Source organism: Ramlibacter cellulosilyticus (assembly GCF_014297465.1).
In the GTDB taxonomy this organism is placed as follows: Bacteria; Pseudomonadota; Gammaproteobacteria; order Burkholderiales; family Burkholderiaceae_C; genus Ramlibacter; species Ramlibacter cellulosilyticus.
Genome location: NZ_JACORT010000003.1, coordinates 1 through 112,400 on the forward strand (window position 1 = coordinate 1; position 112,400 = coordinate 112,400).

The window sequence follows — 112,400 nt, forward strand, 5'->3', positions numbered from 1 at the left end:
CAGCCTGAACCTGTTCGAGAAAGTCCCTCTGGAACGGCTATTGAGCGAGGTGTCGCTCTACGATGAAAGCGACGGCTCCCCCGCCCAACTGCCTCTCCTTTGAAATCTCCGGACAGGCATGGGTCAAGCCCGCAATGACAAACCTTCCCTCACCGTTTGTTCGACCCGTCGTCGTCGATCGACGCGCTCCAGCGATCTCCCCACCCTTGCCGTTGCGCCTCGTCCAGTTCGCGCCGGCCCCGCTTCGTCGGGCGGCCGTGCTCGATGGACAGCGACGGTTCGCGCGCATAGCGGCGCTGCTCCGCGGCGCGTTCGCGCTCCTGGAGGCTTTCGGCCGTCTCTTCGTAAAGCTGCTGCGCCACGGGCGCCGGCCCGCGCACGCCGGACAGGCCTTTCACGATCACCGTCCGCGTGACGCCTTCGCGCCGCAGGGCCACCGTGTCGCCCACCTTCACCTCGCGGGCAGGCTTGACCTCCTGGCCGTTGACGGCCACGCGGCCCTTGTCGATCTCCTCCGTCGCGAGGCTGCGCGTCTTGTAGAAGCGCGCGGCCCAGAGCCATTTGTCGATGCGCAGTCGTTCCATTCAGCCGACATTTTCCGCCAGCGGCAGGCGGACGGTGGCGGTCAGGCCGGCCGCGCGGCTGTCCTTTTCACGGTTTTCCAGCTCGATCGTGCCGCCGAGCGCCCGCACGATCTCCTGGCAGATCGCCAGGCCGAGCCCGGAACCGCTGCGCACGTCGCCGGCGGAGAACGGCTGGTAGAGCCGCGCCTGCAGCTCGGCGGGGATGCCCGGGCCGCTGTCGCTCACGACGAGGGCGCCCGTGCGCGTGTCGGCGTGCACCCGCACCGACAGCGTGCCGCCGGGCGGGGTGTGCTTGATGGCGTTGTGCAGCAGGTTGCGCGAGAGCTCGCGCAGCATCCATTCGTGCGCGAGCACGGGCGCGGGCACCGTCTCGATGTCGAACTCGATGTCCTTGTCGGCCACCAGCGGCGCCAGGTCCAGCGCCACCGCGCGCACGGCCTCGGACAGGTCGTTCGCCTGCACGTCGGCCTGCTGGCGCAGCTGTTCCACTTTCGCGAGCGACAGCATCTGGTTGGCGAGCACCGTGGCGCGGTCCACGGTCTCGCGGATCTCGCCCAGCGCCTGCCGAGGTTCGACGTCGCCGCGCAGCGCGGACTGCACCTGCGCCTTCAGCACGGCCAGCGGCGTGCGCAGCTGGTGCGAGGTGTCGCGGATGAAGCGCTTCTGGTTGTCCAGCATGTGCGCCAGGCGCGCCATCACCTCGTTGGTCGCGTCCAGCAGCGGCACGAGTTCGCGCGGCGCGCCGGCGGCCGGCAGCGGGGTGAGGTCGCCCTCGGGGCGGGCCTGCAGCTCCTGGCTCAGCCGCCGCACCGGCCGGGTCGCGCCCTGCACGACCACCACCACGACCAGCCCGATCACCGCCACCAGCGCGGCCTGCTGCCACAGGAAATCGATGAGGATCCGGCGCGTGAGCTTGCGCCGCAGCTCCAGGGTCTCGGCGACCTGGATGACGGCCATGGCGCGCCCGCCGGGGCTCGCCACCGGCTGCAGCAGCACGGCCACGCGCACCTGCATGTCGCGGTATTCCGTGTCGTAGAAGTTCACCAGCGCCGCGTACGGCGGCTGCGGCGGGATGGTGCCGTGCCAGAAAGGCAGGTCGGCGAAGCCGGACACGAGCTGCCCGTGCAGGTTGGAGACGCGGTAGTACATGCGCGTCTGCACGTCGGCCTCGAAGGCTTCCAGGGCGGAGTAGGGCACGGTGGCGCGCAGCACCGCGGCCTCGTCGTAGCCCGTCACCGCGAGCTGCTCCCCGATGGACTTGGCGGATGCGAGCAGGGTGCGGTCGTAGGCGGTGTTCACCGCGGCGAGCGTCTTGCGATAGAGGCTCGCCGCGTTGACGGCGACGACGATGCCCACGGGCAGCAGGATGCCCGCGAGAAGAAAGCTGCGCAGCGACCCCGCGAACTTCATTCGCCCGCTTTGAGCAGGTAGCCCAGCCCGCGCAGCGTCACGAGCTTCACGCCCGTGTGCGCGAGCTTCTTGCGCAGGCGGTAGACGACGACCTCGATGGCCTCGTACTGCACGTCGGTCTCGCCGGGGAACACGAGTTCGAACAGGCGCTCCTTCGGCACGGCGTGGCCGGGGCGCGCGAGCAGGGCCTGCAGCAACGCGGCCTCGCGCGGGGCGAGTTCCAGGATCTCGTCGCGCCAGTGGATCGCGCCGCTCTCGCGATCCCACGCGAGGCCACCGACGCCAGGCTCCGAGCCGGCCCGGCCGGGCGCGCGGCGGTGCAGCGCGCGCAGCCGCGCCTCGAGCTCGTCGAGGTCGAAGGGCTTGGGGAGGTAGTCGTCCGCGCCGGTGTTGAGGCCGATGATGCGGTCGCCGACGGTGCCCCGCGCGGTGAGGATCAGCACCGGCGTCCTCAGGCCGCTGCGGCGTGCCTCCTCCAGCACGAGCAGGCCGTCCATGCCGGGCAGGGTGAGGTCCAGCATCACCACGTCGGGCGGGCTCGCCTTCCAGCGCGCGAGCGCCTCGCGGCCGTCGCTGCAGAGATGGACGTCCATGCCCCGGTTCTGCAGGGTGCGCTTCAGCGCCACCTGCATGGACGGGTCATCCTCGACCAGCAACAACTTCATGTCCGCCATCATCGCCGGGGGCGGACATTAGCACTTTCCCTAGTACGTTGGACAGCCGAATGACAGCGACGCGGTCCACCATCGGCAGGTTCCAACCCAGGAGACAACAAGTGCGTAGAGACGAATTCCTGAAGAGCCTCGCGGCCCTGGCCGCGGCCGGTGCGCTGCCCCTGACGGCCCGCGCCGCCGCGAACGTCAAGATGATGATCCCCGCCAACCCGGGCGGCGGCTGGGACACCACCGGCCGTGCGCTGGGCAAGGCGCTGCAGGACGCGAAGGTCGCCGACAGCGTCACCTACGACAACAAGGGCGGTGCCGCCGGCGCGCTGGGCCTGGCGCAGTTCGTCAACGGCAGCAAGGGCGACCCGAACGCGATGATGGTGATGGGCGCCGTGATGCTGGGCGGCATCATCACCGGCAAGCCGCCGGTGAGCCTGTCGCAGGCCACGCCGATCGCGCGCCTGATCAGCGAGTACAACGTGTACGTGCTGCCGGCCAACTCGCCGTTCAAGACGATGGCCGACGTGGTCGCCCAGCTGAAGAAGGACCCGGGCAGCGTGAAATGGGGCGGCGGTTCGCGCGGCTCCACCGAGCACATCGCCGCGTGCATGCTGGCGCGCGAAGTGGGCGTCGACCCCGCGAAGATCAACTACGTCGCCTTCCGTGGGGGCGGCGAGGCCACCGCCGCCATCCTGGGCGGCAACGTCACCGTGGGCGGCTCGGGCTACAGCGAGTTCGCCGAGTACATCAAGGCCGGCAAGATGCGCCCGATCGCGGTCACCTCGCCGCAGCGCCTGAAGGGCATCAACGTGCCGACGCTGAAGGAGCAGGGCATCAACGTCGAACTGGGCAACTGGCGCGGCGTGTACGGCGCCCCCGGCATCTCCGCCGAGCAGCGCAAGCACCTGACCGACATGGTGCTGGCCGCCCTGAAGACCAAGGCGTGGCAGGAAGCGCTGGAGAAGAACGACTGGACCCCCGCCGTCCTGAGCGGCCCCGCGTTCGACCAGTTCGTGGACAACGAGTTCGCGATGCTGCGCGCCACGATGGTCAAGGCCGGCATGGTCTGACGCCGGCACCGTCAGCAGTCTCCGCCCGGTTCGCCGGGCGTTTTTCTTTTCGTACGGGTCCCGTGGAGGGCAGAACCATGACAACACAGGCAGATTCCCGGCCGACCGCGCAGATCCTGGTGGGGGCGATCGTCACGCTCACCGGACTGGCCCTGGCCTTCGGCGCGCTGAAGATTCCCGGCGAAGCGGGCTACGGCGGCGTCGGCCCCAACTTCCTGCCCTGGGTGGTGTCGGTCGTGCTGACCGTCTGCGGCGTCCTGATCGTGCGCGAGGCGCTCACCGGGGGCTTCCGCGAGATGGAGGAGCCTTCGGGCGCGGACCGCGGCTGGTGGCCGGGGCTGGTGTGGGTGTCGGCTGGCCTGCTCGCGAACGCGGCGCTGATCACCACGATCGGCTTCATCCTGAGCTGCACGCTGTGCTACCTGCTGGCGGTGCAAGGCCTGCGCCGCGCGCAGGGGCAGGCTGCCGGTCCGTCGACCATCGCGGTGGACGCGCTCACCGGCGCGGCGATCTCCGCGCCCGTGTTCTGGGCCTTCACGCAATTCCTGGCCATCAACCTGCCGGGCCTCACGAACACCGGCTGGATTTGAAGGATGGCCCACCCCCGAAGCGCCTTCGGCGCCTCCCCCTCAAGGGGGCGCCACCAGCGGCCCGGCAAAGCCGGTTCCGCGGTGGCACTGAGTCAGGCTGCGCGCGCGTTGTTGGCGTGCGCTCGACGAGTCGCCGCGGAGAACTGATATGGATATTTTCGCCTCCCTCCTGCAAGGCTTCGCCACGGCGATCAGCCCGGTCAACCTGCTGTGGGCCTTCGTCGGCTGCGTGCTCGGCACGGCCGTCGGCGTGCTGCCCGGCATCGGCCCCGCCGTGGCCGTGGCCATGCTGCTGCCGATCACGGCCAAGGTGGACATCACCGCGTCCATGATCTTCTTCGCCGGCATCTACTACGGCGCGATGTACGGTGGCTCGACGACCTCGATCCTGCTGAACACGCCGGGCGAGACCGCGTCGATGGTGACGGCCATGGAAGGCAACAAGATGGCCAAGAGCGGGCGCGCGGGCCAGGCGCTGGCGACGGCGGCGATCGGCTCCTTCGTCGCGGGGACGATCGCGACCGTGCTCGTCACGATGTTCGCGCCGGCGGTGGCCGAGTTCGCGGTGAAACTGGGGCCGCCCGAATACTTCCTGCTGATGGTGCTGGCGTTCACGACCGTGAGCGCGGTGCTGGGACAGAGCACGCTGCGCGGCATGACCTCGCTGTTCCTGGGCCTCGCCCTGGGCTGCGTGGGCATGGACCAGATCTCCGGGCAGGCGCGCTACACCGGCGGCATCCCCGAGCTGCTGGATGGCATCGAGATCGTGCTGGTCGCCGTCGGCCTGTTCGCGGTCGCCGAGGTCCTGTACTTCGCGCTGTACGAAGGCCGCGTCGTGGAGACGCAGAACAGGATGTCGCGCGTGTACATGTCGAAGCGGGACTGGAAGCGCTCGATCCCCGCGTGGTTCCGCGCCACCGCCATCGGTGCGCCTTTCGGCTGCATCCCCGCCGGCGGGACCGAGATTCCCACCTTCCTGAGCTACGCGGTGGAGAAGAAGCTGGCCAAGGGCGAGGACAAGGCGGAGTTCGGCACCACCGGCGCCATCGAAGGCGTGGCCGGCCCCGAAGCCGCCAACAATGCCACCGTGACCACGGCGCTGATCCCGCTGCTCACGCTGGGTATCCCGACCTCCAACACCACCGCCATCCTGCTCGGGGCGTTCCAGAACTACGGCATCCAGCCGGGGCCGCAGCTGTTCACGACCTCCGCGGCGCTGGTGTGGGCGCTGATCGCGTCGCTGTACCTGGGCAACGTGATGCTGCTGATCCTGAACCTGCCGATGGTGAAGCTGTGGGTGCAGCTGCTGAAGATCCCGAAGCCGCAGCTCTATGCGGGCATCCTGATCTTCGCCACCGTGGGTGCCTACGGCATGCGCCAGAGCGCCTTCGACCTCGTGCTGCTGTGGGGCATCGGCCTGGTGGGCGTGCTGATGCGCCGCTTCGACTTCCCGACGGCGCCCGTGGTGGTCGGCATGATCCTGGGCCCGCTGGCCGAGGCGCAGCTGCGCAACGCGGTGTCCATCGGCGAGGGCAGCGCGCGCGTGTTCATCGAGCGCCCGATGTCCCTCGGCCTCATCGTGGTGATCGTGGCGGTGCTGGCGCTGCCGCGGATCTGGAAGCGGATGGCGGCGCGCAGGGAGCGGCTGGCGGCGGTTTGAAGCGTTCTTCCTTCTCGTCTCCCCCGAGTTGACATCCCGGCGCGGGCGCTAACATCCGGCGCATGAAGTCCGACGCCTCGCTGCCCCTCGACGGCCAGCGCATCCTGGAGCTGGCGGCCCGCTCCATGTTCGACCTGTTCGCCAACGCCAGCGAAGGCATGCTGCTGGTGGACCGCGACGCCCGCGTCGTCTGGGTCAACGAGCAGTACAAGCGCTTCCTGCCGGCGCTGGGCTACGAGCGGGTGGAGGATTTCGTTGGCCATCCCGTCTCCGAAGTGGTGCAGAACACGCAGATGCACCGCGTGCTGGAGACCGGCAAGCCGATCCTGATCGACCTGCTGTCCAACAAGGCCGGCACCTTCGGCGTCAGCCGCATCCCGCTGCGCGACGAGCAGGGCAACGTGATCGGGGCGCTCGGCATCGTGCTGTTCGACCATCCCGAGACCAACCTGCAGCCCCTGATCCACAAGTTCGCCAACCTGCAGCGCGACCTGGAGGACGCGCGGCGCGAGCTGGCGTCGCAGCGGCGCAGCAAGCACACCCTCGCGAGCTTCGTGGGCGGCAGCCCCGGGGCGGTGGCCGTGAAGCGGCAGGCGCGCAAGGCGGCGCAGTCGTCCAGCCCCGTGCTGCTGCTCGGCGAGACCGGCACGGGCAAGGAACTGCTCGCGCACGGCATCCACGCCGCTTCCGCGCGTTCGCGCGGTCCCTTCGTGAGCGTCAACATCGCGGCGGTGCCCGACACGCTGCTGGAGGCGGAGTTCTTCGGCGTCGCACCCGGTGCCTACACCGGCGCCGACCGCAAGGGCCGCGACGGCAAGTTCAAGCTGGCCGACGGCGGCACGCTGTTCCTCGACGAGATCGGCGACATGCCGCTCGCCCTGCAGCCCAAGCTGCTGCGGGCGCTGCAGGAAGGCGAGATCGAGCCGCTCGGTTCCAACAAGGTGGTGCCGTTCGACGCACGCGTGATCGCGGCCACCTCGCGCGACCTCGCCGCGCTGGTGCGCGAAGGCCGGTTCCGCGAAGACCTGTACTACCGCCTCAACGTGCTGCCGATCAAGGTGCCGCCCCTGCGCGAGCGGGCCGGCGACATTGCCGCGATCGCCGAGGTGCTCGTCGAGGACATCGCCATCCGCAACGGCACCGCGCCCTTCGAGCTCGATGCCGCGGCGATCGCGCTGCTGTCCTCGCAGCGCTGGCGCGGCAACATCCGCGAGCTGCGCAACGTGCTGGAGCAGGCCGCGATGCGCAGCGACGCGCAGCAGATCGACGAGCAGTTGCTGGAGGAAGTGCTGCGCGAGGCAGGCATCGAACGCCTGCCGCCTGCGCCGCCTCCCCGCGCGCTCGCCGCGCTGCCCTCCCGCGACGTGCTGCGGCCGCTCGCGGAACAGGTGGCCGAAGTGGAACGCCATGCGATCCAGGCCGCGCTGGCCGCCACCGGCGGCAACAAGCTCGCCGCCGCCCGCCTGCTCGGCATCTCCCGCGCCAAGCTGTACGAACGGCTGGAACTGGTTGCCTGAAAACCAGACAATTGTCTGGACTTCAGGCAATTTCATTGTCTGAACGTCGGACAGTTCCTCCAGCGGGCGCGGAAAAAGCCTGACGTGACAAGCACTTGCGACCTGGCACGGCGAATGCAAGAGCCGCCCGGTTCCCGCATCCAAAACGTCAGGAGACACCCCATGCAACGACGCACCTGGGCCGCGATCGCCGCCCTCGCCGCCACCGCCTTCGCCGCGCCTCTCGCCTGGTCGCAGGCCAACGAGATCCGCATCGCGCACATCTACAGCCGCACCGGCCCGCTCGAGGCCTACGGCAAGCAGACCCAGACCGGCTTCATGATGGGCCTGGACTACGCCACCGGCGGCACGATGGCCATCAACGGCAGGAAGCTCGTCGTGATCGAGAAGGACGACCAGGGCAAGCCGGACCTCGGCAAGTCGCTGCTGGCCGCCGCGTACTCCGACGACAAGGCGGACGTGGCCGTGGGCCCGACGTCTTCCGGCGTCGCGCTGGCCATGCTGCCGGTCGCCGAGGAATACAAGAAGGTCCTGCTGGTGGAGCCCGCCGTGGCCGACTCCATCACCGGCGACAAGTGGAACAAGTACATCTTCCGCACCGGCCGCAACAGCTCGCAGGACGCGATCTCCAACGCCGTTGCCGTGGACAAGGACAACGTGTCCATCGCCATGCTGGCCCAGGACTACGCCTTCGGCCGCGACGGCGTGAAGGCCTTCAAGGACGCGCTGAAGAAGGCGAAGATCGTCCACGAAGAGTACCTGCCGATGACGACCACGGACTTCACGGCCGGCATCCAGCGCCTGATCGCGGCGCTGAAGGACAAGCCGGGCCGCAAGATCATCGCCGTGGTGTGGGCCGGCGGCACGCCGCCCTTCAACGCGCTGGCCGATGCCGACCTGCAGAAGCGCTACGGCATCGAAGTGGGCACCGGCGGCAACATCCTGCCCGCGATGACCGCGTACAAGCGCTTCCCCGGCATGGAAGGCGCCACCTACTACTACTTCGGCATCCCGAAGAACCCGGCCAACGAGGCGATGGTGTCGCAGCACTACAAGCAGTTCAAGTCGCCGCCCGACTTCTTCACCGCGGGCGGCTTCTCCGCCGCCATGGCGCTCGTCACCGCGCTGAAGAAGACCAACGGCGACGCGACGGCCGCCAAGCTGATCCCCGCCATGGAAGGCATGTCCTTCGACACGCCCAAGGGCAAGATGACCTTCCGCAAGGAAGACCACCAGGCCATGCAGAGCATGTACCACTTCAAGATCAAGGTGGACCCGGCCTTCCCGTGGGGCGTGCCGGAACTGGTGCACGAGATCAAGCCGGAAGAGATGCAGGTTCCGATCCGCAACAAGCGCTAACGGCCGGACACGGACTTCCGGAACGCAGAGGGCGCAGAGACTACGCAGAGGCCGCAGAGGAAGACATCCTCTGGAGGGCTGTTCTCTGCGACTTCTGCGCCACCTCTGCGACCTCTGCGTTCTTCATCTCCTTTTCTGGCGCGGCATTCGGGACGCGCCTCGCGGAAGCCATGACCCAACTCGCCACGCACGACCTCACGGTCCGGTTCGGCGGCCACGTCGCCGTCAATGGCGTCACCTGCGCCTTCGAGCCGGGGACGCTCACGGCCATCGTCGGGCCCAACGGGGCCGGCAAGACGACCTACTTCAACCTGATCTCGGGGCAGCTCAAGGCGACCTCCGGCACGGTGACGCTCGGGGGGCGCGACCTCTCCGGCGCCTCCGCGTCGGAGCGCACGCGCGCGGGCCTCGGCCGCGCGTTCCAGCTCACGAACCTGTTCCCGCGCCTCACGGTGCTGGAGAACGTGCGGCTGGCCGTGCAGGCCACGCGCGGCGGCACGCACCGTCGCGGCCTCAACCTCTGGAGCGTGTGGAGCGACCATGCCGACCTGCTCGCGCGGGCCGACGAACTGCTGGAGTCCATCGCGCTGAAGGACCGCGAGCACGAGCTCGTGGCCAACCTGCCGCACGGCGACCAGCGCAAGCTGGAAGTGGCGCTGCTGATGGCGCTGGAGCCGCAGGTCTACATGTTCGACGAGCCCACTGCCGGCATGAACCACGCGGAAGCGCCCGTGATCCTGGACCTCATTCGCAAGCTGAAGGCCGACCGCAGCAAGACGATCCTGCTGGTCGAGCACAAGATGGACGTGGTGCGCGAACTCGCGGACCGCATCATCGTGCTGCACAACGGCACGCTGGTGGCCGATGGCGAGCCGGCGGAAGTGATCGCATCGCCCGTGGTGCAAGAGGCGTACCTCGGCGTCTCGCAAAAGGAGGCGGCATGAGCGACAACCTCCTCACCCTCTCCGGCGTGCACACGCACATCGGGGCGTACCACATCCTGCACGGCGTCGACCTCGCCGTGCCCCGCGGCCAGCTCACCATGCTCCTGGGGCGCAACGGCGCCGGCAAGACGACGACGCTGCGCACGATCATGGGCCTGTGGCGTGCGTCGCAAGGCCGCATCGTCTTCAACGGCCAGGACATCACCGCGCTGCCGACGCCGCAGATCGCCGGCCTGGGCGTCGCCTACGTACCCGAGAACATGGGCATCTTCGCGGACCTGACGGTCAAGGAGAACATGGTCCTGGCCGCACGCGGCGCGCGCAACGCGTCCGCGATCGACCAGGAACGCCTGCAGTGGATCTTCTCGCTGTTCCCCGCGGTGGAGAAGTTCTGGAACCACCCGGCCGGCAAGCTCTCGGGCGGGCAGAAGCAGATGCTGGCGGTGTCGCGCGCGATCGTGGAGCCGCGCGAGCTGCTGATCATCGACGAGCCCAGCAAGGGCCTGGCGCCCGCGATCATCAACAACATGATCGATGCCTTCGGCCAGCTGAAGGCCAAGGGCGTGACCATCCTGCTGGTCGAACAGAACATCAACTTCGCCAAGCGCCTGGGCGACACGGTGGCCGTGATGGACAACGGCGTCGTGGTGCATGCCGGGGCCATGAAGGAACTGGCGGAGAACGAGGAGCTGCAGCACTCGCTGCTGGGGCTGGCGCTATGAGTTTCAAGGAAATGGACTGGCAGCCGCTGGCGCTCGTGCCGGTGCTCGCCCTGCTCGTGCTGCCCTTCGTGGGCTCGCCCTCCACCTGGCTCACGCTCACGGTGGCGGGGCTCGCGATGGGGATGATCATCTTCATCATCGCCTCGGGCCTCACGCTCGTCTTCGGCCTGATGGACGTGCTGAACTTCGGCCACGGCGTGTTCATCGCGCTGGGTGCCTTCGTCGCGACCAGCGTGCTGGGCGCGATGGGCGACTACACGGGCTCCGAGAGCCTGTGGCGCAACCTGCTCGCCGTGCTGCCGGCGATGGTCGTGGCCATGCTGGTCGCGGGCGCCATCGGCCTCGCCTTCGAACGCTTCATCGTGCGGCCGGTGTACGGCAACCACCTCAAGCAGATCCTGATCACGATGGGGGGGATGATCATCGGCGAGGAACTGATCAAGGTGATCTGGGGCCCGCTGCAGATCCCGCTGCCGCTGCCCGAAGGCATGCGCGGCAGCCTGTACCTGGGCGACGCCGCGGTGGAGAAGTACCGCCTGATCGCCGTCGTCGTGGGCATCGTCGTCTTCGGCGTGCTTCTGTGGACGCTCACGCGCACCAAGATCGGCCTGCTGATCCGGGCCGGCGTGCAGGACCGCGAGATGGTGGAGTCGCTCGGCTACCGCATCCGCGTGCTCTTCGTCGGCGTGTTCGTCGTGGGCAGCGCGCTCGCGGGCCTGGGCGGCGTGATGTGGGGCCTGTACCAGCAGAACGTCATCCCGCAGATGGGGGCGCAGGTCAACGTGCTGATCTTCATCGTGCTGATCATCGGCGGGCTGGGTTCCACGACCGGCGCGCTCGTGGGCGCGCTGCTGGTGGGCCTCATGGCCAACTACACCGGCTTCCTGGTGCCGAAGGCGGCGCTCTTCTCCAACATCCTGCTGATGATGGCCATCCTGCTGTGGCGTCCGCAGGGCGTCTACGCCCTGAGCAAGTGAGGACGCAGACATGCTGACGCGCCTCCTCTCCAACGACTACCCGCGCAGCCGCGTGCTGGCGGTGATCCTGCTCGCGATCTTCGTCGCGCTCGCCGTGACTCCCTTCGCGATCCCCGGCGTCAAGGCGCTGAACGTCGCGGCCAAGATCCTGGTGTTCATCGTGCTGGTCGCGAGCTTCGACCTGCTGCTCGGTTACACGGGCATCGTGAGCTTCGCCCACACCATGTTCTTCGGCATCGGCGCCTATGGCGTCGCGATCGCCTCCACGCGCCTGGGGGCAGGGTGGGGCTCGCTCGCCATCGGCATCGGGGCCGCGCTCGTGCTGTCGCTGGTGCTCGCGGCGGCCATCGGCCTGTTCTCGCTGCGGGTGCGCGCCATCTTCTTCTCGATGATCACGCTCGCGTTCGCGGCCGCCTTCCAGACGCTGGCCTCGCAGCTGTCGGAGATCACGGGCGGCGAGGACGGCCTGACCTTCAAGATGCCGGAAGTGATCTCGCCGAGCTTCGACTTCGAGCTGTTCGGCCAGGCGTACGACGGGCGCCTCCTCTGCTACTACCTGCTGTTCGTCGTGGCCACGGTGCTGCTCCTCGCCATGCTGCGCATCGTCAACTCGCCCTTCGGCCGCGTGCTGCAGGCGATCCGCGAGAACGAGTTCCGGGCGGAGGCGATCGGCTACCGCGTGGTGGTGTACCGCACGATCTCCAGCGTCCTGTCCGCGCTGTTCGCGACGCTGGCCGGCGCCATGCTGGCGATCTGGCTGCGCTACAACGGTCCGGACACGACGCTGTCGTTCGAGATCATGCTGGACGTGCTGCTGATCGTCGTGATCGGCGGCATGGGCACCATCTACGGCGCGGCGATCGGCTCGGCCCTGTTCCTGGTGGCCCAGAGCTACCTGCAGGACCTGCTGAAGCTCGCGAGCGGCGCCGTGGCGGGCGTGCCCACGCTCGCCGCGCTGCTCTCGCCGGACCGCTGGCTGCTCTGGCTCGGGCTGCTGTTCGTGCTGTCGGTCTACTACTTCCCCACCGGCGTGGTCGGGCGGCTGCGCGCCCTGCGCGCCGCTGCGCCGGTGCGGTCTCCATCCCTTCCCGCGGCCCCGGCCGCATCCCCCCAGAAGAGAGTGCAAGGAGACTATGTTGAGAACTAGCAAGACATTGGCGAAGTGCGCATGGGCGGCAGCGCTCGGCGTGCCGCTGCTTCTGGCCGCGTGCGGCGGCGGCGGCATCGACATCGGCGGCGCGCTGCAGGACGTGTCGCTGCGCAGCACCACGCTCGGCCCCATCAAGGGGGCGGAAGACACCGCGACGGGCACGTTCGCGTGGAAAGGCATTCCCTACGCGAAGCCGCCCGTGGAGGCCTTGCGCTGGCAGCCGCCGCAGGACGCGACGCCGTGGACGAGCGTGAAGACCACCACCTCGTTCGGCCCCGCCTGCTCGCAGTACGGCCGCATCTACGGCCCCGGCAGCAACAACCGCTACGACGCGACGATCGGCACCACGCTGAACCAGGCCGTCGGCCAGGAGGACTGCCTGTACCTGAACGTCTGGCGTCCGGCCAACCGCGACGAGAACCTGCCCGTCATCGTGTTCTTCCACGGCGGCAGCAACGTCTCCGGCTACACCGCCGACCCGGTGTACGACGGCGCGGCGCTCGCCAAGGCGGCGAACGCGGTGGTGGTCACGGCCAACTTCCGCCTGGGCATCCTCGGCTTCCTGACGTTGCCGCAGCTCAAGACCGGCGACCCGGCCAACGACTCGGGCAACTACACGATCCTGGACAGCATCAAGGCGCTGCAGTTCGTGCGCGGCAACGCGCGCACCTTCGGCGGCAACCCGGACAACGTGACGATCATGGGCCAGTCCGCGGGCGCGATCAACGTGTGGGCGCTGCAGACCTCGCCGCAGATGACCGCGGCGAACCCGAAGCTGTTCCACCGCAACGTGCCGCTGTCCGGCGGCATCTCGCTCGCGAGCAACCTGCCGGTGGGCAGCATCCCGACGCTGTCGCCGCTGTCGCAGTACCAGCTGCAGGGCCTGACGCTGCTGCAGCAGCTGCTGATCGTCGACGGCCTCGCCACGGACGCGGCTTCGGCGAACACCTACATCGCGGGCAAGACCAGCGCCGAGATCGCGGCCTACCTGCGCGGCAAGACGCCGCAGCAGCTGTTCACGACCCTGCTCACGCGCCTGCCCCTCCTGGCGGGTTCCGGGCCCATCCCCGACGGGACCGTGGTCGCGGCCGACCCCATCGGCGCGATCAACGCGGGCAACTACGTGAAGGTGCCGGTGCTGGCGGGCAACACGCGCGACGAGGGCAAGCTGTTCCCGTCCTTCCTGCCCCTGGTGGGCGGCACGGGCAACGCGCGTATCGTCACGGACGCGCAGCTGTTCTCCAACCACTTCGGCTACAACCCGGAAGCCGCGGCGCAGACGACGGTGGACCAGTGGATCGCCGCGTCCTACCTGCCGGTCAACGCCCCGACCACGGGCTTCACCGCACGCGCCGAAGCGCTGAACCGCGTGTTCTTCGTGAACAGCCGCGACAACGTGCTCAACGCGCTGAAGACGCAGCAGTCCAGCGTCTGGTACTACCGCTTCGACTGGGACGAGCAGCCGGCCCCGTGGAACGACATCTACGGCGCGGTGCACGTCGTGGACCTGCCCTTCCTCTTCGGCAACTTCGGCCCGTCGCTGTTCGGGAACGTGTGGTTCAACACGGCCAACCGGCCGGGCCGCCTGGAGCTGTCGGCCACGATGATGCAGACGCTCGGGACCTTCGCGCGCAACGGCGACCCGAACAACGCGTCGCTGGGCGTCAGCTGGCCCGCGTGGCCCGCGAAGATCGTTTTCGACGCCACGCCGACGACGAAGGCGATCCACGTCGAGTGACGTGACGGGAGGAGGAAAGCACATGCCATCCAGTTCGAACTACGCGACCTGCGCGGGGCGCGAGATCCACTACACGGAGTGGGGCGCGCAGCACGCGCGCACGGTGATCGCCTGGCACGGCCTCGCGCGCACCGGCCGCGACATGGACGAACTGGCGGAAGCGCTGTCCTCCTCCGGCTACCGGGTGGTCTGCCCGGACACCCTCGGGCGGGGCTTCAGCCAGTGGAGCCCCGACCCCAAGGCCGAGTACACGCTGGCCTTCTACGCGCGCCTCGCCGCGGACCTGATGGACCAGCTCGGCGTGGAGCGCGCCCACTGGGTCGGCACGTCCATGGGCGGGGCGATCGGCACGGTCTGCGCGGCCGGCATCGCCCAGCCGCGACTGAAGGACCGCATCCAGAGCCTGGTGCTGAACGACAATGCGCCGCGCCTGGCCGAGCCGGCGCTGGAGCGCATCCGCAGCTACGCGGGCAGCCCGCCCGCCTTCGACACCATGACGCAGCTGGAAGCGTTCTTCCGGCAGGTGTACAAGCCTTACGGCTGGTTGAGCGATGCGCAGTGGCGCCGCCTCACCCAGACCTCCACGCGCCGCCTGCCGGACGGCCGCGTGACGCCGCACTACGACCCGGCGATCGTGCGGCAGTTCATCGACCACCCGAACGACTACGACCTGTGGGAGCACTACGACCGGCTGCGCATCCCGGTGCTGCTGCTGCGGGGGGCCGAGTCGGACCTGGTGCTGGCGGATGCGGCGGCGGAGATGCTGACGCGCGGGCCCGGGGTGCTGGGGCTGACGCGGGTGGTGGAAGTGGCCGGGTGCGGGCATGCGCCGGCGTTGAATGTGCCGGAGCAGCTGGAGTTGGTGATGGGGTTCATCGAGCAGGCGGAGGCGGGGGCGAAGGTCGCGGCTTGAAAGGGCGCTGGGGTGCGCTTCGCGCAACCCAGCCTACGGCCCGGCGTGCATCGCGGCCCGCGACGGCGCGGTAGGCTGGGTTGCGCGATAGCGCACCCCAGCGCTCGCGCGTCTAGCGCGCCGCCCCCAGCGCCATCGCCCGCTCCTTCTGCGCCGCCAGCTCCTTCGCATCGGGCTGCCGCTGCGTCTCCCACCCCCCCATGTGCCGCACCGCGATCCCGCCCAGCGCGTGGATCCATTCCGTCTCGTCGTTCAGGCACGGGATGTAGTGGAACTCCTTCCCTCCCGCGGCGAGGAACGCGTCGCGCCCTTCCTGCGCGATCTCCTCCAGCGTCTCCAGGCAATCGCTGGTGAAGCCGGGGCACGCGACGTCCACGCGCTTCGTTCCGCCGCGCGCCAGCGCCTGCAGCGTGGGCTCGGTGTACGGCTCCAGCCACTTGGCCTTTCCGAACCGCGACTGGAAGCTCACGGTCATCTGCGACGCGCCGAGGTTCAGCGCCTCGCCCAGCAGCCGCGCCGTCTTGCGGCATTCGCAGTGGTACGGGTCGCCGAGGTGCAGCGTGCGCTCCGGCACGCCGTGGAAGCTCAGGACCAGGTGCTCCGGGCGGCCGTGTTCGCGCCAGTGGCGCTGGATGCGGTGCGCGAGCGCCGCGATGTAGCCCGGGTCGTCGTGGTAGCGGTTCACGAAGCGCAGCTCCGGCACGTGGCGCTGCGTGCGCGCCCAGGCGCCCACCGCGTCGATGACGCTCGCGGTCGTGGTGCCGGAGTACTGCGGGTAGGCAGAGAGAATGAGGATGCGCGTCGCGCCGGCATCCGCCAGCGCCTGCAGCTGGCTGGCAATCGAAGGCGTGCCGTAGCGCATCGCGTACGCCACGCGCACGCGGTGCCCCTGCTCGCCGAGCCAGCCTTGCAGGCGCTTGGCCTGCCGCTCGGTCCAGAGCTTCAGCGGCGACCCGTCGGGCGTCCAGATGGTCGCGTACTTGGCCGCGGACTTCGCGGAGCGCAGCGGCAGGATCAGCCCGTACAGGATCGGCAGCCACACGGCGCGCGGGATCTCCACCACGCGGCGGTCGCCGAGGAACTCCGCGAGGTAGCGGCGCACCGCCGGTGGCGTGGGTGCGTCGGGGGTGCCGAGGTTGCACAGGAGCACGGCGGTCTGGGCCGCCTGCCCGTGCGTGTGGGCATGGGCGGCGGGGGAGGGCGCGTCGGACGGCATGCGCTATTCTCGCCGCCATGCTCGCCCTCGGGAAAATCAAGGCCATCACGCTGGACCTGGACGACACGCTCTGGCCCATCTGGCCCACCATCGAGCGCGCGGAGAAGGTGCTGCTCGAATGGCTGTCGGCGCATGCGCCCATGACGTCGGCGCTGTTCGCCAATCCGGCGGCCCTGCGCGACATCCGCGCGGAGATGACCAGCTCGCGCCCCGACCTCAAGCACGACATGAGCGCGCTGCGCCTCGAGTCCATCCGCCTCGCGCTCACGCGTGCCGGCGACGACCCGCAACTGGCGGAGCCCGCGTTCGAAGCCTTCTTCGCCGAGCGCCAGCGCGTGACGCTGTTCGACGACGTGCTGCCGGCGCTGGAGTTCCTCGCGGAGCGCTTCCCGCTGGTGGCGCTCTCCAACGGCAACGCGGACGTGCAGCGCGTCGGCCTCGGCCGCTTCTTCCGCGCCTCGGTGTGCGCGCGCGATTTCGGCGTCGGCAAGCCCGACCCGCGCATCTTCCACGCGGCGGCCGGCGCGGTGGACACGATGCCGGAGTTCATCCTGCACGTCGGCGACGACGTGACGCTCGACGCGCTCGGGGCGCTGAATGCCGGCATGCAGGCGGCGTGGGTGAACCGGTCGGACGCGATCTGGCCGCACGAGCAGGAGCCGCACGTGACGTTGACGCACCTGGGGGAGTTGAAGGATTTGTTCGCGGGGGAGTGAACGCCGATCGGTGGGGTTCGCTTCGCTCACCTGCCGCTATCGCGCCACCCTACATGCGGGACGCACGTTTGCATTGGTAGGGTGGCGCGGCGACAGCCGCGGAAGGTGAGCGCAGCGAACCCCACCGTTCACGCGAGCCGCGCCGCCACCGCGAGACCGCTCCGCACCGCCCCCTCCAGCGTCGCCGGATACGGCCCTTCGACGTAGTCCCCACAAGCCCACAACCCCGGCCCGACCGCCACCGGCGGCCGTTCCAACCCGGGCACGCAGGCAAAGGTCGCGCGCTTCTCCACCACCGTCTGCAGCGGCCGCACGTCCCACCCCAGCGCCGCGGCCTGCGCCAGCACCTCGGCCTGCAGCACTTCCTTCTCCCGCAGGCTCGCGCTCGCCACGAACGCGAGCAGCCCCTGCGGCCCCCCGAGCTGGCCGCGATCGAACACGAACTGCGCAGGACCGCCGTGCAGCGCGAGCATCGGCTGCGGCAGGCGCGGCCCGCCCCAGGCGTAGACGGTGGCGATGGCCTCGAGGGCGAGCGACCGCGCTGCGGCGACCCACGCCGCCGCGCCGACGCCACTCTCCGCGACGAGCCGCGCCGCTTCGAGCGAAGGCGTCGCGAGCACCACTGCATCGAACGCTTCGCCGTCCAGCGCCCACCCTTCGCCCGCGCGCGACAGCTGCTGCACGCGCGCGCCGATGCGCGCCTGCGCGCCATGCGCAGCCAGCCACGCGGTCGCGGCCTGCGGCAGCAGCCGCCCCAGGTCCTGCCGCGGCAGCAGCAGGTTCGACCCGCCCCAGCCCGCATGGCCGCGGCCGAAGAGCGCATCGCGCAGCACGCGCAGGAAGACCTCGGCGCTCGCGCGGGCCGCCGGCGTGTTCAGCGCGGCCACGCACAAGGGGTCGACCACGTCGTCGCGCACGCGCGGCGTGAGGCCGCGGGTGAGGTCCGCGACGGTCATTGCCGGGTCGCAGCGGAAGCCGGAGAGCTGCCAGCCGACGGCGGCCCGCAGCAGCGAGAGCTTGTCGCGCGCCTGCCAGCCGCGTGCACCGAGGATCCCCGCGAAGGCGTCCCAGGGCGCGGGCCAGGAGGGCAGGGCGAGGCCTTCGCCCCGCGTGTCCTGCAGCACCAGCGGCATTCGCAACAGCGCGGAGGAAGGGTCCACCCCCACCGCTTCCATCAAGGCGAGTGTCTCGACGTACGCGGCGATCAGGATGTGCTGCCCGTTGTCGACGGACACTTCACGCCCGTCCGGCAGCACCAGCGGCAGGCTGCGCGCGCGGCCGCCCGGCGTGCGCGCTGCTTCGAAGAGCGTCACCCGGTGCCCGCGCCGCACGGCCTCCACGGCCGCGGCCAGGCCGGCCCATCCGGCGCCCACGATGGCGACGCGCCGCGTCACAGCCGGCCCAGAGCCTGGACCTTCCACGCGAGCCAGAGCTTGCGCAGGGGCGTGAGGCTGATGCGCTGGTTCAGCACCTGGAAGTCCTCGGCCTCGATCTCGCGCAGCAGCGTGCGGTAGATGCTGGCCATCATGAGGCCGGGTTTCTGCGCGCGCCGGTCCTCCGCCGGCAGCAGCGCCAGCGCCTCGTCGTACAGCGCGTGCGCCCGCTGCGCCTGGAAGCGCATGAGCGCCACGAAGCGGTCCGAGTGCTTGCGCTGCAGGATCTCGTGCGCCTTCACGTCGAACTGCTGCAGCTCGTTGACGGGCAGGTAGATCCGGCCGCGCATCGCGTCCTCGCCGACGTCGCGGATGATGTTCGTGAGCTGGAAGGCGAGCCCCAGCTTGTGCGCATAGTCCGTGGTCTGCGGCTGCGCCTGCCCGAAGATGCGCGCGGAGACTTCGCCCACGACGCCGGCCACCAGGTGGCAGTAGCGCTGCAGGCCGGCATAGTCGAGGTAGCGCGTCTGTTCGAGGTCCATCTGGCAGCCGCGCACGACGGCCTGCAGCTGCTCCTGCGTGAGCCCGTACACGGACACGTGCGGCATCAGCGCCTGCATCACGGGATGCGAGGGCTGGCCGGCGAAGGACTTCGCGACTTCCGACTGCCACCAGGCCAGCTTGGTGCGGGCCACGCCGGGGTCGGTGACCTCGTCCACCACGTCGTCCACCTCGCGGCAGAAGGCGTAGAAGGCCGTGATCGCCGCGCGGCGCGGCGGCGGCAGGAAGAGGAAGGCGTAATAGAAGCTGCTGCCCGAAGCGGCAGCCTTCTGCTGGACGTACTGTTCCGGCGTCATGCTCGTTCTTGTAGGGCCCGGATTTTCACATCCGCGCCGCATGCCACAGCATGGGCGGGACGTCGGCGGGGCCGAGCCTGGGTCTCTGCCGGAAGGTGCGGTACCCCAGGCCCTCGATGCGGCGCAGGATGCGCAGCCCGCCCTGCACGACCAGCCGCAGCTCCCAGCCGGCACGCCCGGGCACCGCGTGCACGAGCGGCGCGCCTTCGAGCATCAGGGCACGGGCCCAGTCGCACAGCTCCCGGACCAGCGCCGGCGCGGCGGGGTGATCCGGCCAGCTGGCCGGGTCCGCCGGATCGATGCCGTGCCGCCGGCAATCCTCGGCCGGCAGGTAGTACCGGCCGCGCGCGAGATCCACCCCCAGGTCCTGCCAGAAGTTGACCAGCTGCAGCGCACTGCAGATCGCGTCGCTCTGCGCGAGCGACCGCGCATCCGACACGCCGTAGAGGTGCAACAGCAGCCGCCCCACCGGGTTGGCCGACCGCCGGCAGTAGTCCAGCAGCTCCGCCCGGTCCGCGTACCCCGCCCCGGCCGCCGTCTTCCGCACGTCCTGCTCGAAAGCGTCGAGCAGATCGAACATGGGTTGCCCGGGCAGGCCGAAGCCTTCGATGGCTTGGCCCAAGGGCCCGAAGACATGCGGCCACCTCCCCGCCGGCACACCGTTGCCCCCCAGAGACGCTCGAAGAAGGTTTCGGTATGTAAACAGATCGGCCAGCCGTTCACCCTCTGTTGCAATTCCCTCATCCGCGATATCGTCGGCGGTACGGGCGAACCAGTAGATCGCCGCCACCGGCTGCCGCAGCCGAGGAGGGCAGAGCCAGGAGGCAACGGGGAAGTTTTCGTAGTGGTCGACGGCGCGATGCCGGTCGTCGGGGCGGGAGCTCACGCCGGGATTGTGCTTGACAAGCTCTGCGGCCACTCCTAGATTACTAACCGGTCAGTCATTAACGCGCTGCGCCAGCCCACCCGGCGCGCCTGAGCTCACGGATTCCGCCATGGTCACATCCCATCCACCCCGCCGCGCCCTTGCCTGGGCGCTGGCCCTGCTGCCCCTGGCCTGGCTGGCCGGCTGCTCCCGTGGCGAAGCGCCGCCGGAGCCGGTGCGGGCCGTGAAGGTGATCACCGTCGGCGCGTCGGCCATGCAGTCGCAGAACGAGTTCTCCGGCGACGTGCGGGCGCGCGTGGAGTCGCGGCTCGGCTTCCGGGTGGGCGGCAAGATCACGCAGCGGCAGGCCGAGGTCGGCCAGCACGTGCAGGCCGGCGCGCTGCTGGCGCAACTCGACCCGCAGGACTATCGCCTCGCCGCCGAAGCCGCGCGCGCGCAGGTCGCCGCGGCGACGACCAACCGCGACCTCGCCGCCGCCGACTTCAAGCGCTACCAGACCCTGCGCGAACAGAACTTCATCAGCGGCGCCGAACTGGAGCGGCGCGAGACGACGCTGAAGGCGGCCCAGGCGCAGCTCGAACAGGCGCAGGCGCAGCTCGCATCGCAGGGCAACCAGGCCCGCTACACCACGCTGGTGGCCGATGTCTCCGGGGTGATCACCGCCGTGGAAGCGGAAGTGGGCCAGGTCGTGGCGGCCGGCACGCCGGTCGTGCGCATCGCGGCGGACGGTCCGCGCGACGTGGTGTTCGCCGTGCCCGAGGACAAGGTGGCGGCACTGCGTCCCGGCACCGACGTCGCCGCACGCCAGTGGGCCAGCGCCACCACCGTCGCTGGGCGCATCCGCGAAGTCGCCGCCAGCGCCGACCCCGTCACGCGGACCTATGCCGTGAAGGTGGCGCTCGATCCGGCCGCGCAGCCGCCGCTGGGCGCCACCATGTCCGTGGCCCCGCGGGCCCTGAGCCACGCGGGCACCGTCGTCATCAAGATCCCCACGAGCGCGCTGCGCCAGGAGGGGCAGGGCTCCGCGGTGTGGGTCCTCGATCGCACGACGATGACGGTGAAGCTGCAGCCCGTGCAGGTCGCCACGGCCGACGGCAACGACGCGGTCATCGCCGCCGGCCTGCAGCCCGGCATGACCATCGTGACGGCCGGCGTGCACGTGCTCTCGCCCGGCCAGAAGGTGACGGTGTGGCAGGAGAAGACTTCCGCCGTTCCCGCGATCGCGACGCAGGACGCCCGCAAGCCGGTCGCCGGCGCCGCGCAGGCCGCGACGCTGCCCACCACGCGCTGAGCCCGCCATGGACGAGACCGCCGGCAAGCGCGAGCGCTTCAACCTCTCGCGCTGGGCCCTCGAGCACCCCGCGCTGACCCGCTACCTGATGGTGGTGCTGCTGGTGCTGGGCGTTGCCGCCTACTTCCAGCTCGGGCAGGACGAGGATCCCCCCTTCACCTTCCGCGCGATGGTGATCCAGGTGTACTGGCCGGGCGCCACCGCGCAGCAGGTGGCCGACCAGGTGACGGACAGGATCGAGCGCACGCTGCAGGAAGTGCCGTACGCGGACATCATCCGCAGCTACGCGAAGCCGGGCGAGACCCTGATCGTGCTGCAGATCAAGGACTCCTCGCGCGCCAGCGAAGTCCCCAACGTCTGGTACACGGTGCGCAAGAAGGTCGGCGACATGCGCGGCACGCTGCCGGCCGGCGTGGTGGGTCCCTTCTTCAACGACGAATACGGCGACGTCTACGGCGTGATCTACGCGCTGGAGGCGGACCCGGGCTACAGCTACGCGGAACTCAAGGACTTCGCCGACGACGTGCGCCAGCAGCTGCTGCGCGTGCCCGACGTGGCCAAGGTGCAGCTGTTCGGCGTGCAGGACGAGAAGCTGTTCGTCGAGATCTCGCAGAAGCGCCTGTCGCAGCTGGGGCTGGACCTGAACCAGGTGCTCGCGCAGCTCGGGCAGCAGAACGCGGTGGAGTCGGCCGGTGCGCTGCAGACGCCGCTGGAGGTGCTGCAGGTGCGCGTGGCCGGCCAGTTCCAGGCGGTGGAGCAGCTGCGTGCGATGCCGATCCGCGGCGCCTCGGGCAACCAGCTGCGCCTGGGCGACATCGCGGAGGTGAAGCGCGGCTACGTGGACCCGCCGCAGGTGAAGGTGCGCCACCAGGGCAGGGAAGTCATCGCGCTCGGCGTGTCCATGGCCAAGGGCGGCGACATCATCCGTCTCGGCCAGTCGCTGAAGGCCGCGACCGGCCGCATCGACGACAACCTCCCCGCGGGCGTGCGCCTGGTGCAGGTGCAGGACCAGCCGAAGTCGGTGTCCTCCTCCGTCAACGAGTTCGTGCGCACGCTGGTCGAGGCCATCGTGATCGTCCTGGCCGTGAGCTTCATCAGCCTGGGCCTGCACAAGCGGCCCGGCGCCGCCGCGCTGCCCTTCTGGCGGCGCTGGTACGTGGACACGCGGCCGGGCCTCGTCGTGGCGATCACGATCCCGCTGGTGCTCACCGTGACCTTCCTCGCGATGCACTACTGGGGCATCGGTCTGCACAAGATCTCGCTGGGCTCGCTGATCATCGCGCTGGGCCTGCTGGTCGACGACGCCATCATCGCCGTGGAGATGATGGTGCGGAAGATGGAGGAGGGCTACGACAAGGTCCGCGCCGCCACCTTCGCCTACGAGGTGACCGCGATGCCGATGCTCACGGGCACCCTGATCACCGCCGCCGGCTTCCTGCCGATCGGCATGGCGCGCTCCACCGTGGGCGAGTACACCTTCGCGATCTTCGCCGTCACCGTGATCGCGCTGGTCCTGAGCTGGCTGGTGTCGGTGTTCTTCGTGCCCTACCTCGGCACGCTGCTGCTGAAGGCCAAGCCCGTCTCGGCGGAGCACCACGAGCACTTCGACACGCCTTTCTACCGCGGCTTCCGTGCCACCGTGGACTGGTGCGTGCAGCACCGCTGGAAGACGATCGCGGCCACCGTGGCGCTGTTCGGGCTGGGCGTGCTGGGCATGGCGAAGGTGCAGCAGCAGTTCTTCCCGGACTCGAGCCGCCCCGAGATCCTGGTGGACATCTGGTCGCCGGAAGGCACGGCCTTCGTGGCCACCGAGGACATCACGAAGCGGCTGGAACAGCGCCTCATGCACACGGCAGGCGTGGTGGACGTGACCAGCTGGGTCGGCTCCGGCGTGCCGCGCTTCTACCTGCCGCTGGACCAGATCTTCCCGCAGCCGAACGTGGCGCAGCTGATCATCCGGCCGCAGGACCTCGCCACGCGCGAGAAGCTGCGCGCGCAGCTGCCCGCCCTGCTGGCGCAGGAGTTCCCGGAGGTGCGCGGCCGCGTGAAGCTGCTGCCGAACGGCCCGCCGGTGGCCTACCCGGTGCAGTTCCGCGTGCTGGGCCCGGACCCCGCGCAGTTGCGCCAGCGCGCCGACGAGGTGAAGGCCGCCATGCGCCAGAGCCCCAACACCCGCGGCGTGAACGACAACTGGAACGAGTCCGTGAAGTCGCTGCGCATGGAGGTCGACCAGGACAAGGCGCGCGCGCTCGGCGTCACCAGCCAGTCCATCGCGCAGGCGAGCCGCACGATGCTGAGCGGCACGCCCATCGGCCAGTACCGCGAGGGCGACAAGCTGATCGACATCGTGCTGCGCCAGCCGCTGGACGAGCGCAACGCCATCGCCGACATCGGCAACGCCTACCTGCCCACCGCGTCGGGCAAGGCGATCCCGATGACGCAGATCGCCAGGCCGGTGTTCTCCTGGGAGCCGGGCGTGATGTGGCGCGAGGGCCGCAGCTACGCGATCACCGTGCAGTCGGACGTGGTCGAGGGCCTGCAGGGCGCGACCGTGACCAACGAGCTGCTGCCGGCGCTGCGCAAGCTGGAGCGCGCCTGGCCGGCGGGCTACCGCCTCCAGGTGGCCGGTGCTGTGGAGGAAAGCGGCAAGGGCTCGTCCTCGATCGCCGTGGGCGTGCCCGTCATGCTGTTCATCACCTTCACGCTGCTGATGCTGCAACTGCAGAGCTTCAGCCGCGCGATGCTGGTGTTCCTGACCGGGCCGCTCGGGATCGCCGGCGTGGCGGGCGCGCTGCTGCTGCTGGACCGCCCCTTCGGCTTCGTGGCGCTGCTGGGCGTGATCGCGCTCATGGGGATGATCCAGCGCAATTCCGTGATCCTGATCGACCAGATCGAGCAGGACCGGGCACGGGGCGTGCCGACGTGGGACGCCATCGTCGAGGCGGCGGTGCGCCGGCTGCGGCCCATCGTGCTGACGGCCGCCGCCGCGGTGCTGGCGATGATCCCGCTGTCGCGCTCCGTCTTCTGGGGCCCGATGGCGGTGGCGATCATGGGCGGCCTGGTCGTTGCGACCGTGCTGACGCTGCTGGCCTTGCCGGCCATGTATGCGGCCTGGTTCCGGGTGAAGCGCAGCTGAAGGCGGACAGCCGAACGCAGAGGTCGCAAAGGTCACGCAGAGGTCGCAGAGGAAATCCCTGAAAGGGCTTCTCTGCGTCCTCTGCGGATCCTCTGCGTCCTCTGCGTTCGGATGTCCGCTTCCCTGACTCCGGTTAAAATCTTCGGCTGACCGGATTCGAGCGGGCTGCCGGGTTCTTCCCCGGGGGCCCGCTTTTCCCTTTGAAGGACCTGCGCGGGTGGCGAAATTGGTAGACGCACCAGGTTTAGGTCCTGACGCCTTCACGGGCGTGTCGGTTCGAGTCCGACCCCGCGCACCACGCGTTTAACCCCTCTCGAGAGCATCATGGCCGTGACCGTAGAAACCCTGGACAAGCTGGAACGCAAGATGACGCTGACGCTCCCCGTCACCGCCATCCAGTCCGAAGTCGATTCCCGCCTGAAGAAGCTGGCACGCACCGTCAAGATGGACGGCTTCCGCCCCGGCAAGGTGCCGATGTCGGTCGTGGCCCAGCGCTATGGCTACTCGGTGCAGTACGAGGTGATGAACGACAAGGTCGGCGAGGCCTTCGCCGCCGCCGCCAACGAGGCCAAGCTGCGCGTGGCCGGCCAGCCGAAGATCACCGAGAAGGAAGGCGCGCCCGAGGGGGAGCTGGCCTTCGACGCCGTGTTCGAGGTGTACCCGGAAGTCAAGATTTCCGACCTGGCCGAAGCCGAGGTCGAGAAGGTCAGCACCGAAGTGACGGACGAGGCCATCGACCGCACCCTGGACATCCTGCGCAAGCAGCGCCGCACCTTCGCGCAGAAGGCCGCCGGCAGCACCGTGGACGCCGGTGACCGCGTGACCGTGGACTTCGAGGGCAAGATCGACGGCGAGACCTTCGCCGGCGGCAAGGCCGAGGACTTCCAGTTCATGGTGGGCGAAGGCCAGATGCTCAAGGAGTTCGACGACTCCGTGCGCGGCATGAAGGCCGGCGAGAGCAAGACCTTCCCGCTGGCCTTCCCGGCCGACTACCACGGCAAGGACGTCGCGGGCAAGACCGCCGACTTCATGGTCACCGTGAAGAAGATCGAGTCCGCCAACCTGCCGGAAGTGAACGAGGCCTTCGCCAAGTCGCTGGGCATCGCCGACGGCACCGTCGACGCGCTGCGCGCCGACATCCGCAAGAACCTGGAGCGCGAGGTCAAGTTCCGCCTGCTGGCCCGCAACAAGCAGGCCGCGATGGACGCGCTGGTCGCCAAGTCCGAGCTGGACCTGCCGAAGTCGATCGTGCAGAACGAGATCGACCGCCTGATCGAGAGCCAGCGCAACGAGCTGAAGCAGCGCGGCATCAAGGACGTCGAGAAGCTGCCGATCCCCGAGGACATCGTCCGCCCGCAAGCCGAGCGCCGCGTGCGCCTGGGCCTGGTGGTCGCCGAGCTCGTGCGCGCCAACGGCCTGGAAGCCAAGCCGGAGCAGATCAAGCAGCACATCGAGGATCTGGCCGCGTCGTACGAGCGTCCGGCCGACGTCGTGCGCTGGTACTACGGCGACAACCGCCGCCTGGCCGAGGTCGAGGCGATCGTGATCGAGAACAACGTCACGGACTTCATCTTCGGCAAGGCGAAGACGGTCGAGAAGAAGGTCGGCTTCGACGAGCTGATGGGGCAGAACCAGGCTTGAGGCCGTGCGGGAGCGCTGGGGTGCGCATTCGCGCAACCCAGCCTACCGGGGCCGCCAGGATCGGCGTGCGCACCGAACGTAGGCTGGGTTCGCGCAGCGACCCCAGCAACAGGGGCCGGCGGGACTTGTGAAAGGTCTCGCCGGCCCCAATTCCATTCAGGCTAAAGTACAGCCAAGTCTTTCGGAGCGAAATTCCCCCCATGAGCGCACTTGATACCCAGGGCCTGGGCCTGATCCCCATGGTCATCGAGCAGTCCGGCCGCGGCGAGCGGTCGTACGATATCTACTCGCGCCTGCTGCGCGAGCGGGTGGTGTTCCTCGTCGGACCGGTGAACGACCAGACGGCCAACCTGGTGGTCGCCCAGCTGCTGTTCCTGGAGTCCGAGAACCCGGACAAGGACATCTCCCTGTACATCAACTCCCCCGGCGGCAGCGTGAGCGCCGGCATGGCCATCTACGACACGATGAACTTCATCAAGCCGTCGGTGTCCACCCTGTGCACCGGCATGGCCGCCTCCATGGGGGCCTTCCTGCTGGCGGCGGGCGAGAAGGGCAAGCGCTTCGCGCTGCCCAACTCCAAGATCATGATCCACCAGCCCCTGGGCGGCATGCAGGGCCAGGCGACGGACATCGAGATCCACGCCCGGGACATCCTCAAGACCAAGGGCGTCCTGAACCGGATCCTGGCGGAGCGCACCGGCCAGCCCCTGGAGAAGATCGAGCGCGATACCGATCGGGATTATTTCCTCGAGGCGGAAGAGGCGAGGGCCTACGGCCTGGTGGACCAGGTCATTGCGAAGCGGCCGTAAGCCGCTTTGCAGGGACTAGGGGCTAGGGACTAGGGATTAGGGGGGACCCGGCGTGCGCCGGGGTCTTACAACACCCCTAGCCCCTAATCCCTAGCCCCTAGTCCCTTTCTGTTTATCATTCAGCAACTCTAGGCACGCAACACATGGCCGACCGAAAAGGCTCCTCCAGCGAGAAAACGCTTTACTGCTCGTTCTGCGGGAAGAGCCAGCACGAGGTCAAGAAGCTGATCGCGGGACCTTCGGTCTTCATCTGCGACGAGTGCATCGACCTGTGCAACGAGATCATCCGGGACGAACTGCCGGCGGGTGACGACCAGCGCGAGGCCCGCGGCGACCTGCCGACGCCCGCGGAGATCAAGGCCAACCTGGACAACTACGTGATCGGGCAGGAGGCCGCCAAGCGCGCCCTGTCCGTCGCGGTCTACAACCACTACAAGCGCCTGCGCCACAAGGACAAGGCCAAGAAGGACGAGGTGGAGCTCACCAAGAGCAACATCCTCCTGATCGGCCCCACCGGCTCCGGCAAGACGCTGCTCGCGCAGACCCTCGCGCGCATGCTGGACGTGCCTTTCGTGATGGCCGACGCCACCACGCTGACGGAAGCCGGCTACGTCGGCGAGGACGTCGAGAACATCATCCAGAAGCTGCTGCAGAACTGCAACTACGAGGTGGAGCGGGCGCAGCGCGGCATCGTCTACATCGACGAGATCGACAAGATCTCGCGCAAGTCGGACAACCCGTCGATCACCCGCGACGTGTCGGGCGAGGGCGTGCAGCAGGCGCTGCTGAAGCTGATCGAAGGCACCATGGCCAGCGTGCCGCCCCAGGGCGGGCGCAAGCACCCGAACCAGGACTTCCTGCAGATCGACACGACCAACATCCTGTTCATCTGCGGCGGCGCGTTCGCGGGGCTGGAGAAGGTGATCGAGCAGCGCACCGAGGCGTCGGGCATCGGCTTCTCGGCGCGCGTGCGCAGCAAGGCGGAGCGCAGCCTCACGGACATGTTCCGCGAGGTGGAGCCCGAGGACCTGATCAAGTTCGGCCTCATCCCCGAGCTGGTCGGCCGCCTGCCCGTGGTCGCGACGCTCGCCGAGCTCACCGAGGACGCCCTGGTGCAGATCCTCACCGAGCCGAAGAACGCGATGGTCAAGCAGTACGGCAAGCTGCTGTCGATGGAGGGCGTGGAGCTGGAAGTGCGCCCCAGCGCGCTGAAGGCGATTGCCCGCAAGGCGCTGAATCGCAAGACCGGCGCCCGCGGCCTGCGCTCCATCCTGGAGCAATCGCTCATCGACACGATGTTCGAGCTGCCGAACATCAGCAACGTCGAGAAGGTGGTGGTCGACGAGTCCACCATCGAGGAAAACAAGCCACCGCTGCTCGTCTACCGAGAGGCGGCGAAGAAGGCCTGATGACCCGGGACCGGAAACCCCTCTCCCCTCAGGCTGTTCCAGCCGATCCTCCGGTCCTCCCTTCTTTTTCTAATGACATTCGGCCCGGTCCGACCCCGAAAGGGATCGGCCGGGTTGAAAATGTCCTTTTGCCGGCTATCTATGGCTGGTCACATTGAGGGATTCCATGTCCGCAACCACAAACCTGCCTTCCGAGCCCATGGACCTGCCGCTCCTGCCCCTGCGGGACGTGGTGGTGTTCCCCCACATGGTCATCCCGCTGTTCGTCGGCCGTCCCAAGAGCATCAAGGCCCTGGAAGCCGCGATGGAGGCCGAACGCCGCATCATGCTGGTCGCCCAGAAAGCGGCTGCCAAGGACGAGCCCTCGGTCTCCGACATGTTCGAGGTGGGCTGCGTCTCGACGATCCTGCAGATGCTGAAGCTGCCCGATGGCACCGTGAAGGTGCTGGTCGAGGGCCAGCAGCGTGCCCGCGTGGCCAAGATCACCGACGGCAACGCGCACTTCACCGCCACGGTCATCCCCGTGGATTCCGGTGACACCGACGGCAAGTCCGCGGAGATCGAGGCGCTGCGCCGCGCGGTGCTCCAGCAGTTCGACCAGTACGTCAAGCTGAACAAGAAGATCCCGCCGGAGATCCTGACCTCGATCGCCTCCATCGACGATCCGGGCCGCCTGGCGGACACGATCGCGGCGCACCTGCCGCTGAAGCTGGACAACAAGCAGGTCGTGCTGGACCTCGCCGACGTCAAGGAACGCCTCGAGAACCTGTTCGAGCAGATCGAGCGCGAGGTGGAGATCCTCAACGTCGACAAGCGCATCCGCGGCCGCGTGAAGCGGCAGATGGAGAAGAACCAGCGCGACTTCTACCTGAACGAGCAGGTCAAGGCGATCCAGAAGGAACTCGGCGAAGGCGAAGAAGGCGCCGACATCGAGGAGATCGAGAAGAAGATCAAGCTCGCCAAGATGCCCAAGGACGCCCGCAAGAAGGCGGACGCGGAGCTGAAGAAGCTGAAGCTGATGTCGCCGATGTCGGCCGAGGCGACGGTGGTGCGCAACTACATCGACGTGCTGACCGGCCTGCCGTGGGCCAAGCGCACGAAGGTGAAGCACGACCTCGCGTTCGCGGAGGAAGTGCTGAACGAGGACCACTACGGCCTCGAGAAGGTCAAGGACCGCATCCTCGAATACCTCGCGGTGCAGCAGCGCGTCGACAAGGTCAAGGCGCCCATCCTGTGCCTCGTGGGCCCCCCGGGCGTCGGCAAGACCTCGCTGGGCCAGTCCATCGCCCGTGCCACAGGCCGCAAGTACGTGCGCCAGGCCCTGGGCGGCATGCGCGACGAAGCCGAGATCCGCGGCCACCGCCGCACCTACATCGGGGCGCTCCCGGGCAAGGTGCTGCAGTCGCTGTCCAAGGTCGGCACGCGCAACCCGCTGTTCCTGCTCGACGAGATCGACAAGCTGGGACAGGACTTCCGCGGCGACCCGGCCTCCGCGCTGCTGGAGGTGCTGGACCCCGAGCAGAACCACACGTTCAGCGACCACTACGTCGAGGTCGACTTCGACCTCTCCGACGTGATGTTCGTGGCGACGTCGAACTCGATGAACATCCCGGCGCCGTTGCTGGACCGGATGGAAGTCATCCGCCTCTCGGGCTACACCGAGGACGAGAAGACCGCCATCGCCATGCGCTACCTGCTGCCCAAGCAGATGAAGAACAACGGCGTGAAGGACGAGGAGCTCGAGGTCACCGAGGACGCGGTGCGCGACGTGGTCCGCTACTACACGCGGGAAGCGGGCGTGCGTTCGCTGGAGCGCGAGCTCTCGAAGATCTGCCGCAAGACCGTGAAGGGCCTGCAGCTGAAGAAGATGACGCCGCAGGTGAAGGTCACGCCGGAGAACCTCAACGACTTCCTCGGCGTGCGCAAGTTCACCTACGGGCGCGCGGAGCAGCAGAACCAGGTCGGCCAGGTGGTCGGCCTCGCGTGGACCGAAGTCGGCGGCGACCTGCTGACGATCGAAGCCGCGCTGATGCCCGGCAAGGGCAACATCCTGCGCACCGGCTCGCTGGGCGACGTGATGAAGGAGTCGGTGGAAGCCGCGCGCACCGTGGTGCGCAGCCGCTCGCGTGCCCTGGGCATCAAGGACGAGATGTTCGAGAAGCGCGACATCCACGTGCACGTGCCCGATGGCGCGACGCCGAAGGACGGCCCGTCCGCGGGCATCGCGATGACGACGGCCATGGTGTCCGCGTACACGGGGATCCCGGTGCGCGCGGACGTCGCCATGACCGGCGAGATCACGCTGCGCGGCGAGGTCACGGCGATCGGCGGCCTGAAGGAGAAGCTGCTCGCGGCCCTGCGCGGCGGCATCAAGACGGTGCTGATCCCCGAGGAGAACACGAAGGACCTGCAGGACATCCCCGAGAACGTGAAGAGCGGCCTCGAGATCGTGCCGGTGAAGTGGATCGACAAGGTGCTGGAGATCGCCCTGGAGCGCCAGCCGACCGCCTTGCCGGACGACGAGCCGCAGCCCGCGGTGCCGGTGGTGGAGGGCACGAAGCCCGCCACGATCCAGCATTGAGTTTTTCAGGCCTCCGTCAGGAGGCCTGAAAAACTCCGGTATACTTGCGGCTTCGACGCGGGAATAGCTCAGTTGGTAGAGCGCAACCTTGCCAAGGTTGAGGTCGCGAGTTCGAGCCTCGTTTCCCGCTCCAGGTTCTCCAAAAGGGACGCTACATGGCGTCCCTTTGCATCTGGATGTCGGCGCGTTAGCAAAGCGGTTATGCAGCGGATTGCAAATCCGTTTAGATCGGTTCGACTCCGGTACGCGCCTCCAGGAAAGTCGATGCGGGAATAGCTCAGTTGGTAGAGCGCAACCTTGCCAAGGTTGAGGTCGCGAGTTCGAGTCTCGTTTCCCGCTCCAACCCCCGAAGGGAAGCCACCGTGCTTCCCTTCTTCGTTTCCGGAGCCCGTCGCGGCCATGCCGTACAGTCCGTGCAGGGCGCCTCGATGGTGAAATCGGTAGACACAGCGGACTTAAAATCCGCGGCCCCTCAAAAGGCGTGCCGGTTCGATTCCGGCTCGAGGCACCAGATCAATCACAATACCTGCCGGCCGGACTCGAACCGGCCCGCCGGGGGCGAACACAGGAACGCGCGCAAGCGCGCGGGGTTCGATTCCGGCTCGAGGCACCACACCCCCAGCAGAACTGGAAAACCGGCCGGATGAGTCCAAAATAGGGCCGGAGAGCACCATGTCCCAATACGACGCCCCCTTCGAGATCCATGTGCACGGCGACGTGCCGCTGCGCACCGGGGTGACCTATGCCCAGCTGCAGGAGGCGCTGAAGCCCCTGTGGACGTACGCCGGCGCCAAGTCGCTCGCCGACGGCGCCGAGAGCGCCTACGAGGAAGAGCCCGGCATCAAGTTCGACGCGCAGGAGCGCATGCTCACCATGTGCTGGACGGTCGCGGGCGACACCGACTTCCGCCAGCAGCTCGACGAGATGTGCATGTCGCTCAACGAGCTGGCGGAGGAGGGCGCGGCCATCGAGGTCACCTTCTACGACGCCGAGTTCGACGAGGAGGAGGCCCCGCCGGAGGAGGAGTCGCGCGACGACTTCCTGATGCTCTTCGTCGGCCCCACGCCGGCGGCGATCATGCAGGTGCAGCGCGACCTGCTCGTGCAGGACGTGGTGAACCTCATGGAGCGCCACTTCGAGGCCAACGAGCTCGATGGCGTCGTCGGCGAGATCGACAAGCTGTTCTCCGACCGCTTCGACAAGCTCGTGAGCTCGCTCGAGCTGGGCAAGCCCCCCCGCGGCAGCGGCGGCGGCTCCGGGGGCGGCCACGGCGGCGGGCGCCGTCCGCGCCACCTGCACTAGGCGACGCAGGGTCCTAGCGGGCGCCGGGCCGTTCCGTGCCCGCGTAGATCTCGCGGATGCGGTCCGCGAAGCGCTGTTCGAGCTGCGGGCGCCGCAGCTTGAGCGTGGGCGTGATCAGGCGCTCGTCCACCGTCCAGGCCTCCAGCGTGAGCCAGACGCCGCGCACGCGCGCGTACGAGGGGAAGGGCGCCAGCCGCGCCTGCAGCCGCTGCAGCACCTCGGCGCGCACTTCGGGGCGGTGGATGGCGTCGTCCGCTTCGGGGTCCAGTTGCAGGCGCGCGGCCAGCTCGCGCCACACTTCGCGATTGAGGACGGCCAGGGCCGCGAGGAAGCCGCCCGCCCAGCCGCGCGAGCAGCTTCTCCGCCACCAGCTTGTGCAGCACCGGCCACATCAGTTCCGCGAGCGCGCCGGGCGGCTCGCCGCGGTGCTGCGCGGCCTCGAAGCGCCGCCAGCCCAGGCTCTCCGCCCATTCGAACAGCTGGCGCGCGGGCGCGCCGCCCGCTTCGAGCGACTGCTGGATCTTCGCGTACAGCCGCTCGTAGATGCGGGGCACCGAAACGAGCGCGGTGGGCCGCACGGCGACGAGGTCCTCCGGCAGGTCGACCACGGAGCGCGCGAAGGCGACGGTGCTGCCCGTGACCATCGGCAGGTAGTAGCCCACGGTGCGCTCCAGCGCGTGTGACAGCGGCAGGAAGGACAGGAACAGGTCCTCCTCGTAGACCTCCACCGTCTGGAGGACCGCGTCGACGTTGGAGAGGATGTTCCGGTGCGACAGCATCACGCCCTTCGGCCGCCCCGTCGTGCCGGAGGTGTAGACGATGGTGGCCAGCGCGTCGGGGTCCGGATCGGGAGAGGCCGGCAGGGGCGGTGCGTCCTGGAGCCACGTGCGCAGCGATCGCAGGCGGCCCGGCGCCGCGTCCTCGGGCAGGGCGGCGTCGCACAGGGCGCGCTGCAGGTCCGGCAGCTTGTCCAGCAGCGGCACGAGCGCGTTCCAGTGCTCGACGTCGCCGAGCAGCAGCACGCGCGCGCCGCAGTCCGCGAGGATGTACGCGATGTTCTCCGCGTTGTCGGTCGCATAGAGCGGCACCACCACCAGGCCGAGGGCCTGGGCCGCCATGTCGAAGGCGACCCACGGCACGCTGTTGCGCAGCATCACCGCGACGCGTTCGCCGGGCGCGAGCCCTTCGCGCGCGAGGGCCGAACGCCAGCGCTCCACCTCCGCGTGCACCTGCGACCACGTGACGCCGCGCCATGCGTGGCGGCTCGCGTCGTACTCGCGGTAGGCCTCGCCGTCCGGCGAACGCGCGCAGCGCGTGCGGAACAGCGCGGGCAGCGTCGCCGCCTCGGCGAAGCGGATGGTGTCCAGCGTCTGCGGGGTGGCGGTGTCGTTCATGGCGGCTCCAGGGGTGGACCTCCATGCTGCGGCGTGCGCGCCGCGGCGATCTGCGCCAGATCAAGTGTGCGGCGGCCCCGTGCTCGGCCGTCGGTATGATCCGCCGCCATGGCCCTGTTTTCCCAGGACGCGCTGAACCCCGGCGTACGCAAGCGCGAGGTGTTCGGCTGGGCGATGTACGACTTCGCCAACTCCGGCTACACCACCGTCGTCATCACCGCGGTCTTCGCCGCGTACTTCGTGAGCGGCATCGCCGGCAACGCCGAATGGGCCACGTTCGCGTGGACGGCAGCCCTGAGCATCTCGTATGCGGTGGTCATGCTGACCATGCCCACGCTGGGCGCGTACGCTGACCTGCGCGGCGCCAAGAAGCGCGTGCTGGCCATCGTCACGGCCTGCTGCGTCCTGAGCACGGCGGCGCTCGCCTTCGCGAAGCCGGGGGCCGTGGCGCTGGCCATGGTGCTCGTGATCGTCTCCAACATCTTCTACAGCTACGGCGAGTCGCTGACCGCGGCCTTCCTGCCGGAGCTCGCGCGCCCCGAGTCGCTCGGCAAGGTGAGTGGCTGGGGCTGGAGCTTCGGCTACTTCGGGGGCATGTTGGCCCTGGGCATCTGCATCGCATACGTGGTCTGGGCGCAGGGGCGACAGATCCCGGCGGCGGAGTTCGTCCCGGTCACGATGCTGGTCACGGCCGTCCTGTACGGGACGGCGTCCCTCTTCACCTTCCGGCTGTTGCGCGAACGGGCCGTGCCGGCCGCGCGAGCCGGGCGTGAAGGAGGTTTCGCCGCCTCGCTGCAGCAGTTGAAGCGCACCTTCGCCGAGGCGCGCCGCTACCGCGACTTCATGTGGCTGCTCGGGTGCATCGTGGCCTACCAGGGCGGCGTCGCCGTCGCCATCTCGCTCGCGGCGATCTACGCGCAGACGGTGATGGGGTTCCAGCCGCAGGAGACCATGGTGCTGGTCTTCGTGCTGAACCTGGCGGCGGCGGGCGGCGCTTTCGCCTGGGGCTACCTGCAGGACCGCGTGGGCCACAAGATCGCGCTGGGGAGCACGCTGGTGGGCTGGATCGTGACCTGCGTGGTCGCGGCGCTCTCCGCCACCAAAGGCCAGTTCTGGGTCGCCGCGGCGATCGCGGGCACGTGCATGGGGTCGAGCCAGTCCGCCGGCCGCGCTCTGGCCGGCGTGTTCGCGCCGCCGGCGCAGCTGGCGGAGTTCTACGGGCTGTGGTCCTTCGCGACGCGGCTTTCCAGCATCATCGGCCCGCTGACGTATGGCGCGATCACCTGGGCCACGGGCGGCAACCAGCGCATCGCGATCGTGTCGACGGCGGTGTTGTTCGCGGTGGGGTTGGGGTTGTTGACGAAGGTGGATGTCGCGCGCGGGCGCGCAGCGGCGTTGGCTCCGTCGGCCCCGTAGGCTGGGTTGCGCGAAGCGCACCCCAGCGTTCGGCGCGTGATGCTGGGGTGCGCTTCGCGCAACCCAGCCTACAGCGAGAGCCAGCGAGCGGCAGCCTGCCGCAGCGCGTCCGTGGAACCGGTGGTCTGCCAGCGCACCGCGCCAGATCCGTTCGGGTTCAGCAAGCCTTTTTCCTCCAGCAGCCGCCGCGTCTGCCGCGCCACTGGCTGCCCCGTCTCCACCAGCTGGATCTTCTCCCCGAGCAGCTCGCGCAGCACGTCCGACGCGAAGGGATAGTGCGTGCACCCCAGGACCAGCGTGTCCACGTCGTGCGCCGCCAGCTCGCGCGTGTAGCGGTCGCAGAGCGCCCGCACCTGCGCGTCGTCGCCGGATTCGATCGCCGCCGCCAGCCCGTCGCACGGCACCAGCACGAACTGCGCCTCGTGCTGCAGCGAGTCCAGCAGCCGCCGGAACTTCGCGCTGGACAGCGTCCCGCGCGTCGCGAACACGCCGACATGCCCGGTCTTCGTCAGCGCCGCGGCGGGCTTCACCGCCGGCTCGACGCCGACGACGGGCAGGTGCGTGTGCCTGGCGCGCAGCAGGTGCACCGCGGCCGCCGTGGCCGTATTGCAGGCCACGACGAGCCCCTTGATCCGGTGCTGCTCCAGCAGGTCCACCGCGATGGCCAGGGAGCGGTCGGAGACGAAAGATTCGCCCTTCTCGCCGTAGGGCGCGTGCCCCGCATCGGAGAAGTAGACGAAATCTTCCTGCGGCAGTTCGGTGCGCAGGGCGCGGAGGATGCTGAGGCCCCCCACCCCACTGTCGAAAACCCCGATCGGACGGTCGCGGTCCGCCGCCGAAGGCGGCAAGACCCTCGCAGATGGGTGATCCATGGCCGCAACTCTACCGGGCGGGCGCGGCAGCGCCGCGCCAGACAAGTTCAGCCCGCCGCGACAGGAATCTTCTTGAATTCGCCGGTCGCGATCTTCCTGCTCCACTCGGCCGGGCCGGTGGTGTGCACGCTGGTGCCGTTGGCGTCCACCGCGACGGTGACCGGCATGTCGACCACGTCGAACTCGTAGATCGCTTCCATGCCCAGGTCCGCGAAGCCGAGCACGCGGGACTTCCTGATGGCCTTGGACACCAGGTAAGCCGCGCCGCCGACGGCCATCAGGTAGGCCGCCTTGTGCTTCTTGATCGCCTCGATCGCCTCCGGGCCGCGCTCGGACTTGCCGATCATGCCGATCAGGCCGGTCTGCGCCAGCATCATGTCGGTGAACTTGTCCATGCGGGTGGAGGTCGTCGGGCCCGCCGGGCCCACGACTTCGTCACGCACCGGGTCGACCGGGCCGACGTAGTAGATGACGCGGTTGGCGAAGTCCACGGGCAGCTTCTCGCCCTTGGCCAGCATGTCCTGGATGCGCTTGTGCGCGGCGTCGCGGCCGGTCAGCATCTTGCCGTTCAGCAGCAGCGTGTCGCCGGCCTTCCAGGTGGCGATCTCTTCCTTGCTCAGCGTGTCGAGGTTGACGCGCTTGCTCTTCTTCGTGTCGGCCTGCCAGGCGACCTGCGGCCACAGGTCGAGGCTCGGCGGGTCGATGTAGGCGGGGCCGGAGCCGTCGAGCGTGAAGTGCGCGTGGCGCGTGGCGGCGCAGTTGGGGATCATCGCCACGGGCTTGCCGGCGGCGTGGCAGGGGAACATCTTGATCTTGATGTCCAGCACCGTCGTGAGGCCGCCCAGGCCCTGCGCGCCGATGCCCAAAGCGTTGACCTTCTCGTACAGCTCCAGGCGCATCTCTTCCAGCTTCGACAGCTTCTCGCCGCGCGAGGACTTCGCCTGCAGCTCGTACATGTCGATGTCTTCCATCAGTGCTTCCTTCGCCAGCAGCACCGCCTTTTCCGCGGTGCCGCCGATGCCGATGCCCAGCATGCCGGGCGGGCACCAGCCCGCGCCCATCGTCGGCACGGTCTTCAGCACCCAGTCGACGATGGAGTCGCTGGGGTTCAGCATCACCATCTTGCTCTTGTTCTCGCTGCCGCCGCCCTTGGCCGCGACGGTCACTTCCACCTTGTCGCCGGGCACCAGTTCCACGTTGACGACGGCGGGCGTGTTGTCCTTCGTGTTCTTGCGCTCGAACTGCGGGTCGGCGACCACCGAGGCGCGCAGCGTGTTCTCCGGATGCAGGTAGCCGCGGCGCACGCCTTCGTTGACCGCGTCCTCCAGGCTGCCGCCGAAGCCGGCCAGCTTGCAGTCCATGCCGATCTTGACGAACACGTTGACGATGCCGGTGTCCTGGCAGATCGGGCGATGGCCCGTCGCGCTCATCTTGCTGTTGGTCAGGATCTGCGCGATCGCGTCTTTCGCCGCGGGGCTCTGCTCGCGCTCGTACGCGCGGGCGAGGTGGGCGATGTAGTCGGCGGGGTGGTAGTACGAGATGTACTGCAGCGCGGCGGAGACGGATTCGATCAGGTCGGCTGCCTGGATGGTGGTCGTCATGGCTTCGGGAGAGTAGGGGGAGGGCTTACCCTCATTATCCCAGACGCTGTCGAGGTACCGTCCGCCACCGATTTACGAGTGCCCGGGCTTGAGGCACCATAGCCCGAGGCAGAGAGGAGGCCCCCATGGTCCACCGCCCCTATCGCTGGCGCTGCTTCGTCTGCGACAAGCCGAACGCTGCGTCGGCGACTTCCTGCGCCTCGTGCGGCTTTCCTGCGCGCGCCTCCGGCGCGGAGATCGAGCGGGCGCGTGCTGCCTGGCGCGGCGGCCAGGGTCTTCGCTTCGCGGACATCGCCCCCTCCGCCGCCATCGCACCTTCGCGGGAGAAATGGAGCGGCTGGCGCATGGCCCTCGCCATCGGCGGCGCCGCATTGCTGGCCATCAGCGCGTACGGCTGGAGCGGCTCGCTCTCCTGGACCCGTCTCGCCCTTTCCCTGTTCGCCTGCATGTTCGGTGCGCTGCTGCTCGTCGTCGCATTCGTCGCGAACGACAGGCGTACCGGCTCGAGCGGCGATCCACACGCCGTCGCAGCGCACTGAATGCCGCAAGGCCCGCCGTCAGCGGGCCTCCTTCTTCAACAGACCAGGTCCTCGATGACGAGGAAGCGATAGCGCTGGCCGTACGAGATGTGCGAGTCGTGCAGCAGCTCCAGCACGTGGCTGGAAGTCAGCTTCGCGCTGGCGTGGATGATGAGGGCGTGGTGGCCGGCATGCGCCAGCTCGCGGAAGTGGTGCGCCGTTTCCGACTCGGTCCCGATCGACGGCAGCAGCATGTCGTCGTCGTCGTCGGAGATGCCGATGAGCTGGCGCTCGAACTCCTCCGGCCTGGCCAGGCACAGGTCGTCCTCGGAGACCCCGTCGTGTCGCAGCAGCTCGCACGCGTGCCGGGCGTCCTCCTCGGTGGGGAACATCAGCACGATGTGGCCGGTGGGATAGAAGACGCCGCGCATGTTGGTCATGCGGCGGTCGATGGCGAAGGGCTTCATGCGCGACTCCTGTGCGAACCCTGAGAACTTAAGCATAGGTCGCGCACCGCAGCCTGTACAGGCCCCCCGCCTTGCCTTGCTGCGGCAGCAGGTGTAAAACAGCACGCACTGCGCTGCCGTGCGCAAGGGGGGCCGTATGGACACTCTCTTGAGGTTGCAGTCCTGTCAGTGCCGGGCCTCGCCCCCGCACGCCGCGCCGGCGGAGCCATAGCCATGGCGATCGCCGTCGCGCTGGTCGTGCTGGCCCTGGGCTCGGTCCTGTTCCACTTCCTGAGCCCCTGGTACTTCACGCCGATCGCCTCCAACTGGCACGAGATCGACCAGACGATCTCCATCACCTTCTGGGTGACCGGCTTCGTATTCGTCGCGGTGGGCCTGTTCACCGCCTGGTGCGTGGTCCGCTACCGCCACCGCGAAGGCGGGCGCGCGAGCTACGAACCCGAGAGCAAGAAGCTGGAATGGTGGCTCCTGGTCCTCACGGCGGGCGGAGTGGCCGCCATGCTGGCCCCGGGCCTGCTGGTGTGGGCGAAGGTCATCCACGTGCCGGAAGACGCGCTGGTGATCGAGGCGGTCGCCCAGCAGTGGCACTGGAACTACCGGCTGCCGGGCAAGGACGGAAAGCTGGGCACGGTCCACCCGCGCTTCGTCACCGATGCCAACCCGTTCGGGCTCAATGCAGCCGACGCGAGCGGCCGCGACGACGTGCTGGTGGCCAGCCCCGAACTGCACGTGCCGCTCGGCAAGCCCGTCAAGCTGCTGCTGCGCTCCAAGGACGTGCTGCACAACTTCTCGATCGCGCAGCTGCGCGTCAAGATGGACCTGGTGCCGGGCCTCGTCTCCTACACGTGGTTCACGCCGACCCGCACCGGATCCTTCGACCTGCTTTGCGAGGAACTCTGCGGCGTCGGCCACTTCGCCATGCGCGGCCGCCTGGTGGTGGACGAGCCGGCGGTCTACCAGGCGTGGCTGGACCGGCAGTCCACCGTGGCCGTGGCGAGTGCCCGCGCGCCGGGCGACGCGGTCGCCGGCAAGGCCGCGTATGCCGTGTGCGCCGCCTGCCACGGCGCCAATGCCGAAGGCAACGTGGCGATGAACGCGCCCAAGCTGAGCGGGCAGGGCGGCTGGTACCTCCACCGGCAGCTGAACCTGTTCAAGCACGGGGCGCGCGGCACGCAGGAGAAGGACGTGTACGGCAAGGCCATGGCGCCGATGGCGGCCACGCTGGCGGACGACGCGGCCATCGCCAACGTGGTGGCCTACATCGCCAGCCTGCCCGACACGCCGGCGCCGACCACGATCAACGGCAACCTCGACATCGGCCGGCGCAGCTTCGCGACCTGCGCGGCGTGCCATGGCGCCGACGGCGGCGGCATCGCGGCGACCAACGCCCCGCGCCTGAAGGGCATGAGCGACTGGTACATGGCCAGGCAACTGAAGAATTTCAGGGACGGCGTCCGCGGCCACCATCCGCAGGACATCTACGGGGGCCAGATGGCGCTGATTGCCGGAATGCTCAACGACGACGCGGCAGTCGGTGACGTGCTGGCCCACATCAACACGCTTGCAGCAGGCAAGGGAGAGCCGCGATGACCAGCCACGCCGCGCATGACGAATCGGACTTCGCGCCGCCGGCGGAAGTGGGCGAGGTCGAGCTCTACCACCCCCGCACCTTCATCGGCAAGTACATCTGGAGCCAGGACGCCAAGGTGATCGCGCTGCAGTACGCGGTGACGGCCATCGCCATCGGCCTCGTCGCGCTGGTGTTCTCGTGGCTGATGCGCCTGCAGCTCGGGTTCCCCGGCCGCTTCTCCTTCATCGACCCGAGCACGTACCTGCAGCTGGTGAGCATGCACGGGATGATCATGGTGATCTACCTGCTGACCGCGCTGTTCCTCGGCGGGTTCGGCAACTACCTCATCCCGCTGATGGTGGGCGCGCGCGACATGGTGTTCCCGTACGTGAACATGGTGAGCTACTGGCTGTACCTGCTGGCCGTGCTCCTGCTGGTCGCGAGCTTCTTCGCGCCGGGCGGCCCGAGCGGCGCCGGCTGGACGCTGTACCCGCCCCAGGCCATCCTGGACGGCACGCCGGGAGCGCACCTGGGCATCATCCTGCTGCTCGTCTCCCTGATCGTGTTCGTCATCGGCTTCACCATGGGCGGCCTGAACTACGTGGTGACCGTGCTGCAGGCGCGCACGCGGGGCATGACGCTGATGCGGCTGCCGCTGACGGTGTGGGGCATCTTCATGGCCACCGTGCTGGCCCTGCTGGCCTTTCCCGCGCTGTTCGTCAGCGCCCTCATGATGCTGCTGGACCTGACGCTGGGCACCAGCTTCTTCATGCCCGCACTGGTGTCCATGGGGCAGCAACTGGATTACCGCGGCGGCAATCCGCTGCTGTTCCAGCACCTGTTCTGGTTCTTCGGCCATCCCGAGGTGTACATCGTGGCCCTGCCGGCCTTCGGCATCGTCTCCGACCTGATCAGCACCCATGCACGCAAGAACATCTTCGGCTACCGCATGATGGTGTGGGCCATCCTGATCATCGGCGGCCTGAGCTTCATCGTGTGGGCGCACCACATGTACGTGAGCGGGATGAACCCGTACTTCGGCTTCTTCTTCGCCACCACCACGCTGCTGATCGCGGTGCCGACGGCCATCAAGGTCTACAACTGGGTGCTGACGCTGTGGCGCGGCAACATACACCTGAACGTGCCGATGCTGTTCGCCATCGCGTTCATCTTCACCTTCGTCAACGGCGGCCTGACCGGCCTGTTCCTGGGCAACGTGGTGGTCGACCTGCCGCTGTCCGACACGATGTTCGTCGTCGCGCACTTCCACATGGTCATGGGCATCGCCCCCATCCTGGTGGTGTTCGGGGCGATCTACCACTGGTACCCGAAGATCACCGGCCGCATGCTGGACGACACCCTGGGCAAGCTGCACTTCTGGGTCACCTTCGTCGGCACCTACGCGATCTTCTATCCCATGCACTACCTGGGGTTCATGGGGATCCCGCGGCGCTACTACGCGATAGGCGGCACCAACTTCATCCCCGATTCGGCGCACCTGCTGAATGCCTGGATCTCGCTCGCGGCCTTCGTGGTCGGGGCCGTGCAGCTGGTGTTCCTCTACAACCTGGTCGCCAGCTGCTTCCGGGGCCGGCCGGCCGGGCCCAACCCGTGGAACGCCACCACGCTGGAGTGGCAGACGGCGGAGACGCCGCCGAAGCACGGCAACTTCGGCAAGGAGCTGCCCGCCGTCTACCGGTGGGCCTACGACTACGGCGTGCCCGGCGTGAAGGCCGACTACATCCCGCAGAACGTCGCGCCGGCGGAGGTCGCGGCGGAAGCGTGGACCCGGGGCGCGCCGCGCGCGGGAGGCTAGCGCCATGACCATCGGCCTGGTGTTCCTCACCCTGATGATGGCGGTCATCGTGTGGTGGCTGTTCCGCCAGACCATCCACGTGCAGCCGTGGCAGGCGCAGGCGTTGGACCTGACGGGGCACGAGGCCGTCCCGCGCCCGCCGGCGAGGACGGCGTTGTGGGTGTTCCTTGCCGTGGCGACTTCGCTCTTCGTGCTGTTCGTCAGCGCCTATGCGATGCGCCTGGGCCTGTCCGACTGGTCTCCCCTGCCACGGCCCCGGCTGCTGGTGCTGAACACCGCGCTGCTGGTGGGGGCCAGCCTGGCGATGCAGTGGACGGTGCATGCCGCGCGGCGGGGGCAGGGTGACGACGTGCGGCGCGGCCTGCTGGCCAGCGGGCTGCTGACGGGGGGCTTCCTGGCCGGGCAGCTGACCGTCTGGAAGCAGCTGGACGACGCCGGCTTCTTCGTCGCCAGCAGTGCCGCCGCAGCCTTCTTCTACATGCTCACTGCGGTGCACGGCCTGCACGTGCTGGGTGGGCTGGTGGCGTGGCTGCGCGCGCTGCTGCGGGCCTGGCGATCTCCGGACGCGGGCGCGATCCGGCTGGGCGTCGAACTGTGCGCAACCTACTGGCACTACCTGCTCGCCGTCTGGGTGGTGCTGTACGCGCTGCTGGTTTCCGACGCATTCGGGATGGCGATCTGTTCGGCCGCGCCCTTGTGAGCGCGCCGGCGAGGACACGCAAATGATGGTGCACCAGGAAAGCGAAATGACCGGCGCGTTGCCGGCACCGGCCGGGTGGCGAGGCGCCGTGGCGGACGTGTCCTCGGACCAGCGGGCGTTCAAGGACGTCCCCTGGGGCAAGCCGATGATGTGGATCTTCCTGCTCAGCGACACCTTCATCTTCGGCAGCTTCCTCATCTCGTACATGACGGTGCGCATGTCGACCACGGTCGACTGGCCCAATCCGAGCGAGGTGTTCTCGCTGACGATGTTCGGCCGGAACGTCCCCTTGCTGCTGATCGCGATCATGACCTTCGTCCTGATCACCAGCAGCGGCACGATGGCGCTGGCGGTCAACTACGGCTACCGGCGCGACCGCAAGACCACGGCCCTCCTGCTGCTGGCCACGGCGGCCCTGGGCGCCACCTTCGTCGGCATGCAGGCGTTCGAGTGGACCAAGCTGATCCACGAGGGCGTCCGGCCCTGGGGCAACCCGTGGGGCGCGGCGCAGTTCGGGTCGTCCTTCTTCATGATCACCGGCTTCCACGGCACGCACGTGACCATCGGCGTGATCTTCCTGGTCATCGTCACCGCCAAGGTGCTGCGCGGAGACCTCGACCAGCAGAAGCCGGGCTTCCTGACCGGCCGCAGGGGCAACTACGAGATCGTCGAGATCCTGGGCCTGTACTGGCACTTCGTGGACCTGGTCTGGGTCTTCATCTTCGCGTTCTTCTATCTCTGGTAGCGGAGGCAGCCATGGAGCACGCAGAGCATCATCCGGCCGCCGCGGGCGAACCGCCCGCCACGCAGGCGCACGGCCAGCAGCACCCGCTGGGCATCTACTTCAGGATCTGGGCGCTGCTGTTCGTGCTGAGCGCGATGTCGTACGCGGTCGACTACTTCCACGTGCAGGGGCTGCTGCGCTGGTCGCTGATCGTGATCTTCATGCTCCTGAAGGCGGGCCTGATCGTCGCGGTCTTCATGCACATGCTGTGGGAGCGGATGGCGCTGGTGTACGCGATCGTGGTCCCGCCCCTGCTGCTGGTCACGCTGGTGGCGATCGGCGCGCTCGAGGCCAACTACACCTGGCTGACGCGCGGCACCTTCTTCGCCGCCGAGGCCAGGCAGCCGCCGGCACCCACGCACTAGGAGCCGGCCGTGCGCAGGCGCCTCTACTGGCTGTTGCCCGACCTGGCCAGCGCGCGGGCCACGATGGACGACCTGCTGCTCGTCGGTGTCGACGTGCACCGGATGCATTTCATGGGCCGAGAGGATTGCGACCTGTCCGGCCTGCATGCCGCCGGCGTGCTGCAGACCTCGGACGTGCTCCGCTCGGCGGAAGCCGGCCTGGTCGTCGGCGCCGCGGTCGGCGGCATGCTGGGCGCGCTGCTCGCGGGGCTCTTTCCGGCGCCCGACGGCGCGCTGCAATGGAGCCTCGTGCCCACGCTGGTCATCGGCGGTGCGCTGTTCGATGCATGGACGTCGAGCATGATCGGCATCTCCGTGCCGAACAGGTGCCTGGAACGGTTCGCGACGCACATCGCCCAGGGGCGCATCCTGCTGATGCTGGATGCGCCGCCGCAACGCGTGGGGGAGATCGCGGCGCGGATGCGCCAGCTGCATCCGGAAGCGCTGTCGGACCGCCGCGAGCTGGAGCTCGTGTTCAGGTGAGCACGGCGGCCGGCGCCGCTCAGGCCGGCACCTGCCTGGCGCGCACCAGGTGCCGGTAGCGCAGGTTGAGCAGCACATAGCAGATCATCGTCGCCGTCATGCCCGCCAGCATGCCCTCGGGCCCGAGCGGCAGCATCAGCACGAGTGCGTTCAGCACGAACACCGCCGCGGTGTTGGACAGCAGGTAGGGCCGCAGCTCCGGCACCTCCATGTAGTAGCCGTATTGCTTGCCCAGGAAGAACAGCACGGTGCCGGCGACGGCGAGCTGGCGGAAATCCCCCGGGTCGAGGCCGCCCAGGATCGCATGCCGGACCAGCGAGCCCAGGATCGCCAGCCCGACGAGCAGGAAGAAGTGCGAGTAGAGGATCGAGTGCCCGGTCGTCAGCTTGCGATGCTCCAGCAGGTGGAAGCTGTCATAGTAGATCCACCAGATCGCCGACACCATGACGAATCCGCTGATGGCGGCGGTGACGTTGGCGGGGTTCCAGGCGATGTCCGCCAGGGCCGCGGAGATGCTGATCACCGATTCGCCCAGCATGATGATGGTCAGCAGGCCGACGCGCTCGACCAGGTGCGCCGTGTGCGCGGGCACCACGTGCAGGCGCCGGTTGAGCACCACCAGCGCCGCCATGTCGAACAGGATGCCGGCGTAGAAGACCACGTAGCTCCAGGGCGGCGGCAGCAGGACCGAGGTCAGGCTGACCGCGGCGCCGATGGCGAACACGCTGCCCACCGTGGTCGCGATGCCACCCCGGTCGTGGTGCTTGCGCCTGGAGGCGAAGTACATCCCGGCGACGATCAGCCGCGCACCGCAGTAGCAGGCCACGGCCAGCGTGTACTTGCCAGGGTCGTGCGCGCCCTCCGAGATCTGCGCCGCGATCACGACCAGCAGGAACATCATCAGCAGCGTCGACAGCCGGTGCTGGCGGCTGTCGGTGTCGAAGCGATTGGCGTAGATCGTGTGGCCGGCCCAGATCCACCACACCGGCAGGAACACGAGCACGAAGTGCAGGAACTGCTGCGGCGCGATGTGGCCGTCGTGCGTTTCGCTCAGGATCTCGCCGACGTCGCGCAAGGCGACGACGAAGATCAGGTCGAAGAACAGCTCCAGCCAGGTCGCGTGCCGGTGCGGGTCGAAATATCTCAGGTCCTTCACGCAGCCATCGTAGGGGCTGGAGCCCGGCCATGCGCGTGCCGAGGCGTGTTCCGCCCCTCGGCAATGCTTTGTCCCCCTGGGGCCTGGGGGCGAAGGCGGGTCAGGCGGCCCGTCGCGGACGCAGCCGGAAGCCGAACTGGGTCGCGTGCAGCCGTGCCCATTCCTCCTCCGTGTCCACCTCGAGCGTCATCTTGCCGAGCGAGACGCGCGCGGGGAAGCGCTCGATCGGCGCCGGCATCGCCGATTGCGAGACGATGGCGGCCGCTTCGATCGCGAAGCCGGTTTCCTCGAACATCGCCTGCATGCCTTCGTAGGTGAAGAAGCGCACGTGCGTCACGTCGAGGATGCCCATCGCGTCATAGGCGAAGTGGCCGCGGGCCAGGTCCTGCAGGATGTCGATGTTCCCCACGTTGGGCAGGGTCACGACCACCTGCGCGTCGGGGCGCAGCCGCTCCGAAAGGAACGCGAGCTCCGCCCAGGGGTTGTACATGTGCTCCAGCACGTCGAGCAGCAGCACGGTGTCGACCGTCGCCACGCGCGCGAGGTCGTCCGCGCTCCATTGCTCGCGCGGCGCCGGGGTGACGTGGTCGAGGCGGCCGGCCGCCACCTGCGCGGCCTGCGGGTTCAGCTCGCAGCCCCAGGCCCACAGGCCGGGGAAGGCCTGCTTCATGCCGGCGGCGACGGCCCCCGTGGCGCAGCCGATGTCCAGCAGCCGGCGCGGCGGATGCGCGAAGAACTCCCGGACGCCTTCCCGCGGATGCTCGCCGTACGAGAGGTCCTGGACGCCGATGCGGTCATCGAGGAGGCGCCACACGGGGCCGGGCGCCGTCCCGGCGGGTGCGGAGGCCGGGCCGGCCTGGGGATCCTGCTGCTGCATGGCAGGGGGCAGCGCCTGCGTCGCGGCGGCCTGGTTGCGCACCGCCATCACGGTGCGAAGGGCATTCATCAGCAGGGACATGGCCGTGCTCCTCCTCCGGCGGGGATTGTGGCAGCGCCGGTGCCCTGCTTCACGCGGCGGGCGACCGGGGAGCGTGGCGCGGCCACGGGCGTGCGGCTTCCAGCTGCCCGGCGACGCCGAGAAGCAACGCTTCCGACCCGGGCCGCCCGAGGAAATGCGCGCCGATCGGCAAGCCGTCCGCATGCAGGGCCGCGGGCACGCCCAGGCCCGGGACGCCCGCGAAATTGGCGGCGCCGGTGAACGGCGCGTAGCGCACGCTGGCGACGAGGTTGGCCCACCAGCTGCGCCCGGCCCAGCCGTCCGCGGCCAGCGCGGTGCTGGTCGTCGTCGGCGTCAGGAGCAGGTCGTACGCACCCAGCTTGCGCAGCAGCGCGGCGCGCCAGCGCTCGCGCGCGCCGGGGCGGATCGCGCCGAGCCGCTGCGCCCACGCGCCCAGGGCGGCGTGCGTGCGCGTGCGGGGCTGCAGGCGGGCGGGATGGGGCAGGGTGCGGGCGTCCTCGTGCGTGCCCGCGAACCAGTGGGCGAAGACCGCGAGCGCGGTGGACGTGGGCACGACGAAGTCGATGTCGTCGACGGCGTGCCCCAGCGTGCGCAGGAGCGCCGCCACCTCGCGCACCGCCTGGGCGACGCCCGGATCGGTCCGGACGCCGGGCACGGGGCTGGTCGTCGCCAGCGCGATGCGCAGCTTGCCGGGCATGTCGATCGTGCCAAGCGCGGGCCGCTGCGCGAGCACGGACAGCACCAGCGCCGCATCCCGCGTGTTCGTCGCGAGCACGCCGTTGGCGGACATGCCGTACCAGGACCCGTTGCCGACGTCCGCGGGAACGACGCCGTCGCCCGGCTTCAGCCCCAGCACGCCGCAGGCCGCGGCGGGAATGCGCACGGAGCCCAGCCCGTCGTTGCCGTGCGCGACGGGCACCAGGCCCGCCGCGACGGCGGCCGCGCTGCCCCCCGAGGAGCCGCCCGGGGCGCGCTGCAGGTTCCACGGGTTGCGCGCGGTGCCCAGCGGGCCATCGCTCACGGGCCAGATGCACAGCTCCGGAACGCGCGTGACGCCCACGACGACGGCGCCCGCGGCGCGCAGGCGGCGCACCACTTCGTGGTCCGCGGCGCTCGGCGCATCCGAGGTGGCTTCGGAGCCGACGCGCAGGGGCTCGCCGGCGACGGGGATGTTGTCCTTGACGGCGACCGGCACGCCCGCCAGCGGCAGGCTGGTGAGCCCCGGATGCGCGGCGAGCGCCTGCGCTTCCGCGATCGCCGCCGCCGCGCGCACGCGCTGGAAGGCGCCGATCGCCCCGTCCCGGGCCGCGATGGCCGCGAGGTGCGCGCGCACGGGCGCGTCCGCCGCGAACCGGCCGCTGCGCACCGCTTCGGCCATCTCGTGCGCGGGCAGGCCGAGGGGCATGGTGCGTGGCCTCAGGCCCGGCCGAGGCGCGGCCAGGCGGCGCCGGGGACGGCGGCGGGCTTCGCGACCGGCGCCGCGACCGGCCCCGCCTTGCGGTAGATCCCGCAGATCAGCACGGTGTCGCCCACGCGCTGGAAGTAGGCGGACTTCTCCTCGACCCGCCCCGTGGCCGGGTTCACCGGGCGGTAGTCGCACCAGCCGCTGCCCTGCTTCAGGGCGAGCTGCACCAGCATGCGCGAGAAGAAGCGGCCGTCGGCATCCTGCTGGTTCCAGTCGTTGCGCCCCACCTGGTCGGGGCTGCTGCCCAGGGCGAGCACGGTGCACTTCGGGTCCAGCGCAACGAGGAACAGCTCGCCGCGCACGAAGCCACCGCGCCGGTCGTTGAAATCCGCCAGCGCGCGCTGCAGGCCGTGGCGCCGCACGTGCTCCACGGCCGCCTGCACCAGTGCGACGGCCTCGCCGCGCTGCTCGCTGCGGTCCGTCTTGAAGCGGCCCACCACCTCCACCAGCTGCCGTGCCTCGCGCTCGAAGGATTCCGCCGCGCCCGCGGCTTCTTCCACGAGCGCCGCGTTCTGCTGCGTCACGGCGTCCACCTGGGCGATGGCCTTGTTGATCTCCTGCACGCCGCTGTTCTGCTCGCGCGTGGCGAGCGCGATGCCGCCCAGCACCTGCGTCACCTGTTCGACGCTGCCCAGCACCCGGCCCATGGTCTCCTCCGCGGCGTCGACGAGTTCGCGGCCGCGTTCGACGCTGGCGATCGATTCGCCGATGAGCCCGTGGATCTCCCTGGCGGCTGCCGCGCTGCGTTGCGCCAGCGAGCGGACTTCGGTGGCGACCACGGCGAAACCGCGGCCCTGGTCGCCGGCGCGCGCGGCTTCCACCGCCGCATTCAGCGCCAGGATGTTCGTCTGGAAGGCGATGCCTTCGACCGTGCCCAGGATCTCGGCGACGCGGCGCGCGCTGTCTTCGATGCTGCGCATGGTGGCCGCTACCTGCTGCATGCGCTCCGCGGCCTGGGAGGCGACTTCCCGCGAAGCGCCGGCCAGCTCGTTCGCCTGGGCGCAGCCCTCGGCATTGCGCTGCGCCGATGCCGCCAGCTGCTCGATGCCGCTGGCCGTCTCCTCCAGCGAAGCGGCCTGTTCTTCCGTGCGTTGCGCGAGCTGCGCGTTGCCGTCGGCGATGGTGCGCGCGCCGGCGGCGATCGCCTCGGCGCTGGCCCGGACCTGCAGCACGATGTCCGCCATCGTGCCGTTCATCTGGATGATGGAGTTCCACAGCCGGCTGGAGTCCCGCGTCCCGCGCTTCGGCACGGCCACGCCCGCCGACAGCAGCTCGCCGCCGGCGATGCGGTCGGTGATCCGGATGATGCGGGCGATGCCGGTGGACACGAACTCGCGCAGGGCGATGAGCCCGTAGACCGCCAGGGCGCACAGGGCGGCGACGAGCGCGAGCAGCTGCGGCCGCGGCAGCAGGTCCTGCGCGAACAGCGCGATGCCGGTGGGCAGCAGGAAGAGGGCGCTCACCATGACGAAGGCAGCGACGAAATTGAGCCGCGCGAGCACCCAGTGGGCGGGCGCGAAGAGGATCTTGACCATACGACGTCTCCGGTGGCGCTGTGCACCGCGCCCGCTACCCGTCTGCGCGGGCTGTGTCTTTGTGTGAGATCAACTATAGCCGCGCTGGCGCGGGTTGCCGCCCCGGGGAGTCGCGCTGGCCCAACAGGAGGCGGCCCCAAGGCTCGTGCCGAAAGTGCTAGCGTGCGCACATGGCCAGCCGCATCGAACACGACACCTTCGGGCCCATCGAGGTCCCCGCCGAGCGCCTCTGGGGCGCGCAGACGCAGCGCTCGCTGCAGAACTTCGACATCTCCGGCGAGCGCCAGCCGCGGGAGATGATCCGCGCGCTGGTGCAGGTCAAGCGCGCCTCCGCCGTGGTGAACCACCTGCTCGGGCTCCTCGACCAGCAGAAGGCCGCCGCCATCGTCGCGGCGGCGGACGAGGTGCTGTCCGGCCAGCACGCGGATGAATTCCCGCTGGTGGTCTGGCAGACCGGCTCCGGCACCCAGACCAACATGAACGTCAACGAGGTGCTGGCCAATCGCGCCAGCGAGCTGCTCGGGGGCACGCGCGGCGAAGGGCGCCGCATCCATCCCAACGACGACGTGAACAAGAGCCAGTCGTCCAACGACGTGTATCCCACCGCGATGCACCTCGCGGCCGTGGACGCGATCCGCAACCGCCTGCTGCCCTCGCTCGCGCAACTGAAGGAGACGCTCGCGGCCAAGTCCGACGAGTTCCGCGACGTCGTGAAGATCGGCCGCACGCACCTGCAGGACGCGACGCCACTCACGCTGGGGCAGGAGTTCTCGGGCTACGTCGCGCAACTCGAACAGGCGGACCGGCACCTGCACGGCGCCCTGCCGCACCTGTGCGAACTGGCGCTCGGCGGCACCGCGGTGGGCACGGGGCTCAATGCCCCGAAAGGCTATGCGGAGCAGGTCGCGACGGAACTCGCGCGCCTGACGGGCCTGCCGCTGGTGACGGCGGCCAACAAGTTCGAGGTGATGGCCGCGGCGGACGCACTCGTGCATGCGCACGGCGCGCTGAAGACGCTGGCCGCGAGCCTGATGAAGATCGCCAACGACATCCGCTGGCTCGCGAGCGGCCCGCGCAGCGGCATCGGCGAGATCAGCATCCCGGAGAACGAACCGGGCTCGTCCATCATGCCCGGCAAGGTGAACCCCACGCAGAGCGAGGCGGTCACGATGCTGTGCTGCCAGGTGTTCGGCAACGACGTGGCGATCAACTTCGGTGGCGCGTCGGGCAACTTCGAGCTGAACGTCTTCCGGCCCATGATCGCGCACAACTTCCTCCAGAGCGTGCGCCTGCTGGCCGACGGCATGCGCAGCTTCAACGACCACTGCGCCGCGGGCATCACGGCCAACCGGGAGCGCATCGATGAACTGGTGCAGCGCTCGCTGATGCTGGTGACCGCGCTCAACCCGCACATCGGCTACGACAAGGCCGCGGCCATCGCGAAGAAGGCGCACAAGGAGGGCACCAGCCTGCGCGAAGCCGCGATCGCGTCGGGGTACCTGACGGGAGAGCAGTTCGACCAGTGGGTGCGGCCGGAGAAGATGGTGGGGATGTGAAGGTCGCCCTGCGCCGCTTTCCGCGCGGGGGCCCTGCCGCACCGTAGGCTGGGTTGCCCGAAGGGCACCCCAGCTTTTCGCGGCGGCACGCATCGCTGGGGTGCGCTTCGCGCAACCCAGCCTACGACCCGGAGCGCGGATGACCAGGAACTGGGACAAACCCTCAAGCCTTCTTCCCTCAGTGTCGACGTTAGGGTCTGAAGTGTTGACACTTTGAAAATCCGTCTCCAACATGCGCCAGCGGTCCGCGCATGGCCGCGTCAAGGAGACAAGCATGTCCGTGAAGCCCGCCGCCGCCCTGGCGCTCGTGGCCGCACTTGCAGCCGGTGCGGCCCATTCCCAAGCTCCCGCTCCCTACGACGCGACGCCGCAGCTGGTGGCCGCCGCGCAGAAGGAAGGCAAGGTCGTCTGGTACTCCGCCACCGACGTCCAGGTCGCCGAGAAGCTCGCCCGTGCCTTCGAGGCGAAGTACCCGGGCATCAAGGTGCAGGTGGAGCGCTCCGGCGCCGAGCGCATCTTCCAGCGCATCAACCAGGAGTACGGCTCGAAGATCCACAACGCGGACGTGGTGGAGACGTCCGACGCGGTGCACTTCATCCACTTCAAGAAGCAGGGCTGGCTGCAGCCGGCGGTGCCCAGCGAAGTGGCGAAGTTCTGGCCCAAGGACGAACGCGATCCCGACGGGCAGTTCGCGGTGTATCGCGCGCACCTCTCCGTGATCGCCTACAACACCAAGCTCGTGCCGAAGGAGCAGGCGCCGAAGTCGCACGCCGACCTGCTGGACCCGAAGTGGAACGGCAAGATCGTCAAGGCGCACCCGGGCTACAGCGGCACGATCATGACGGGCACGCAGGCCCTGAGCCAGTCGCCCCTCGGGTGGAAGTACTTCGAGGCGCTGGGCAAGCAGAAGATCATGCAGGTGCAGTCTTCCACCGAGCCGCCCAAGAAGCTGGCGGCCGGCGAGCGCCCCGTGATGGCCGACGGCAACGAGTACAACGTGTTCCTGCTGAAGGAAAGCGGCGTGCCCATCGAGCCGGTGTACGCGCCGGAAGGCACGCCCCTCGTCGAGGGCAACGCCGCCATCCTGAAGAACGCGCCAAACCCCAACGCGGCAAGGCTGTTCTACCACTTCATGTTCACGCGCGAGGCGCAGCAGCTCAATAGCGACGTCGGAGGCCTCCGCTCCTTCCATCCCGAGGTGAAGGAGAAAGCCGGCCGCATGCCGCTGTCGCAGATCAAGCTGCTGCACTCCGACCCCGAAAAGCTGGATCCGGAAAGCATCAAGAAGAAGTACGAAGAGTACTTCGGGACCTGACCGGTGACGATCGCCGTTGAAGCCACCGAGGCGATCGCCAAGCCGCACTTCCGCGTCGACCTGCTCAAGCCGGTGTTCTGGGCACTGGCTGCGGTGCTGGCCGTCCTGGTGGTGCTGCCGCTGGCCTGGCTCGCCTACTACGCGGTCGTCGACAAGAACGGCCAGCTGACGCTGGCCAACTTCGCGGCGCTGGTGAACGACGCCACGCTGCGCAAGCCCTACCTGCTCGCGATGGGGATGGCGCTGGGCGTCGGCGCGCTGTCCTGCGCCATCGCGACACCGCTCGCGTGGCTGGTGTCGCGCACCAACCTGCCGGGGCGGCGCGTGGTGCGCGCGCTGGTCACGGCATCCTTCGTCACGCCGCCTTTCCTCGGCGCGATCGCGTGGGAGATCCTGGCGGCGCCGAACAGCGGGCTCGTCAACGTCTTCTGGCGGCAGCTCACCGGGGCGCAGCCGTACGACGCGCTGGTCAACATCTACACCTTCACCGGGCTGGTGTTCGCCATCGCCTGCTACACCTTCCCCTATGTCTTCACGCTGGTCGCCAACGGCCTCGACCGGGTGCCGGCGGACCTCGAGGACGCCTCTTCCATCCTCGGCGGCCGCGCCTGGACCACGCTGCGGCGCGTGACGCTGCCGCTGGTGCTGCCGGCGATGCTCGCGGGCTCGCTCATCGCGATCCTGCAGGCGCTGACGATGTTCGGCTCGCCCGCCATCCTCGCCTTGCCCGCGGGCTTCCACGTGATCACGACCAAGATCTGGAGCCTCTTCCAGTTCCCGCCCAAGCCGGGGCTCGCCGCGGCCGCCGCGCTGCCGCTGCTGCTGATCACCGTGCTGCTGCTGCAGGGCAAGAGCTGGATCCTGGGCCGCAAGGGCTACACCGTGCTGGGCGGCAAGAGCGGCGAGCCCCGCGTCACGCAGCTCGGGCTGTGGATGCCGGTCGCGGTGCTGTTCGCCTTCTTCGTGCTGTCGCTCACCGTCCTCCTGCCGTATGCGGCGCTGGTGAAGGCCGCGCTGACGAAGAACGGCGTGGACGGCCTCACGCTGCACAACTTCCACTTCGTGTTCTTCGAGTTCTCGGCCACGCGGCTCGCGATGTGGAACACCTTCCTGCTCGGTTTCTCCACCGCGACCATCGGCACGGGCCTCGCGCTGCTGGCGGCCTACATGGTCTCGCGCACGCCGGTGCGCGGCGCGGGGATGCTGGGCATGCTGGCCACGGCACCCGTGGCGATCCCCGGCATCGTGCTGGGCGTCGGCCTGTTCCTCACCTACTCGCACCCGCAGCTGATGCTGTACGGCACGCTGTGGATCCTGCTGATCGCCTTCCTCACCATCGAGATGCCCGCGGGCTACCAGCAGATGTCCGCGGCCTTCCACGGCATCCACCCCGAGCTGGAGGAGGCGAGCCGCATCCTGGGCGCGAGCCGCCTGAAGACGCTGCGCCTGATCACGGCGCCCCTGCTGCGCACGAGCGTCATCGCCACCTGGTGCTTCGTCTTCATCGGCACGATCCGCGAGCTGTCCGCGACCATCCTGCTCACCACCGCGAACACCAAGCTGGTGTCCGTGATCATCTACGACCTCAACGAAAGCGGCGACATGGGCGCGATCTCGGTGCTCGGGATCACGTTGCTCGCCGTCTCGTTCACCGTGGTCGTGATCGCCAACCGCCTGCCCCTGCTGGGCGGACCGCGCCTGCCGGCGCTGCGCTGAAAAGAAGAACCAATGGGATTCCTCGAACTCCAGGGCCTCACGAAACGCTACGCCGGCGCGCCGGTGGTGAAGGACGTCTCGCTCTCCGTCGACAAGGGCCAGCTGGTCTGCCTGCTCGGGCCCTCGGGCTGCGGCAAGACGACGACGCTGCGCCTCATCGCGGGTTTCGTCGAGCCGGACGGCGGCGAGATCCGCGTGGGCGGCCGCCGCATCTCCGCACCCGGCGACAGCGAGGCGCCCGAGCGCCGCAACATGTCGATGATCTTCCAGAGCTACGCGCTCTGGCCGCACATGACGGTGTTCGACAACGTCGCGTACGGCCTCAAGTTGCGCGGCCTGTCGAAGAACGACACGCAGCAGCGCGCGGAAACCATCCTCGCCGCCACGAAGCTTTCGCAGCTCGCGCAGCGCTATCCCGGCGAGCTCTCCGGCGGCCAGCAGCAGCGGGTGTCGCTTGCGCGCGCGCTGGTGGTCGAGCCGGAGACGCTGCTGCTCGACGAGCCGCTCTCCAACCTCGACGCCAACCTGCGCGAGGAGATGCGCTTCGAGATCCGGCGCCTGCACGACAAGTACCGCTACACGACCGTCTACGTCACGCACGACCAGGCCGAGGCAATGACGACGGCCGACCTCATCGTCGTGATGAACAACGGCGTGATCGAGCAGGCCGGCTCGCCGGAAGACGTGTACCAGCGGCCGAAGACGGAGTTCGTCGCCCGCTTCATAGGCGGCACCAACATCCTGCGCGGCAAGTGGGACGGCCAGGACGGGGTGGCGTCGGCCAACGGCCTGTTCCTCCGCTGCGGCTCGGGCGAGTTCGCCAAGGACGGCGACACCGCCGTCTCCCTGCGCCACCACGACGTGCACCTGAGCGCGACGAAGCCCGCCGAGACCAATTGCGTGCAAGGCACGGTCACCCGCCAGATCTACCTGGGCTCGCACCGCGACTACCTGGTGACGCTGCCCGACGGCGAGAGCGTGCGGGCCGTCGCGCCGTCCGACTTCAGCCTGGCGCCCGGCGCGTCCGTCTGGCTGCACCTGCCGCCCGCGCACTGCCGCGCCCTGGCGCACTGAACCCATCCCGACCGACACACCAAGAGGAGCATGTCGTGAGCATCACCCAGCAACAGGCCGCGGAACACCTGACGCACTACGTGGCCGATTTCGTCTGCAGCACGCGCCTGCAGGACCTGCCGCAGGACGTCGTGGGCCTGGGGAAGAAGTCCATCCTCGACGGCATCGGGCTGGCGCTGTCCGGCGGCGCCAGCCATCTCGGAGAACTGGTGCGTCGCCACCTCGCGGACCTGCACCTGGGCAACGGTCCCGCCACGGTGATCGGCACGCGGCTGAAGGTCGCGCCGCGCTTCGCCGCCTTCGCCAACGGCGTGGGCATCCACGCCGACGACTACGACGACACGCAATTGGCCGTCGCGACGGACCGCGTGTACGGGCTGCTGACGCACCCCACGGCGCCCGCGCTTCCTGCAGCGCTCGCGATGGCCGAAACGCTGGGCGCGAGCGGTGCGGATGCGATGCTGGCCTACCACCTCGGCGTGGAGGTCGAGTGCAAGATCTCGGAGGCCATCCACCCGCGCCACTACCAGACGGGTTTCCACTCCACCGCGACCTGCGGCACCTTCGCGGCGGCATCGGCCGCTTCGAAGCTGATGGGGCTCTCCGAAGAAGCGACCTGCCGCGCCTTGTCGATCGCGGGCAGCCAGTCGGCCGGACTGCGCGAGAACTTCGGGACGATGACCAAGCCCTTTCACGCGGGGCGTTCGTCGGAGAGCGGCGTCGCCGCGGCGCAATTCGCCTCCTACGGCTGGACGGCCACGGACAGGATCCTGGAAGCGCCGCGTGGCTTCTTCAGCGCCGCGGGCGGCGGCTACGACGCGAACGCGATCGCCGGCCGCCTCGGCAAGCCCTGGACCTTTGCCGAGCCGGGCGTGTCGATCAAGCCGCACCCGAGCGGCTCGCTGACGCACCCGGGCATGACGGAGATGCTGCGGCTGATCCGCGAGAACCGGATCCAGGCAAGCGACGTGGTGCGCGTGCGCGTCGGCACCAACCACAACATGCCCAACGCGCTGATCCACCACCGCCCGACCAACGAGCTGCAGGCCAAGTTCTCCATGGAGTTCTGCATGGCGATCCTGCTGCTGGAGGGCCGCGCGGGGCTGAACGAGTTCACCGACGCAGTGGTGAACCGCCCCGACGTGAAGAAGATGATCGAGAAGGTCGACTTCGTCGTCGACAAGGACGCGGAAGCGGCCGGGTACCACAAGATGACCACGATCATCGACATCGAGCTGGCCGGCGGCCGCAAGGTGAGCGGCCGCGCCGACTTCGGCAAGGGCAGCCCCGCCATGCCCATGACCTACAACGAAGTCGCCGACAAGTTCCGCGAGAACGCGGAGTTCGCGAAGTTCCCGAAGCAGAAGGCGGAAGAGGTGGTTGCGATGGTGCGGGAGCTGGAGACGCTGCCCAGGATCTCCACGTTGATGGACTCGCTGGCCCATGACCGCAGCTGACCCGCGGCCCGTGCTGGGATTGATGCCCGGCGACATGACGGGCATCGGCCCCGAAATCACCGCGAAGCTCCTCGCCAGCAACAAGCTGCGCGACGTCGCCCGCATCGCCGTCGTCGGCGACGCCCGCGTCTTCGACCTCGGCTGCCGCGACGCGAAGATCGAGCCGCAGTGGCGCTGCTACTCCGCGGTGCGCGACATCGACTGGTCACGCAACGAAATCCCCGTCGTCGACCTCGCGAACATCGACCCCGCGAAGCTCCCCCGCCGCGAGAACTCCCCCGAATCCGGCCGCCTCACCGGCGAGACGCTGCAGCACATGACGCAGCTCGCGCAGCGCGGCGAGATCGAAGGCGTCACCTTCGCGCCCCTGTCCAAGGCCGCCCTGCACCAGGGCGGCTGGAAGTACCACGACGAGCACCAGATGTTCGCCGCGTGGAATGACCACCAGGGCTTCTTCGGCGAGATGAACGTCATCGAGCAGTTCTCCACCTTCCGCGTCACCTCGCACGTGGCGCTGCGGCAGGCGCTGGAGCTGGTGACGCCCGAGCGCATCGCGTCCGCCGTGCGCCTGGCTGACCGCAGCCTGCGCGAAGCCGGACACGCCAAACCCCGCATCGGCGTGGCGGCGCTCAACCCGCACTGCGGCGAAGGCGGGCTCTTCGGCGACGAGGAGATCCGGCTCATCGCGCCGACGGTGAAGCGGCTGGCGGAAGAGGGCATCGCGGTGAGCGGGCCGATCTCCTCCGACGCGATCTTCCTCAAGGCGCTCCGGGGCGAGTACGACGGGGTGGTCATGATGTACCACGACCAGGGGCAGATCGCGACCAAGCTCCTGGGCTTCCACAAGGGCGTCACGGTCACGGCGGGGCTGAAGACCGTGTACACGACGCCCGCGCACGGCACCGCGTTCGACATCACGGGGCAGGGCAAGGCCGACACGGGGGCGCTGGAGCAGGCGCTGCGCATCGCGGCACGCATGGCCCTCGCCCGCAGGAAAGGGAAGGTGGCCGCATGAAGGACCCGCACCTGGTGCTGGGCGTGCTGGAGGGCGACGACATCGGGCACGAGGTCGTGCCGGCGTCCGTGCAGGTCGCGTCCGCCGCGGCGGAGCAGCACGGGCTGCGCATCCAGTGGAAGCCGATGCCAGTCGGCCGGCGCGCGCTGGACACGCACGGCGCCACCTTGCCCGCGGGCACGCTGGAGACGCTGGCCACCTACGACGGCTTCGTGCTGGGCCCGATCGGCCACCGCGAGTACCCGAAGGTGCCGGGCGCGATCAACCCGCACCCGATCATGCGCAAGCACTTCAACCTGTTCGCCAACGTGCGGCCGACGCGCTCGTACCCGGACATCGGCTGCCTGCGCGACGACGTGGACCTGGTGATCGTGCGCGAGAACAACGAGGGCTTCCAGCCGGACCGCAACGTGGTGGCGGGCTCGGGCGAGTTCCGCCCCAGCGAGGACATGACCATCTCCGTGCGCGTGATCACGCGCAAGGGCAGCGACCGGGTGGCGCGCGTGGCGCTCGCGCTCGCGCGCAGCCGCCGCAAGAAGCTCACCGTGGTGCACAAGAACACGGTGTTCAAGCTCGGTTGCGGCATGTTCGTCGAGGAGTGCCTGAAGGCCGCGAAGGACTTCCCCGACGTGGAAGTGAACGAGGTGATCGTCGACACCATGGCCATGCGCCTGGTGCGCGACCCGCACAACTTCGACGTCGTGGTCACCACCAACATGTTCGGCGACATCCTCACCGACGAAGCCGCGGGGCTGGTGGGCGGCCTGGGCATGGCGCCGGGCCTGTGCATCGGCGACGGCGACTTCGCGATGGCACAGGCCACGCACGGCTCGGCGCCGGACATCGCGGGGCAGGGGAAGGCGAATCCCTATGCGATGGTGGATTCGACGCGGATGCTGCTCGACTGGCTGGGGCGGCGGAAGAACATCCCGCAGGCCGTGGCGGCGGCGGGGAGCATGGAGCGCGGGCTGACCGCGGCGCTCGCGGATGCGAAGGCGCGGACGGGGGATATTCGGGGGCAAGGCAACACGGAGTCGTTTACCCGCGCGGTGATCGGCAACCTGTAGGTTGGTCGGATCCGTAGGCTGAGTTGCGCGAAGCGCACCCCAGCAGCGTGCGCGAAACGCTGGGGTGCGCTCCGCGCAACCCAGCCTACGAGTGCCTTCGGCAACCCCGCCCCGAGCGCCTGCGGCAACCCATCCCCGGGCGCCTTCGGCAACCCCGCCCCGAGCGCCCGCGGCCACCCAGCCGACGGGCCGCCACGCGCAGGCTCAGTGTTCTTCCGCCAGCGCGAGCAGCCGCGTCCGCCCCGCCTGGATGTGCTCCTCGGCGTACTGCTTCGCCTTGGCCGCGTTTCCCTTGGCGATCGCCTCGTAGATCCTGCGGTGTTCCACGTTGGAGCGGCGCATGTTGCCCGGCGCGTTGAAGTTCTGGCGGCGGTACAGGTGCAGCTCCTTCACGTAGCTGTCGTACAGCTGCCGCGCGCGCTCGTGGTGCGAAAGCGTGAGCACCAGCTCGTGGAAGCGGACGTTGAGGTCGTAGTAGAGCCCGCTGTCGTTCTCCTGGGCGGCGGTGTCCATGCCGTCCAGGAGCGACTCGAAGGCGGCACGGTCCCGGTCGGTCACGTGCTCGCAGGCCCGCTCCGCCGCGAAGCCGAAGACCAGGGCGCGCAGCTCGTAGATCTCCAGCATCTCCTGGATCGAGACCTTGCGCACGAACACGCCGCGGTTCACGACCGGCGTGACCAGCCCCGTGCCGGTGAGGATGCGGATCGCCTCGCGGATCGGCCCGCGGCTGGTGCCCATGCGCACCGCCAGCGCCGCCTCGTTCAGGCGGTCGCCCGCCTTGAACTCGCCGGCGTAGATCAGCTGCTTCAGCTGCTCCGCGATCTGCCGCGACAGGCCTTCGGTGGTCTGGATGGGAGGGATGGCGCTCATGACTGCACCGCCGCCCGGGCGGCGGCGATGTCGGCAATCATAGCAATCGTGTCGACGCTGTCACGGAGATTGTCGACACTTTGGCGATCAGAGTTCCTCGGTGTCGTGGTGCGGCGTGGGCGCCATCACGCGGTCGGTGAAGGCGATCGCCAGGGCCGACAGCAGGAAGGTGATGTGGATGACCGTCTGCGCCACCAGCACCTTCGTGTCGTAGTTCGCGGCGTTGATGAAGGTCTTGAGCAGGTGGATCGACGAGATGCCGATGATCGCGGTCGCCAGCTTCACCTTCAGCACCGAGGCGTTCACGTGGCTCAGCCACTCGGGCTGGTCCGGGTGTCCCTCCAGGTTCATGCGGCTCACGAAGGTCTCGTAGCCGCCGACGATCACCATGATCAGCAGGTTCGAGATCATCACCACGTCGATCAGCGCGAGGACGACCAGCATGATGATCGTCTCGTTGAGGGCGTGGATGCCCTCCCCGTTGTAGCCGATGCTCGTGACGAGGTGCTTCAGCGCGTCCTGGCTGCCCATGGCGGCCAGCACCAGGTACCAGAGTTCCAGCAGGAAGTGCACCACGTACACGGCCTGGGCCGCGATCAGCCCCAGGTACAGCGGCAGCTGCAGCCAGCGGCTGGCGAAGATCAGGTTCGGAAGCGGGCGCAGCGGCGAGGAGCGGCTGATGCCGGTGGGGTCTTGGCGCATGGTTGGGGGTTACTACGGATCGGGCCGATTGTAGATAAGCGCGCCGGAGGGCCAGAATCGGCGGGACGTGCGGCCGCCGGCAGTCAGTGGCTTGTAAGACCCTCCGCCGACAGTACCGCGCAATTCCCTTCCCCATCGGAGACAAGCATGAGCGCCATCGAGTCCGTCCTCGTCGAAAACCGCGTGTTCCCGCCCAGCGACGCCACCGTGAAGGCGGCGCGCATCTCCGGCATGGCCGCCTACGAGGCGCTGTGCAGGGAAGCGGAGAAGGATTTCGAGGGCTTCTGGGCGCGCCTCGCCCGCGACAACGTGCAGTGGACGAAGCCGTTCACGCAGGTGCTCGACGAGTCGAAGGCGCCGTTCTACAAGTGGTTCCAGGACGGCGAGCTCAATGCCAGCGCGAACTGCCTCGACAAGCACGTCGGCACGCCCGTGGAGAACAAGGTCGCCATCGTCTTCGAGTCCGACGACGGCCAGGTGAGCCAGGTCACGTACAAGGAGCTGCTGGCGCGCGTGAGCCAGTTCGCCAACGCGCTCAAGGCGCAGGGCATCAAGAAGGGCGACCGCGTCATCGTCTACATGCCGATGGGCGTGGAAGGCGTGGTGGCCATGCAGGCCTGCGCGCGCATCGGCGCGACGCACAGCGTGGTGTTCGGCGGCTTCTCGGCCAAGTCCATCCACGAGCGCGTCATCGACGCGGGCGCGGTGGCGATCGTCACGGCCAACTACCAGATGCGCGGCGGCAAGGAGATGGGCCTGAAGTCCATCGTCGACGAGGCGCTGGCCATGGGCGGCTGCGAGAGCGTGAAGAGCGTGCTGGTCTACATGCGCACGCCCACGGCCTGCAACATGGTCGCCGGGCGCGACAAGACCTTCGACGAAGTGCTGAAGGGCCAGTCGACCGAGTGCAAGCCGGAGCCGGTGGGTGCCGAGCACCCGCTCTTCATCCTCTACACCTCCGGTTCCACGGGCAAGCCCAAGGGCGTGCAGCACTCCACGGGCGGCTACCTGCTGTGGTCCAAGCTCACGATGGACTGGACCTTCGACCTGCAGCCCAAGGACCTCTTCTGGTGCACCGCCGACATCGGCTGGATCACGGGCCACAGCTACGTCGCCTACGGCCCGCTCGCGGCCGGCGCGACGCAGCTGATCTTCGAAGGCATCCCGACGTATCCGCACGCGGGCCGCTTCTGGCAGATGATCGAGAAGCACAAGGTCTCGATCTTCTACACGGCGCCGACCGCGATCCGCTCGCTGATCAAGGCGGCGGAGACCGACGAGAAGGTGCACCCGAAGAACTGGAACCTCACCTCGCTGCGCATCCTGGGCACGGTCGGCGAGCCGATCAACCCCGAAGCGTGGATGTGGTACTTCCGGAACGTGGGCGGCGAGCGCTGCCCGATCGTGGACACCTTCTGGCAGACCGAGACCGGTGGCCACGTCATCACGCCGCTGCCGGGCGCCACGCCGCTCGTGCCGGGCTCCTGCACGCTGCCGCTGCCCGGCATCATGGCCGCCATCGTCGACGAGACCGGCAAGGACATCCCGAACGGCTCCGGCGGCATGCTGGTGATCAAGCGTCCGTGGCCGTCGATGATCCGCACGATCTGGGGCGATCCCGAACGCTTCAAGAAGTCGTATTTCCCCGAGGAGATGGGCGGCAAGCTGTACCTCGCGGGCGACGGCGCGGTGCGCGACGCGAAGACGGGCTACTTCCGCATCACGGGCCGCATCGACGACGTGCTGAACGTGTCGGGGCACCGCCTGGGCACGATGGAGATCGAGTCGGCGCTGGTCTCCAAGACCGACATGGTGGCCGAAGCCGCCGTGGTGGGCCGGCCGGACGACCTGACCGGCGAAGCGGTGTGCGCCTTCGTCGTGCTGAAGCGCCCGCGTCCCACCGGAGAGGAAGCGAAGAAGATCGCCAACGAGCTGCGCAACTGGGTGGCCAAGGAAATCGGCCCGATCGCCAAGCCCAAGGACATCCGCTTCGGCGACAACCTGCCGAAGACGCGCAGCGGGAAGATCATGCGGCGGCTGCTGCGGAGCATCGCCAAGGGCGAGCAGATCACGCAGGACACCACGACGCTGGAAAACCCCGCGATCCTCGATCAATTGGCGGAGAACAACTGAATTCTTCGTCACCCCCGCGGAGGCGGGGGCCCAGGGCTTCCGGGAGCCCTGGGTTCCCGCCTTCGCGGGAATGACGAAAGGAGAAACGAAAAAGGCCCGCGCGAGCGGGCCTTCTTTCTGGGACGCAGCGCTTATTTCTGCGTCAGCACCCACGCCGCCAGCTTCTTCGCCTCGGCTTCGTTCACCTGCGCGTTCGCCGGCATCGGCACCGGGCCCCAGACGCCCGCGCCGCCCTTGATGATCTTGGCGGCGAGCTTGTCCACGGCATCCTTCTGGCCGGCGTACTTGGCGGCGACGTCCTTGTAGGAGGGGCCGACCAGCTTCTTGTCCACGGCATGGCAGGCCATGCAGTTCTTGGCGGTGGCCAGGGCCTGGTCCGCCAGAGCCGGCGCAGAGATCGCGGCCAGGGCCGCCAGCGCCAGGAGGGCTCGTTTCATAAGGGATCCTCGCTCGTTGGGTTACATTCCTTCAACGGTATTGTACGGACCGGCGTTGACCCGCCCGGCCGTCCAGGGAATTCGGGGTCGCGCGAAGGAGTTGGAGGGCGCATGTATCTGCTCGGACTGGGGATCGTCCTGCTGGCGATGAAATACCTGGAGATCGGCCCCGTGGCCGCCTGGGACTGGTGGGTCGTCCTCGTGCCTTTCGGCCTCGCCGCCCTCTGGTGGGCCTGGGCGGACTACTCCGGCTACACCAAGCGCAAGGCGGTCGAACGCGAGAACGCGCGCAAGAAGGCCCGCCTCGAGAAGCAGCGCGAGCAACTGGGCCTGGGCACCCGCAAGGGCCGCCGGTAAATCTCCGGTAAAGACTAGCCGGCGTCGCCGCCCCCCAGCGGCGGCGCATGCTTGCGCTTCAGCCCGCTCAGCGCCGGGCCTTCGATCACGGTCCCGTCCGGCCGGAACCGGCTGCCGTGGCACGGGCAGTCCCAGGTGGTCTCCACGCTGTTCCAGTGCACCTTGCATCCGAGGTGCGGGCACACGTTGGACACGGCGAAGAGCTCGCCCGCCGGCGACCGGTAGGCGGCGAAGGTCTCGCCTTCCGCGTCGACGATCGCGCTGTCCCCGGGCTGCAGCTGCGCCAGCTTCTCGTCCTGGCGGCCGGTGAGGTAGTCCTTCACCAGCTGCTTCACCACCGTGACGTTCTCCTCGACGATCGCCTTGGCGCCCTTCACCGGCGAGAGCCGGTTCGGCCGCACGAGGTCGGCGAATGCGGCCTTGTGCCCCAGGAGTTCGGCGGCGGCCAGGCGCGCGGCCACCGTGCCCCAGGTGAGGCCGTCGGTGGAGAAGCCGGTGGCGATGAAGATGCCTTGCGCGTTGCGCCCGATGTAGGGCAGGCCGTCGGCGCCGCGGTAGTTCTGCGCGGACCAGCGATGCGTGATCGTCCGCTCCCCGAAGTACTTCTTCGCCAGGTTTTCCAGCGCCAGCAGGGCCGCGGTGGCATTGTGGATGCCCACCTTGTGCTCCTGGCCGGCGCAGACCACGTACTGCTTGCCGCCCGCCTGCAACGTGCGCACCGACAGCTGCTCGCTGCCGCCGTACCAGAAGGTGCCGGGGCCGGGCGCCCCGTCCTGCGATTCGAAGGCCACCGCGTACTCGCGGTGCACGGGCATTTCCGCGTGCACGAGGAACACGCCCTTGGGCGTGTGCGTCGCCATGATGATCTCCCGGGCCGTCACCGAGCCCGACGCCGTGACCGCGCGCCTGTTCTTCAGGTCGAGGTCGATCACGCGCGAGTGCTCGTGGATCTCCGCGCCGGCTTCCGCCGCGCGCCGGGCGAGGGCCGCCACGTAGGCTTGCGGCTGGAACTGCGCCTGGTCCTGCAGCACCAGCACGCCGCTGCCTGCCGGGGGCAGCGGGGAAGGCACGCTGTCCTGGCGCTGCACGGCGATGCCGGCCGCCTGCAACGCCTCGAATTCCTTGTCGATCTCCTTGGCGCTGGACGCGTCGCCCCACTTGTACAGGTTGCAGCGGCGGAAGCCCACGTCCGGCAGCAGGCGGCAGCGTTCCTCGATGAAGGCGATGGCCGCACCGCGTTCGGCCGCGACCTGCCGCGCGACTTCGGGGCTCCAGCGCGACACCAGGTCGGCCATGCCGCTGCTGACCGTCTGGTACAGGTTGCCGGTGGAGTTGCCGGTCGTGCCGGTGCCGATCTCGTCGGCTTCCAGCAGCACCACCTTCGGCTTGTTCGGCGTCTTCTGCTCCGCGAGCAGGTCGGCCAGCGTCACCCCCGTGATGCCGCCGCCGATGATCAGCACGTCGGCCGTGACGTCCCCGTTGAGCATGGCGTAGCCGGTGGGCGGCGCCGTGCCTCGCCAGAGGGAAAGGGTGTCCATGACGTTCTCCGAGGGGAAAACGTCATGCTAGGCAGGACGGTGTTGCGGTCCCGTAGGACGGGGACGACAGTAGGCTGGGTTGCGCGAATGCGCACCCCAGCGATGCGCGCGGGGTGCTGGACGCTGGGGTTCGCTGGCGCGAAACCCAGCCTACGATCCCGATCCCGATCCCGATCCCGATCCCGATCGCGATGCCGCCAACGGGAGCTTCAGCTGAAGTTGTCCAGCACCGCGCCCTTGCTCGCGCTGCTCGCATTGAACGCGAACTTCGCCTGCACGCCGCGCGTGTAGCGCGGGGCCGGGGCCTTCCAGCCCGCCTTGCGCTGCGCGATCTCCGCATCGGACACGTTCAGTTCCAGCTTCAGCTGGTGCGCGTCGATGGTGATCGAGTCGCCTTCCTTCACGAACGCGATCGTGCCGCCCGCGGCCGCTTCCGGCGCGACGTGGCCCACCACCATGCCCCAGGTGCCGCCCGAGAAGCGGCCGTCGGTGATCAGGCCCACGCTCTCGCCCAGGCCGGCGCCGATCAGCGCGCCCGTGGGCGCCAGCATCTCCGGCATGCCCGGCCCGCCCTTGGGGCCCAGGTAGCGCAGCACCATCACGTCGCCCGCCTTGATCTTGCCGTCCAGGATGGCCTGCAGCGCCGACTGCTCGTCGTCGAACACGCGCGCGGGGCCGGTGATCACCGGGTTCTTCAGGCCCGTGATCTTGGCGACCGCCCCTTCGGGCGACAGGTTGCCCTTCAGGATGGCGAGGTGGCCTTCCTTGTACATCGGGTCGGCGATCGTGCGGATCACGTCCTGGTCCTTGCGCGGCTGGTCCGGGATGTCCTTCAGCGTCTCGGCGATGGTCTTGCCCGTGATCGTCAGGCAGTCGCCGTGCAGCAGGCCCGCGTTCAGCAGGACCTTCATCACCTGCGGGATGCCGCCCGCTTCGTGCAGGTCCACGGCGAGGTACTTGCCCGAGGGCTTCAGGTCGCAGATGACCGGCGTGCGCTTGCGGATGCGCTCGAAGTCGTCGATGGTCCACTCCACGCCGGCGGCGTGCGCGATCGCCAGGAAGTGCAGCACGGCGTTGGTGGAGCCGCCCGTGGCCATGATCACGGCGACCGCGTTCTCCAGCGACTTGCGCGTGACGATGTCGCGCGGCTTGATGTCCTTCCGGATGGCTTCCATCAGCACCTTGGCCGATTCCTTCGCCGAGTTCTGCTTCTCGTCGTGCGGGTTGGCCATCGTCGAGGAGTAGGGCAGGGACATGCCCAGCGCCTCGAAGGCGGAAGACATCGTGTTGGCGGTGTACATGCCGCCGCACGAGCCCGTGCCGGGGATGGCGTGCTGCTCGATGTCCTTCAGTTCCTGGTCGCTGATCTTGCCAGCGGCGTTCTGGCCCACGGCCTCGAACACGCTCACGATGTTCAGGTCCTGGCCCTTCCACTTGCCCGGGAGGATGGTGCCGCCGTAGACGTAGATGGCCGGCACGTTCGCGCGCAGGATGCCCATCATGCCGCCGGGCATGTTCTTGTCGCAGCCGCCGACGACCAGCACGCCGTCCATCCACTGGCCCTGCACGCAGGTCTCGATGCAGTCGGCGATGACCTCGCGGCTCACCAGCGAGTACTTCATGCCTTCGGTGCCCATCGCCATGCCGTCGGAGATCGTCGGCGTGCCGAAGATCTGCGGGTTGCCGCCGGCTTCGGCGATGCCTTCCACCGCCGCGTCGGCCAGCTTCTGCAGCCCGCTGTTGCAGGGCGTGATGGTGCTGTGGCCGTTGGCGACGCCCACCATCGGCTTGCCGAAGTCGGTCTCCTTGTAGCCCATGCCGTAGTACATGGAGCGGTTGGGAGCGCGCGACTTGCCTTCGGTGATGTTGGCGCTGCGCAGCGGCTGGATGGGGATGGTCTTCTGGCTCATAGGGCGCAGAGGATACGCCCGCGCCCTGATTCTTTCCAATCCGTTTCCGCGCGGGCATTAATATCCGCCGCGTATGAAGGAACCCGTGATCGAGCTGCGCCTGTGGCGCCAGTTCGCGGCCGTCGCCGAGGAGCTGCATTTCGGCCGCGCGGCCCGCAGCCTGCACATGACCCAGCCGCCGCTGACGCAGGCCATCGCGCAGCTGGAGCGGCTGCTCGGCGTGCGCCTGTTCGAGCGCACCAAGCGCAGCGTGCAGCTCACCGCCGCCGGCGAGGCCCTGCTGCCGCAGGTGCGCGAGCTGCTCGCCCGCGCGCGCGAACTGCCGGCGCAGGCGCGCGCGGCGGCGGGCGGCGAGCTCGGCCGGCTGCGCATCGCCTTCGTGTCCACGGTCGGCTTCGCCCTGCTGCCGCAGTGGCTGCGCGCGTTCCGGGCGAAGCACCCGCAGGTGCAGATGGAGCTGATCGAGGCGACCGGCGACGTGCAGGTGGAGGCGTTCGCGCGCGGCGAGATCGACGCGGGATTCATGCTGCACTCGCCCGGCTTCGCGCCGCGCGGGCTGCAGCACCGGCAGGTCGCGCGCGAGCCGCTGGTGCTCGCGCTGCCGGAGGCGCACCCGCTCGCCAGCGTCGCGCGCCTGCCGCTGGCGCAGGTGCTGGCCGAGCCGCTGGTGATCTTCCCGCGGCGCATCGTGCCGTCGCTGCACGACGCGGTCCTCGGCATGTACCACGCCGCCGGCCGCGAGCCGCGCATCGTGCAGGAAGCGATCCAGATGCAGACCATCGTCAACCTGGTGTCGGCCGGCCTGGGCCTCGCGTGGGTACCCGAGAGCGTGCGCCAGTTCCAGCGGGGCGGCGTCGTCTACCGCCAGATCGGCGGCAAGCAGGCGGCAGGCGTGCCGGAATGCGAGACGACGCTGGTGTGGGAGCGGATGACGCCGGTGCTGGAGAGGTTCGTGGATGTCGTAGGCCGCTGAAAGCGGACAGCCGGACGCAAAAGTCGCAAAAGCTACGCAGAAGTCGCAAAAGAACAGCCAACATATTGAGGAAGTCCTTTTGCGACTTTTGCGGAACCTTTGCGACTTTTGCGTCCGGCTGTTGGTCTTTGGTTCCCGTCCCCGCCTCCCCACGCCTGCGCCACAATCCGCCCATGCTGGTCCATCCCAAGATCGATCCCATCGCCCTGCAGCTCGGCCCCATCGCCATCCACTGGTACGGCATCACCTACCTGGTCGCGTTCGGGCTGTTCATGCTGCTGGCGCACCTGCGCCTGAAGCACGAGCCCTTTCGCTCGGTGCAAGGGGCCGGGGCCTGGTCGCGCAAGGACGTCGAGGACATGCTCTTCCTCGGCGTGCTCGGCGTCGTGGTGGGTGGGCGCCTCGGGTACTGCCTGTTCTACAAGCCGGGCTACTACCTCACGCACCCGCTCGAGATCTTCTTCGTGTGGCAGGGCGGCATGAGCTTCCACGGCGGCCTGATCGGCGTCATCGCGTCGCAGGTCTGGTTCGCGCGCAGCCGCAGCAAGCCTTTCTGGCAGGTGATGGACTTCATCGCCCCCTGCGTGCCGCTCGGCCTCGGGGCAGGGCGCATCGGCAACTTCATCAACGGCGAGCTCTGGGGCCGCGCGGCGGATCCGGAGCTGCCCTGGGCCATGGTGTTCCCGCAGAGCGGCACGGCCATCCCGCGGCACCCTTCGCAGCTGTACGAGTTCCTCCTCGAAGGACTCGTGCTGTTCCTCGTGCTCTGGCTCTATGGGCGCAAGCCGCGCAAGGAGGCGCAGGTCTCCGCCGTGTTCCTGGTCGGCTACGGCGTGGCGCGCTTCACCGCCGAGTACTTCCGCGAGCCCGATGCGCACCTGGGCATCCTGGCCTTCAAGATGAGCATGGGCCAGTGGCTGTGCATCCCCATGATCCTCGGCGGCGTGCTGCTGTGGGTCTGGGCCGAGACGCGCATCACGCCCGCCGACCGGCACCCCGCCGCGCCGCGCTCGCCGGCGCGCTGACCGGCGCGGGCGGCGCGCACGCCGTCCGTCGCCTCAGGGAAACTCCCTGCCCGAACGGCACCCACGGCGCCCGGCCTCGTCTCATAATTACCCGTAATTACAGGAAATTACGGCAGCCCACCATGCGCCTGGTCCCCAACTCCCTGCACGACGAAGTCGCGGCGCAGCTGCGGGAGCGGATCTTCGCGGGCGAGCTGACGCCGGGCACCTTCCTCGACGAACTCAAGCTCGCCGAGCAGATGAAGATCTCGCGCACGCCGCTGCGCGAGGCGCTGAAGGTCCTCACGCACGAAGGCCTCGTGCGGCACGAGCCGCGCCGGGGCTGCTTCGTCAACGAGGTGACGGAGCAGGACCTCGACGAGATCTTCCCCGTCATCGCGCTGCTGGAGGGCCGCTGCGCCTTCGAGGCCGCGCAGAACGCCAGCGACGCCGACATCGCCGCCCTGGAAGACCTGCACGACAAGCTGCAGCGCCACGCGAAGGCCAAGCGCATCAACGAGTACTACGCGACCAACTTCGCCATCCACGAAGCGATCATCGCGCTCGCCGGCAACCGCTGGCTCGCCGGCGTCATCGGCGACCTGCGCAAGATCGTCAAGCTCGCGCGCCTGCAGCAGCTGCACGCGCCCGGCCGCCTGGAGCAGAGCCTGTCGGAGCACCTCGCCGTCTTCGCCGCGCTGAAGGCGCGCGACGCGGAAGGCGCCGAGGCCGCCATGCGCACGCACCTCACGCGCCAGCGCGTCGCGCTGCGCGATCTCGCACGCAGCCAGCGATCGAGGCTCGCGTGATGCACCCCATTCGCAACTCCCGCAAAGGCGGCCCCCGATGAGAGACTGGATTTCCCGCGGGGCCGCCCTCTGGCGCCCCGGCTTCGAAGCCAAGGCCACCGCCGGCGCGGCGCGCGAGCCCAAGCCCATGGCCTCCGCCGCGGCGCAGGCCGTTGCGCAGGCGCCCTCCGCGCGCACCACGCGCGAGCGGCTGCAGGCCACCTGGCGACGCGGCGAGGAGGCGCTGTCGCCGCGCGTGCTGCGGCGCACGCTCGCGGAGCTGCAGGCCATCGTCGACCCGCGCGCGAGCGAGGTGGAAGGCGGCCGGCGGGCGAAGGCCTTCGCCGAGCGCTACGCGCAGGCACCCGCGGAGGAGCGCCGCGACGCGTGGCTGCTCATGAGCGAGCAGTTCGGCCCCGACCCGAAGAAGATCCAGTCCGCGCGCGAGCACTACGAAGCCGCGCAAGGCACGCCGGAAGAGGGCGCCGCGGAGATCAAGCTGCGCCGCGCGCTCGTCTCTCCGCGCACGCGCCTGCTGCAACGCTTCGCCGCCTTCCCCGAAGGCATGCGCTTCCTCGTCGACCTGCGTGCGGAGCTGCTGCCGCACCTGAAGGGCGACAAGCGCCTGCTGCCGCTCGACGCCGAACTGGAGACGCTGTTCTCCACCTGGTTCGACGTGGCCTTCCTCGAGCTGCGCCGCCTCTCCTGGGACTCGCCCGCGTCCCTCATCGAGAAGCTGATCAAGTACGAGGCCGTGCACGACATCCGCAGCTGGGGCGACCTGAAGAACCGCCTGGACAGCGACCGCCGCTGCTACGGCTTCTTCCACCCGCGCCTGGACGGCGACCCGCTGATCTTCGTGGAGGTTGCGCTCACCGACGCGATCTCCGACTCGATCACGCCCTTGCTGGACGAGACCGCCGCGGCCGCGGACCTGTCGAAAGCCACCACCGCGATCTTCTATTCCATCAGCAACTGCCAGACCGGCCTGCGCGGCGTGAGCTTCGGCGACTCGCTGATCAAGCGTGTGGTGGAAACGCTGAAGGAGGAGTTCCCGAAGCTCAAGACCTTCGCGACGCTGTCGCCCATCCCCGGCTTCCGTTCCTGGCTCACGAAGCAGGTGCCCGCCGACAAGCTCGCTGCGTGGGACAAGCCGCTGGAGCTCGCGGTCAAGGCGCCCGAGCGCCAGGAGCTGCTCTCCTGGGCGGCGCGCTACCTGGGCAAGGAACTGCAGGACGGCAAGCCCGTCGACCCGGTGGCGCGCTTCCACCTTGGCAACGGCGCGCGCGTCGAGCGCCTGAACTGGGCGGGCGACCCCTCGGCCAAGGGCGTGAAGCAGTCTTTCGGCCTCATGGTCAACTATCTGTACGATCCCAAACGGCTCGACAAGCACCGCACCATGCTCTCGCACGGTGAAATACCGATGGCCGGCGCGGTGTCCGACCTGTACCGTTGAGCGGTTTCGTTTTCGGTCCCGGCATCCACCCCAAGAGGAGACAGACAAGATGCATTCCAACCGCCTGACCCGGCGCGATGTCCTGCGTGCGGCCGCTGCCGCGGGCGCCACGGGTCTCGTGCCTTTCGCGCACGCCCAGGGCTCCGGCTGGCCCGCCAAGCCCGTCATGATGATCGTGCCCTTCCCGGCAGGCGGCGGCACCGACGCGTTCGCGCGGCCGCTGGCGGCGCAGTTCGCCAAGCAGACCGGCAAGCAGCTGATCATCGACAACCGCGGCGGCGCGGGCGGCACCGTGGGTGCGGCGCTGGCGGCGCGTGCCGCGCCGGACGGCTACAACCTCTTCATGGGCGCCGTGCACCACACCATCGCGCCGTCGATCTATCCCCGCCTCGACTACGACCTGCAGAAGGACCTGGTGCCGATCACGCTGGTCGCCCGCGTGCCGCAGGTGGTGGTGGTGAACCCGCAACGGGTGCCCGCCAAGGACTTCAAGGAGTTCCTGGCGATGGTGAAGTCCAGCCCCGGCAAGTACAACTACGGCTCCGCGGGCAACGGCACCTCGCACCACCTCGCGGGCGAGCTGTTCAAGCTGCAGACGAAGACCTTCATCACGCACATCCCGTACCGCGGCGCGGGCCCCGCGCTGCAGGACCTGATCGCGGGCAACTGCGACATCATGTTCGACGGCCTGGGTTCGTCCGCCAACCACATCAAGGGCGGCCGCATCAAGGCGCTGATGGTGTCGGGCAACAAGCGCAACGCCGCCATCCCGGACGTGCCGACCGCCGCCGAAATGGGCCTGCCCGACTACACCGTGACCACGTGGTACGGTATCTGGGCGCCGAAGGGCACGCCGGCCGACGTGCAGCAGCACGTGGCCGACGAAGTGCGCAAGGCGATCCAGACCCCCGAGCTGCAAGCCATCTGGCAGCAGCAGGGCGCCGAGTTCCCGAACTTCACCCAGCCGCAGTTCGCGAGCTTCATCGACGGCGAAGTGAAGCGCTGGGCGCAGGTGGTGAAAGCCTCCAACGTGAAGGCAGACTGACGCCATGTCCGGACAGGTGCGGCTCGCGCTGCTCGGGCCCGTGGCCCGGGTGACGCTGTCGCACCCCGGCAAGCTCGACGCCATGTCGCGCGCGATGTGGCGCGAGCTGCGCGACGCCTTCCTCTCCCTCCAGGCGAACCGCGACCTGCGCTGCGTCGTGGTTGCCGGCGCCAACGGCGGCTTCTGCGCCGGCGGCGACATCGCGGAGTACCCGCAGTTCCGCTTCCATCCCGAGACCCTGCGCCAGTTCCACGAAGAAGACGTGTGGGGCGGCCTGGCGGCCATGCTGGCGTGCGAGGTCCCCGTGGTCGCCCAGATCGAGGGCGCCTGCATGGGCGCGGGCCTGGAGATCGCCTGCTGCTGCGACATCCGCATTGCCGGCGCCGGTGCCCGCTTCGGCGCGCCGATCGCGCGGCTCGGCTTCCCCATGGCGCCGCGCGAGGCGCAGCTGGTCGCCGCGGTCGCGGGCGCTGCCACCCTGCGCGAGATGCTGTTCGAGGCAGTGCAGCTCGACGCGCGCGAGATGAAGGCCCGCGGCTTCCTGCAGCGCGTGGTGCCCAACGAGAACCTGGCGCTGGAGGTGCAGGCCACCGCCGACCGCATCAGCGCGCTCGCGCCGCAGGCCGCGCGCATGAACAAGCGCACCTTGCGCCGCCTGGACGGCCGCGCCGCCGACGCGCCGCCGCCCGCCGACCTGCTCGAACGCGCCTACGACTACGCCACCAGCCCCGAGCACCGCGAAGGCATCTCCGCCTTCCTCGAGAAGAGATCTCCCCAGTTCTGAGACGGACTTCCCCATGGACAACCGCAACCTCTTCGCGGCGCTGCGCGCCGCCTTCCCGCAGGACCTCGACACCGTCGCCGTCGAGACGGACAACGGCCTCGCGTACAGCTGGCGCGACCTCGAGCGCGGCACGGCGATGATCGCCAACCTGCTGCAGTCGCTCGGCATCGAGGCGGGCGCCCGCGTCGCCGTGCAGGTGGAGAAGTCGGTCGAGGCCATGATGCTGTACCTGGCGACGCTGCGCGCGGGCTACGTGTTCCTGCCGCTCAACACCGCGTACCAGAAGGCGGAGATCGAGTACTTCGTCGGCAACGCGGAGCCCGCCGTCGTCGTGTGCTCGCCCGCCAACTTCGGCTGGGTGAGCAAGATCGCCTTCCAGGCCGGCACGCACCACGTCTTCACGCTCGGCGACGACCGCACGGGCTCGCTGCTGCAGCGCGCCGCGCAGCACTCCGACCGGCAGGAGCCGGTGCAGCGCGGGGACGACGACCTCGCCGCCATCCTCTACACCAGCGGGACCACGGGCCGCAGCAAGGGGGCCATGCTGTCGCACGGCAACCTGCGCAGCAACGCCGAAGTGCTCAAGGAGTACTGGGGCTGGAAGCAGGGCGACGTGCTGATCCACGCGCTGCCGATCTTCCACGTGCACGGCCTCTTCGTGGCGATCCACGGCGCGCTGCTCAATGGCAGCAGGATGCTCTGGTTCGCGAAGTTCGACCCGAAGAAGGTGATCGAGCGCATGCCCGACGCCACCGTCTTCATGGGCGTGCCCACGCTCTACGTGCGCATGCTCGCGGAATCGCGGCTGAACAAGGTGGTGGCCCGCAACATGCGCCTCTTCGTCTCCGGCTCGGCGCCGCTGCTGCTGGAGACCTTCAACGAATGGAAGGAGCGCACCGGCCAGACCATCCTGGAGCGCTACGGCATGAGCGAGACCGTCATGCTCACCTCCAACCCCTACGAGGGCGAGCGCCGCGGCGGCACGGTGGGCTTCCCGCTGCCGGGCGTGCAGCTGCGCGTGCGCGACGACCAGGGCAACGAGGTCCCCACCGGCGAGATCGGCGGCATCCAGGTCAGGGGACCGAGCGTGTTCCAGGGCTACTGGCGCATGCCGGAGAAGACGAAGGAGGAGTTCACCGAGGATGGCTTCTTCAAGACCGGCGACGTGGGCAAGGTCGACGGACGCGGCTACGTCACCATCGTCGGCCGCAGCAAGGACCTCATCATCAGCGGCGGCTACAACGTCTACCCGGCGGAGATCGAGGGCTACATCAACGACATGCCCGGCGTGGCGGAGAGCGCCGTGGTGGGCGTGCCCCATCCGGACTTCGGCGAGGTCGGCGTGGCGATCGTGATCCCGAAGCCGGGGGCGGAGGTGGAGCCCGAGCAGCTCATCGGAACGCTCAAGAGCCAGCTCGCCAATTTCAAGATCCCGAAAAAGTGCTTCGTGGTCAACGAGTTGCCGCGCAACACCATGGGCAAGGTGCAGAAGAACCTCCTGCGCGAGCAGCACAAGACGCTGTTCGCGTGATGTCCGGTTTCGTACATGGCGCGCGCCCGGCGGGCGCGCGCGCGTCGATCTCGCCGCAATAGCCTTGGCGCCGGTTCGGGGGCTCGCTACACTGCGTTTCTGCCGCCTGCGCCATGTCCGCCTCCCAAGCTCCCGCTCTCGACGCCGTCGCCCTGCAACTGCTGGCGGCCCTGGAGGAGTACGGGCGCGACGCGGAGCGGATGGTGGCGAACTGGCCCGACCTGGACACCTACCGCGAGGTGAGCGCGCAGGCGGAGACCCTCCGGATGTATTGCGCCACGCTTTCCGAGGCGCGCGTGCAGTGGGTGGAGCTGCTGATCGCCCACGCGGAGCTGGTGCACCACCTCTGGCGCGGCCAGTACGGCCACGGCGAGACGGACGGCCGCACGCTGGCCGACGTGCGGGACCGCCATGCGCAATGCGTCGCGGCGCTGCGCGAGGTGTGCCAGCGCTTCATCGACCGGCGCGCCTAGGAGCCTGCGCGGCCCAGGTCGCGCAGGATCTTCACGAAACCCACCGCTTCCCCGGCCTCGCTGCGCATCAGCATCAGCATGCCGCTGCCCCGGAACCGGCTGCCGTCCCTGCGCACGTGGATGCGCTCGTCGGCGGCACGGCCTTCGACGCGCGCGGTGCGGGCTTCCTTCTCGGGCTCCTGCGCTTCCCGCTCCTCGGGCGTGAAGATGATGTCCGCGGGCCGGCCCAGGACCTCCGCTTCGGTCCATCCGAGCAGGCGCTGCGCGCCGCTGTTCCAGCGTGTGACGCGGCGCTCCAGGTCCAGCGAGAAGATGGCGTATTCGACCGCGCTTTCGACCATGAGGCGCAGCCTTTCCTCGCTCTGGCGCAGGGCCTCGGCGGCGGCCCGCGCTTCGGTGACGTCGCGCACCAGGGCGGTGCCCGCCAGCACGCGGCCCGTCTCGTCCTGGATGGGCGACGCGCTCAGGGCCACGTGCACGGCGCTGCCGTCCTTGCGCCGCCGCACGGCCTCCAGGTGTTCGATGGTGCCGCCTGCGGCCACGGTGCGCAGCATGTGCTCGTCGCGGCGGTCGTCGCCATCGAGCATGCCGATCGGGCGGCCGATGGCTTCTTCCGCGCCGTAGCCGAAAAGCCGCTGCGCGGCGCGGTTCCAGCTGAGGATGGTGCCGTCCAGGGCGAAGCTGATGATGGCGTCGGGCGTCGACGACACCACCGCGGACAGCCACAGGCGCATCTCCTCCGACTGCTTGCGTTCGCTGATGTCGATGAAGGTGATCACCACGCCGCCGATCCGGTCGTCGCCGGTGCGGTACGGCATCAGGCGGGCGAGGTACCACCCGCCGTCCGGATGCCCCACCTCGCGTTCCACCGGGATCAGCCGCTCCAGCACGCGCCGCGCGTCCGTGCCCAGCTGCTCGTAGGCGAGCTGCGTCGCCATGTCGGTCAGGGGCCGGCCGATGTCGCCGGGGATCAGGTTGAACAGCGGGATGGCGGCCGGGGTGTAGAGCGTGATGCGCAGATCGCGGTCCAGGAAGACCGTGGCGATCTGCGTGGAGTGCATCAGGTTCTGGATGTCGCTGTTGGCGCGGCTCAGGTCCTCCACCTTGGAGCTCAGCTCCTGGTTGACGGTCGTCAGCTCCTCGTTGATGGACTGCAGTTCCTCGCGGCTCGTCTCGAGCTCCTCGGTCGCCGCGCGCATCTCCTCGTTCATGGCCTGCAGCTCCTCGTTGCTGGCCTTCAGTTCCTCGGTGGACGCCTCGTACTGTTCCACCGTGTCGCGCAGGTGCATCTTCAGCCGCTCGATCTCGGCGTCGAGGTGGCGGGCGAGCGGGTCCGGCTTCAGGCGCGTGCCCTCGACGGCGGTCGCGGGCTGGTCCTGGATCTCGAAGAGCACCACGAACAGCGCTTCGCCGCCGTCCTGCGCGGGCACCACCCGCAGGCGGGCCACGACGCTGCCGCCGGCGACGGGCATCGTCATCGGCGCGAGGTGCACCTCTTCCTGCTGCTGCGCGGCCTGGTAGAGGGCGGCGCGCACGTCGATGCGCAGGTCGGCCGGCAGCGCCCGCAACAGGTTGCGCGTGGGTTCGCCGCCGGCGAGCTGCAGGAAGCGGCCCGCGCTCGGCGAGAGGTGCACGATGTCGTAGTCGGCGTCGACCAGCACGGAGGGCGGCGCCAGCCGCTCCAGCAGCTGCAGGTGCACGTCGGACCAGCTTCCGTGGGGCGGATCCCGGAGCTGCGGCGCGGGGACGCCGGCGGACCGCGGATCCAGGGAGAGGCTGGAGATCACGGGGCCGCCATGGACCACGTACTGCGCCTGCATCGACCGCGTGAGGACGCTGGCGGAGGGCCGGTGCGCGTGGACGGGCCGCGTGGACGGCGCCTGCGCGTAGAGGCGGTGCTTCTTGTCCAGGACCGTGAAGAGCGTGCCGTCCTCGACGGACTCCGAGGAGCCGAGGAACAGCGTCCCGTGCGGCAGCAGCGCGAAGTGCAGGGTCTCGAAGACGCGGGCCTGCGCCTCGCGGGCCAGGTAGATCAGCAGGTTGCGGCAGGTCACGAGGTGCTGGCGCGAGAACGGCGGGTCCTGCAGCACGTCGTGCACGGCGAACAGCACCATCTCGCGCAGCTCGCGCCGCACGCGGTAGCCCCGCTGCTCCTTCACGAAGAAGCGGCGCAGCCGCTCCTCGCTCACGTCGCCGGCGATCGCCGCGGGATAGAGGCCTTCGCGCGCCACCTGCACGGCCTCGGCGTCGAGGTCGGTCGCGAACACCTGCACCGCCGGCGGCGTCTCGAGCGTGCGGGCGTACTCCGCCAGCAGGATGGCGATGCTGTAGGCCTCCTCGCCCGTGGCGCACGCGATCACCCACACGCGCACCGTGTCGCCGGGTCCCTTGCCCTGGAACAGCGACGGCAGGTGCACCTGCAGCGCGTTGAAGCAGTCCGGGTCGCGGAAGAAGTTGGTGACGCTGATCAGCAGGTCCTGCAGCAGCGCCTGGCATTCGCCGGGGCGCGTGCGCAGGCAGTTCAGGTAGGCGCCGAGGTTGTCCACGCCGTTCACCTGCATGCGCCGGCCGATGCGCCGCAGGATGGTCGCGCGCTTGTACTGCGTGAAGTCGCGGTTGGTGCGGGTGCGCAGGAAGGCGAGCACGTCCCGCAGGTCCGACTCCGCCGCGTCCGGCCGCAAGGGCGGGCCGTCGGGGTCCGCCTCCGGCGGCAGCTGCACGGCGCTTTCCAGCCGGAAGTACGAGAGGATGCGCGAGGGCATGTCCTGCACGGGCAGCACCCAGTCCACCATGCCGGTCGCGATGGCGCAGCGCGGCATCTCGCCGTGCGTCGCTTCGTCAGGGTCCTGCGCCACGGTCAGGCCGCCGCGTTCCTTGACGCGCTTCATCCCGCTCGCGCCGTCGCTGTCGGCGCCGGAAAGCACGACACCCGCGGTATGGGCGCCATGGCTGTCCGCCAAGGTGCGAAGCAGGACGTCCACCACGACGTGGCGGCCGCGGTGGCCCTCGGGCAGCGTGGAGGCTTCCAGCCGGCCGGCGCGCGCCTCCAGCAGCTTGCCGGGCGGGATCACGTACACGGTGTCCGGCTCGACTTCCAGCACGTGGTCCACCTTCACCACCCGCATGCGCGTGGCGCGCTGGATCACGTCGGTCAGGGCGCTTTCGTGGTCCGGGGACAGGTGGATGACGACCACGAAGGCCAGCCCCGAGCCGGCGGGCATGGTGGAGAAGAACACCTGCAGCGCGTCGATGCTCCCGGCGGAGCCGCCCAGCCCCACCACAGGCACCTTGCGGTAGCCGTGGCTCGGGACGATGTTGTCCAATCCCTCTGCAAGCTCCTGTCCGGCACGGCCGTTCCGCGGTTCGACGCTCATCCCGTCCTTTCTGTCGACGGGAGATTATGGGACCGCGTCGGAGCGGGCGGCCGAGGGCACGTGTTCGGCCAGGCGCTGCAGGGCGCGCACCTGCTCGCGCAGCCGGTCCGCCTGGGCCTGCGCCACCGCCGCCTGCGCGGTGTCGCCGGTGGCCGCGGTGATGGCGGCCATGCGCCGCAGCAGGATCTCGCGCTCGCGCAGCGCGCGCACTCCCGCGAACAGCGCCTGTTCGGCCGCGTCCTTCTGGGCCTGCGCGAGGCTGAGCGCCCCGAAGGCATGGCCCGTGTGGCAGCGGTAGCGCAGCGGCTTGTGCTCCTTCACTTCCCAGAGCGTGCCGCCGCAGTCGGGGCAGGTGAGCGTCGAGGGAGCGGCGAGGGGTTCGAGGTTTTCCACGGTGGCGGCTCCCTGGTTGATCGCCACTTCCCGGAGCACCGTTTCGCGGATGCGGGGAGCGCCGGCCGGCGGCGCCTCGCCCACCAGCCGCACCAGCAGGGGCGCGAGCGCCGCGAGCGGCACGCAGTGGTCCACGGCCACGTTCTGCAGCGCGCTGCGTGGCATCTCCTGTTCGGCGGCGGTCGCCGGGTCCTGCACGATCGCCGTGCCGCCGCACTCCTTCACGGCCTTCAGGCCCGCCGTGCCGTCGTCCATCTGGCCGGTGAGGATCACGCCGACGACCCGCTCGCCCCAGCTGCGGGCCGCCGAGCGGAAGAGGGGGTCGATCGCGGGGCGCGCGTGGTTCTCCCGGGGCCCCTGGCGCAGCCGCAGCACGTCGCCATCCAGCAGCATGTGGGTGTCGGCGGGCGCGACGTACAGCGTGCCTGGGGCGAGGCGCTCGCCGTCGCGCGGGTGCACGGCGGGGTTGGGGCCGCGGTAGCGGAGCAGCTCGGGCAGCAGGCTGGGGTGGGCGCCGATGTGCTGGACGATGCACACCGGGGCGGGAAAGGGCCGTGGCAATGCCGCGCCGAGCTCCAGCAGCGCCGAGATGCCTCCGGCCGACGCGCCGATCACGACGACACGGCTGAAAGAAGCGGTCATGGGCCATTCTGCCCCGGCCTGCGCGCAGCGTGGGACGACTCGCGCGAGAATGCGGCCTTCGCAGGAGGAACCCCATGAAGGCCAGCAGCATCCTGGAGACCATCGGGCGCACGCCCCATGTGCGCATCAACCGCCTCTTCGGCGACACGCACGAGGTGTGGATCAAGTCGGAGCGCGCCAACCCCGGCGGCTCGATCAAGGACCGCATCGCGCTGTCGATGGTCGAGGACGCGGAGCGCAGCGGCAGGCTGAAGCCGGGCGGCACGATCATCGAACCGACCTCGGGCAACACCGGCATCGGCCTCGCGATGGTCGCGGCGGTGAAGGGCTACAAGCTGGTGCTGGTGATGCCGGACAGCATGTCCGTCGAGCGGCGCCGGCTCATGCTGGCCTACGGGGCGACGTTCGACCTCACGCCCCGCGAGAAGGGCATGAAGGGCGCGATCGCACGCGCCCAGGAGCTCGCCGCCCGGACGCCCGGCGCGTGGATCCCGCAGCAGTTCGAGAACGCCGCGAACGTGGATGTGCACGAACGCACGACGGCGCGCGAGATCCTGGAGGACTTCCCCGGCGGCGTCGACTGCCTCATCACGGGCGTGGGAACAGGAGGGCACATCACCGGCTGCGCGAAGGTGCTCAAGCCGAAGTGGCCGAAGCTGAAGGTGTTCGCGGTGGAGCCGGTCGCCTCGCCGGTGCTTTCCGGCGGCCAGCCCTCGCCGCATCCCATCCAGGGCATCGGCGCGGGCTTCGTCCCCGCCATCATGGATACGTCGCTGCTGGACGGCGTGATCCAGGTGGATGCGGAGCCCGCCCGCGAGATGGCGCGGCGCTGCGCCCGCGAGGAAGGCATCCTGGTCGGCATCTCCTCGGGCGCGACGCTCGCCGCCATCGCCCAGAAGCTGAAGGACATTCCCGCCGGCGCCACCGTGCTGGGCTTCAACTACGACACGGGGGAGCGCTACCTTTCCGTCGAAGGCTTTCTGCCCGCCGCGATGTAGGACAACGCGCGAAGTTCCATCGGCTGGGCAAGCAATATGCAACAAAGTGCCCCCGTGGGGTCGCCAGGCGCACAGAATGTTGGTTTCTCCTCACGCCATCGCTGTGGCCCAACGTGCAAGTCCCGCTGTCCGACCCGGTCGATGTCGCCGGCTTCCACAACGAAGCCACGCGCCTCCTTGCCCGCCAGGTGCCGCCCGGTGAGGTCCGCTGGTCCGCGGAACCGGCGCAGGACGTGGCGGAGGAGCCGCTCGACGGGGAGCGCGCCGCCATCCGCAACCGGGCGGCGCGCGCCATCATCCCGCAGTCCTTCATCCGCATGAGCGAGCTCGTGGTGCTGCACCGCGACGCCGACCGCTTCGACCTGCTGTACCGGTCGCTGTGGCGCCTCGTGTACGAGCCCGAGCTGAAGAACGACTTCGGCGACGCCGACCTGGTGCGCCTGCGGCAGATGGCCCAGGCCGTGCGGCGCGACATCCAGAAGATGAAGACCCGCCTCGTGTTCCGCCCGCTCGACGTGCGCGGGGAGCCCACCGCCTTCGCCTGGTACGAGCCGGCGCACTACGTGAGCGAGACGGTGGGCGCCTGGCTGGCCAGGGGCGACGGACCGGTGCGCTGGGTCCTCCTCACGCCGGACCGCAGCATGCGCTGGGACGGCGAGAAGCTGCTCAGCGCTCCCGCGGTCGCGCCGTTGCCGGACCCGCTGGTCGGGCGCAGCGAGCGGGAGTGGGCGGCCATGCTGGACGCGATGCCCTGGCTCTGAGTGCCGCCGTCAGCTGTTGGCCGGCGTCGACATCCCCGTTTCGCTCGAGAAGCTGAAGTCGCTGCGCGTGTGGCGCCACTCGCTGTTCGCATCGCCGATCAGCTCGCGGCAGCGCAGGAACAGGCTGTCGAGCGCGGCGTCCTGCGTGTCCCGCAGCTGGTGGTAGCGCGGGTCGGCGTAGTAGGGCCGCTGGTGCCCCGCGTGCGACATGCGCAGGATGTTCTCCTCCCACAGGTACTGCATCAGCTCGCGGTGCGTCTGCAGCAACTGCACCATGAGCTTCGACAGCTCGGGGAAGAACTCGTCCTTGATCTGCACGGCCTGCGCGAGCGCGGCGGGAATGCTCAGGCTCTCGGGATCGCGGTGCAGCAGGGGCTCGTCACGGTGCCAGTCGATCCAGGCGGTGTAGGCCTTCAGGCAGTCCATCAGGCGGTAGCCGGCGGCGCGGCGCTTCGCCACCTTGCGAACGAAACGAACGCGCAGGCGCCACAGCACGATGGCGATCGCGATGGCGATGCCCACCAGGAGCAGCGGGAGGAGGTCGTCGATTCGTTCGGCTTGCACGGCGGGGAAGCCCGGGGAAGGGCGTTCGGGGGTCGGGCGCGGCCGTCATTCTCTTACCGGGCCTCCGCGCCGCCCCGGCCGGCAGCGCCAGGCGGTGGGGTGAGCGGGACGGCCGGTAGGGTCCGGGCAGCCACCGAGACATCATGCACGCTCGCGGCTGCATTCCCGTCACGGCGTTGCTGGAACCCCATGGGCCCATCGGGAGATTGACAGCGGACCCATGTCGTGGTGGCGACAGGGGGCGGCGTGGCGCCTTGATGCAGGTCACGGCCCTGCGCGGCCGCACGGCTATCGTGGGCCGCATGGACTTCCGGCGTTCCGAACGGGCGGACGAGTGGCTGCGGCGGCTCGAGGACTTCCTCGCGCGCTTCGTGCTGCCCTTCAACGCCGCCTGGCACGCCGCGGCCGCGGAGGGCCGGCCGGCGGCCTTCGTCGCGGACCTGCGGGCGCTGGCGCGCGAGGAAGGGCTGTGGAACCTGTGCCTGCCCGGCCTGCCGGCGGATGCGCCCGGCACGGCGCTGTCGCACCTGGACTATGCGCCGCTCGCCGAGGCCATGGGCCGCCTGCCCTGGGCGGCCGAAGTGTTCAACTGCAACGCGCCGGACAGCGGCAACATGGAGCTGCTGCTGCGGTCCGCTTCGCCCGCGCAGCGCGAACGGTGGCTGGCGCCGCTGCTGGCGGGCACGATCCGCTCCGCGTTCGCGATGTCCGAGCCGGACGTCGCGTCGTCCGACCCGACCAACCTGCAGGCGGAAGTGCGGCGCGAGGGCGACACGCTGGTGCTGAACGGGCGCAAGTGGTTCGTGACGGGCGCCGCGCACCCGGAATGCAGGCTGCTGCTCGTGATGGCGCGCAACGCGGACGCGGGCGCCGACGCGCACCACGCGCACAGCATCGTGCTCGTGCCCGCGGATGCGGCCGGCGTGGAGCTCGTGCGCAACATCCCCGTCGTGCACCACGTGGCGCCGGAAGGCCATTGCGAGATCGTCTTCCGGCAGGTGCGCGTGCCTGCCGGCGAGCTGCTGGGCGCGTGGGGCGAAGGCTTCGCGCTCGCCCAGGCGCGCCTGGGCCCCGGGCGCGTGCACCACTGCATGCGCACCATCGGCCAGTGCGAGCTGGCGCTGGGGCTCGCGTGCGACCGGGCGCTGGAGCGCCGCGCCTTCGGGCGACCGCTCGCGCAGCAGGCCAACGTGCAGGAGTGGCTGGCCGATTCGCGCATCGAGATCGACCAGGCGCGGCTGCTGGTGCTGCGCACCGCGTGGTCGCTGGACCAGCCCGTGCCGCCCGCGGACCTGCGCGAGCAGGTCGCCGCCATCAAGCTGGTCGCCGCGCGGCTGCAGCAGCGCGTGGTGGACCGCGCGATGCAGGTCTTCGGCGCGATGGGCCTGTCGCCGGACACGCCGCTGGCCGCCCTGTGGACCTGGGGGCGGGCGCTGCGCATCATGGACGGGCCGGATGAAGTGCACCTGCGCACGGTGGCGCGCGGGGAGCTGAAGCGGGCAGGGGAGCAGCGGGGGAAGTGGGCGGACTACTTCACGACGCCGGAGCAGATGAGGGCGGAGCCGCGGGTGCGGTGAATCCCGATTGTTGCGGAGGTTCGTAGGCTGGGTTGCGCGCAGCGCACCCCAGCTTTCCTTGCGGCACCCGCATCGCTGGGGTTCGCTTCGCGAAACCCAGCCTACTTCACCCCGCGCCGCTTCATCATCTCCCGCCCCATCGCCGTGCGCCCCGGCGCATCGATCGCCGCCTGCGCCGCCGGATACGCGATCTCCTCCTCGCTGCGGATGTGCGCGTCGTACAAGCCCGCGAACGCATCCAGGCTCGCCTCGCCTTCCGTGTCCAGGCGATCGACGCTTCCTTCGGCCACCAGCACCAGCACCTCCCGCGCCTCCCGCCACCGCGACTCCATCTCCAGGTGGTCCTGCTGCAGCCGGCGCACGACCTGCGCCACCCGCTCCTCGCCTTGCGCGAGCAGCGGCGGGAACACGTGCAGCTCCTCGTCGAGGTGGTGCTGCGGCGCCGCCATGTCGAAGTAGCGCATCACGTCGCGCGCGGCCTGCCGTGCCTGCACGTCGCTGCCGTGCGTGCGCACGTGCTCGCGCAGCCGCCCGAGCAGTGCCAGCATGCGGTGCACGCGCTCGTGGCAGGCCTCCAGCATCTCGAAGGGCTCCTCGAAGCCGGCGGCCGGCGAGGCCACGAGGGAGGACAGGCGGATCGGCTGCGTCATGGCCCGGCCTCCAGCACGCGCACGTATGCGTCGACGGCGGGGCGGGTGCGCCCGCGCTTCGGGCCTGCGATGGTGCCGATGCTCACGAAGCAGAGGGCGCGCTCCTGCGCGCGGAGGGAGAACAGCGCGCGCAGCGGGCCGGAGTCCATCGCCTTGCCGCTGGTGAGCGCCGAGCCGAAGCCCAGCGCCGTCGCCATGAGCAGCATGTTCTGGATCGCGCACCCGGCGGAGACGAGCCGCTCCGTCGCGGGGATCGCCTCGCCGCCTTCGCCGAGGTCGGCCACCGCCAGCAGCAGCAAGGGGGCGCGGAACGCCTTCTCGCGCGCCTGCGCGAGCTGCTCCCCGCTTGCCTGCGCATCGCGTTCGCGCAGCGCCTGCGCGAAGGCCTCTGCCAGCGCCCCGCGCGCGGGCTCCGGAACGAGGACGAAGCGCCAGGGCAGCAGCTCGCCGTGGTCGGGCGCGGCAGCCGCTGCGCCCAGGATGCGCTGCAGCTGCATCGGGTCCGGGCCGGGCGCGGCCAGGCGCTTGGGCAGCACCGTGCGCCGTCCGTGGATCAGCGCCTCCGCCCATTCGCCGGAGACGGCCGTGTCCGGCTGCTGCGTCATCCGCAGGCTCCCACGTGGCCGCAGGAAGTGCAGAACTCGCAGCCGTCCTTGCGGATCATGGCGTGCGCGCCGCATTCCGGGCACTTCGCGCCGGCCATGGTGGGCGGCGCATCGGCGGCGGGCGCCGGCGGCGTGACGAGCGCGGCGACCGGCTCGCCCTGGCGCCGCGCGATGATGTTCTGGATCGCATAGGCGATCGCGGCCACCTCCGAGTCGTGCCACATCGGCACGGCGGTGCCGTCGGCCTTGCTGTACGTCCCCAGCCGCACCGGCCCGCGGTCCCACGCGACCTTGCGCATGTCGCCGAGCGCGCGCTCCAGGAAGCCGCCGCGCGCGGCCAGCGAGAGCAGCCGCATGCTGGAGGTGATCCACTGCTGCGACTCGCCGCTCTGGCCTACCGGCATGAAGAACTCGATGGCGCGCTCGCGTCCTTCCCCGATCGGCAGGAAGGACACGACGATGTAGAGCGTCTGCCGGCCCTGCTGCGTCCAGTACTCGATCTTCTCCACCACGCCCGGCAGCTGGCCGGGCGGGCGGCGCTCGATCATCGTGCGCATGGGGTCGACCTTGCGGCGCTCGACCTGCGGCGCGGGAGCTTCCATGGGCGTCGTCGACAGCACGGATCCGAGGATCTCGTTGGGGCGGTAGGTCGCGAGGCCTTTCAGGCCGGCACGCCAGGCTTCGAGGTAGAGGCCCTGGAAGTCGGCGTAAGGGTAGTCGGCGGGGACGTTGACGGTCTTGGAGATGGCGGTGTCGATGAAGGGCTGCACTGCCTCCATCATCGCCAGGTGGTCCGCGGCCGGCATCTCCAGAGCGGAGACGAAATAGGACGGCAGCTTGTTCGTGTCGCCGCCGAGCGAACGGAACACGCGCCACGCGTGGTCTTCCACGGTGTATTCGCTGCGCGTTCCATCGGCTTCGCGCTTCTTGCGTTGATACGTCCAGGAAAAAGAAGGCTCGATGCCATTCGACGCGTTGTCGGCGAACGCGAGGCTGACCGTGCCTGTCGGCGCGATCGACAGCAGGTGGCTGTTGCGGATGCCGTGCTTGCGGATGTCCTGCTTCAGCGGCTCGTCCAGGCGGCTGGCGAAGGTTCCGGCTTCCAGGTACTTCTCCGCATCGAAGAGCGGGAAGGCGCCTTTCTCCTTCGCGAGCTCCACGGATGCACCGTACGCCGCGTCGCGCATGGCGCGGGCGATCCGCGACGCCATGTCCCTGCCTTCGGGCGCGTCGTAGCGCAGGCGCAGCATGGCGAGCGCGTTGCCCAGCCCGGTGAAGCCGACGCCGATGCGGCGCTTCGCCCGCGATTCCTGCTGCTGCTGGGCGAGCGGCCAGAAGGTCGCGTCCAGCACGTTGTCGAGCGCACGGACCTGGATGGCCACGGATCTTGCGAATCGCTCGAAGTCGAACTCCGGCGCGCCGCCGAAGCCGAACGGGTGCTTCACGAACCGCGTGAGGATGACCGGCCCGAGGTCGCAGCACCCGTAGGGAGGCAACGGTTGTTCCGAACAAGGGTTGGTCGCGCTGATCTGCTCCGCATACCGCAGGTTGTTGTCCCGGTTCATCGTGTCGATGAAGATCACGCCGGGCTCCGCGAAGTCGTAGGTCGACCGCATGATCGTGTCCCACAGCTGCTGCGCAGGCAGCGTGCGGTACACCCAGTTCCCGTCGCCTCGCAGGTGCGCACCTTGCGCAATCAGCGCCGCACCCGGCTTCTTCCTGTGCACCAGCGCCCAATCCCCGCCCGCCTGCAGCGTCCGGATGAATTCGTCCGTCACCGCCACCGACACGTTGAAGTTGTTCCACCGCCCGGGCGTGCGCTTGGCGGTGATGAACTCCAGCACGTCCGGGTGGTCGATGCGCAGCACGCCCATCTGGGCGCCGCGGCGCGCGCCGGCGCTCTCCACGGTCGAACACGAGTGGTCGAACACGTCCATGTAGCTGCAGGGGCCCGATGCGAGCGAAGCGGTGGCCTTCACCTCCGCGCCGCGCGGGCGGATGCGCGAGAAGTCGTAGCCCACGCCGCCGCCGCGCCGCATCGTCTCGGCCGCCTCGCGCAGCGCCTCGTAGATGCCGGGGAAGCCCTCGTCGTCGCGGCCCTGGATGGAGTCGCCCACGGGCTGCACGAAGCAGTTGATCAGCGTGGCCTGCAGGTTGGTGCCGGCCGCGCTCATGATGCGGCCCGCGCCGATGGCGCCGGCCTGCAGGTTGTCGAAGAAGCGCTGCTCCCATTCGGCGCGCAGCGGCTCGGCCTCGACGGAAGCGAGCGCCTTCGCCACGCGCCGCAACAGGTCCGCCTCGGACTGCTCGCCCTCCTTGAGGTACTTCTCGCGCAGCACGTCCAGGCTGATGGCCTGCGCGGGCAGGGCGGGGACGGCGTTCGGGGACGGATCGCGTTTCATGCGGCAGCAACCTCCTGGGGGAGCGCGGGCACCAGCGGCCCGAGCAGGCTGTGCAGGAGGTCCCGCACCGGCCGGATCTGGGTGCCGAAGGGCAGGCGCCCCGCACCCCGGAAGAATAGACCTTTGCGCACGTCCCCGGCGAGGGCGTGGCCAAGCACCTTGTCGATGCAGAACTGGCCCCAGGCGGCGTTGCCGTCGCGCAACCCGCAGTGCGCCAGGCAGTCGAACCACATCGTGCAGTGCGCCTTGGCGTGCGCGTGCTGCTGCATGCGCTCCTGCAGGCGCAGGTACTTGTCCAGCCAGGGCGTGCGCACCGCGCGCGCGGGCAGGCCGGCGACGCTGGTGAACTCCACCAGGTCCTCGGGCTTCGCGCCGGCCAGCACTTCCTTGAAGGCTTCGCTGGCATCGCTCTCGCAGGTGACCGCGAACGCGGTACCGAGCTGCACCGCTGCGGCCCCGAGTCCCTGCAGGCGCTGGACGTCCTCGCGGCTCGAGATGCCGCCGGCGGCCACCAGCGGGATCCTGCCTTCGAGCCCGGCCTGCCGGAAGAAGGCCAGCACCTCGGGCAGCACCACGTCGAAATCGAAGCGGCGGTCCTGCAGGTCGGCCACCTTGGCCGCGCCCAGGTGGCCGCCCGCGAGGCGCGGGTGCTCGATGACGATGGCATCGGGCAGGCGCCCCTTCTTCTCCCACTTGCGCACCAGCAACTGCACGCCGCGCGCATCGGAGAGGATGGGCACCAGCGCGACCTGCGGGAAGTCGCGCGCGAGCTCCGGCAGGTCCAGCGGCAGGCCGGCGCCGACCGCGAGCGCGTCCGCGCCGCTCTCCAGCGCCTGCCGCACGTAGGTCTCGTACTGGTCCAGCGCCTTCATCACGTTCACCGCGATGAGGCCGCGGCCCTGCGAGATCCCGCGCGCGCGCGCGATCTCGCGGGCCAGCGCCTCGCGGTTGGCGGCGTCGATCTGCGCCTTCGCTTCGGGGCCCTCGAGCTGGCCCGTGCGCTCCATGAGGTCCGGATGCAGGCGGCGCAGGTCCACCGAGGAGATGGTGCCCACCGCGTCGAAGGAGGCCACGGTGCCCGCGAGGCGCCCGGCCGAGACGCCCACGCCCATGCCGCCTTGCACCACGGGCAGCAGCGTGCGCCCGCGGAAGTTCCATGCCTGCAGGCCCGCGGCGCGCGCCTGCTCCGTCAATGAGGATGTGTCCATCGTGTTCCGTTGGTCGATCGGCTAGCTGGACGCAGGCTACCGGCGGCCGCCGCAAATCTCCTTGCTGCGCATCAAGGTCGGGCTGCACGCCGCCCCGGATCTTTCATTTTGTGGGAATGTTCCGCCTTCGCGCCCCGGCGCCCCTTTCCCTCCAACGACCGCCATGCCCCTTCCGCGACTCTGGCTTCGCCTGCGCGCGAGCTTCTGGTTCACGCCGGCGCTGATCGTCCTGGCTTCGGCGGCCCTCGCGGCGCTGCTCGTCGAGCTCGACGTGCGCCGCGACGCCGACCTGGCGAACTGGTCGCCGCGCCTCTTCGGCGCCGGCGCGGACGGCTCGCGCGGCATGCTCACCGCGATCGCGACCTCGATGGTGACGGTCGCCGGCGTCGTGTTCTCCATCACGATCGTCACCCTCTCCCTCACGGCCACGCAGTACTCGCCGCGCGTGCTGCGCAGCTTCATGCGCGACACGCCGACGCAGGTGGTGCTGGGCATCTTCGTGGGGATCTTCGCGTACTGCCTGCTGGTGCTGCGCACCATCCGCGGCGGCGACGAGGGCGCGTTCATCCCCTCGTTCGCCGTCATCGGGGGCATGGGCTATGCGCTCGTCGGCATCGCCGTGCTGATCTACTTCATCCACCACGTCGCGCTGTCGATCCAGGCGGCTTCCATCATCGACCGCATCGCCACCGACACCGGCGCGGCGATCGACCTGCTGTTCCCGCAGGCGCTGGGCGAGGACCCGCCGCGGGACGAGGCGACGGACGTCGACCTGCCCGTCGCCTGGGTGCCGGTGCCGGCGCATCGCAGCGGCTACGTGCAGTCCGTCGACGGGCCGGGCCTGCTGCGGCTGGCGGCCCGGGACGACCGCGTCGTGCGGCTGTGCGGCGGGATCGGCGCCTACCGTTCCGAAGGCGACGCCTTGCTGCAAGTCTCGGGTGGGCCCCTCGGGCGGACGGAAGAGGCGGCGCTGCGTGCCTGCATCGGCATCGGCCGGCAGAGGACGGTCGAACAGGACGTCGCCTTCGGGCTCGAACAGCTCGTCGACGTGGCGCTGCGCGCCCTGTCGCCCGGCGTGAACGATCCGAGCACCGCGCGCATGTGCCTGCACGCCATCGGCACGCTGCTGGGGCGGCTGGCCGGACGGGCGACGCCGCCGCCGTTCCGTTTCGCCGACGGCCAGCTGCGGGTGGTGGCCCCGGCGGCGGATTTCGGCACCCTCGCGGCGGTCGCGCTGCGGCCCATCCTGCACTATGGTGCCGCCGACCCGGACGTGATGGACAGTGCCGTCGCGGCGCTCGAGGCGGCGTTCGCGCGGGCAGGGAACGCGGAGCGGCGGCGGGCGCTGGCGATGCTGGCGCGCGAATTCCATCCGGCCCTCGCGCGCATGCGGCCGCGGCGCGCCGCGACGCAACTGCGCGCGCGGCTGCGCGGATTGCAGGCGCGGATGGGCAGCACCGCAGGCGCGGACGCCAGCGTGCCCGGCAGGCGATTAAGCATCGTTCCCAGGCGGGTCGGCCCCACGCCGCCCTGCGCAGGCCTATGATGGATCGACACCGGAGGCCGCATGCACTCGGTAGTCATCATCGACGACCACGACATCGTCCGCGTCGGACTCGAGGCCCTCCTGGGCCGTGCGCCGGACCTGCGCGTGGTGGCCTCGGTCGGCACCCTCGCCGAAGGCGTCGAGCGCATCGTGCGGCTGCGGCCCGACCTGGTGGTCAGCGACATGGGGCTGGGCGACTCTGCCGGCCTGCAGACGGTGCGCACCCTCGCGCGCGTGCAGGCGCCCCGCCGCCTGCTGGTGATCTCCATGCAGGACGAGATGCTGTACGGCGAGCAGGCCCTCACGCTGGGCGCCGACGGCTACCTCATGAAGGACTGTGTGCAGGAGAACCTGCTGCCCGCCGTGCGCGCCGTGCTCCACGGCAACACCTGGGTGAGTCACCAGCTCACCGCCCGCATGATGAACCGGCACCTGCGCCGCAACCCCGCCGCGCGCAAGGAGGCCGTCGGCGGCGCCGAGGCCGCGCTGAGCGTGCGCGAACTGCAGGTGCTGGAACTGCTGCGCGAAGGGCGCACGACCAAGGAGATCGCCTCGCAGCTGCACCTCAGCGCGCGCACCGTGGACATCCACCGCGCCAACCTGAAGAAGAAGCTGGGCCTGCGCACGGGCGCGGAATTGATCGCGTTCGCATCCAGCCGGATGTAGGACGAGGCCGCCTCACTACCGACCCGCGCTAGGTACAAGTACATAGCGTGCAGCCCGGCCGCATGCACATCATCGCTTTCGCGTTCAGAACAATTCCCGCGCCCGCGGCGCGGTAGGGGAGAAAGCATGGATTGCATCGCCGAGCCGGCCGCCGACCGGTCCGACGCCGTCGTGGCGCCCGCCGTCGCGGGCACCACCACTTCCGCCGCCCTGTGCGTGAACTGCGAGGTGCGCTCGCGCTGCGTCGGCGGCGTCGCCGCCGAGGCGGGCACGGCGCAGCTGCATGGCATCCTCGCCGGGCGGCAGGCGCTGCTCGTGCGCGAGGTGCTCTACGAGCCCGACGACCGCTTCGTCCATGTCTATGCGGTGCGCAGCGGCGCGCTGCTCTCCGCCGTGCGCCGCGAAGACGGCGAACGGGTGGTCGGCTTCCACTTTCCCGGCGAGCTCGTGGGCGTGGACGGCATGGCCACCGGCCGCCACCGCGTCACCGTGCGCGCCACGGCGGACACGCAGCTGTGCGCCTTGCGCTTCTCGCCGCGGGCCGGCAACGGCGACAGCGTGCGCGCTTTCCTCTCGCGGCTATGGGACATGATGAGCTGCGAGCTGGTGCGCGAGCGCGCGCACCAGGCGCTGCTGGCGACGCTGCCGGTCGAGAAGCGCGTCAACGCCTTCTTCGCCAGCATCGCCGGCCGCCTGCGCTCGCGCGGGACCCTGCGCCTGCCGCCGGCGATGGGGCCGGCGGAGGTGGCGAGCTATCTGCAGGTGACGGTGGGCGACGTGCAGGCGTAGGGTGGGATGCGCAAGAGCGCACGCAGGCTCGCTTGCGCGAAGCACACGCGGGCTGGGTTGCGCGAAGCGCACCGTAGGCTGGGTTGCGCGAAGCGCACCCCAGCACGGGCCCCGGCCACAGCTGGGGTGCCCTGCGGGCAACCCAGCCTACGTGCGCTTCGCGCAACCCCAGCCCACGGTGCGCCTGGCGCAAGCAGCCTGCGGTGTGACGCACAAGAAAAAGCCCGCCGAGGCGGGCTTTCGTCATGCGGCGCGATGGTTCAGTGCGCCATGTCGGCCATCGGCTTGTCCGAGGCCTTGTACACCGTGCCGTCGGCCTTGCCGGTGACTTCCAGCGCGCCCACCAGGCCCTTGCCGGCCCGCGAGAGCGAGTGGTCGACCAGCAGGTACTTGCCGGGGTACTGCACCTTGAACTCGGTGATCGTCGCGCCGCCCGCGGGCACCAGCGTCGTCTGCACGTTCTGCTTCACGGTGTTGGTGGCGCCTTCGCTGTAGACGCGGTCGAAGATCTCGCCGATGACGTGGAACGAGGACACCTTGTTCGGCCCGCCCACGCCGAAGAACACCCGCACCGTCTCGCCGACCTTCACCGACATCTTGTGCTCCTTGGTGAGCGCGCCCACCGAGCCGTTGAAGGTGTAGTAGGTCGGCAGTTCGTCGGCCGCGCGCTCCTGGCTGTACTCGTGGTGGCCCTTGGTGCCGAAGGCGTGCTTCGTGTACAGGTCGCCCTGCATCACGTAGAACTCCTTGTCCACCTTGGGCAGGCCGGCCTTCGGCTCCACCAGGATCAGGCCGTACATGCCGGCGGAGATGTGGTGCGCGACCGAGGGCGTGGCGCAGTGGTACACGTACAGGCCGGGGTTGAGCGCCTTGAACGTGATCGTCTTGGTCTCGCCGGGGGCAACCTGCGTGCTCTCGCCGCCGCCCAGCCCGCCCGTCGCGGCGTGCAGGTCGATGGAGTGCACGGCCTTGCTGTTCGGGTTGTTGGTCAGCGCCACTTCCACGGTGTCGCCTTCCTTCACGCGCAGCATCGGGCCGGGCACCTTCTTCGCGAAGGTCCAGTAGGTGAAGGTGGTGCCGTCGTCCAGCCTGCCTTCGAGTTCCACCGTCTCGATCGCATACTTCACCAGCTGCGGCGCGCGCGCGCCGAGGGGCCTGGGCACCGCGTTCGGGTCCTGCGAGATGACGACCGCGTTGGCGGCCGCGGGAGCGATGGCCGCGACGCCGCCGGTGGACGTGGCCGGGGCCGCGCCCATGACCTTGGCCGCGGGCTTCGCGGCGGCGGACGCATCCGCGGGGCCGGTCACTTCCAGCGTGCCTTCCATGCCGATCTGCCGGTGGCCGGGGATCGAGCAGAAGTAGGTGAACTTGCCGGACTGCGCGAGCTTGAAGCTCACCTTCACGGGGCCGCTCTTGCGGTCGAACTTGGGAGACGTCACGTTCAGGCCTTCGAACACGATGTCGTGCTCGGCGCCTTCGCCGCTGGAGATCGTGACCTCGATCGTGTCGCCGACGTTGCCGCGCAGCACCGGGTTGGCGTTGCCCTTCTCGTCGAGGTAGACCATCTTGCCGCCGGCCATGCCGGTCTTCAGGACCACCTGGCGCACCTGCGCCTTGGCCGCAGCGGGAGCGGCGGCGACGGACTGCGGAGCGCTGGAGACCTGCTTGTTGACGGCGGTCGCCCCGACGGTACCGATGAAGGGTGCCGCGGCCATGAGCACGGCGACGGCGAAGGGAACGGGAGCGATGCGGATGGACATGATGCGAACCTGCTTTCTTCTTTGTCGCGGGTGAGGCCCCCGCGGGGCCAACGATCTCGTGAACCGTTGGAAACACTGTAGGTTTCGCGTCGTCCTCGCTCCTTGATGCAGCGCAACAAGAAGGTGCACTGCGAATGCACCTTTGATCTGCCGCAAATCAGCCGGGCTTGCCGTCGAGGCGCGGGCGCGTCAGCACGGGCACGTAGCGCACCGCGTAGACCGCGAAGCCGGCCGACCAGAGCACGCCGGAGAACAGCACGGCCTGCAGCAGCAGTGCGGGCGCGGCCACGGGCAGCAGCACGCGCACGAAAGCCGCCGCCGCCACCAGCACGTAGGCCGCGGTGTCCCAGCCGTCCGCACGCAGCGGACGCGCCGTGTGGCCGCGCGCGGTGCGCGTCATCATCCCGATGACCAGTCCCCCCACGGCGCCCACCGTGAGCGCGTGCGTGGCCGCCGAAGGCACCACCCAGCCCGGCGCGGCCAGCGCGCGCAGCGCGAGGTGCACCGGGATCCAGGCGTAGGCGAGGTGCAGCACCCACACGAGCGGCGTGCGCAGCGTCGCCCACGGATGCCACAGCCACCAGCGCGCGAGGTGCGCGGCCGCGGCGAAGGCGGCGACGGCCGCCAGCAGCCACGCGGGCACCTGCAGCGCATCGGCGGCGAGCAGGGCCAGCACGGAACCCAGCGCCGCCTTCTCCAGCCAGTCGCGCCGCCCGGCGCCGGCGCCCGGCACGCCGTTGTTCGTGAACATGGGGATCACGCGCCCGCCCATCACGCAGAGGATGAACAGGACGATGTCCAGCGCCAGCTGGATGCCGGCCCAGGCGGGCAGGGCCAGGACGCCGAGCTGGTTCAGGTGCACGAGCAGCGTCGCCGCGGCCAGCAGCACCAGCAGCGCCACGAAGAAGTAGTTGCGGCGGTTGCCGGCGCGCACGAAGGGAATGCCCAGCGCGATGGCCGCGGCGAGCGGGAACGCGGCATTCGCGAGCGCCGATGCCCAGCCCCAGGGGCTCAGCACCAGCACGCGGCCGGCGATCCACAGGCCGGCGAGCGCGGCGAGCGGGGCGCCCGTGGGCGTGGGCAGGCCGGTCCAGTTGCGTCCGGCCGTGAAGAGGAATCCCACGACGACGGCGAGCGTGAAGCCGAACAGCATCTCGTGCGCATGCCAGAGCGGGCCGGGCAGGTAGGGCGCGGAGAGGTGGCCGGTGAACTGCAAGGACCACAGCAGGATGGACGTGGCCGCGAACAGGCTGGCCAGCAGGTAGAAGGGGCGGAAGCCCAGTTGCCAGAGACTCATGGAGGGGATCCGGAAGGACGCCCGCCGTGCCGCCGCCGCCAGGCGAAGGCGGCGCCCAGCACCGTGAGGGCGAAGAGGGCGATGGAGAGGGCGTTGAAGAGCGCGCCGGTGCGGCGCGCGCCGAAGTCGAGGAAGCCCGCGCCCAGGCGCAGCAGCAGCGAGGCATGCAGCGCGGCCAGGGGCAGGTAGAAGAAGTTGCCGAACAGGAGCTTTACGCGCGCGATCGCCGGCAGGATCACCGGCGCGTGGCCGAGGATCATGCTCACGAGGAAGCCGAGGCCCAGCGCATGCAGCGCGAGGTCGCGCGCGGGCCAGCCGAGTGCCGTCGCGGCCCAGGCCACGCCGCCTGCGGCGAGCCAGGCGTAGCCGCCGAGGAGGCACACGGCCATGTAGCGCGGCAAGCCTTGCGCGCGCACGGTGCGCCGGGCGATGTCGAAGGTGAACAGCCAGAGCGCGAGGGCGAAGATGGCGGACCCGAACAGCGCGCCTCCGGCAGCAGGCGTGAAGGCGGAAGCCCCGGCCCCGAGCAGCACGAGGGCGAGGATCACGGCGAGTGCCGGCTGCGCCGCGGGGCGGCGGCGCATCAGCCGCGTCATCTCCAGGCGCTCCGCCGCCACGGTGATCACCAGGAAGGCGAACCACCACGGCAGCACCGCGGTGGAGGCGGCACCCGCCGCGAACAGCAGGTTGCCGACCGCCCAGGCGCAGGCGCTCGCGAGCAGCAGCATCGTGTGCGGCGCCCGCTGGCGCCGCAGCAGCAGCACGTTGACGGCGATGAAGGCGATGCCGGCCGCGACCAGCAGGATGCCGGCGGCCGTGTCGACGCCGCGCAGCAGCAGCAGCCCCGCCGCGCCGGAAAGCAGCGGCGGTGCCCAGGCCAGGCGGCGTTTCGCCGCGACGGCGCGCTCGATGCCGATCACCGTGCCCATGAAGCCGCACATCATCAGGGCCGCGTGCGCGAGCGCCGCCCGGCCCAGCCAGGGGGCGTCCGTGGCGGCGATGCCCACGCGCAGCAAGCCGCCGGTGATGCCGGCGAGCAGCGACGCGGCGACGCAGGCCAGCAGCAGCGCGCCGACGAGGCGGCGCGCGTTCACCAGCCCATGAAGGCGCGGGCGCGCGGGCTCATGCGCTGCGGCGTCCATGGCGGCTCCCAGACGAGTTCGACGTGGATCTTCAGCTCCGGCGGCATCGCGTCGTCCAGCGCGTTCTCCACGTCGTCGACGATGATGTCGGTGACGGGGCACGCGGCGGACGTCATCGTGATGTCCACGTCCATGCGGCCGTCGGCGACCTTCACGCCGTACACCAGGCCGACGTCCACGATGTTCAGGGCGACCTCGGGATCGACCACCTTCTCGAGCGCCTGCACCACGGTGGGCAGGAGCTCAGTCGGGCCCTCGTAGGAAAAACGTTTCTCGTCCATCATGCTCCCTTGGCTGCGCGCTGTCCGCGCGCCGGCTCGACGAAGAGGACTTGCGCCAGCTGCTGGCGGTTGCTCACCAGGTCGGCCAGCGTGTAGCGGTCCAGGACGGCCTCGAACGCCGTCACCGCTTCCTGCAGCACGCCGCGCAGGCGGCAGTTCGGGGCGATGCAGCAGTCGCAGCCGTCGCTGCCGAAGCATTCTGCGACAACGGCCTGGCCCTCGGTGGCGCGCACGACCTGCCCGAGCACGATGCGCTCCGGCGGCAGCGCCAGTTCCATCCCGCCGCCCTTGCCGCGCACGTTGTGCAGCCAGCCTTGCTGTCCGAGGAAGTGCACCACCTTCACGAGGTGGTGCTCCGAGATGGCGTAGGCGGTGGCGATCTGCGCGATGGTCGCGCGCTGGTCCGGGTCCGTGGCCAGGTAGATCAGCGCGCGCAGGCTGTAGTCGGTGAAGGCGGTGAGTTTCATCATGGACCTCCGGAAAGGCGAAGGGCCGGCAGTGCCGGCCCTTCTTCAAGCATCAGCGACCGGCTGTCGCCACTCCCGCGGGCACGGTGTCCCGTGCCTTGCCGCGGCCCAGGAGCCGCAGGGTGTAGATGCCCAGGTAGAGCGCACCGATCGAGAAGACGATGTCACCCGGCACGCGCAGCCAGACCAGGGTCTCCATCACCGGCGAGTGGATGATCTCCGCCGAGCGGGCGTACCACAGGCCCTGCGTGATCGCCGCCCACGCCTGGTAGATGCCGGCGGGCAGCAGCGACAGGAACACCATCATCGCGAGGCCGATGTTGAGGCCCCAGAAGGCGGGCTTGAGCAGGCGGTCGGCATGCAACTGGCGCGCGAACAGGTTGCGCAGGCAGAACAGCATCAGGCCGATGCCCAGCATGCCGTACACACCGAAGAGGGCGGCGTGGCCGTGGGCGGCGGTCATGTTGAGGCCCTGCACGTAGTACAGCGAGGCCGGCGGGTTGATGGCGAAGCCCAGGAGGCCGGCGCCCACGGTGTTCCAGAAGCCCACCGCGACGAAGCACAGCACGGGCCACTTGTAGGCGTTGAGCCAGGCCACGCCTTGCGAGCGCTGCCAGTTCTGCAGGGCTTCCAGGCCGATCAGCGTCAGCGGCACCACTTCGAGCGCCGAGAACACGGCACCGACGGCGATCACGGACGTTGGCGTGCCGGTCCAGTACAGGTGGTGCAGCGTGCCCAGGATGCCGCCGAACAGGAAGACGATGGTCTCGGCGACGATGGCGCGGTTGGCGCTCGAGGCGCGCACCAGGCCCAGCTTGGTGAAGATCAGGGCGATGACCGCCGTGGCGAACACTTCGAAGAAGCCTTCGACCCACAGGTGCACCAGCCACCAGCGCCAGTATTCGACCATCGAGTAGTGCGTGGTCTGGCCCCAGGTCAGCGAGGTGGCGTAGAAGCCGCCGATGCAGGTGGCCGACAGGAAGACCATGGCGATCAGGCCGCGGCTTTCCGAGGGCGTCTTGAGCGCGGGCCAGAGGGCGCGGCCCAGGAGCACGGCCCACAGGAGCAGGCCCACGAACAGCAGGTACTGCCAGACGCGGCCCATGCTGGTGAATTCCAGGCCCTGGTTGCCGACCCAGAAGCTGAAGTCGACGCCCTTGTGCTGCAGGTGGCCCAGCCAGCCGAAGGCGGTCGAGCCGACCACGATCAGCAGCAGCGCGTAGAACAGGAAGTCGACGCCCAGCTTCTGGAACTTCGGCTCCTTGCCTCCGAGCAGCGGCGCGATGTAGAGCCCCGTGGCGAGCCAGGCGGTGGCGATCCAGAAGATGCCGACCTGGGTGTGCGTCGTGCGGCTCACCACATAGGGCAGGATGTCCGACAGCGGGAAGCCGAAGAACGCCTGGCCTTCCACCGCGTAGTGCGCGGTGATGGCGCCCATGCCGATCTGCAGCAGCAGGAGACCCACGACGACGAAGAAGTACTTGCGCACGGCCTTCATCGAGGGCGTGGCCGGCACGCCGAGCAGCGGGTCGGCCTTCGGCGGAACGGCGGGTTCCTCGTGCTTGCCGGCGCCGTGCAGCCACAGCATGGCGGCGATGCCCGCGAGCAGCAGGATGATGGAGACCATCGACCACATGGCGGCCGAGGTCGTCATCGTGTTGCCCACCAGCGGCTCGTGCGGCCAGTTGCTGGTGTACGAGAGGCCGGTCTCGCCGGGACGGTCCGTGGTGGCGGCCCAGGCGCTCCAGAAGAAGAACGCGGTGAGCGCCTCGCGGTCGGCGGCGTCGGGCACGTTGCCCTCGGTCATGGCGTACTGCTCGCGCAGCTTCATGAGCTTGGGGTCGGTGCCGAACAGGCCGGCGTAGTGGTCGGCGGTCTGGCGGATCGCCTGCGCGCGCAGGTCGCTGACCGTCACCTTGCCGGTGGCCGCGTCATACGTGTTGCGGCGCATCTCCTCCTTCAGCGCGCCCTGCACCGCGCCGCGCTCGGCGGCGGTGAGGTTGGACGCGTCCGCCGCGAGGGACTTCGCGCGCATCGCCTGGAGCGTCTCCGCTTCGCGGTGCAGCCAGTCGGCCGACCAGTCCGGCGCGACGTAGGCGCCGTGGCCCCAGACGCTGCCCTGCTGCTGGCCGCCGCTCGCGAGCCAGACCTGCTGGCCTTTCTGGATCTGTTCGCCCGTGAAGAGCGTCTGCCCGCTCGCGGACACGACCGCCTGCGGGATGGGAGGGGCCGTCAGGTAGATCTGCAGGCCGAGGTAGCCGAGGGCGCCGAAGGACAGCACGAAGATCAGTGCCAGCCAGCGCCAGAGTGTCTTGCTGTTGCTCATGGTCTTTCTTCCTGGATGGTGAAGGGGTCAGCCGCCGCAGCCGCCGCCGCAGCAGCTGCCGCTTTCGGCGGCCGGGCCGGCCTGGGTGCGGGTGATGGCGACGCGCCAGAGGTCGGGACCGGCCTCGAGGTAGTCCCAGGCGAACTGGCCCGGCATTTGCGCGTTGAACTGGTAGTACAGCGGCCGCGGATCGTGGTCGTTCACGAGCTCCAGCGCCTGGCCGGCGGACAGCGCGTGGAAGGTGGAGAAGATCAGCGGATGGCGGTCACGCGGCGCGATGGCGCGCACGTCGATGCGGGAAGCGGTCTGGGTCATGCGGACTCCTCTGACTTGAAGGTGTATTTCGAATGCACCTAATGTCGCGGACCGCCGCCGTCGGGGATTTGACGCGGGTCAAGGTTTGGTGAGCCGGGGATGGCATCCGGGAACTGTTGCGGGCCCTGGGCCGCCCCGTTCGCGGCCTGCGTGGCGCGGGTGCATCGACGCGCATCGCTCACTGGACTACCTTCTGGCCGTTGGCGGCCAGGTTAGGCGCTGAGCAGGGTTGTCCACGGCGGCGGGCGTCGCTTGCGACGAACGCACGCCGCGGTGGGCAACCCGTGTTCAGGGCGCTGCGTTGGCTGTTGGCTTGACGCGGGGTGCGCTCCGCGCCGATGTTCGAGCTGACTTCCGTGCCCCGCGGGTGACTGCCCTGCATCGCTGGCCGCCAGACGGCCAACCCCAGACCAGCGGCGCCCCGGGTGCCGGAAGACCCAAACGGGCAACAGGGTGTAGCGCCAAGGTGTACCGCCAGGAGCGCCAGTCAGTGAGCGACCCGCGTGGGCTTCCGACACGGCAGTCATACCGCAATTTGCAGGAGTCTGTCCATGACCAAGCGTTTTGCCGGGCTGGATTGGGCCAGCCGAATCCACGCAGTGTGCGTGATTGACGCACACGGCAAGGTCGTTGCGCGACTGAAGGTCACCCACGATGCGGCCGGCTTGGCCGAGCTGTGCCGCTGGTTGCGATCCATGAAGGTCGACGCCGTGGCGATCGAGCGTCCTTCCGGATTGGTGGTCGACACCTTGCTCGAAGCAGGTTTTACCGTGGTGCCGATTCATCCAAATGTGGTGAAGGCCACGCGCCCGCGCTACCGCAGCCATGGCGGCAAGAGCGATGATGGGGATGCCTATCTGCTGGCCGACCTGCTGCGCACGGATGGCCACCGCTTCAAGGCGCTGCTGACTGAATGCGATCAGATACGCGCGCTGCGCGCCATGGTACGCGGGCGCGATGATCTGGTAGCTACCCGGGTCCAGCTGGCCAACCAGTTGCGCGAGTTGCTGCAGTCCTTCTGGCCAGGCGCCGCAGAAGTGTTCTGCGAGATCGACTCGCCCATCGCGCTGGCCTTCATCGAGAGCTATCCGACGCCTGCATCAGCAGCTCGCCTGGGTGCCCGGAGGATGGCCAGCTTCTGCTCGAAGCATGCCTACAGCGGCCGCAGGTCGCCCGAGGAGTTGCTGCAGCGGCTGCGCCAGGCTGCATCGGGCGGCGCGGCTGAACTCGAGGCGCAGGCCAAGGGAGCACTCGCCCTGGCGCTGGTGCGCGTTCTGCAGCCGTTGCTGGAGCAACTGCGGCTGCTGAGCAAGAGCATCGAACAAGCCGTAGAGAGCAGCGACGACGGCCGCATCATCATGAGCTTCCCCCGAGCTGGCCGCGTGTGCGCAGCCCAGATCCTGTCAGAACTCGGCAGCGTTCGCGAACGCTTTGCCGACCTAGAGCAACTCGAAGGTGAGGCCGGCGTCACCCCGGTAACCAGGGAATCCGGCAAGAGCAAGGTCGTGGTCTTCCGGTGGGCATGCAACCACCGGCTGCGCGCTGCGCTAACTTGCCTGGCGAGCAACTCCCGACATGAGAATTCTTGGGCCGCAGCGACCTACGCGAAAGCCCGCGCACGCGGTTGCCAGCATGCTCACGCCATACGCATCCTCGCTCGCGCCTGGCTGCGAGTCATCTGGCGGGCTTGGCAGGACCGCCGACCCTACGACCCACAGCGGCATACAGCGGCCAAGCTCTACATCGCAACTGGGGGTTGACACAGGGTGTCTGGGGTGCCCTTCGGGCAACCCAGCCTACGGACAACCGACGCAGCGTAGGCTGGGTTGCCCGAAGGGCACCCCAGCTTTTCCCCACCGCGCACCGCCTGGGGCGCGATGTCAAAAGCAGGAACAGGCGCAACGCGCCCGTTCAGGAAAGCCCTGGGTTCCCGCCTCCGCGGGAATGACCAGGGGCAGGACTCACCGCGCCGGCGCGCTCCCCGCGCTCCCCACGATCGCCAGCACCGAGTAGTACCGCGCCACCGCCTCGATCTCCTCCGGTGTCATCTGCCGCGCGATGTTGCGCATCGCTTGCAGGGTGTCGTTGCGCCGCACGCCGCTCGCGAACTGCTGCAGTTGCGTCGAGAGGTAGGCGTGGGACATGCCTTCCAGCCAGGGGCTGCCGGGCTTCTTGTCGATGCCGCCGTGGCAGGAGGCGCAGGGTGCGATGTTGCGCAGCGGGTCGCCGACGGTCACCAGGCGCGGCACGGGCGTGGGGGCCGGGGCGGGCGAGGGCCGTGGCAGCTGCGCGTAGAAGGCGGAGAGGTCGCGGATGTCCTGCTCCGAGAGGCCGGACGCGAGCGCCTGCATCAGCACGTGGCGGCGCTGGCCATTCTTGTAGTCCACGAGCTGCTTGTAGACCACTTCGGCATACTGGCCCGCGAGGTTGGGGACGTCGGAGCTGCTCACGCCGCGGGCGCCGTGGCACATCGTGCAGCGCAGGGCCAGCGTGCCGCCGCGGCCGACGTCGCCGCCCGCCGTGCCCTGCAGGCCGGCGACCATGGACACGCGGCTCGCCTGCGGGTCGTCCATCTTCAGTTCGGTGCTCCAAGTCGAAGGCACGCCGGCGATGCGGCAGATCGCGTCCCACAGGCCGCCGGCCGTGAAGTCGGGCTTCACCTGCGGCAGCCAGAAGAAGCCGACCAGGATCGTCGCGACCAGCAGCGCGAGGAGTGCGGCCAGCGCCTTGCGCACGCCGCGGTGGCCGAGCGCCGAGTCCTTCATCGCGGGCCCCCCACGCGCACCACCGGAACCGAGGTCCCGGGCAGCGAGGCGAGCTGCACGATCGGGAAGCCGTAGTTCACGACCGTGAGGCCGATCATGAGGCCCACCCACAGCCCGAAGCTGTTCAGGGCCAGCGGCACCGGAGCGGCATGCACCGCCCGCGCGAAGGTGTACGGCACCTCCGGCCCATTGGCGCGCCGCCGGGCCGTCGCCAGGATCCAGATGAACATCAGCCCCGAGATCACCAGCATCAGCCCGCCGATCGAGGAGATCGTGACCGTGATCGCCTGCGGATGCAGCAGCGGGTGGCTGTAGTCGTAGTAGGCCATGCGCCGCGGCATGCCGAGCAGGCCCACCCAGTGCCAGGGCAGCGTGGTGATCATCATTCCCACGAACCACAGCCACAGCTGCCACTTCATCAGCCGCGTCGGCAGCGGCCCGCAGCGCAGCAGCTGCGGCCACAGGTCGTAGGCCACCACGAAATACATGATCACGATCGCGCCGGCGAAGATCAGGTGGAAGTGGCCGGTGACCCAGTGCGTGTTGTGCACGGTCTCGTTGAGCTGGTAGCTCATGTTGATGATGCCGCCCGCGCCGCCGAAGCCGAGCATGATGAAGGCGAAGGCCACCGCCAGCATGTACGGGTTGTCCCAGGGGAGGGCCTTCACCCAGCCGAAGGCGCCGCGGCCACCGCGCAGGCGCGCCGCGATCTCCACCGAAGCGCAGATGGTGAACACCGTCAGCAGCGTCGGCACCGACACCATCGCCGTGAAGACCGCATGCAGGAACTTGAAGCCCGCCCCCACCTGCGGATCGGCGAACAGGTGGTGGATGCCGATCGGCATCGAGAACACCAGGAACAGCACGAAGGCCACGCGCCCCATCGTGTCGCTGTAGAGGCGGCCGCCGATCGCGCGCGGGATGATCGTGTAGAACGCGATGTAGGCCGGCATCAGCCAGAAGTAGACGATCGCGTGCAGCGTCCACGAGAACAGCACGCGTGCGAGGCCGGCGTCGATGGTGTCCTTCCAGCCGAAGGCGGCGGGCAGGATCAGGAGGATCACCTCCGACGCTGCACCCACCGACGTCCACGCCCACAGGTACGCACCGGTGGTGTTGCCGAACATCGCCAGCGGCACGGTGGCGCCCGGGTTGTCCTTCTTCCAGCGGTACAGGTTCCAGGACGTCAGGCCGACCCAGATCCACGAACCCACCACCACCAGCACGACGCCGAGGTAGTAGAAGACGCTGCCGATCATGGGCGGGTAGAAGGTATAGAGCACCGAGGCGTGGCCCAGTGCGACCGGCGTCGCGGCCACCACCGTGCCGAGCACCACCAGCCAGAAGCCGGCCCACGCCCAGCGCACGCCGAGCAGCGGCCGCCCCAGCGACAGCTCGGTGATCGCATACCCGAAGCCCATGGCCACCAGTGTCGGCAGCACGTAGGCCATGACGGTGCCGTGGGTCGTGACGGAGCGGTAGTACAGCTCCGGGTTGCTCACCCAGGGCACCAGGGGGCTGCGCGCCACCATCTGCCACTCGCCGAGCACCAGCGCCACCGCGAAGCCGGCGAAGGCCACCCAGAAATGCGCGAGGACGAGGCGTCTAGCGAGAAACACAGCTCAAGGTCCTTCCCGCTTCCGCGCTGCGCATGAACTCGTTGGCATCCACCACCTGCACGCGGGCCCACATGCCTTCGTGGCCCACGCCGCAGTATTCGTGGCAGGGCATGAGCTGCTCGCCTACCTGCGGAAAGCGTGCGGTGAAGGTGGAAACGAAGCCCGGGATCAGCATCACGTTCGCATTCGTCTTGCCGACCACGAAGCCGTGCACCACGTCGGTGGCGGTGGCGCGGAAGGTGACGGGCGTGTCCGCCGGCACCACGAGGCACTGCGGCGTGAACGAGTACTGCTGCGCGACCAGCCGCACCGTCACCTTGCCTTGCGCGTCCACGGCCGTCCCCAGGTTGGATTCGACGAACTCGCCCTGCATGTGCAGCGTGAGCGGGTCGATGGTCTCCACGCGCGAGGGCGGCATGGCGGCCCAGTGCAGGCCGGTGACGACCATCATCGCCACCAGCAGGAAGATGATGCCGCCGACGATCCAGGCCCAGCGCCGCTCCGCGCGCTCGGCCGCGGCCGCACCCGGTGAATGCATCGCCGTGCTCATTGGGTCGCGCCCCGCGGCAGGTACGCGAGGAAGTAGAAGAGGAAGTACGTGAGCACCACCAGGAAGGTCGCGAGACCGGCCACCGCCCAGGTACCGCGCGGCCCCTCGCTCACGATGCGCTCGATCGCTTCGTCTTCCGCCTGCTCTTCGCGCGTCGGTTGCGTTGCCATGCCTTGCTTCATTCGATGGTCACCGAGCGCAGCGCGTTGGCCTGCGCCGCCGTCACGGGCGTGCCGCCGTTGCCCCAGGCGACGCGGATGTACGTCGTCACCGCCGCCACTTCCTCGTCGTTGAGCAGGTGCGCGAAAGGCGGCATGCCGTAGGGGCGCGGGTTCTTGCGCGTGGCCGGGGCATAGCCGCCGTTCAGCACCATGCGGATCGCGTTCACCGGCGACGCCATCTCGATCGACTGGTTGCCCGCCAGCGGCGGGAAGCCCGGCGGGAAACCCCTGCCCTCGTCGCCGTGGCACATCGCGCAGTTCGCGGCATAGACGCGACGGCCGAGCTCCATCGTGCCGGGGGCGACCATCTGTGCCTGCGGCTCGGCGCGCTGCTCGCCCTTGGGCGGCAGGGACTTCAGGTACACGGCCATGGCGCGCACGTCCTCGTCCGTCATGTACTGCAGGCTGTGGTAGGTGACTTCGGCCATCGGGCCGTACACCGCGCCGCGCTTCGATGCGCCGGCCTGCAGCAGGTCGACGATGTCCTTGATGTCCCACTCGCCGAGGCCGGCTTCGCGGTTGGACGTGAGGGAAGGCGCGTACCAGTTCTGGTTGGGGATCATTCCGCCGCTGAAGGTCTCCTGCTCCCGCGAACCGCCGAGCGCCGACACGGCCGTGTGGCACATCGAGCAGTGGCCCAGGCCCTGCAGGAGGTAGGCACCGCGGTTCCACTCGGCGCTCTGCTTCGTGTCCGGCTGGTATTCGCCCTGTTTGAAGTACAGCGTGCGCCAGCCGAGCAGCAGCTCGCGCTGGTTGAAGGGGAACCGCAGTTCGTGCGGCCGGTTCGGCTGCTTCACGGGCGGCACGGACATCAGGTACGCGTAGATCGCGTCGGAATCGGCGCGCGTGACCTTCGTGTAGTTCGCGAACGGCATCGCGGGGTAGAGCAGCTCGCCGTTCCTGTTCACGCCCGTGTGCAGCATCCGGTAGAAGTCGTCGGCGGTCCAGCGGCCGATGCCGGTCTCGTCGTCCGGCGTGATGTTGGTCGTGTACATGTTGCCGAAGGGCGTGGGCATCGCCCGCTGGCCGGCGAACTCGCGGCCCGCCGGCGCCGTGTGGCAGGCCACGCAGTCGCCCGCCCGCGCGAGGTACTCGCCGCGCGAGATCACGTCGTCGGCCACCGGTCCGCGGATGGTCGTGGGCGCGAGCTTCTCCCAGGGCCGCGCCTGCCACAGCAGCACGCCGCCCGCCACGAGCACCAGCAGCACGAGCACGCCGAGCGCGAGCTTCGCCGGCCGCGTCATCGCTGGCTCCCGCAGGCGACCGGCATGCGCTGCACGTTGCGCGGATCGGGGGAATGGTCCTGCGGCGCCGCCAGGCTGCCGAGGTAAGCGGCCAGCGCCTGGATGTCGGCGTCGGCGAGGCGCGTCGCGATGCGGTGCATGCAATCGGGTTCGGCCGCGCGCCGCTCGCCGGTGCGCCAGCGCGTGAGCTGCGCGGCGATGTAGTTGGGTCGCAGCCCGACCAGGCCGGGGATGCCGGGCACCATGCCGGTGAGCCTCGCGCCGTGGCAGGCCATGCAGGGCGGGATCTGCCGGCTGCCGTCGCCGTTCTGCACGAGCGTGCGGCCGCGGTCCAGGAAGTCGGCCGCCACCGTGGCGGGCTGCGGCTGCGGGAAGGGCGGCCGCAGCGCGGCGAAGTGCTCGGCGATCTCCTGCAGGTACGCGTCCGACATGTACGCGACCAGGTAGTTCATCGGCGCGTAGCGCCGGCTGCCGTCGCGGAAGGCGCGCAGCTGGTTGAACAGGTAGCCTGCCGGCTTGCCGGCGATGCGCGGGAAGTAGTCGTTGTTCGTGCCCTGTCCCTGCTGGCCGTGGCAGGTGGCGCAGCCCTGCACGCGCGCCTCCATCGAGTCGAGCTCGCGGAAGGCGGGGACCGTGGCGGGATCGGCCGGGGCCTGGGCTGCGGCATGCGAGGCGGCGACCGCCACGAGCGTGCACAGGAGGAGTCTTGTCGTTATCCGGATCATCGTTTTGGCGGCGATGATCGGCGACGATGAGCCGTTTCCCCGTAGGACGCGGCAGACGCATTCGTCGGAATGCACTCGCGCCGCGTTGCGCCATCACCCCGCGGCAGCGCGGGGTGACGTTCGGCGGCTTACTTCACCAGCAGCACCGGGATGTCGCACTGCGTCAGCACGTTCTGCGCGACGCTGCCCAGCAGCGCGCGGCCGAGGATGCCGTGGCCGTGGGTGCCCATGACGATCATGTGGGCCTTCTCCTTCTTCGCGGCCTTCACGATCTCCTGGCCCGGGACGCCGACGGCCCACCGGGTCGTGTAGCTCAGGTCGTGCCGCTGCAGGAACTTCTCGATGGGGCGCAGCACCTTGGAGGCCTCGTCGGCGTGGTACTCGTTGACCGCCGTGGCGCCCACCATGCTCTTCACCCGCGGCGGCACGGCCGCCTGCACGTTGACCACCACGATGTGGCCGTCGTCACCCGCGAGGGCTTCGTGGGTGACGAGGAAGGCCAGGGCCTTCTTGGTGTAGCTGCTGCCGTCGGCGGCGAGGAGGATCTTCATCGTTCGGGTCTTTCTTCTCGTGGAGGGAATGCGGGTCAGCGCAGGACCAGCACCGGGATATTGCCATGGGTCAGCACGTGCTGCGTCTCGCTGCCGAGAAGCAGGCGCTTCAGGCCCTTGCGGCCATGCGAGGCCATCACCACCAGGTCGCACTTGTTCTTGCGCGCGGCGGCGAGGATGGCTTCGGCCACGAGGTCGGAGCGCACAGTGACGGCCTTCGCCTTCACGCCCGCCTTCTCCGCGGCCTTGCCCACTTCCTCGGCGAGCGCCTGGCCGTGCTCGGCCCACTGGCGCTCCACGCGCGCCACCTCGGTCGGGGCGACGTCGATGCCGCCTTCGAAGTAGGAGGTGGGATAGCGCGGGACCACGTTGAGGGCCACGACTTCGGCGCCCACCGTGGAGGCGAGTTCGACGGCGGTGCGGATCGCCTTCCTCGACAGCGCCGAGCCGTCCGTGGGCACGAGGATCTTCTTGTACATGCTCTTCTCCTGGGGATGCGCCGAGCTTAGGGGCGCCCGTCCGGGGCCGGTTGACCTGTGTCAATCGCCCCGGGGGTAGGCGCCCTTAGGCTTGCGTGCATGCAAGCTGCCGTCCTTCCCCCGCCCGGCCTGCCGCCGCGAGCGGAGGCCCCCGCGGCCGCCCCTTCCCACGCGCTCGACGATCCCGGTGAATGGGAAAGTTTCGGCCGGCCGCTGGCCGGGCGCGAAGGCTGCTGGGAGTCCTATCTCGCCATCGAAGGCATCTACTGCGCCGGCTGCTCGCTGACCATCGAACACGCGCTCGCGCCGCTGCCCGGCGTGCAGCAGGTGGACGTCAACGGCTCCGCCGCCACCGCCCGCATCGTGTGGGACGCGGCGCAGGGCCGCCCTTCGCAGTGGCTCGCCGCCCTGGAACGCGCCGGCTACCGCGGCCTGCCCGCGGGCGACCAGCTGCAGGCGGTCCCGCGCCGCCAGGCGCAGCGGCTGCTGCTGTGGCGCTGGCTGGTGGCCGGCTTCTGCATGATGCAGGTGATGATGTACGCCGTGCCGGCCTACGTGGCGGAGCCCGGCGACATGACGCCCGACGTCGCCGCGCTGCTGAACTGGGCCGCGTGGCTGCTCACGCTGCCGGTGCTGCTGTTCTCCTGCCGGCCCTTCTTCTCCTCGGCCTGGCGCGACCTGCGCCATCGCCGCATCGGCATGGACGTGCCGGTGAGCCTCGGCATCCTGATCGCCTTCGGCGCGAGCACCGCCGCCACCTTCGACCCGACGGGGCCCCTGGGTGGCGAGGTCTGGTACGACTCGGTGACGATGTTCGTCTTCTTCCTGCTCTCCGGGCGCCTGCTGGAGCAGCGGCTGCGCGACCGCACCGCCGGCGCGCTCGAGGCGCTGGTGCGCCGGCTGCCCGACACCGTCGAACGCGTCGCGGCGGACGGCAGCAGCGAGCGCGTGCCGGTGCGCCGCCTCGCGGTGGGCGACCGCATCCGCGTGCAGCCCGGCGCAGTGTTTCCCGCCGACGGCGAGGTGCTGCAGGGCGACACGCAGGTCGACGAAGCCCTGCTCACGGGCGAGTCGACGCCGCTGCCGCGCCATGCGGGGCAGGGCGTGATCGCGGGCAGCGCCAACCTCGGCGGCGTCGTGCTGGTGCGCGTGGACCGCGTGGGCGACGCCACGCGCTACGGCCAGTTCGTGGCGCTGATGGAGCGCGCCTCGCACGAGAAGCCCGGCCTCGCGCGCCTGGCGGACCGCTTCGCGACGCCCTTCCTGCTGGCCGTGGTGGCCGCCGCCGCCGGCGCCGCCTGGTGGTGGTGGCCCCAAGGGCCGGGACACGCGCTCGGCGTCGCGGTCGCCGTGCTGATCGTCACCTGCCCGTGCGCGCTGTCGCTGGCCACGCCGGCGGCCACGCTCGCGGCCGCGGGCGCCCTCGCGCGCCGCGGCATCCTCGTGCGGCGGTTGGAAGCCCTGGAAACGGGCGCGGAGGTGGACACCGTGGTGTTCGACAAGACCGGCACGCTGACGACCGACCGCATGGGCGTGCGCGAGGTGCGCACGCGCGACGGCGTGACCCGCGACGAGGCGCTCGCGCTCGCGGCGGGGCTCGCCCGGAACTCGCTGCATCCTGCCTCGCGCGCCGTGGCCGCGGCGGGGGGCGTTGTCCTTCCTTGCGAGCAGGTGCACGAACACGCGGGGCAGGGCGTCGAAGGCGTGCTGCCCGGCGCCGCGCCGCGCCGCCTGCGCCTGGGCTCCGCCGCCTTCTGCGGCGTCGCGCCGCTGGCCGGCACCGACGCGGCCCAGGTCCACCTCGCCGACGACGCCGGCTGGCTCGCGAGCTTCGAACTCGACGAGTCGCTGCGCGGGGGCGCGCTGGCCGCGGTGGCCGGCCTGCGCCGGCTCGGCCTGCAGCTGGAAGTGCTCTCGGGCGACCAAGACGCAGCCGTGCAACGGCTGGCGGGGCGCGCAGGCATCCGGAATGCGCGCGGGCAGCAGTCGCCGCAGGACAAGCTGGACCATGTCGCCGGCCTCCAGCAGTCCGGCCGCCGCGTGGCGATGGTCGGCGACGGCATGAACGACGGCCCGGTGCTGGCGCGCGCGGACCTGTCCATCGCGCTCGGCGAGGCCGTGCCGGTGGCGCAGGCCCGCTCCGACTTCATCGTGCAGGGCGGGCAGCTGGCAGGCGTGGCCGCCATCCTGGCGCAGGCGCGCCGCACGCGCGCCGTGGTGCGCCAGAACCTGTGGTGGGCCGCGGGCTACAACGCCGTGTGCGTGCCGCTGGCCATCGCGGGGCTGATGCCGCCGTGGCTGGCGGGGCTGGGGATGGCGGCGAGTTCGCTGTTCGTGGTGCTCAACGCCGCACGCCTTTCCGTCATCCCCGCGGAGGCGGGGACCCAGGGCTTCCGCCCTGGTGCCTTCGAACGCCCTGGGTTCCCGCCTCCGCGGGAATGACGACACCACGCCATGGACATCCTCTTCATCCTCATCCCCCTCTCCGTGGTCCTCGCGTTCGCCATCCTCGGCGCGCTGGCGTGGGCCGTGTGGCGTGGCCAGTTCGAAGGCGTCGAAGCCGAAGGCGAGCGCATTCTCGAAGGCGATTGACATTCATCAAGGGCGACCCTTCGCCCGGCAAGGACACTGGGAGCATCTGAAAAAGGTGTTCCATGAACCAAACCTCCGTCACCGCTGCCACCTACAACGACACCGTCGTCCGGCAGTTCTCGCTGGCGGCCGTGCTGTGGGGCGTCGTCGGCATGCTTGTCGGCGTCTTCATCGCGGCGCAGCTGGCCTGGCCCGAACTGAACATGGGCATCCCCTGGCTCAGCTACGGGCGGCTGCGTCCCCTGCACACCAACGCGGTCATCTTCGCCTTCGGCGGCTGCGCGCTCTTCGCCAGCAGCTACTGGGTGGTCCAGCGCACCTCGCAGGTCCCGCTGTTCGCGCCGAAGCTGGCGTCGTTCTCGTTCTGGAGCTACCAGGCCGTCATCGTGGCGGCGGCGATCAGCCTGCCGCTGGGCTACACCCAGGGCAAGGAGTACGCCGAACTGGAGTGGCCGATCGACCTGCTGCTCGCGGTCTCCTGGGTGTCGTACGCGATCGTGTTCTTCGGCACCGTCGGCACGCGCAAGGTGAAGCACATCTACGTGGCCAACTGGTTCTACGGCGCCTTCATCATCGCCGTGGCGCTGCTGCACATCGTCAACAGCGTCGCCATCCCCGCGGGCGCCATGAAGTCCTACTCCGCCTATGCGGGCGTGCAGGACGCGATGGTGCAGTGGTGGTACGGCCATAACGCCGTGGGCTTCTTCCTCACCGCCGGCTTCCTGGGGATGATGTACTACTTCATCCCGAAGCAGGCCGAGCGCCCCGTGTATTCGTATCGCCTGTCGATCGTGCACTTCTGGGCCCTGATCTTCACGTACATGTGGGCGGGCCCGCACCACCTGCACTACACGGCGCTGCCGGACTGGACGCAGTCCCTCGGCATGGTCTTCTCGCTGATCCTGCTGGCCCCGAGCTGGGGCGGGATGATCAACGGCATCATGACCCTGTCGGGTGCCTGGCACAAGCTGCGCGACGACCCCGTGCTGCGCTTCCTGATCGTGTCCCTGTCCTTCTACGGCATGAGCACCTTCGAGGGCCCGATGATGTCCATCAAGACCGTCAACGCGCTCTCGCACTACACGGACTGGACGGTCGGCCACGTGCACGCCGGCGCCCTGGGCTGGGTGGGCCTGATCTCCATGGGCACGCTGTACTACCTGGTGCCGCGCCTGTTCGGCCAGAAGAAGATGTACTCGGTGAAGGCCATCGAGCTGCACTTCTGGATCGCGACCATCGGCATCGTGCTGTACATCGCCGCGATGTGGATCGCCGGCGTGATGCAGGGCCTGATGTGGCGCGCGGTGAATGCCGACGGCACGCTCACCTACACCTTCGTGGAATCGGTCAAGGCGACCTATCCCTTCTACGTGATCCGCTTCCTCGGCGGCCTCCTGTACCTGGGCGGCATGCTGGTGATGGCCTGGAACACCTGGATGACGGTCGCGAACGGCCGCGCGGTGCGCGCCAACGTGCCGGCCGTTGCCGCCGCCCACGCCTGATCACCGAAAGAGAAGTCACACCATGAGCGACAACGCCACCCCCGTCCCCACCTTCTCGCACGAGAAGGTCGAGACCAGCAACTTCCTGATGATCGTGCTGATCCTGATCGTGGTCGCCATCGGCGGCCTCGTGGAGATCGTCCCGCTGTTCTTCCAGAAGTCCACCACCGAGCCGGTCGCCGGCATGAAGCCGTACACGGCCCTGCAGGTCGCGGGCCGCGACATCTACCTGCGCGAGGGCTGCTACAACTGCCACTCGCAGATGATCCGTCCCTTCCGCGCCGAGACGCTGCGCTACGGCCACTACTCCGTCGCCGGCGAGTTCGTGTGGGACCACCCGTTCCAGTGGGGCTCCAAGCGCACGGGCCCGGACCTGCACCGCGTGGGCGGCAAGTACTCGGACGAGTGGCACCGCATCCACCTGAACAACCCGCGCGACGTGGTCCCCGAGTCCAACATGCCGGCCTACCCCTGGCTGGAGAAGAACGCCGCCGACGCGGCCAGCATCTCCACGCACATGAAGGCGCTGCGGACCGTGGGCGTGCCGTACACGGACGAAGAGATCGCCAAGGCGCCCGCCGAACTCAAGGGCAAGACCGAGATGGACGCGCTGGTCGCGTACCTCCAGTCGCTGGGCCGGGCCCTCAAGTAAGCGAGGAAGGGAAAAGAGCCATGGACATCACCATCCTGCGCGAGATCGCGACCGTCGCTTCCTTCGTTGCCTTCCTGGGCATCTGGGGCTGGGCCTATGCGCGGAAGAACCGCGACGGCTTCGAGGAAGCGGGCCGCATCCCGTTCGAACAAGACTAAGAGGGTACCCAAGTGAGCGATTTCATCAGCGACTTCTGGTCGCACTACGTCGCCGTCCTGACCGCCGCGGGCATCGCGGGCTGCGCCATCCTCCTGTGGGTCGCGGGCCGCAAGAAGGTGGCCGCGCGCAGCGACAACACCACGGGCCACGTCTGGGACGAGGACCTCACCGAGATGAACAACCCGCTGCCCATGTGGTGGGTGGGCCTGTTCATCCTGACCATCGTGTTCTCCGTCGGCTACCTCGTGGCGTACCCGGGCTTCGGTTCCTACCAGGGCGAGCTGAAGTGGAGCACGAAATCGGAGTACGAGACCGAAGTGGCCCGCGCCACCCGGGAGCTCGAGCCGCTGTACGCGCAGTTCACGGCGAAGTCGCCGGAAGACCTGGCGGCGGACACGAACGCCATGGCCATCGGCGAGCGCCTGTTCATGAACAACTGCGCGCAGTGCCACGGCTCGGACGCGCGGGGCAGCAAGAGCTTCCCCAACCTCGCCGATGCCGACTGGCTGCACGGCGGCACGGGCGACAAGATCAAGGAGACCATCACCAAGGGCCGCACCGGCGTGATGCCCCCGATGGCCGCCGCGGTCGGCAGCTCCGACGACGTGAAGAACGTGGCGCAGTACGTGCTGTCCCTGTCCAACAGCCCGCACGACTCGGTGCGCGCGCAGCTGGGCAAGAGCAAGTTCGCGGCCTGCGCGGCGTGCCACGGCATGGACGGC

Annotated in this window: 99 protein-coding genes and 5 tRNA genes (1 of these 104 running past the window's edge); 62 read left to right on the forward strand and 42 right to left on the reverse strand. The window is 69.5% G+C overall.

What is annotated here, in order from left to right; all coding sequences use genetic code 11:
* Positions 1-149: 149 nt before the first annotated feature.
* The 3 genes from H8N03_RS08695 to H8N03_RS08705 are packed head-to-tail and all read right to left on the reverse strand — an operon-like array spanning position 150 to position 2,659.
* Positions 150-584: an RNA-binding S4 domain-containing protein gene (locus H8N03_RS08695; RefSeq protein ID WP_187075779.1), complete on the reverse strand. Its 435-nt coding sequence runs from the start codon at positions 582-584 to the stop codon at positions 150-152.
* Complete coding sequence (locus H8N03_RS08700; protein ID WP_187075780.1) at positions 585-1,994, reverse strand: sensor histidine kinase; 1,410 nt, start codon at positions 1,992-1,994, stop codon at positions 585-587.
* On the reverse strand, positions 1,991-2,659 hold the full coding sequence (locus tag H8N03_RS08705) for a response regulator (RefSeq protein WP_187075781.1): 669 nt from the start codon (positions 2,657-2,659) through the stop codon (positions 1,991-1,993). Before H8N03_RS08705 ends, H8N03_RS08700 begins: the two co-directional genes overlap by 4 nt.
* Positions 2,660-2,769: 110 nt before the next feature.
* Between H8N03_RS08705 and H8N03_RS08710 the strand changes: the two genes are divergently transcribed.
* The 11 genes from H8N03_RS08710 to H8N03_RS08760 all read left to right on the forward strand — a co-directional run bounded on the left by H8N03_RS08710 (position 2,770) and on the right by H8N03_RS08760 (position 15,299).
* Positions 2,770-3,729, forward strand: coding sequence for a Bug family tripartite tricarboxylate transporter substrate binding protein (locus H8N03_RS08710; protein ID WP_187075782.1), 960 nt, complete (start codon positions 2,770-2,772; stop codon positions 3,727-3,729).
* 77 nt (positions 3,730-3,806) lie between these two features.
* Positions 3,807-4,319 (forward strand): tripartite tricarboxylate transporter TctB family protein, encoded by a 513-nt coding sequence (locus H8N03_RS08715; RefSeq protein ID WP_187075783.1) that lies wholly within the window; start codon positions 3,807-3,809, stop codon positions 4,317-4,319.
* A gap of 148 nt (positions 4,320-4,467) precedes the next feature.
* Complete coding sequence (locus H8N03_RS08720) at positions 4,468-5,979, forward strand: tripartite tricarboxylate transporter permease (RefSeq protein WP_187075784.1); 1,512 nt, start codon at positions 4,468-4,470, stop codon at positions 5,977-5,979.
* 62 nt (positions 5,980-6,041) lie between these two features.
* Positions 6,042-7,496, forward strand: a complete 1,455-nt coding sequence (locus H8N03_RS08725) for a sigma-54 interaction domain-containing protein (RefSeq protein ID WP_187075785.1) — start codon at positions 6,042-6,044, stop codon at positions 7,494-7,496.
* A gap of 162 nt (positions 7,497-7,658) precedes the next feature.
* On the forward strand, positions 7,659-8,855 hold the full coding sequence (locus H8N03_RS08730; protein ID WP_187075786.1) for a substrate-binding domain-containing protein: 1,197 nt from the start codon (positions 7,659-7,661) through the stop codon (positions 8,853-8,855).
* A 170-nt stretch (positions 8,856-9,025) separates the two neighbouring features.
* On the forward strand, positions 9,026-9,799 hold the full coding sequence (locus H8N03_RS08735) for an ABC transporter ATP-binding protein (RefSeq protein WP_187075787.1): 774 nt from the start codon (positions 9,026-9,028) through the stop codon (positions 9,797-9,799).
* Complete coding sequence (locus tag H8N03_RS08740; protein WP_187075788.1) at positions 9,796-10,521, forward strand: ABC transporter ATP-binding protein; 726 nt, start codon at positions 9,796-9,798, stop codon at positions 10,519-10,521. The genes H8N03_RS08735 and H8N03_RS08740 overlap by 4 nt, the downstream gene beginning before the upstream one ends.
* Positions 10,518-11,498 carry a branched-chain amino acid ABC transporter permease gene (locus tag H8N03_RS08745; RefSeq protein WP_187075789.1) on the forward strand — a complete coding sequence of 327 codons (981 nt, stop codon included), beginning with the start codon at positions 10,518-10,520 and terminating at the stop codon, positions 11,496-11,498. The genes H8N03_RS08740 and H8N03_RS08745 overlap by 4 nt, the downstream gene beginning before the upstream one ends.
* A gap of 10 nt (positions 11,499-11,508) precedes the next feature.
* Positions 11,509-12,645 carry a branched-chain amino acid ABC transporter permease gene (locus tag H8N03_RS08750; RefSeq protein ID WP_187075790.1) on the forward strand — a complete coding sequence of 379 codons (1,137 nt, stop codon included), beginning with the start codon at positions 11,509-11,511 and terminating at the stop codon, positions 12,643-12,645.
* Positions 12,632-14,386, forward strand: a complete 1,755-nt coding sequence (locus tag H8N03_RS08755) for a carboxylesterase/lipase family protein (RefSeq protein ID WP_187075791.1) — start codon at positions 12,632-12,634, stop codon at positions 14,384-14,386. The genes H8N03_RS08750 and H8N03_RS08755 overlap by 14 nt, the downstream gene beginning before the upstream one ends.
* A 22-nt stretch (positions 14,387-14,408) precedes the next feature.
* The gene (locus tag H8N03_RS08760) at positions 14,409-15,299 is read left to right on the forward strand and encodes an alpha/beta fold hydrolase (protein ID WP_187075792.1); all 891 of its coding nucleotides are present in this window, start codon (positions 14,409-14,411) and stop codon (positions 15,297-15,299) included.
* A 112-nt stretch (positions 15,300-15,411) separates the two neighbouring features.
* On the opposite strand, the gene hemH is transcribed toward H8N03_RS08760, so the two are convergent.
* A complete protein-coding gene (hemH, locus tag H8N03_RS08765; RefSeq protein ID WP_187075793.1) occupies positions 15,412-16,515 on the reverse strand; it encodes a ferrochelatase in 1,104 nt (367 codons plus the stop codon).
* A 17-nt stretch (positions 16,516-16,532) separates the two neighbouring features.
* On the opposite strand from hemH, the gene H8N03_RS08770 reads away from it, so the two are divergent.
* A complete protein-coding gene (locus H8N03_RS08770; protein ID WP_187075794.1) occupies positions 16,533-17,231 on the forward strand; it encodes an HAD family hydrolase in 699 nt (232 codons plus the stop codon).
* A 128-nt stretch (positions 17,232-17,359) separates the two neighbouring features.
* On the opposite strand, the gene hpnE is transcribed toward H8N03_RS08770, so the two are convergent.
* From hpnE to hpnC, 3 genes are read right to left on the reverse strand one after another with little or no spacing between them, the layout of a single operon-like run.
* Entirely contained in the window at positions 17,360-18,625 is a 1,266-nt protein-coding gene (hpnE, locus tag H8N03_RS26270) for a hydroxysqualene dehydroxylase HpnE (protein ID WP_187075795.1), read from the reverse strand.
* Positions 18,622-19,461 carry a presqualene diphosphate synthase HpnD gene (hpnD, locus tag H8N03_RS26275; protein WP_187075796.1) on the reverse strand — a complete coding sequence of 280 codons (840 nt, stop codon included), beginning with the start codon at positions 19,459-19,461 and terminating at the stop codon, positions 18,622-18,624. The genes hpnE and hpnD overlap by 4 nt, the downstream gene beginning before the upstream one ends.
* 25 nt (positions 19,462-19,486) lie before the next feature.
* Positions 19,487-20,347 carry a squalene synthase HpnC gene (gene hpnC / locus H8N03_RS08785; protein ID WP_187075797.1) on the reverse strand — a complete coding sequence of 287 codons (861 nt, stop codon included), beginning with the start codon at positions 20,345-20,347 and terminating at the stop codon, positions 19,487-19,489.
* Positions 20,348-20,456: 109 nt separating this feature from the next.
* On the opposite strand from hpnC, the gene H8N03_RS08790 reads away from it, so the two are divergent.
* The 12 genes from H8N03_RS08790 (at position 20,457) to H8N03_RS08845 (ending at position 32,516) form a co-directional block, all read left to right on the forward strand.
* Entirely contained in the window at positions 20,457-21,638 is a 1,182-nt protein-coding gene (locus tag H8N03_RS08790; RefSeq protein ID WP_187075798.1) for an efflux RND transporter periplasmic adaptor subunit, read from the forward strand.
* 7 nt (positions 21,639-21,645) lie between these two features.
* Positions 21,646-24,774 (forward strand): efflux RND transporter permease subunit, encoded by a 3,129-nt coding sequence (locus H8N03_RS08795; RefSeq protein ID WP_187075799.1) that lies wholly within the window; start codon positions 21,646-21,648, stop codon positions 24,772-24,774.
* A 211-nt stretch (positions 24,775-24,985) separates the two neighbouring features.
* Positions 24,986-25,072, forward strand: a tRNA-Leu gene (locus H8N03_RS08800).
* Between the two features lie 26 nt (positions 25,073-25,098).
* Entirely contained in the window at positions 25,099-26,415 is a 1,317-nt protein-coding gene (tig, locus tag H8N03_RS08805) for a trigger factor (RefSeq protein ID WP_187075800.1), read from the forward strand.
* Positions 26,416-26,615: 200 nt separating this feature from the next.
* Positions 26,616-27,224, forward strand: a complete 609-nt coding sequence (gene clpP / locus H8N03_RS08810; protein WP_187075801.1) for an ATP-dependent Clp endopeptidase proteolytic subunit ClpP — start codon at positions 26,616-26,618, stop codon at positions 27,222-27,224.
* Between the two features lie 143 nt (positions 27,225-27,367).
* Entirely contained in the window at positions 27,368-28,633 is a 1,266-nt protein-coding gene (gene clpX / locus H8N03_RS08815; protein WP_187075802.1) for an ATP-dependent Clp protease ATP-binding subunit ClpX, read from the forward strand.
* A 166-nt stretch (positions 28,634-28,799) separates the two neighbouring features.
* The gene (gene lon / locus H8N03_RS08820; RefSeq protein WP_187075803.1) at positions 28,800-31,214 is read left to right on the forward strand and encodes an endopeptidase La; all 2,415 of its coding nucleotides are present in this window, start codon (positions 28,800-28,802) and stop codon (positions 31,212-31,214) included.
* Positions 31,215-31,271: 57 nt separating this feature from the next.
* Positions 31,272-31,347, forward strand: a tRNA-Gly gene (locus tag H8N03_RS08825).
* Positions 31,348-31,395: 48 nt separating this feature from the next.
* Positions 31,396-31,469, forward strand: a tRNA-Cys gene (locus H8N03_RS08830).
* An 11-nt stretch (positions 31,470-31,480) separates the two neighbouring features.
* A tRNA-Gly gene (locus H8N03_RS08835) sits at positions 31,481-31,556 on the forward strand.
* 80 nt (positions 31,557-31,636) lie between these two features.
* Positions 31,637-31,725: transfer RNA gene (locus tag H8N03_RS08840), tRNA-Leu, on the forward strand.
* Positions 31,726-31,886: 161 nt separating this feature from the next.
* Entirely contained in the window at positions 31,887-32,516 is a 630-nt protein-coding gene (locus H8N03_RS08845) for a DUF6806 family protein (protein WP_187075804.1), read from the forward strand.
* On the opposite strand, the gene H8N03_RS08850 is transcribed toward H8N03_RS08845, so the two are convergent.
* Complete coding sequence (locus H8N03_RS08850) at positions 32,513-33,910, reverse strand: AMP-binding protein (protein ID WP_222622916.1); 1,398 nt, start codon at positions 33,908-33,910, stop codon at positions 32,513-32,515. The genes H8N03_RS08845 and H8N03_RS08850 overlap by 4 nt on opposite strands.
* 108 nt (positions 33,911-34,018) lie before the next feature.
* Between H8N03_RS08850 and H8N03_RS08855 the strand changes: the two genes are divergently transcribed.
* Positions 34,019-35,326, forward strand: a complete 1,308-nt coding sequence (locus tag H8N03_RS08855) for an MFS transporter (protein WP_187075805.1) — start codon at positions 34,019-34,021, stop codon at positions 35,324-35,326.
* A gap of 68 nt (positions 35,327-35,394) precedes the next feature.
* Here the strand turns inward: H8N03_RS08855 and murI are convergent, their stop codons facing one another.
* Complete coding sequence (gene murI / locus H8N03_RS08860; protein WP_187075806.1) at positions 35,395-36,198, reverse strand: glutamate racemase; 804 nt, start codon at positions 36,196-36,198, stop codon at positions 35,395-35,397.
* Positions 36,199-36,245: 47 nt separating this feature from the next.
* Positions 36,246-37,799, reverse strand: a complete 1,554-nt coding sequence (locus H8N03_RS08865; RefSeq protein ID WP_187075807.1) for a fumarate hydratase — start codon at positions 37,797-37,799, stop codon at positions 36,246-36,248.
* 125 nt (positions 37,800-37,924) lie between these two features.
* Here H8N03_RS08865 and H8N03_RS08870 point away from each other — a divergent pair, with 125 nt between their 5' ends.
* Complete coding sequence (locus tag H8N03_RS08870; protein WP_187075808.1) at positions 37,925-38,338, forward strand: hypothetical protein; 414 nt, start codon at positions 37,925-37,927, stop codon at positions 38,336-38,338.
* A 35-nt stretch (positions 38,339-38,373) separates the two neighbouring features.
* On the opposite strand, the gene H8N03_RS08875 is transcribed toward H8N03_RS08870, so the two are convergent.
* Positions 38,374-38,784, reverse strand: a complete 411-nt coding sequence (locus tag H8N03_RS08875) for an RNA-binding protein (RefSeq protein ID WP_187075809.1) — start codon at positions 38,782-38,784, stop codon at positions 38,374-38,376.
* A 213-nt stretch (positions 38,785-38,997) separates the two neighbouring features.
* Here H8N03_RS08875 and H8N03_RS08880 point away from each other — a divergent pair, with 213 nt between their 5' ends.
* The 6 genes from H8N03_RS08880 to H8N03_RS08905 are packed head-to-tail and all read left to right on the forward strand — an operon-like array spanning position 38,998 to position 44,541.
* A complete protein-coding gene (locus H8N03_RS08880; protein ID WP_187075810.1) occupies positions 38,998-40,374 on the forward strand; it encodes a c-type cytochrome in 1,377 nt (458 codons plus the stop codon).
* The gene (locus tag H8N03_RS08885) at positions 40,371-42,170 is read left to right on the forward strand and encodes a cytochrome c oxidase subunit I (RefSeq protein WP_187075811.1); all 1,800 of its coding nucleotides are present in this window, start codon (positions 40,371-40,373) and stop codon (positions 42,168-42,170) included. Before H8N03_RS08880 ends, H8N03_RS08885 begins: the two co-directional genes overlap by 4 nt.
* A gap of 4 nt (positions 42,171-42,174) precedes the next feature.
* Positions 42,175-42,870 (forward strand): cytochrome c oxidase subunit 3, encoded by a 696-nt coding sequence (locus H8N03_RS08890; RefSeq protein WP_187075812.1) that lies wholly within the window; start codon positions 42,175-42,177, stop codon positions 42,868-42,870.
* A gap of 22 nt (positions 42,871-42,892) precedes the next feature.
* A complete protein-coding gene (locus tag H8N03_RS08895) occupies positions 42,893-43,615 on the forward strand; it encodes a heme-copper oxidase subunit III family protein (protein ID WP_222622917.1) in 723 nt (240 codons plus the stop codon).
* An 11-nt stretch (positions 43,616-43,626) separates the two neighbouring features.
* Positions 43,627-44,019, forward strand: a complete 393-nt coding sequence (locus H8N03_RS08900; protein WP_187075813.1) for a cytochrome C oxidase subunit IV family protein — start codon at positions 43,627-43,629, stop codon at positions 44,017-44,019.
* A gap of 9 nt (positions 44,020-44,028) precedes the next feature.
* A complete protein-coding gene (locus tag H8N03_RS08905; RefSeq protein ID WP_187075814.1) occupies positions 44,029-44,541 on the forward strand; it encodes a DUF1269 domain-containing protein in 513 nt (170 codons plus the stop codon).
* Positions 44,542-44,560: 19 nt separating this feature from the next.
* Here H8N03_RS08905 and H8N03_RS08910 read toward each other — a convergent pair whose 3' ends face one another.
* The 4 genes from H8N03_RS08910 to H8N03_RS08925 form a co-directional block, all read right to left on the reverse strand.
* A complete protein-coding gene (locus H8N03_RS08910; RefSeq protein WP_187075815.1) occupies positions 44,561-45,697 on the reverse strand; it encodes a low temperature requirement protein A in 1,137 nt (378 codons plus the stop codon).
* Positions 45,698-45,797: 100 nt separating this feature from the next.
* The gene (locus H8N03_RS08915; RefSeq protein ID WP_187075816.1) at positions 45,798-46,655 is read right to left on the reverse strand and encodes a class I SAM-dependent methyltransferase; all 858 of its coding nucleotides are present in this window, start codon (positions 46,653-46,655) and stop codon (positions 45,798-45,800) included.
* 49 nt (positions 46,656-46,704) lie between these two features.
* Positions 46,705-48,060: an amidase family protein gene (locus tag H8N03_RS08920; RefSeq protein ID WP_187075817.1), complete on the reverse strand. Its 1,356-nt coding sequence runs from the start codon at positions 48,058-48,060 to the stop codon at positions 46,705-46,707.
* Positions 48,061-48,071: 11 nt separating this feature from the next.
* Positions 48,072-49,655, reverse strand: a complete 1,584-nt coding sequence (locus H8N03_RS08925) for a methyl-accepting chemotaxis protein (protein ID WP_187075818.1) — start codon at positions 49,653-49,655, stop codon at positions 48,072-48,074.
* 170 nt (positions 49,656-49,825) lie between these two features.
* Between H8N03_RS08925 and fumC the strand changes: the two genes are divergently transcribed.
* The 7 genes from fumC (at position 49,826) to H8N03_RS08960 (ending at position 58,855) form a co-directional block, all read left to right on the forward strand.
* Entirely contained in the window at positions 49,826-51,211 is a 1,386-nt protein-coding gene (fumC, locus tag H8N03_RS08930) for a class II fumarate hydratase (RefSeq protein WP_187075819.1), read from the forward strand.
* Between the two features lie 274 nt (positions 51,212-51,485).
* Positions 51,486-52,526 carry an ABC transporter substrate-binding protein gene (locus tag H8N03_RS08935; protein ID WP_187075820.1) on the forward strand — a complete coding sequence of 347 codons (1,041 nt, stop codon included), beginning with the start codon at positions 51,486-51,488 and terminating at the stop codon, positions 52,524-52,526.
* 3 nt (positions 52,527-52,529) lie between these two features.
* Entirely contained in the window at positions 52,530-54,242 is a 1,713-nt protein-coding gene (locus H8N03_RS08940) for an ABC transporter permease (protein ID WP_187075821.1), read from the forward strand.
* Positions 54,243-54,254: 12 nt separating this feature from the next.
* Positions 54,255-55,316, forward strand: a complete 1,062-nt coding sequence (locus H8N03_RS08945) for an ABC transporter ATP-binding protein (RefSeq protein WP_187075822.1) — start codon at positions 54,255-54,257, stop codon at positions 55,314-55,316.
* Between the two features lie 35 nt (positions 55,317-55,351).
* Entirely contained in the window at positions 55,352-56,773 is a 1,422-nt protein-coding gene (locus H8N03_RS08950) for an MmgE/PrpD family protein (RefSeq protein WP_187075823.1), read from the forward strand.
* Positions 56,760-57,788 (forward strand): PdxA family dehydrogenase, encoded by a 1,029-nt coding sequence (locus tag H8N03_RS08955; protein WP_187075824.1) that lies wholly within the window; start codon positions 56,760-56,762, stop codon positions 57,786-57,788. The genes H8N03_RS08950 and H8N03_RS08955 overlap by 14 nt, the downstream gene beginning before the upstream one ends.
* Positions 57,785-58,855 carry an isocitrate/isopropylmalate dehydrogenase family protein gene (locus tag H8N03_RS08960; RefSeq protein WP_187075825.1) on the forward strand — a complete coding sequence of 357 codons (1,071 nt, stop codon included), beginning with the start codon at positions 57,785-57,787 and terminating at the stop codon, positions 58,853-58,855. The genes H8N03_RS08955 and H8N03_RS08960 overlap by 4 nt, the downstream gene beginning before the upstream one ends.
* 204 nt (positions 58,856-59,059) lie before the next feature.
* On the opposite strand, the gene H8N03_RS08965 is transcribed toward H8N03_RS08960, so the two are convergent.
* Positions 59,060-59,725: a GntR family transcriptional regulator gene (locus H8N03_RS08965; RefSeq protein WP_187075826.1), complete on the reverse strand. Its 666-nt coding sequence runs from the start codon at positions 59,723-59,725 to the stop codon at positions 59,060-59,062.
* An 87-nt stretch (positions 59,726-59,812) separates the two neighbouring features.
* A complete protein-coding gene (locus H8N03_RS08970; RefSeq protein ID WP_187075827.1) occupies positions 59,813-60,427 on the reverse strand; it encodes a TIGR00645 family protein in 615 nt (204 codons plus the stop codon).
* A 147-nt stretch (positions 60,428-60,574) separates the two neighbouring features.
* Between H8N03_RS08970 and acs the strand changes: the two genes are divergently transcribed.
* Entirely contained in the window at positions 60,575-62,560 is a 1,986-nt protein-coding gene (acs, locus tag H8N03_RS08975; RefSeq protein ID WP_187075828.1) for an acetate--CoA ligase, read from the forward strand.
* Positions 62,561-62,691: 131 nt separating this feature from the next.
* Here acs and H8N03_RS08980 read toward each other — a convergent pair whose 3' ends face one another.
* Positions 62,692-62,997 (reverse strand): c-type cytochrome, encoded by a 306-nt coding sequence (locus H8N03_RS08980; protein ID WP_187075829.1) that lies wholly within the window; start codon positions 62,995-62,997, stop codon positions 62,692-62,694.
* Between the two features lie 111 nt (positions 62,998-63,108).
* Between H8N03_RS08980 and H8N03_RS08985 the strand changes: the two genes are divergently transcribed.
* Complete coding sequence (locus tag H8N03_RS08985) at positions 63,109-63,354, forward strand: TIGR04438 family Trp-rich protein (protein ID WP_187075830.1); 246 nt, start codon at positions 63,109-63,111, stop codon at positions 63,352-63,354.
* A 14-nt stretch (positions 63,355-63,368) separates the two neighbouring features.
* Here the strand turns inward: H8N03_RS08985 and H8N03_RS08990 are convergent, their stop codons facing one another.
* A complete protein-coding gene (locus H8N03_RS08990) occupies positions 63,369-64,892 on the reverse strand; it encodes an FAD-dependent oxidoreductase (protein WP_187075831.1) in 1,524 nt (507 codons plus the stop codon).
* Between the two features lie 209 nt (positions 64,893-65,101).
* Complete coding sequence (gene ilvD, locus H8N03_RS08995) at positions 65,102-66,802, reverse strand: dihydroxy-acid dehydratase (protein ID WP_187075832.1); 1,701 nt, start codon at positions 66,800-66,802, stop codon at positions 65,102-65,104.
* A 73-nt stretch (positions 66,803-66,875) separates the two neighbouring features.
* Here ilvD and H8N03_RS09000 point away from each other — a divergent pair, with 73 nt between their 5' ends.
* From H8N03_RS09000 to H8N03_RS09035, 8 genes are all read left to right on the forward strand, one after another.
* Positions 66,876-67,775: a LysR family transcriptional regulator gene (locus H8N03_RS09000; protein WP_187075833.1), complete on the forward strand. Its 900-nt coding sequence runs from the start codon at positions 66,876-66,878 to the stop codon at positions 67,773-67,775.
* Positions 67,776-67,948: 173 nt separating this feature from the next.
* The gene (gene lgt, locus H8N03_RS09005) at positions 67,949-68,800 is read left to right on the forward strand and encodes a prolipoprotein diacylglyceryl transferase (protein WP_187075834.1); all 852 of its coding nucleotides are present in this window, start codon (positions 67,949-67,951) and stop codon (positions 68,798-68,800) included.
* A 122-nt stretch (positions 68,801-68,922) separates the two neighbouring features.
* A complete protein-coding gene (locus H8N03_RS09010) occupies positions 68,923-69,588 on the forward strand; it encodes a GntR family transcriptional regulator (protein WP_187075835.1) in 666 nt (221 codons plus the stop codon).
* Between the two features lie 37 nt (positions 69,589-69,625).
* Complete coding sequence (locus H8N03_RS09015; RefSeq protein ID WP_187075836.1) at positions 69,626-71,023, forward strand: malonyl-CoA decarboxylase; 1,398 nt, start codon at positions 69,626-69,628, stop codon at positions 71,021-71,023.
* Between the two features lie 49 nt (positions 71,024-71,072).
* On the forward strand, positions 71,073-72,068 hold the full coding sequence (locus tag H8N03_RS09020; protein ID WP_187075837.1) for a Bug family tripartite tricarboxylate transporter substrate binding protein: 996 nt from the start codon (positions 71,073-71,075) through the stop codon (positions 72,066-72,068).
* Positions 72,069-72,072: 4 nt separating this feature from the next.
* Positions 72,073-72,852 carry an enoyl-CoA hydratase/isomerase family protein gene (locus H8N03_RS09025; RefSeq protein WP_187075838.1) on the forward strand — a complete coding sequence of 260 codons (780 nt, stop codon included), beginning with the start codon at positions 72,073-72,075 and terminating at the stop codon, positions 72,850-72,852.
* A gap of 13 nt (positions 72,853-72,865) precedes the next feature.
* Positions 72,866-74,383 carry a malonate--CoA ligase gene (locus H8N03_RS09030; RefSeq protein WP_187075839.1) on the forward strand — a complete coding sequence of 506 codons (1,518 nt, stop codon included), beginning with the start codon at positions 72,866-72,868 and terminating at the stop codon, positions 74,381-74,383.
* A 113-nt stretch (positions 74,384-74,496) separates the two neighbouring features.
* A complete protein-coding gene (locus H8N03_RS09035) occupies positions 74,497-74,856 on the forward strand; it encodes a hypothetical protein (protein ID WP_187075840.1) in 360 nt (119 codons plus the stop codon).
* Here the strand turns inward: H8N03_RS09035 and H8N03_RS09040 are convergent.
* Both H8N03_RS09040 and H8N03_RS09045 read right to left on the reverse strand, forming a co-directional pair.
* A complete protein-coding gene (locus H8N03_RS09040; protein WP_255428144.1) occupies positions 74,853-78,179 on the reverse strand; it encodes a chemotaxis protein CheB in 3,327 nt (1,108 codons plus the stop codon). The genes H8N03_RS09035 and H8N03_RS09040 overlap by 4 nt on opposite strands.
* A gap of 75 nt (positions 78,180-78,254) precedes the next feature.
* A complete protein-coding gene (locus tag H8N03_RS09045; protein WP_187075842.1) occupies positions 78,255-79,265 on the reverse strand; it encodes a chemotaxis protein CheB in 1,011 nt (336 codons plus the stop codon).
* 74 nt (positions 79,266-79,339) lie between these two features.
* Between H8N03_RS09045 and cysK the strand changes: the two genes are divergently transcribed.
* Both cysK and H8N03_RS09055 read left to right on the forward strand, forming a co-directional pair.
* Positions 79,340-80,263 (forward strand): cysteine synthase A, encoded by a 924-nt coding sequence (cysK, locus tag H8N03_RS09050; protein ID WP_187075843.1) that lies wholly within the window; start codon positions 79,340-79,342, stop codon positions 80,261-80,263.
* 113 nt (positions 80,264-80,376) lie between these two features.
* Positions 80,377-81,024 carry a DUF4130 domain-containing protein gene (locus H8N03_RS09055; RefSeq protein WP_187075844.1) on the forward strand — a complete coding sequence of 216 codons (648 nt, stop codon included), beginning with the start codon at positions 80,377-80,379 and terminating at the stop codon, positions 81,022-81,024.
* Between the two features lie 9 nt (positions 81,025-81,033).
* Here H8N03_RS09055 and H8N03_RS09060 read toward each other — a convergent pair whose 3' ends face one another.
* Positions 81,034-81,588, reverse strand: a complete 555-nt coding sequence (locus H8N03_RS09060; protein WP_187075845.1) for a hypothetical protein — start codon at positions 81,586-81,588, stop codon at positions 81,034-81,036.
* Positions 81,589-81,890: 302 nt separating this feature from the next.
* On the opposite strand from H8N03_RS09060, the gene H8N03_RS09065 reads away from it, so the two are divergent.
* Positions 81,891-83,165, forward strand: coding sequence for an acyl-CoA dehydrogenase family protein (locus tag H8N03_RS09065; RefSeq protein ID WP_187076191.1), 1,275 nt, complete (start codon positions 81,891-81,893; stop codon positions 83,163-83,165).
* A 101-nt stretch (positions 83,166-83,266) separates the two neighbouring features.
* Here the strand turns inward: H8N03_RS09065 and H8N03_RS09070 are convergent, their stop codons facing one another.
* Genes H8N03_RS09070 through H8N03_RS09085 form a run of 4 tightly spaced genes read right to left on the reverse strand, consistent with a single transcriptional unit; the run spans position 83,267 to position 88,030 of the window.
* On the reverse strand, positions 83,267-83,815 hold the full coding sequence (locus tag H8N03_RS09070) for a hemerythrin domain-containing protein (RefSeq protein ID WP_187075846.1): 549 nt from the start codon (positions 83,813-83,815) through the stop codon (positions 83,267-83,269).
* Positions 83,812-84,420, reverse strand: coding sequence for a nitroreductase family protein (locus H8N03_RS09075; protein ID WP_187075847.1), 609 nt, complete (start codon positions 84,418-84,420; stop codon positions 83,812-83,814). The genes H8N03_RS09070 and H8N03_RS09075 overlap by 4 nt, the downstream gene beginning before the upstream one ends.
* Complete coding sequence (locus tag H8N03_RS09080) at positions 84,417-86,822, reverse strand: adenosylcobalamin-dependent ribonucleoside-diphosphate reductase (RefSeq protein WP_187075848.1); 2,406 nt, start codon at positions 86,820-86,822, stop codon at positions 84,417-84,419. Before H8N03_RS09080 ends, H8N03_RS09075 begins: the two co-directional genes overlap by 4 nt.
* Positions 86,819-88,030 (reverse strand): NAD(P)H-dependent flavin oxidoreductase, encoded by a 1,212-nt coding sequence (locus H8N03_RS09085; RefSeq protein ID WP_187075849.1) that lies wholly within the window; start codon positions 88,028-88,030, stop codon positions 86,819-86,821. Before H8N03_RS09085 ends, H8N03_RS09080 begins: the two co-directional genes overlap by 4 nt.
* A 163-nt stretch (positions 88,031-88,193) precedes the next feature.
* Here H8N03_RS09085 and H8N03_RS09090 point away from each other — a divergent pair, with 163 nt between their 5' ends.
* The 3 genes from H8N03_RS09090 to H8N03_RS09100 all read left to right on the forward strand — a co-directional run bounded on the left by H8N03_RS09090 (position 88,194) and on the right by H8N03_RS09100 (position 91,031).
* On the forward strand, positions 88,194-89,576 hold the full coding sequence (locus H8N03_RS09090; RefSeq protein WP_187075850.1) for a DUF2254 domain-containing protein: 1,383 nt from the start codon (positions 88,194-88,196) through the stop codon (positions 89,574-89,576).
* Positions 89,577-89,597: 21 nt separating this feature from the next.
* Positions 89,598-90,242 carry a response regulator transcription factor gene (locus tag H8N03_RS09095; protein WP_187075851.1) on the forward strand — a complete coding sequence of 215 codons (645 nt, stop codon included), beginning with the start codon at positions 89,598-89,600 and terminating at the stop codon, positions 90,240-90,242.
* 126 nt (positions 90,243-90,368) lie between these two features.
* Complete coding sequence (locus H8N03_RS09100; RefSeq protein WP_187075852.1) at positions 90,369-91,031, forward strand: Crp/Fnr family transcriptional regulator; 663 nt, start codon at positions 90,369-90,371, stop codon at positions 91,029-91,031.
* A gap of 260 nt (positions 91,032-91,291) precedes the next feature.
* Here the strand turns inward: H8N03_RS09100 and nirK are convergent, their stop codons facing one another.
* The 7 genes from nirK to H8N03_RS09135 all read right to left on the reverse strand — a co-directional run bounded on the left by nirK (position 91,292) and on the right by H8N03_RS09135 (position 98,619).
* On the reverse strand, positions 91,292-92,791 hold the full coding sequence (gene nirK, locus H8N03_RS09105) for a copper-containing nitrite reductase (protein WP_255428145.1): 1,500 nt from the start codon (positions 92,789-92,791) through the stop codon (positions 91,292-91,294).
* Positions 92,792-92,948: 157 nt separating this feature from the next.
* Positions 92,949-94,088: an NnrS family protein gene (locus H8N03_RS09110; protein WP_187075853.1), complete on the reverse strand. Its 1,140-nt coding sequence runs from the start codon at positions 94,086-94,088 to the stop codon at positions 92,949-92,951.
* Entirely contained in the window at positions 94,085-95,182 is a 1,098-nt protein-coding gene (locus tag H8N03_RS09115; RefSeq protein WP_187075854.1) for a DUF8744 domain-containing protein, read from the reverse strand. The genes H8N03_RS09110 and H8N03_RS09115 overlap by 4 nt, the downstream gene beginning before the upstream one ends.
* Complete coding sequence (locus H8N03_RS09120) at positions 95,179-95,511, reverse strand: metal-sulfur cluster assembly factor (RefSeq protein ID WP_187075855.1); 333 nt, start codon at positions 95,509-95,511, stop codon at positions 95,179-95,181. Before H8N03_RS09120 ends, H8N03_RS09115 begins: the two co-directional genes overlap by 4 nt.
* On the reverse strand, positions 95,511-95,978 hold the full coding sequence (locus H8N03_RS09125; protein ID WP_187075856.1) for an Rrf2 family transcriptional regulator: 468 nt from the start codon (positions 95,976-95,978) through the stop codon (positions 95,511-95,513). The genes H8N03_RS09120 and H8N03_RS09125 overlap by 1 nt, the downstream gene beginning before the upstream one ends.
* A 52-nt stretch (positions 95,979-96,030) precedes the next feature.
* Complete coding sequence (locus tag H8N03_RS09130) at positions 96,031-98,304, reverse strand: nitric-oxide reductase large subunit (RefSeq protein ID WP_187075857.1); 2,274 nt, start codon at positions 98,302-98,304, stop codon at positions 96,031-96,033.
* A 27-nt stretch (positions 98,305-98,331) separates the two neighbouring features.
* Positions 98,332-98,619, reverse strand: coding sequence for a DUF2249 domain-containing protein (locus H8N03_RS09135; RefSeq protein ID WP_187075858.1), 288 nt, complete (start codon positions 98,617-98,619; stop codon positions 98,332-98,334).
* A 551-nt stretch (positions 98,620-99,170) separates the two neighbouring features.
* Here H8N03_RS09135 and H8N03_RS09140 point away from each other — a divergent pair.
* Positions 99,171-100,379 (forward strand): IS110 family RNA-guided transposase, encoded by a 1,209-nt coding sequence (locus H8N03_RS09140; protein ID WP_187075859.1) that lies wholly within the window; start codon positions 99,171-99,173, stop codon positions 100,377-100,379.
* A gap of 201 nt (positions 100,380-100,580) precedes the next feature.
* Here H8N03_RS09140 and H8N03_RS09145 read toward each other — a convergent pair whose 3' ends face one another.
* From H8N03_RS09145 to H8N03_RS09180, 8 genes are all read right to left on the reverse strand, one after another.
* Entirely contained in the window at positions 100,581-101,384 is an 804-nt protein-coding gene (locus H8N03_RS09145; RefSeq protein ID WP_187075860.1) for a c-type cytochrome, read from the reverse strand.
* Positions 101,381-103,003 carry a cbb3-type cytochrome c oxidase subunit I gene (locus H8N03_RS09150; RefSeq protein WP_187075861.1) on the reverse strand — a complete coding sequence of 541 codons (1,623 nt, stop codon included), beginning with the start codon at positions 103,001-103,003 and terminating at the stop codon, positions 101,381-101,383. Before H8N03_RS09150 ends, H8N03_RS09145 begins: the two co-directional genes overlap by 4 nt.
* On the reverse strand, positions 102,990-103,541 hold the full coding sequence (locus H8N03_RS09155; RefSeq protein WP_255428147.1) for a cupredoxin domain-containing protein: 552 nt from the start codon (positions 103,539-103,541) through the stop codon (positions 102,990-102,992). Before H8N03_RS09155 ends, H8N03_RS09150 begins: the two co-directional genes overlap by 14 nt.
* Positions 103,542-103,549: 8 nt before the next feature.
* Entirely contained in the window at positions 103,550-103,723 is a 174-nt protein-coding gene (locus tag H8N03_RS09160; protein WP_187075863.1) for a hypothetical protein, read from the reverse strand.
* An 8-nt stretch (positions 103,724-103,731) separates the two neighbouring features.
* On the reverse strand, positions 103,732-105,018 hold the full coding sequence (locus H8N03_RS09165; protein WP_187075864.1) for a c-type cytochrome: 1,287 nt from the start codon (positions 105,016-105,018) through the stop codon (positions 103,732-103,734).
* Positions 105,015-105,743, reverse strand: a complete 729-nt coding sequence (locus H8N03_RS09170; RefSeq protein ID WP_187075865.1) for a c-type cytochrome — start codon at positions 105,741-105,743, stop codon at positions 105,015-105,017. Before H8N03_RS09170 ends, H8N03_RS09165 begins: the two co-directional genes overlap by 4 nt.
* Positions 105,744-105,871: 128 nt before the next feature.
* Complete coding sequence (locus H8N03_RS09175) at positions 105,872-106,294, reverse strand: universal stress protein (RefSeq protein ID WP_187075866.1); 423 nt, start codon at positions 106,292-106,294, stop codon at positions 105,872-105,874.
* A gap of 35 nt (positions 106,295-106,329) precedes the next feature.
* Positions 106,330-106,773, reverse strand: a complete 444-nt coding sequence (locus H8N03_RS09180; protein ID WP_187075867.1) for a universal stress protein — start codon at positions 106,771-106,773, stop codon at positions 106,330-106,332.
* Positions 106,774-106,872: 99 nt separating this feature from the next.
* Here H8N03_RS09180 and H8N03_RS09185 point away from each other — a divergent pair, with 99 nt between their 5' ends.
* From H8N03_RS09185 to ccoP, 6 genes are all read left to right on the forward strand, one after another.
* Positions 106,873-109,215 carry a heavy metal translocating P-type ATPase gene (locus H8N03_RS09185; RefSeq protein ID WP_187075868.1) on the forward strand — a complete coding sequence of 781 codons (2,343 nt, stop codon included), beginning with the start codon at positions 106,873-106,875 and terminating at the stop codon, positions 109,213-109,215.
* Between the two features lie 12 nt (positions 109,216-109,227).
* Positions 109,228-109,365 carry a cbb3-type cytochrome oxidase assembly protein CcoS gene (ccoS, locus tag H8N03_RS09190; RefSeq protein ID WP_187075869.1) on the forward strand — a complete coding sequence of 46 codons (138 nt, stop codon included), beginning with the start codon at positions 109,228-109,230 and terminating at the stop codon, positions 109,363-109,365.
* A gap of 62 nt (positions 109,366-109,427) precedes the next feature.
* Complete coding sequence (gene ccoN / locus H8N03_RS09195) at positions 109,428-110,867, forward strand: cytochrome-c oxidase, cbb3-type subunit I (RefSeq protein WP_187075870.1); 1,440 nt, start codon at positions 109,428-109,430, stop codon at positions 110,865-110,867.
* A gap of 22 nt (positions 110,868-110,889) precedes the next feature.
* Positions 110,890-111,519 carry a cytochrome-c oxidase, cbb3-type subunit II gene (ccoO, locus tag H8N03_RS09200; protein WP_187075871.1) on the forward strand — a complete coding sequence of 210 codons (630 nt, stop codon included), beginning with the start codon at positions 110,890-110,892 and terminating at the stop codon, positions 111,517-111,519.
* 20 nt (positions 111,520-111,539) lie between these two features.
* Entirely contained in the window at positions 111,540-111,677 is a 138-nt protein-coding gene (locus tag H8N03_RS09205) for a cbb3-type cytochrome oxidase subunit 3 (protein WP_187075872.1), read from the forward strand.
* 12 nt (positions 111,678-111,689) lie between these two features.
* Positions 111,690-112,400 carry the 5' portion of a cytochrome-c oxidase, cbb3-type subunit III gene (gene ccoP, locus H8N03_RS09210; protein ID WP_187075873.1) on the forward strand. 210 nt of this gene lie beyond the right edge of the window, so 711 of the gene's 921 nt are visible here — the first part of the coding sequence; it begins with the start codon at positions 111,690-111,692; its stop codon lies beyond the right edge, outside the window.

What these genes read in the sequence shown, in the direction of transcription:
- H8N03_RS08695 (WP_187075779.1), bottom strand. Translation starts at nt 584, where the DNA reads ATGGAACGACTGCGCATCGACAAATGGCTCTGGGCCGCGCGCTTCTAC.
- H8N03_RS08700 (WP_187075780.1), bottom strand. Translation starts at nt 1,994, where the DNA reads ATGAAGTTCGCGGGGTCGCTGCGCAGCTTTCTTCTCGCGGGCATCCTG.
- H8N03_RS08705 (WP_187075781.1), bottom strand. Translation starts at nt 2,659, where the DNA reads ATGAAGTTGTTGCTGGTCGAGGATGACCCGTCCATGCAGGTGGCGCTG.
- H8N03_RS08715 (WP_187075783.1), top strand. Translation starts at nt 3,807, where the DNA reads ATGACAACACAGGCAGATTCCCGGCCGACCGCGCAGATCCTGGTGGGG.
- H8N03_RS08720 (WP_187075784.1), top strand. Translation starts at nt 4,468, where the DNA reads ATGGATATTTTCGCCTCCCTCCTGCAAGGCTTCGCCACGGCGATCAGC.
- H8N03_RS08725 (WP_187075785.1), top strand. Translation starts at nt 6,042, where the DNA reads ATGAAGTCCGACGCCTCGCTGCCCCTCGACGGCCAGCGCATCCTGGAG.
- H8N03_RS08730 (WP_187075786.1), top strand. Translation starts at nt 7,659, where the DNA reads ATGCAACGACGCACCTGGGCCGCGATCGCCGCCCTCGCCGCCACCGCC.
- H8N03_RS08735 (WP_187075787.1), top strand. Translation starts at nt 9,026, where the DNA reads ATGACCCAACTCGCCACGCACGACCTCACGGTCCGGTTCGGCGGCCAC.
- H8N03_RS08740 (WP_187075788.1), top strand. Translation starts at nt 9,796, where the DNA reads ATGAGCGACAACCTCCTCACCCTCTCCGGCGTGCACACGCACATCGGG.
- H8N03_RS08745 (WP_187075789.1), top strand. Translation starts at nt 10,518, where the DNA reads ATGAGTTTCAAGGAAATGGACTGGCAGCCGCTGGCGCTCGTGCCGGTG.
- H8N03_RS08750 (WP_187075790.1), top strand. Translation starts at nt 11,509, where the DNA reads ATGCTGACGCGCCTCCTCTCCAACGACTACCCGCGCAGCCGCGTGCTG.
- H8N03_RS08755 (WP_187075791.1), top strand. Translation starts at nt 12,632, where the DNA reads ATGTTGAGAACTAGCAAGACATTGGCGAAGTGCGCATGGGCGGCAGCG.
- H8N03_RS08760 (WP_187075792.1), top strand. Translation starts at nt 14,409, where the DNA reads ATGCCATCCAGTTCGAACTACGCGACCTGCGCGGGGCGCGAGATCCAC.
- hemH (WP_187075793.1), bottom strand. Translation starts at nt 16,515, where the DNA reads ATGCCGTCCGACGCGCCCTCCCCCGCCGCCCATGCCCACACGCACGGG.
- H8N03_RS08770 (WP_187075794.1), top strand. Translation starts at nt 16,533, where the DNA reads ATGCTCGCCCTCGGGAAAATCAAGGCCATCACGCTGGACCTGGACGAC.
- hpnD (WP_187075796.1), bottom strand. Translation starts at nt 19,461, where the DNA reads ATGACGCCGGAACAGTACGTCCAGCAGAAGGCTGCCGCTTCGGGCAGC.
- H8N03_RS08790 (WP_187075798.1), top strand. Translation starts at nt 20,457, where the DNA reads ATGGTCACATCCCATCCACCCCGCCGCGCCCTTGCCTGGGCGCTGGCC.
- H8N03_RS08795 (WP_187075799.1), top strand. Translation starts at nt 21,646, where the DNA reads ATGGACGAGACCGCCGGCAAGCGCGAGCGCTTCAACCTCTCGCGCTGG.
- tig (WP_187075800.1), top strand. Translation starts at nt 25,099, where the DNA reads ATGGCCGTGACCGTAGAAACCCTGGACAAGCTGGAACGCAAGATGACG.
- clpP (WP_187075801.1), top strand. Translation starts at nt 26,616, where the DNA reads ATGAGCGCACTTGATACCCAGGGCCTGGGCCTGATCCCCATGGTCATC.
- clpX (WP_187075802.1), top strand. Translation starts at nt 27,368, where the DNA reads ATGGCCGACCGAAAAGGCTCCTCCAGCGAGAAAACGCTTTACTGCTCG.
- lon (WP_187075803.1), top strand. Translation starts at nt 28,800, where the DNA reads ATGTCCGCAACCACAAACCTGCCTTCCGAGCCCATGGACCTGCCGCTC.
- H8N03_RS08845 (WP_187075804.1), top strand. Translation starts at nt 31,887, where the DNA reads ATGTCCCAATACGACGCCCCCTTCGAGATCCATGTGCACGGCGACGTG.
- H8N03_RS08850 (WP_222622916.1), bottom strand. Translation starts at nt 33,910, where the DNA reads ATGAACGACACCGCCACCCCGCAGACGCTGGACACCATCCGCTTCGCC.
- H8N03_RS08855 (WP_187075805.1), top strand. Translation starts at nt 34,019, where the DNA reads ATGGCCCTGTTTTCCCAGGACGCGCTGAACCCCGGCGTACGCAAGCGC.
- murI (WP_187075806.1), bottom strand. Translation starts at nt 36,198, where the DNA reads ATGGATCACCCATCTGCGAGGGTCTTGCCGCCTTCGGCGGCGGACCGC.
- H8N03_RS08865 (WP_187075807.1), bottom strand. Translation starts at nt 37,799, where the DNA reads ATGACGACCACCATCCAGGCAGCCGACCTGATCGAATCCGTCTCCGCC.
- H8N03_RS08870 (WP_187075808.1), top strand. Translation starts at nt 37,925, where the DNA reads ATGGTCCACCGCCCCTATCGCTGGCGCTGCTTCGTCTGCGACAAGCCG.
- H8N03_RS08875 (WP_187075809.1), bottom strand. Translation starts at nt 38,784, where the DNA reads ATGAAGCCCTTCGCCATCGACCGCCGCATGACCAACATGCGCGGCGTC.
- H8N03_RS08880 (WP_187075810.1), top strand. Translation starts at nt 38,998, where the DNA reads ATGGCGATCGCCGTCGCGCTGGTCGTGCTGGCCCTGGGCTCGGTCCTG.
- H8N03_RS08885 (WP_187075811.1), top strand. Translation starts at nt 40,371, where the DNA reads ATGACCAGCCACGCCGCGCATGACGAATCGGACTTCGCGCCGCCGGCG.
- H8N03_RS08890 (WP_187075812.1), top strand. Translation starts at nt 42,175, where the DNA reads ATGACCATCGGCCTGGTGTTCCTCACCCTGATGATGGCGGTCATCGTG.
- H8N03_RS08895 (WP_222622917.1), top strand. Translation starts at nt 42,893, where the DNA reads ATGATGGTGCACCAGGAAAGCGAAATGACCGGCGCGTTGCCGGCACCG.
- H8N03_RS08900 (WP_187075813.1), top strand. Translation starts at nt 43,627, where the DNA reads ATGGAGCACGCAGAGCATCATCCGGCCGCCGCGGGCGAACCGCCCGCC.
- H8N03_RS08915 (WP_187075816.1), bottom strand. Translation starts at nt 46,655, where the DNA reads ATGTCCCTGCTGATGAATGCCCTTCGCACCGTGATGGCGGTGCGCAAC.
- H8N03_RS08920 (WP_187075817.1), bottom strand. Translation starts at nt 48,060, where the DNA reads ATGCCCCTCGGCCTGCCCGCGCACGAGATGGCCGAAGCGGTGCGCAGC.
- H8N03_RS08925 (WP_187075818.1), bottom strand. Translation starts at nt 49,655, where the DNA reads ATGGTCAAGATCCTCTTCGCGCCCGCCCACTGGGTGCTCGCGCGGCTC.
- fumC (WP_187075819.1), top strand. Translation starts at nt 49,826, where the DNA reads ATGGCCAGCCGCATCGAACACGACACCTTCGGGCCCATCGAGGTCCCC.
- H8N03_RS08935 (WP_187075820.1), top strand. Translation starts at nt 51,486, where the DNA reads ATGTCCGTGAAGCCCGCCGCCGCCCTGGCGCTCGTGGCCGCACTTGCA.
- H8N03_RS08945 (WP_187075822.1), top strand. Translation starts at nt 54,255, where the DNA reads ATGGGATTCCTCGAACTCCAGGGCCTCACGAAACGCTACGCCGGCGCG.
- H8N03_RS08955 (WP_187075824.1), top strand. Translation starts at nt 56,760, where the DNA reads ATGACCGCAGCTGACCCGCGGCCCGTGCTGGGATTGATGCCCGGCGAC.
- H8N03_RS08960 (WP_187075825.1), top strand. Translation starts at nt 57,785, where the DNA reads ATGAAGGACCCGCACCTGGTGCTGGGCGTGCTGGAGGGCGACGACATC.
- H8N03_RS08965 (WP_187075826.1), bottom strand. Translation starts at nt 59,725, where the DNA reads ATGAGCGCCATCCCTCCCATCCAGACCACCGAAGGCCTGTCGCGGCAG.
- H8N03_RS08970 (WP_187075827.1), bottom strand. Translation starts at nt 60,427, where the DNA reads ATGCGCCAAGACCCCACCGGCATCAGCCGCTCCTCGCCGCTGCGCCCG.
- acs (WP_187075828.1), top strand. Translation starts at nt 60,575, where the DNA reads ATGAGCGCCATCGAGTCCGTCCTCGTCGAAAACCGCGTGTTCCCGCCC.
- H8N03_RS08980 (WP_187075829.1), bottom strand. Translation starts at nt 62,997, where the DNA reads ATGAAACGAGCCCTCCTGGCGCTGGCGGCCCTGGCCGCGATCTCTGCG.
- H8N03_RS08985 (WP_187075830.1), top strand. Translation starts at nt 63,109, where the DNA reads ATGTATCTGCTCGGACTGGGGATCGTCCTGCTGGCGATGAAATACCTG.
- H8N03_RS08990 (WP_187075831.1), bottom strand. Translation starts at nt 64,892, where the DNA reads ATGGACACCCTTTCCCTCTGGCGAGGCACGGCGCCGCCCACCGGCTAC.
- ilvD (WP_187075832.1), bottom strand. Translation starts at nt 66,802, where the DNA reads ATGAGCCAGAAGACCATCCCCATCCAGCCGCTGCGCAGCGCCAACATC.
- H8N03_RS09000 (WP_187075833.1), top strand. Translation starts at nt 66,876, where the DNA reads ATGAAGGAACCCGTGATCGAGCTGCGCCTGTGGCGCCAGTTCGCGGCC.
- lgt (WP_187075834.1), top strand. Translation starts at nt 67,949, where the DNA reads ATGCTGGTCCATCCCAAGATCGATCCCATCGCCCTGCAGCTCGGCCCC.
- H8N03_RS09010 (WP_187075835.1), top strand. Translation starts at nt 68,923, where the DNA reads ATGCGCCTGGTCCCCAACTCCCTGCACGACGAAGTCGCGGCGCAGCTG.
- H8N03_RS09015 (WP_187075836.1), top strand. Translation starts at nt 69,626, where the DNA reads ATGAGAGACTGGATTTCCCGCGGGGCCGCCCTCTGGCGCCCCGGCTTC.
- H8N03_RS09020 (WP_187075837.1), top strand. Translation starts at nt 71,073, where the DNA reads ATGCATTCCAACCGCCTGACCCGGCGCGATGTCCTGCGTGCGGCCGCT.
- H8N03_RS09025 (WP_187075838.1), top strand. Translation starts at nt 72,073, where the DNA reads ATGTCCGGACAGGTGCGGCTCGCGCTGCTCGGGCCCGTGGCCCGGGTG.
- H8N03_RS09030 (WP_187075839.1), top strand. Translation starts at nt 72,866, where the DNA reads ATGGACAACCGCAACCTCTTCGCGGCGCTGCGCGCCGCCTTCCCGCAG.
- H8N03_RS09035 (WP_187075840.1), top strand. Translation starts at nt 74,497, where the DNA reads ATGTCCGCCTCCCAAGCTCCCGCTCTCGACGCCGTCGCCCTGCAACTG.
- H8N03_RS09045 (WP_187075842.1), bottom strand. Translation starts at nt 79,265, where the DNA reads ATGACCGCTTCTTTCAGCCGTGTCGTCGTGATCGGCGCGTCGGCCGGA.
- cysK (WP_187075843.1), top strand. Translation starts at nt 79,340, where the DNA reads ATGAAGGCCAGCAGCATCCTGGAGACCATCGGGCGCACGCCCCATGTG.
- H8N03_RS09065 (WP_187076191.1), top strand. Translation starts at nt 81,891, where the DNA reads ATGGACTTCCGGCGTTCCGAACGGGCGGACGAGTGGCTGCGGCGGCTC.
- H8N03_RS09070 (WP_187075846.1), bottom strand. Translation starts at nt 83,815, where the DNA reads ATGACGCAGCCGATCCGCCTGTCCTCCCTCGTGGCCTCGCCGGCCGCC.
- H8N03_RS09075 (WP_187075847.1), bottom strand. Translation starts at nt 84,420, where the DNA reads ATGACGCAGCAGCCGGACACGGCCGTCTCCGGCGAATGGGCGGAGGCG.
- H8N03_RS09080 (WP_187075848.1), bottom strand. Translation starts at nt 86,822, where the DNA reads ATGAAACGCGATCCGTCCCCGAACGCCGTCCCCGCCCTGCCCGCGCAG.
- H8N03_RS09085 (WP_187075849.1), bottom strand. Translation starts at nt 88,030, where the DNA reads ATGGACACATCCTCATTGACGGAGCAGGCGCGCGCCGCGGGCCTGCAG.
- H8N03_RS09090 (WP_187075850.1), top strand. Translation starts at nt 88,194, where the DNA reads ATGCCCCTTCCGCGACTCTGGCTTCGCCTGCGCGCGAGCTTCTGGTTC.
- H8N03_RS09095 (WP_187075851.1), top strand. Translation starts at nt 89,598, where the DNA reads ATGCACTCGGTAGTCATCATCGACGACCACGACATCGTCCGCGTCGGA.
- H8N03_RS09100 (WP_187075852.1), top strand. Translation starts at nt 90,369, where the DNA reads ATGGATTGCATCGCCGAGCCGGCCGCCGACCGGTCCGACGCCGTCGTG.
- nirK (WP_255428145.1), bottom strand. Translation starts at nt 92,791, where the DNA reads ATGTCCATCCGCATCGCTCCCGTTCCCTTCGCCGTCGCCGTGCTCATG.
- H8N03_RS09110 (WP_187075853.1), bottom strand. Translation starts at nt 94,088, where the DNA reads ATGAGTCTCTGGCAACTGGGCTTCCGCCCCTTCTACCTGCTGGCCAGC.
- H8N03_RS09120 (WP_187075855.1), bottom strand. Translation starts at nt 95,511, where the DNA reads ATGGACGAGAAACGTTTTTCCTACGAGGGCCCGACTGAGCTCCTGCCC.
- H8N03_RS09125 (WP_187075856.1), bottom strand. Translation starts at nt 95,978, where the DNA reads ATGAAACTCACCGCCTTCACCGACTACAGCCTGCGCGCGCTGATCTAC.
- H8N03_RS09130 (WP_187075857.1), bottom strand. Translation starts at nt 98,304, where the DNA reads ATGAGCAACAGCAAGACACTCTGGCGCTGGCTGGCACTGATCTTCGTG.
- H8N03_RS09135 (WP_187075858.1), bottom strand. Translation starts at nt 98,619, where the DNA reads ATGACCCAGACCGCTTCCCGCATCGACGTGCGCGCCATCGCGCCGCGT.
- H8N03_RS09140 (WP_187075859.1), top strand. Translation starts at nt 99,171, where the DNA reads ATGACCAAGCGTTTTGCCGGGCTGGATTGGGCCAGCCGAATCCACGCA.
- H8N03_RS09145 (WP_187075860.1), bottom strand. Translation starts at nt 101,384, where the DNA reads ATGAAGGACTCGGCGCTCGGCCACCGCGGCGTGCGCAAGGCGCTGGCC.
- H8N03_RS09155 (WP_255428147.1), bottom strand. Translation starts at nt 103,541, where the DNA reads ATGCATTCACCGGGTGCGGCCGCGGCCGAGCGCGCGGAGCGGCGCTGG.
- H8N03_RS09160 (WP_187075863.1), bottom strand. Translation starts at nt 103,723, where the DNA reads ATGGCAACGCAACCGACGCGCGAAGAGCAGGCGGAAGACGAAGCGATC.
- H8N03_RS09165 (WP_187075864.1), bottom strand. Translation starts at nt 105,018, where the DNA reads ATGACGCGGCCGGCGAAGCTCGCGCTCGGCGTGCTCGTGCTGCTGGTG.
- H8N03_RS09170 (WP_187075865.1), bottom strand. Translation starts at nt 105,743, where the DNA reads ATGATCCGGATAACGACAAGACTCCTCCTGTGCACGCTCGTGGCGGTC.
- H8N03_RS09175 (WP_187075866.1), bottom strand. Translation starts at nt 106,294, where the DNA reads ATGAAGATCCTCCTCGCCGCCGACGGCAGCAGCTACACCAAGAAGGCC.
- H8N03_RS09180 (WP_187075867.1), bottom strand. Translation starts at nt 106,773, where the DNA reads ATGTACAAGAAGATCCTCGTGCCCACGGACGGCTCGGCGCTGTCGAGG.
- H8N03_RS09185 (WP_187075868.1), top strand. Translation starts at nt 106,873, where the DNA reads ATGCAAGCTGCCGTCCTTCCCCCGCCCGGCCTGCCGCCGCGAGCGGAG.
- ccoS (WP_187075869.1), top strand. Translation starts at nt 109,228, where the DNA reads ATGGACATCCTCTTCATCCTCATCCCCCTCTCCGTGGTCCTCGCGTTC.
- ccoN (WP_187075870.1), top strand. Translation starts at nt 109,428, where the DNA reads ATGAACCAAACCTCCGTCACCGCTGCCACCTACAACGACACCGTCGTC.
- ccoO (WP_187075871.1), top strand. Translation starts at nt 110,890, where the DNA reads ATGAGCGACAACGCCACCCCCGTCCCCACCTTCTCGCACGAGAAGGTC.
- H8N03_RS09205 (WP_187075872.1), top strand. Translation starts at nt 111,540, where the DNA reads ATGGACATCACCATCCTGCGCGAGATCGCGACCGTCGCTTCCTTCGTT.